Here is a 115,343-nt window from a genome sequence, read left to right as displayed (position 1 = left end):
CTCGACAGATCAACCTTCTATAGGGTTAATCTTATGTAAATCTAAAGACGATGTACTTGCTAAATATACACTCCGAGACATGAACAAGCCAATAGGGCTAGCAGAATATCGAATAACTGAAAATCTACCAGAGAACATAAAAACAGCTTTACCGACGATAGAAGAATTAGAAGCTGAATTATCCAAAATTTCAGACGAGGAAAAGTAATGTTACTAAAATCATTCAAACAATTATTTAGCAAACCAAAAGCTCAGTATGAAATGCATCAGGCTCAGGAAGAAGAGTGGCAGCCAATAACTTACTCTCTCATAGCCTTGAAACTTTGGAAGCAAACAGTAACGGAGTAAGTGATTTTTATGGATTACACGCTCTAGGTGCACTATCCTATATATCATACGGTCAATACACTCTAAATGAGATGGAAAGATGAAGGCATCATTATAGCTGCTAAAAAATACGGCGATAAAAACTTAATTCTTTCTCTGTTTACAAAAAATCATGGAAAGCGCAGGGGATTAACTAAGCTAACAAACAATAGCAATTATAAGTTTCAGATAAGTAATCTATTACATGCAGAATGGAGTGCTAAGTTACCTGAAAATCTAGGTTTTTTTAAGTGCGAATTAATCGAATCTCCATTCCATCATTTCTTTCAAGATAGGTTAAAAAGCATTACTATTGTTTCTTTCTCCTCTATTTTAGAAAAAGTGCTTCCAGAAAGTGAACCCTGTGCCATGCTGTATGACAATTTTCGATATTTCATCGATGTAATTAAACACAACAATCAGTCTTGGCAAAGCCATTATCTTAACTTAGAGCTTCTGCTTCTTACGCAATTGGGATTCAAGTTAGACTTATCCAAATGCGCTGTAACAGGTGTTAAGGAAAATTTACAATTTATTTCTCCAAAAACTGGTAGAGCAGTGTCAAAAAAAGTAGGAGATTATTATGCAGATAAACTCCTACCTTTTCCACAAATGTTACATGATGTATACAATAATAACCTACAAAACAGCTACTCATTCCAAGAATTTCAGTTAGGACTGAAAGTCACAGGATATTTTTTAAATAAGTATCTATTTTTGCAGTTAAACGTGAAATTTCCAGAGCTGAGAAACCTCATGTTGTCGCTTTAATCTTAGCAGTCCTACGTCATACCGCGATTCATTCGCGGTATCTCTTAGCATAGATCCAGCTAACAAGTAGCGGGATGACGAACTTATCGTCATGCCACCGCGAACCGTCATACCGTGATTTATTCACGGTATCTCTTAGCATAGATCCAGCTAACAAGCAGCGGGACGACGGTTGTCAGGGTGTCATCCCAGCGCCCCTATGATGTCATCCCAGTGCCCAGACACTGGGATCCAGAAAAGTTTGCTTGTGAACAAGCAAACTAGCATGGAAAGTGGTTACAACGTTTTCGATGAGATTATATGGAAAACTGGATTCCAGTGTCAAGCACTGGAATGACAAGGTATAAACCTTATCGTCATGCTGCCGCGAACCGTCATACCGCGAATGAATCGCGGTATCTCAGCATAGATTCCGCTAACTAGTAGCGGAATGACGGTTGTCGGCAAACTTAAGCCACTTTAGCTATAGCCAGTAACCACTCTATTTCTACCACTGTTTTTTGCTTTATATAAATATTTGTCGGCACGTACTATAAATTCTTTAATATTGTCAAGGTCAGATTCTTGCATTTCTGCAATTCCAATGCTCACAGTTACATCGTGGGTTGTATTTTTATCCGCAAGTATAAAAGGTTTTTTAGCAATAATTTTTCGTATTCTCTCCGCAATAGTATACGCATCTGATACATTGGTATCTGGCATTACAACAACAAACTCCTCACCACCAAACCTAGCTAGTAAATCTGTCACTCTGATATTTTCAGAAATTCTTTTCTGTATTTGCTTTAAAAGTTCATCTCCAGCACTATGCCCAAAACTGTCATTCACTATCTTAAAATAGTCTATATCAAGTATCATAAGAGACAACCTTCTATCCTTTTCCACAGAGTCCTTAACAATGTTTCTTAAGTGTGCATCAAAATATCTTCTATTATAACAGTTAGTTAATGGGTCCTTTATAGACATTTCCGCATTATTAAATAAATTCATTCTCAAGGCATCTTGATATCTTTTGCGTTTTACTTGCGAATTAACCCTTGCTATTAGCTCACCCTCATCCAAAGGTACTGTTAAATAATCATTAGCACCTACATCAAGTGCTTTTACTAAATTGTTTTTATCATAATCCTCAGAAAGAATCAGAATTGGTGTATAACGTGTTTCCACCTTACTACGAAACTCAGAACACAAACGCAAGCCGTCAGTTTTTGAAAATTGCATATCAGAAATGATCAGGTCGTAACCATTCTCAATACCAACCTTCAATGCTTCCATTGGATCACTCAGTATTTTAATTGACCTAAAGCGTTGCTTTAATATATTATATATCTGCTCTGCTTGATGAACATCCTCATCTATAACAAGTACGTTAGCATCAAAAATCTGATTGGAATAATCCATAATACTGTTTCCTGCGACTCCACCAATCTCAGCGTTAGTTTCTCCTCTCAAACGCAATTCATCGATAATCATCTTTAAGCGTGTGAGAGACTTAATTCGTGAAGATAAAGCAGTTTCGTTTATTGGTTTAGTCAGAAAATCATCCGCGCCAGCATTAATACCTTGCACTCTATCATGAGTATCATGCAGCGCAGTTACCATAATTATTGGAATATGGGTTGTCAAGGGATCACTCTTTAGCTCCTTACAAACTTCAAAGCCATTCATCTTTGGCATCATGATATCAAGTAATATAATATCAGGCTGCTGCTTTGCTACTAAATCTATAGCTTCTTCACCATCATGAGCTACGATAACCGTATAGTACTCTGCTTTTAGTCGAGCTTCTAAAAGCTTGACATTAGATAGTACATCATCTACTACCAGAATCTTCGCTGTCATTATCTTTAGATGTATTATCTATATCGTAAGTAGGATAAAGCTTACCATTTTTACCAACTATGTAATTTACTTTCTCAGTATTACACTCTTTATATAAGTCTTCAATTTCGGCATCCTTCAATAACCTTCTGGCTTTTAACCTTACAATTGTAAAATACCTATATATAGTCTTAATAAAATCAATAAATACAGGTACCTTATTTTTATCAAGAACAATTATGCTCACTAAAGCTACAACTAAAATTTCTGAAAGACCTATATTGAACATTTTCCTATGAAGCAAGTACTTTAATCCTTCTGATTATAAATATTAATTTGCTTAAATCAAGTTTAGAAGCAACCATCTCATCTAAAAAACTATTATAACGTTCTATGTAGTCCTTATCATTACAAGCCCAGGTTTGAACCTTATCTTCAGGGTTATCAGTAGCTTTTATGACTTTAACAGCTAGCTTGTGATGGTAATTGCTTAAATCGTCCAATAAATCATTAACTAAGCTGCGATCCCAATAAGAAGAGCGGCTTTTCATCTTGATGGCAATTGTCCTAATCAGATCGAATCTTAACAGCGACTTTAACTCAAAGTATATTTTACCAGCATCAAGAATGGACAAAGATGTCTGTTCAGCAACAGATATAATATCCAGTGCATAAGTAAGAACGCACAGGTCAGCAATTTTTTTTGCTAGATCTTTATCTATATTAAGTTCCACTAAAGAAGTGTATCCATGATTATAGACCTTTAACAGGTGTTCATCTAAAACATCATGGCCTAAAGTTTCAATTGCATCTTTAAATTTTGTAACATCATCCAATTCTACAAAGCTAAGATTTTTTACTAACCAAAACGATACTCTGCCAATAAATTTCTGCACATTTCTCACTATTTGCAAGTATGAGTTAATATCAATTTTTCCATCCAATTCATCAATTTTCTGCCACAGGTTATTTAAATCATATAGGTGGTTAACAACGATATATATGTTAACTGCTTCGTGTACCTTAATTCCAGTATTCTCAACTAAATTATTAATAAATATACAGCCCATCCTATTTACAACATCATTTGCAATGCAAGTGGAGATAATTTCTCTACGAAGTTGGTGTTTTAATATGAAATCCTTAAACTCTGTTGACATCTTTTTAGGAAAATAACCTAGCAAGTAGTCATTAGATATAAGATCTTTTTCAGGCAGATCGGAATGTATAATTTTATTTTTTATTGCTGTTCTAGCATAAGATATTAGAATAGAAAGCTGAGGAGAACTGAAACCTTCTGCACCGGTTAACATCCTTGCTACCTCTTCGTCAGCTGGAAGAAATTCTACGCTTCGGTTTAACAGCCCAGATTTTTCTAAACTGAGCAGTAACCTGTGGTCCTGCTCCAATCTCTCTTTAGCTTGCAAACACTCAAGAAGTAATGCTTTTGTTTCAATTCTGTTGTGGTTCTCAAGCACCTTGGATGCAACTTCATCCACCATACTTGCCAGTATTTCATTCCTTTTTTCTAAAGAAATACCCCCTGCTTTCATAGCTGAAACAAATGCAATCTTAATGTTAACTTCAAGGTCCGAACATATCACTCCGGCTGAATTATCAACAAAATCTGTATTGATATATCCACCTCTTTCAGCATATTCTATTCTCCCAAGCTGTGTACAACCAAGATTTCCACCCTCTATAAACATAGAAGCTCTAATATCCTTACCGTTTACTCTTAATTCATCGTTTGCTTTGTCACCGACCATGCTATGACTTTCACTCTTTGCCTTAACAAACGTGCCGATTCCTCCGTTCCATATGAAGTCCACTTCTGCTTTGAGTAGATATCTAATCAAATCACTTGGAGATAACGTATCTTCCGTTATGTCAAAGCATTTTTTCATTTCTTGAGAAAGATTTACTTGCTTGCTGCTACGCTCAAATACCCCGCCACCCTGAGAGATCAAATCTTTGTTATAGTCCATCCAGGTTGAAAATGGTAACTTAAAGAGACGTTTACGTTCTGTGAAACTCTTTTCTGCATCAGGATTTGGATCAATAAAAATATGCATATGGTTAAATGCGCCGATTAAATGTATATTTTTTGAAAGCAGCATACCGTTTCCAAATAGATCGCCAGACATATCCCCAATTCCAATAACAGTTGCATCCTGGTAAATATCCTTATTCATTTTCCAAAAATGCCTCTGTGCTGCAATCCATGCACCTCTTGCTGTAATACCCATTTTCTTATGGTCGTAACCTGCTGATCCACCAGATGCAAATGCATCGCCAAGCCAAAAGTTATATTCAGAGGCTATCTGGTTGGCATAATCAGAAAATGAAGCAGTTCCTTTATCAGCAGCAACCACGAGATATGGATCATCTTCATCATACCTAATCACATTCTCTGGTGGAATTATTTTATCATCAACCACGTTATCAGTAATATCAAGCATTCCTCTGATAAAACTCTTATAGCACTCAACACCTTTCTCTCTTAAAATATTCTTATCTTTATAAGCTTGCTTTATTACAAACCCACCCTTTGCACCAACAGGGACAATAACCGCATTTTTTGTCATCTGAGCTTTCATGAGCCCCAAAACTTCAGTGCGAAAATCTTCCGTCCTATCCGACCACCTTAAGCCACCACGGGCTAATTTCCCTCCTCTTAGATGTATTCCCTCAAAAAGGTTTGAATAAATATGCAATTCACGATACGGACGAGGATCAGGTAAACCATTTATTTTACTTGGGTCAAATTTTGTAGATAAATATGGTTTATCGTCTTGATAATAACTGGTCCTTAAAATAGCCATTATCAAGTTAAATATCGAGCGCAAAACGTAATCATGTGAAACATTGCTGATCTCTTTTAGAAGTTCCTCAATTTTTTCTCTGACAATGTCCGTAGTTTCTGCTCTATCAATGTCTATGTTAGGATCAAATCTTGCATGAAATAGTTGTATCAAATACTTTACTATTTTTGGATGCTCTGAGACTACCTTTTGGATATATTCTGGATTGTAGTTAAATGACGTCTGCTTTAGGTAAGCACTTAACGCTCTAACCAGAAGCACTTCTTTCCACTTGAGCCCAGCAATAATGATCAAACTATTGAAATAGTCATTTTTAATTTCCTTGCTAAACACTTTCGCAAGTGTTATTTCAAATTGCTCTTTTAGAGTAATGTTGTCTATTAATTCATCGACTCTTGACAACACAAAATGGTGTATCCATATTCCACCGTTAATTTCTATGTAATAGCCATTATGAGATAGAATTTTAGCTCCCAAATTCTTAGTGATCCTTAATATCTTCGATAATCCAAGGTCTCCATTGTTTGGAGTATAAACCTTTAATTGATAATTAAGATTATCACGAGTAAGTCTTAAATCGACCTCGCTAACTCCTTTCTTCCTCACTATCTCCAATTTTTTCATATCGTAATATGCGTCATGAGGTTCGAAACTCTCTTGATAGCTTATTGGAAATGCCTTGCAATAACGGATGAATATATCCTCAACAGTGCTAAAAGTATTGTATAAATTGTCTATAAAACGATCTTCCCACTTTTCTGTAATGTTTCTTAATTTGTTTTCGATACGCAAAACTTCATCATCAAGAACGCTAGCATTTTTGGTCTTTAGCACTACATGCAATTTCATCAAATCATATTCATTGATAATGTGATTGTTATAAATATCTGAACTTCCTGCACTTGTCTCATCCTTCAATATGTCACGTATCTTGAACATTAGCCTAGCGCTAGCATAACGCATCGGTATCAGCACTATGCAACTAATAAAATCCCCGACTCTTCTTAAAAATAATCTGACCCTTGGCCTAATCGCAAGAGACATGATCGAAATGCAAATTTTAAATAATTCGTCTTCATTTGATTGGAATAATTCATCACAAGAGAACACTTGCAAAATAGAAATCAAAGCTTTGTTATTGTGGCCCCCGGTTACAAACCCTGCATTTTTTTCTATAACTTTAACTTTATCTCTTATTATTGGAATAGTTCTAATATCTTGGACCTCCGCTACAGAAGTAAATAGCCCGAAAAAACGCCGTTCCTTTACCACATTACCCTGGTCATCAAATTCTTTTACTCCTATACAATTCATGTATGTACGCCGATGGACTATTGAGATTAGATCTGATCTCAATATGTATAGGGAATCAAGGTTTGCAGAAGGAATCAACGTACTTTGACCTACTCTCATCAGGCCAAGGTCCTTTTTGCTGTCACAGACGAGTTTTTCATCTTTACCAGCAATATATTCTTGATAACCTAGAAATACGAAGTTATTATTCTTTAACCAAACTAGAAAATCTTTTTGCTCTTGATTTCGGTCTGGTGTCATTCCAGTGCGTGACACTGGAATCCACGTGTCCTTTTCCTGGATCCCAGCTGGGATGACAGAAAGACTTGCCTCATCAAGTTTCTTGAGCATTAAGTGCCAATCTTTCACAACGCAATTAACCGCTTTCAGCGTTTTCTGTAGAGATTCTTTTAATGTATCAACAAAGCTGTCACTTATACCTTTGATAATTACATATATGACTGACTCTTTGACTCCATTGCTTTCTTCCAAAGAGTAAATCCCGTCTATTAGGCCATCTTTTCTTTTAATGTTAATTATGCTGTTGCTGTAATAGCATATGGTTAAATCGTGCGACTTAATAGTTGCAATAACGGAGTCAACCAAAAATGGCATATCATCGTTTGTTATCTTAATCGTGGTAAAATCGCCTTCTATTCCTGGTATATCATCTATATTGCTTACTACTAACTTACTTTCATCTTTCTCTTTTTGAGAAACAAAATTGTAAGCATCGTTTACAATATATAGCAAAAACTTATCATTGGCTTTTAGGTCGCTTTTATAAACAAAACTATAAAAATACTTAATAAATTTTTTAATTTTTTCTTTATCTTGCTGATTTTCTTGATCAGCTAACTTAAATAAAGACTCAGTGTCAACATTATGATCTATACACATTTTTTTTAACAAAAATACACAGTGAACTTAAACCTTTTTAACTAAGATTTCATTATCAAGAGCGTACACTATTAGCTCATCATTTTCTACTACTTCCCCTGATAAAACTAATTTAGCTAAATTATTTTGAATACACTCTTGTATAACCCTTTTTAAGGGCCTTGCTCCATATTCAGGGTCATAGCCAGTTTGTGCTATTAGTTCTTTAGCTTCCTGCAACAAACTTATACTCAGTTTACGCTTAGCAAGTGTTTTTTGTAAATAAGAAAATTGAACATCTATAATTTTATAGATGTCATCTCTGGTTAAACTGTGGAATATAATAATTTCATCCAGCCTGTTTAAAAATTCTGGACGAAATGCTGATTTAACTATTTGCATCACTTCATTTCTTACAGAATCAACATTCCCTTTTAGCATTATCTCAGCGCCAAGGTTAGAAGTTAAAATCAGTATGGTGTTGCGAAAATCAATTAATTTACCATGACTATCAGTGAGTCTACCCTCATCCAAGATTTGCAGCAATAGATTAAATATATCTGGATTTGCTTTCTCGATTTCATCAAACAGAATAACCTGATATGGCCTTCTTCTTACCGCTTCAGTTAATCTGCCACCTTGTTCATAGCCAACATACCCTGGAGGCGCGCCAATTAACTTTGAAACAGAATGTTTTTCCATATATTCTGACATATCAAAACGCAAAAGCGCTGATTGATCGTCAAACAGAAATTCAGCTAAGGCTTTCGCAAGTTCGGTTTTACCAACTCCAGTTGGACCTAAAAATAAAAATGAACCAAAAGGCTTATTGGTATCTTGCACCCCAGAGCGGGAGCGCCTAACTGCATTACTTATCGCTTCTATTGCATCTTTCTGCCCTATTACTCTTCTTCCTATTTCATTCTCCATGTTAAGGAGTTTTTCCTTTTCACTATGCATCATATTATCAACTGGAATTCCCGTCCACTTTGAAACAATGTTTGCAATATCATCTCCAGTCACTTCTTTCTTTAAGAAACTATCAGTAACCTTTTCCTGATTTTTTAATTCATTCTCAAGCTGAGGGATCACACCATACATAAGCTCTCCTGCCCTTCCCAAATTCCCACTACGCTGAACTAATTCCAACTCTTTTCTAGCGTTATCTAATTTTTCGGCTGTTTCTTGTATTCTAGCTATTTTATTCTTTTCCATCTGCCATTTGCTGTTCAAGTCAGCAAATTTACTGTTTAGATTTTCGATCTCTTCATTTATCTTTTTTAAACGCTGTTTAGAATTTTCATCACTTTCTTTTTTTAGAGCCTCTGCTTCAATCTTTAGCTGTATAACCTTTCTCTCAAGTTCATCAATAACTTCAGGCTTGCTATCCATTTCAATTCTCACCCTACTTGCTGCTTCATCAATCAAATCAATTGCTTTATCAGGTAAAAACCTATCTGTTATATATCTATTGGATAACGTTGCAGCAGCAATTATTGCACCGTCTGTAATTCTTATACCATGATGCACCTCATATCTTTCCTTCAAACCCCTGAGTATTGAAATGGTATCAGTTTCAGTTGGTTGAGAGATAAACACAGGCTGAAAACGCCTTGCAAGTGCAGGATCTTTTTCTATATGCTGACGATATTCATCTAAAGTTGTGGCTCCTATACAGCGAATTTCTCCACGCGCAAGAGCAGGCTTCAGCAGATTCGAGGCATCCATTGCACCACTTGTTGCTCCTGCTCCAACTAAAGTATGAAGCTCATCTATAAACAAGATAACTTTTCCCTCCGCTCTCGAAAGCTCATTAATAACTGCTTTTAACCTTTCTTCAAATTCTCCTCTAAACTTAGTGCCAGCAATTAGTGCTCCAAGATCCAAAGCTAAGACCTTTGCATCATGCAAACCAAGTGGTACATCGTTTGCAACAATTCTATTTGCAAGCCCCTCAACTATTGCAGTTTTTCCAACACCAGGTTCACCGATCAGCACTGGATTATTTTTTGTCCGCCTCAGTGATACCTGCATAGTTCTTCTGATCTCTTCATCACGACCAATTACAGGATCAAGCTTTCCTTGCATAGCAAGCTCTGTAACATCTTTTGTATATTTCTTTGCCGCATTTAATTTTTCCTCACTGTTTGGCGAGTCCGCACTGCTGCCCTTTCTCATTTCTGCAACAACTGAGTTCAGTTTTTGTGGAGTCACACCATTCTCTGCCAGAATTTTGCCTACAGTATCATCTTTTTGTGCAGTGAGGCCCTGCAGTAAACGCTCGACAGCAACAAATGAATCTTTATTTCTCTTTGCAATACCAATTGAATCTTCAAAAACTTTTGCTATTTCTCTTGAAAGTTGAAGGCCACCACTTCCTGGACCTTCAATTACTGGCAACTTTTTTATTGCACTATCCACAGCATCGGAAATACTCTGCACATTTCCACCACAAGCGTTTATCAAATCCTGAACTAAACCTGATTCATCTTCAAGCATCACTTTTAGTAAATGCTCAGGCATAAAAATCTGATGCCCAGCTCCCAACGCTTTCATTTGAGCACTTTGAATTAGACTTTTTGCTTTTTCAGTAAATTTATTTAAGTCCATAACACCAGTTAAATTCGTATTTGCTGATGTATATAACAACTGATTTCATAAATTTAAACCTAAAGTTGTTTATTGTTAGGTATGAAATTTAAAACTTTCTTAAAAAAGGAACTATCATAGTAACCATACAAATATCTTGTATCTCAAGACCTTTGGTTTTTGTTGCTGAAAATGGTTGTATTATTTAAGTTATTAACAATATACAATACTAAGTTAATGTAATTTATTTGGAGATGACAGGAAAATTTATTGTAACTTTATATTTTAAATAGAATAAAGTTCTTTTGTTAGTATTGTCCTTTTTGTAAAAAATATTCCTAATTTCTTCATCATTTCTGTGGGTAAGGTCATCTGCTTCTCTACCTCAAGTGGTTAACAAAGTTTCTTGTCACGAGGGACCAAATGGAAATCTGCTCGTTTTCACGCGAATTAATGTTACAAATTCTATACATTTCGTTACAAAATGGCATTCGCTTTCTCCATTATCCTTTACCTGCATTTTCATCAGCGTTCCTTGCGGTTTGCTTGCCATATAGGCGGAAATACAGGCTTACCCTGTTCCTTCTGTCATACAACAGTGGGTTAGGTGACTTCTCTATACCGGTGATTTGCGTACATCCAGAAATGAAAAATGTCACATTACCTTTTGGTCGGAGCTTATCAGCATCTTTAGCTCTTTAATCGTTACGATACTTATGAAGCTTCACTTACGTTCACCATACCACTAAGCCTAGCTCTCCAACCACATGATGCTTGTAGTTTATGCTCCTTTCACGATTGAGCATCTTCTTTTTCAAGAGGAGGTTCATTGTCCGCATCGCTTGGCACCAACCGGTTACCCGATTCGCACTGATGCATAGACTCAGATGGCAAAACATCTGGTTTAATAAGTTTTAGAACTCTTTTAGTTTCTTTCTGAAGGAATTCCTCTCCTTTTAAACAATATGACCGAAGGCTTTCAGGTCGCACCATTTCAATAATTAGCTGGGTTCCAGCAGAATCAGTACAGAAAACATCAACAATACTTTGTTTTTTAGAGGCAATCTCAGCATCCATGATAGTGCTGAGAAATTCTATTTCTTCTATTTCATCTTTGCCAGCGAAGCCCAATATATCATTGAGAAAGTGAATGAGAATATCTTTATTTTTCTCAGTGCCAAATATTCTCTTGAACGCGAAATTGTTTTTTGGATCGAGAAATTTCGAAAAGGCCATAATTAAATACAATTAGGAGACGAATAATTATACACTATTTTTCGCAAATGTTCAACCTCTGATTACTCCTTATTCTTTGCCCTTCCTGCACGCTTACGTTCATTTGGATCAAGGAATTTCTTGCGTAAACGTATAGATTTTGGAGTTACTTCCACCAATTCATCATCATCTATATACGCTATCATATCCTCCAGTGTCATTATCTTTGGTGGAGTGAGCTTTATAGCTTCATCACTACCTGAAGCTCTTACGTTTGTTAATTGCTTACCCTTTAACACATTTATCTCCAAATCATTGTCACGGCTATGCTGGCCGACAACCATGCCACAATATACCTTATCCTGTGGCTTAATAAACATAATTCCCCTGTCTTGCAAATTGAAAATTGCATATGCCACAGCCTCACCCTTATCTGTAGAAATTAAAACTCCATTGCGCCTTCCAGAAATTGGACCTCTATGTGGAGCATAACTGTGAAATAAACGGTTAATTATGCCTGTGCCACGAGAATCAGTTAAAAACTCTCCTTGATAACCGATTAATCCTCTTGATGGCACTAAAAACGTTAATCTTGTCCTGCCATTACCAGAAGGTCTCATGTCAGTTACTTCACCTTTACGGAAGCTGAGTTTTTCCATGATGATTCCACTATATTCATCATCTACATCAATTACTACTTCCTCTATAGGTTCAAGTTTTTTACCGCCTTCTTCTTTAAATAACACGCGAGGGCGTGATACCGAAAGCTCAAAACCTTCTCTCCTCATATTTTCAATTAACACTCCAAGCTGTAACTCACCACGCCCACCTACTTCAAATGCTTCACCGCTTGGTGCCAAAGTCACAGTAATTGCAACATTTGTTTCTGCTTCCGCATATAAACGATCCTTTATAGCAGTTGAAGTAAGCTTTGTACCTTCTTGCCCAGCAAAAGGTGAATCATTAACGCTCAGAGTAATCGCCATTGTTGGCGGATCAACTGGAGTTGAGCTTACTGCAGTTGTAACTTCTGGTGCTGCTATAGTATCTGAAACCGAAGCTTCCTCAAGTCCTGCAATTGCAATTATGTCTCCCGCCACAGCTTGTTCTACTGGAATGCGTTTCAAGCCAGAAAATGAGAGCAACTTAGTTAATCTTCCTCGTTCAATTACTTTGCCATCGAGGTCAAGCACCTTAAGATCTGAATTGACTTTTGCAATGCCCTGATAAACCTTTCCTGTCAATATTCTGCCAAGAAACTTATCAGACTCAAGTAGAGTGACCAACATAGCAAAAGGTGCATTTTGATTATAAACAGAAGGTTTTATATAATCTATAACCGTTGAAAATAATGGGCTTAAATCTTTTCTTTCATCAGAAAGCTCCTTAGCACACCAGCCATTTCTACCTGAAGCATACAACACTGGAAAATCTAGCTGCTCGTTGGTTGCATCAAGGTTAAAAAATAACTCATATATTTCATTTAATACTTCATCAATTCTGCTATCTGGTCGGTCGACCTTATTGATTATCACAATTGGCTTCAAATTTGCTTTTAGTGCTTTTGAGAGCACAAATTTTGTTTGTGGCATGGGACCTTCTGCAGCGTCAACCAGCAGCAACACACCATCTGCCATGCACAATACCCTTTCCACTTCCCCACCAAAGTCCGCGTGCCCTGGCGTGTCAATAATATTGATCTTTTCATCGCCCCACATTATTGATGTACATTTTGCAAGTATTGTAATTCCGCGTTCACGCTCTTGATCACCACTATCCATCACTCGTTCTTGAACTTCTTGATTCTCGCGGAATGTGCCACTTTGTTTTAACATGTTATCAAGTAAAGTAGTTTTACCGTGGTCAACGTGTGCGATTATTGCTATATTTCGGATCGATTTAAATTCGTTCATTTTCTATCATTTTAAAATTAATTTAGTAATAAGTATACATAAAATACACTTGGAGTAAATAACTAAAGCTGTGTATAAATGCTGTGTTTCCAAGATATTATAGGATTACTTTGTTAAATATTCCCTACTCCCAGGTTTTGTTATGGGTAGTTGTTTTAATTCACTTGGAAGTTCTTCCTCGCTGTAGTTTTTGATGTTCAGTTCAATCAAAGATATGACAGGAAAAGGCAGTTTCGTTTCACTATTTCTCTTTATCAAAGAAGCTTCAGCAACAACTTTACCTCCTTCCCCTTCTGCACATTCCACTGCTTCAAGTGAAGATTTACCTGTGGTTATTACATCTTCAATGAGCAATATTTTCTCACCCTTTTTGATCTTAAATCCACGGCGTAATTCAAACTTACCATTAACGCGCTCGCAAAACATTGTCTTTATTCCAAGCTGCCTGCCAATCTCATAACCCACAATTATTCCACCAATTGCAGGAGATAATATTAAATCTATGGAGCTATTTAATTCTTTTTTTATTTTATCTGCTAATAATGCGCAAACTTTCATGGCTCTGCTTGGATTTTCAAAAATCTTCGCACACTGTATGTATGTGTCACTATGCAGCCCGGATGATAAAACAAAATGCCCATGCAAAATTGCTTCTGCTTCTTTAAATTCTTTTATTATTAGGTTATTTTCGTCTAATATCATTTTTTAAGTTTCACTATTACATTCTTTATTAATTATCTGAGTGATACAAACATCAGACCACACATTTATTGCAGTTTCAAACATATCGATGATTGTATAAATAGGCAAAATCAGTCCCATAATATGCAGAGGAACATTCATCGACATGAGATAACTGGTTGCCATAAAATAGCACCCCATCGGCACTCCAGCGTTACCAATTGCAGCCCCTGTAGCTAAAAAAATCCATATCAACATTTCGCTTAAGGAAAATACGTATCCGTTCATTTCTGCAACAAACATTACAGTGATTAGTATAAATGCAGCACATGCATTCATGTTAATTGTTGTGCATATTGGTAAAATAAAAGACGATAATTTCTTTGGCACCTTTAGCTTGTTCTGCACACATTCTATAGTTGTTGGCAATGTTGCACTGGATGATTTAGAAAAAAACGCAAGTGTGAGTGCTGGCATAACCCCTTTCAGCGTTTGAATTGGTGATATGCCTTTATACCACATAAATAGCGGTAAAATCAGAAATGCCTGCACAAAATTTGCAGACATTATGCAAACAAAATACCATAAAAGATTGTAGAACTCACTACCGCCTTTTAATTCATGCAAAAAACATGTAATAAAAGACCAAACAGCAAGCGGAATAAATTTTAATAACCCTTGAGCAATTTTAAGTAGCGTATCAAAAAGTGCAGAGAATACTTGATATAATATATCCTGCTTTTCTTTTGAAAGTGAAACAATAGCTCCACCCATCAAAAAAGCGATTAATATGCTACCAATCATATTATTTTCAAGAAAAACTTGCACAAAATTAGAAGGAATGAGTGATTTTAAATATGAAAAATAACTGTGGTTATTGCTGTTAATACTCCCTATTGTATTACTTATGAAATTTTTTCTTGCTGGATCTATTAACAAATAAAACGATAATGCAACAAACGCAGCTATAATAGTTGTAAGCAGAGTATAAAATAGTGTTTTCTTAACTAAGACTTTGATTTCAATTGAGTCTTTGAGCCCGGAAATTGTGGAAACTATGGATAAAAAAACCAGAGGTAAGCTTATTAATTTGAGCAAGCTGATAAAGATATCACTAAATAGCTTTGCTATTTCAAATATGATTTCATTGTTTAGGTAGTAAGCAACTATTGCAAGCAGTATAGAAAAAAGTATTGCAAACTTGTGCATTGAAAATAAAACTTCAAAGTAACATTATACAATAATTTTGCTGTTTTGGAATCAGATTGATAGACAAAATAACTTTACAGATTAGGGAAAGATAAGAGGATGTGTTTATTCGGAGACAGTGTAAGATTTCTTAATTTAAATTTAGGTGCACTTAGCCCATTCTGGTGATAACAAATTGGAATAGATAAGATATGATAACTAACTCTTCTGCGAGTATATAGTTTTGCCGGACACAACAGTACGTACTACGTGTCCTTTTACTTTGCGACCATCGAAAGGAGAATTCTTTGATTTACTAGCAAAGTTGTCAGTTTTAATTTCCCATTCATGATTGAGGTCAACTAAAATTAAGTCTGCAGCAAGGTTTTTTTGTATACGACCACGTGGTATGTGTATTATATCTGCAGGCTTATATGTCAATTTTGCAAGCACATCAAGTAGACCCATTTGCCCACTGTGATAGAGTTCAAGTGAAAGGGGCAGCATTGTTTCAAGACCAACAATACCAAATGCAGCATTTTCAAGTGGTAGATCTTTAGAACTACGATCATGCGGAGCGTGATCAGTTGCAATGCAATCAATCACACCTGTCTTTAAACCTTCAACCATAGCTAAACGATCTTCTTCAGTGCGAAGCGGCGGATTCATTTTTGCAATTGCTCCATGTTGTTTTACTATATCTTCAGTCAAAGTGAAGTGATGAGGGGTTACTTCGCACGTAACATTTAATCCCAAATCTTTTGCACGTTTAATAGCATCAAGTGAATCTTTTGAAGAGACATGTAGAATATGGTAGTGCACATTTTCCATATCCTTCATTAGCAGTATATCACGATTTACCATAACCGATTCTGACGCACTCAAGATCCCCTTTACTCCCAATTCTTCAGAAATTTTACCTTCGTTGATTGCGCCACCAGCAGATAAATTTAAATCTTCTGCATGTTGAGCAATAGGAACATTCAGCATACTTGAATAAAGCAGCGCCTGTCTCATAATCATTGGGTTCATAACTGGCATGCCATCATCGGTGAACCCAACCGCACCTGCTTCCTTTAAAAGTGCCATTTCAGTCAGGTGTTCTTCCGAAGTGGTGATTTTAGCGTAAAATTCAACGTTTACATGTGAAGTTTCAAGTGCTCTATATTTCAAATATTTAGCCAAAATAACGCTATCAATTGCTGGAACAGTGTTTGGCTGACAAACTACAGTTGTAACTCCCCCCGCAGCTGCAGATTTGCTGCCTGTATATATAGTTTCTTTATGTTCCTGGCCTGGTTCACGAAAATGTACGTGAATGTCAATAAGGCCTGGCATTAGAACAAGCCCTTTACAGTCTATTGTTTCATCAACTCCACTTGTTGAAAATAATGATTCACCAAAGTCAACAATTTTATCCCCTTCAGTCAATAATGAACCTTTTATATCAAGTTTAGTTTCCGGGTCGATAATACGAGCATTAGTATACGCAATTTTATAGCCTTCCTTTTGCCCTGTTTGCAACAAATCCCAAGTTTGAGTCATTATATTTGAGTATCGATTATAAAATAAATCTAAAGTTTTTTTAATAAAACACAACCAAATTAAAACACAGACTAAGAGCTGTCTTGAATTAAAGTGCTTTCATTACCCTAAAGATTTGGTTCTTATAACCTAGTTAGCTCAGTTTTAACGTTAATGTGTGAAGCTCTGAGTTCTGTTGAAGGATTTTCCAGCTGAATATCTAGCTCATTCTGTATGTTCGATAAACAAATTAAAGCTGAATCAAAAATTTCATCACACTGCTTTGCTTCATGTATATCATCAATTATTTCCTCGAATTCTTCCACATCATCCATTTCTTGCGGCGCACTTTTTAATATCGCTTTTATTTGGTTTAAGTTTTGACGAATTTTCTCCTGATATCCAGCAATTCTCTCTTGATATATATCAATCATTTTTTGACATGCGTTGCCTCTAAATGGATGTTCTTTTTTCTCTTTTATGTAAGAACTTTGAAAGTCTTTACAGTTAAGGATTGCTTCTCTATGTTTTTTTATGTCATTAATTGCGCTGATTATCGACTTATCTATTTTCTTTAAATTTTCTTCCCGTTCTTCTCTTTTAATTATACTTTTGGATTCATTTTTTATCTGGTTCATTTTGTCATACAGGTTTCTGCATCCTTTGTAAGATGCCATTGGTTGTAACATTCCTTCTTTTACACCTTTATTGTAAAAATTCTTCAACTCATCACTTGATAGTATTGTTATAGCATCTTCCCTTTTACCTTGTGATTTAGGATACTTTTTATTCAATAAACTAACATGATTTAACAAGAAATCTCTAACTAGCCCTTCTTTTTTTACTTCGGATAATCTTTCTAGTGTTTCTATATATTTCAGAGTTTCCGCAAAGAGCTGTCCACCAGAGGGAGCAAATCCTTGAAGTGATTTACTCTGTGCTTTACAAAAATCGGTTTGTAAAAAATCTTCAGCTTGTTTTTTTATTACTGAAAGTTCATTAAAGGCTTTTTCTGGATTGATTTTTCTCAAAATACTAATAGCTTTTCTAATCGCTTTTTCTCTCTTTTTATTATCTTGCTTTTCATTTAATATGAGATGTTCAGTTTTGGTAAAAGCATTACCTTGATCACTCTTTGCAATGTTACAAACGATGTTTTTTACAACTTCTTCGGTTGCTGCATAATCTATTTCTTTTGCAAAGCAGTCAACAAATGATTGCCAAACTTTTTTATTAACAAGTTTACTTGTCTTATTTTCAAAATCTTCTATATCTTTGAATCCTAAAATAGTATAGAGATTTTTTTCGATTATTGGTTCGGCATGTTGTTTTGCCACTTTACCTTTTATATTGAATGGAAATTTACTAATCTTAGTTGTACCCACAATATTACCTCAATATTAACGCTATCTATAAAAGTATAAAGATTTAATATTTAATTTTTAATTAATACTAGCACAGCTAACTACGGGAGCATTATGCTAGCATCAATTAACACTTTAACTTCTAACTTGTCATCAGTAATATTGTTTATATAAAAACTATAATTTTTTATGCCTGAACTTGGGAATATATTGCTATTGCTAGCCTGCTTATTGTCTTTGACATATTTGTTTTTACCGCTTAGTTCTTGTCGGTTTATTACCACTGCCATATTTTTTTGTGTATCAGCGTCAATGGCTATTTTGATCTACTGCCACATTACAAATGATTTTTCACTTGAAAACGTATACTACCACTCACACACAACAAAACCTTTGATCTACAAGATTTGTGGTGTTTGGGGAAACAAAGAAGGGTCCATGTTGCTTTGGACCTTAGTGCTTGTCATGTATTTATTACTAATGGATATTTATATACCTTCTATCATCCCAGTTTCCCCCTCTGTCATCCCAGTGCCCAGACACTGGTATCCAGACAATTTAATTGCAAATGAGTACATCAAATGGCAGTGTAATAAAAACTGGATTCCAGTGTCAAGCACTGGAATGACACCAGAACGAACTAATGGTAGTAAATTAAAAAAAATATCTCTTATCACTCATGGGCTGATTTGCTTTTGTTTTTTGCTGTTCACTTTAATTGAATCCAGCCCCTTCACTAAAATGCCAGGCATTGAAACAGATGGATTGGGTTTTAATCCGATATTGCAGGATATAGGCCTTGCTATTCATCCACCGATATTATATTTGGGGTACCTTGGATTTAGCGTTCCTTTTTCGCTCTCTATAGCTGGATTAATTTTAAATACTGAAGGAAATGTTTGGGCTAAAATTGTCAGGCCTTGGGTACTTATTTCTTGGTCGCTGCTCACTTTGGGCATCAGCTTGGGTAGCTGGTGGGCATATCGCGAACTTGGGTGGGGTGGATTTTGGTTTTGGGATCCAGTGGAAAACGTTTCTTTGATGCCGTGGCTAATTGCAGTAGCGCTGACACATTTGTTGCTCGTGGTACGGAATTTCAATGTTTTAAGGAACTTTGCTATTTTACTTACGCTTACAACTTTTATATTGAGTGTGACTGGAACATTTCTAGTCCGCTCAGGAATACTTACCTCAGTGCACACGTTTGCAGATGACCCAAGATATGGACTATATATATTAGCTCTACTTGGTGTAATTACAGTCAGTAGCTTAGTAATATTTGTAGTATTTACGAGAAAAAATCACACGCCTGCGATGTCATTCCAATGCTTGACACTGGAATCCAGAAAGAAACTTGCTACTCAAGTGACAGAGGGTAGAAGATTCTTTTCACGCTTTACGATGATACTGATGAACAATTTATTATTCATCACTGCCTTTTTCATCGTGTTCGTTGGCACTTTATACCCTACAGTGCTTGAGTATTTAACCGGTGAATTAATTTCAGTTGGAGCACCATATTACAATTCTTTATTTAACTCTATTGCACTAGCTATTCTAGTGCTCACCATGATCGGGCAATACTGCAGTTGGCAGGGAAATAGTCTATTGCCAATATTCCGTGAATATAGATTTTCATTCTGCAGTGCTGCAGCTATTTTGCCGTTTATCTTTCACATGGAGCTAATAATTGTGCTATCAATTACTATCTCCATAGCATTATTAATCTTTGTTTTAGAAGCATACAGTAAAAGAATTCGTTTATTTAAGGTAGCATTTGGTGAATCAATTTTATTAGCAAGAAGAGTTTCTAAGTCCTACTATGCAATGATGCTTGCTCATGCTGGAGTGGCAATTCTAGTGCTTGGTATAGCTTATTCAGTTGGTTGGCAGGAGAAAAAAGAAAATTACTTAAAAATAGGGGATAGCATAACAGTCAATAAATTTAAAGTTACTTTACGCAATATTGAGCTAATAAAAGAAAAAAATTTCCATGCAGTGAGGGGTACAATGGATATCAGGAATTTGCTGAATAATAAGATATTAGGTGAAGTAACTCCTGAATATAGATTTTACCTTGCGGAAGGTCAGAAAAATGTTGAAAGCAGTATCTACCACAATTTGCTTTCTGATATTTATGTTGTAATTGGAGAGATTGATAAGAGTAAGAGCAAAATCGCAGCCAAAGTGCACTATAAACCTGGAATGTCTATAATCTGGCTTGGATCCTTTCTTATCGCTTTTGGTTCGCTCCTTGCTGCTTTTCCTTTTAGTGGACGAGCAAGGATTGTCTAGCTGTCGTGGATTTATTAACAACGCTCCTAGGTCCAGAGTGCAACGTATGAGAAATTACCGAGCTATAGATACTGATTTGCAAAGGTTAGAACCAAAGAAAGTTATATTTTTTTATTGACAGACCTATATATTACGATATTCACTAAGGGATTAGTGAGTAATGGTTATACAATATGAATGGTGGGGTATCAGGCAAGGAAAAAGTTATACGCACTCCTTTCGATTTTAAGGAGCCTTACAGCGATTGGCGTCAAATTTTTAAACGTCCTAATCAACAGTATAACCCTTCCAACTATGATTCGTCGAGCGAAATAAATGAACACGATATAGAAACTCAAAAGATTGAAGAAGGTGATGGCCATGATTCAGGTATTAGTTCCGATGATGAGGATGACCGGACAACTTATACAGCAGTACAATTAACTAATGATTCTCTTGATAGCCAAAGATATACAGGAATATGCATTCCAACACCAACTGATGGTTGGGTAGGTGAAAATAATCATCAGACTGGTTTATCAGGTGATTTGCCAGACGTGAGTAATAATCCACAAATTTTTGAAAGTACTGATTCAGTACAGCTAGATAATATTGTTTTTAGCAATCTAATTCAGCTTTCCTTGATTAGTCAAGAGCATAATTCTACCTGCAATGATCATGTAATTTGTGATTCAGGTCACAATTCTGACGATGAGGATCAGATTCCAGAGGACTTTCCTTCAAGGAAACGAGTACGATCGATTGAAATTGATCAGTTTGAACCGTTGTACAAGAAGAGGAAAATAGAAGCACAAAATAATCAAAAATATACAGAAAATGTATGTAATCCAACAAATGGTGGTTTGTTAGGTGAAAGTGATAATCCACAAACTTTTGAAAGCGATCCTTTACAGCATGGTAGTAATGGTTTAGGTTATAACTTCAATGGTTATAGTCAAGCAACTTATAGTAAATTAAGTGCTTCAGATCAAGAAGAGGGTCAAGGCTATTCTTTAGGTGGTTCTTGTGAAAATAAAGAAAATTTGACAAAGGGCGCTGGTGGTAGTAATCAGACTTTTGAAGGTGAACAGAAAAGCTCAGAATTTCCGAAAGTTGACAATTGGTCAGATAGTGATGGGAACTCAGAAGATAGTTCGGACTCAAAAAAGGGTTCGTACTATAGTTCAGGTAATCTTGATTCAATGGAGTTAACAGATGATTTGGATTCAGAAAATGATCGGGACCTAGAAGATGATAATCCTTTTCTAAAAGACTCACTTTTTATGAAACTAAAAATGTCGTTAACTCAAAGTAAACAGGATCTGATTGATAAATGCTGTGGGGAGGTGAGAGGTATAACAGAACAAAATGAACAAAAAGATATAAAAAATACTCCAGAAAGTATTAAGTGCATAGTAGCTAAATACTTAGAAAAAGAAGTAAGAGGTTGTCCGGAAACAAGTAAAAGGCTATAATATCTGAAATTTTAGTACGGGGTAAAGATGAGAAAAAAGTATCCAACAGATCTAAGCGAAAGGGAATGGGCAAGAATAGAAAAACACTTCAGAGTATCATACAAGAAAGGAGGAAGGCTGCCAAAGTATAGCAAAAAAGAAATATTAGAAGCAATTTTCTATGTATTGCGTACAGGGTGTCAATGGCGGTATTTACCAAATGATTTTCCGCTATGGAAGACTGTGTATGAGCAGTTCAGGCAATGGAAGAAGCAGGGAATTTTTGAGAAAATGAATTATGAAATTACAAAATATAGTAGAAGAAAAATAGGAAGGAATGAGCAGCCGAGTGCCTGTATAGTAGATAGTCAATCTGTAAAGACTACAGAAAAGGGGGGATCAAAGGCTATGATGGAAGTAAAAAAGTAAAGGGTAGAAAAAGGCATATAATTACAGACACTCAGGGTTTTATACTAGGTTGTTACGTAGGCGCTGCTAACGAAAATGATAGAGATGGTATTAAAATAGCATTAAACAATATGAGAACAAAATATACTAAAGTTAAAAAAATGTGGGCTGACATGGGATACCAAGGAAGAAATTTAAAGAATCACATAAAGGAAGAATATGACATAGATATTGAAATTGTTAAAAGGCCTCCATGTAGATTTTGGGTGCACAAAGATACGCCACCTGAGCTACTACCAACAAGAGAACAAGGGTTTAAAGTACAGCCAAGAAGATGGGTTGTAGAAAGGACTTTTGCTTGGGTTAATAGGAATAGAAGGCTATCGAAGGAGTATGATTTACTCACAACATCCACTGAGAATTTCATATACCTAGCTATGAGTAGGGTTATGTTAAAGAGGGAATATGCTTGAATTTACTAGTTTCCGGACAACCTCTAATGTTAAATTTAAAATGTAGTTGTTGTAACAAAACTGTAACAAATACAGTATTTGAAGAAATAAAAGATCTTACTAGTGGTAGTCATATAAGTAACAGAAGTAACACTTTTGTATTTGATAACTTTCCCTATCAAAGTAAAGATAAAAACTGTAACAAAGAAAGTAAAGGTCAAAACTGTAACAAAGAAAGTGAAGATCAAAACTGTAATAAAGAAAGTGAAGATCAAAACTGTAACAAAAAAAATGAAGTGTCCGAAGAGGACATTATCAAAAGCATTGTTAGTAATTTATTGTTAGAAGGTGGGAAAGTAAAACGCCATAATTTTTTCGATGGGAATGAGTTTGAGCAGATAGTTACTTGTAATGGATTTGATGATGGTCTTTCTGAGAAATGTAAGGAAATTGAAAGCAAGCTAAAAGGTTTAGCATATGAAAGTATTGTAAACAAAAGCAAGCAGACTCAAAATGTATTAGGAGTAGACAAGGATAATAGATATTTTTGTATAGAGTACTCGCAAGATAGTATTGTTGAAGTTGCAGAAATCCTAAACAATGAAAAAGCCAAAGACTTAAATTTAAGAGTTGGCATACTCAAAATTGGAGAAAGTATAGTAAGAGTTGAAAATGTAGAAGAAATAGGGGGAAAAAGAAATTACATGGATGTCTCAAAAGGTGGTATTGAAATGTCTTTTACTACTGAGGTAGGAGAGATAAGTATTTATCTAAGTCCTAGTGAGAAAGGCAGCAATAAAATAAAAGTGGAGATTGATGGGGAAAACAGAGCAAGGCTTAATGAGTTAAAAAATAGGGGAAAAAGTTTAGGGGAAAACTGTCTTTTAGGAGGAAAAAGTGTTGAGGAAGCTATAGAGCATGAAAGTTTTGAAAGATATGGCAGTGTACCTAACACTGCTATGAAGGAACCTAGCTTAGGTTGCGTTGCTAACATAGCAAGGGGGGGATAAGCTTGCAGAGATAAAATGATGGGCCAAATTGGCAGTATTTCGCTTTTGTAATGTACTTCAAAATGGTAGTATGCAAGCTAGATAGAACTTAATTGACAGACAAGAATTAACTGATGGAAAAATTGACATAATCAAACAATCACAGAATAAACTAGTGAATTTTTTGAAAAGTATATAAAATTCAAGTTTAAGTAAATAGCATGGCACTTAGACTCATTCCAGACAACCTCGATATCAAGTTTAGTAAATATAGGGATTTGACTGCATTAATTAGCATTATTCTTATCATCTTTTCAATATTCACTGTTGTGCTGCGTGGAGTGAACTTAGGCATAGACTTTGCAGGCGGAATTTTGATAGAGATAAAATCTTCAGATGAGAATCACTCTATTCTCGATGCATTAAAAGAAAATGGTTTTACAGTGCAGAGTTCAAAAGCGGGTGATAATTTAGTCATGCGTTTTAAAGATGAAGGAGATGAAGATAAAATCAAAAAGATAAAAAGCATACTAGAAGAAAAGCTGGGGAGCTCAATAAGCTATCGTAAAATAGACTATGTTGGCCCACAAATAAGCTCAACACAAATATTTGAAGGAATGTTATCCATGTTGATCGCGATTGTTGGAATATTTTTTTACGTTTGGTTTAGATTTCATTGGCAATGTGGATTCAGTGGAATAACAGCACTGATTCATGACGTGATTTTAACTGTTGGTTTTATTAGCCTAACTGGCATTGAGTTTAATATTTCATCAGTTGCAGCTCTCCTTACTGTCATTGGTTATTCAATCAATAACTCAGTAATTATATATGATCGGATTCGAGAGTATCGCAGGAGTGGTAAAAGTGGGCGGATGAGTGAGGTAGTAGATGCAAGTATCAACGCTACATTATTTCGCACTATATTAACTTCTGGTACAACCCTTCTTGCTGCTCTTCCTTTGGTATTAATCTGCACAGATGCAGTGAGAGACTTCAGCTTGATCATTTTTTTTGGTATTTTGATTGGCACTTGTTCTGCAATATTTATTTCTGCTCCTATATTGACCTACAGAGCTTTGATAAGTAGATTGTAGAAGTGTTTAGTCGCGGTATAATATCAACTTATTATCTCTTATAGTGAAATGAAAATACCTTAAAAAGCTCATTCCAAGTAGTGAATGAGACATAGAATGAGTGTTAACGCTTGCCTGTACATCATTAATCAAAAAATTTCCTATTTTAACTTGAGGTATTTGAACCACTCCAGCTTTTATTTGACCTTTCGCAGTTTCATATATTTTAAAATCCTGAACATTTTGTAAGTTAATACCAACATGTAATGCGTCTTTTTGTGATAGAACAATATCGGTTGCTCCAGTATCAAGCAAAAACGTTATATTGCGATCATTGACTTGAGCCTGAATATAAAAGTGTCCATCATATGACTTCGTAAATTCAATACTTCCACTATTCTGACCGCTATTTTGAATTCTTCCTTTATATGGTAAAAAAGTACTGAGAAATCTGTCGCTTAGTTTGTCCCTTTGTGAATCAATAAGCATTGCAGTAGTGGCTATTATTAGCAACCAAATAACTAGATTTTTCACCGCGTTCATATTGTTAAAATTTGAAGCTATTAAAATAAATTTTAAAGATCAGCGTTAAAAGTTATTATTAAAAATAAGTAAATTTCATTGTTTTAGTACAATATTTAGTATACACTTTAAGAAGATATGTTTGATTTAATTTCATGTCAGAAGCAAAAAGTTTAATTTTGGCAGCTATCCTTTCCATGTTAATCATGGTGTCTTGGCGTATTATTTATGATAATTTTTTTAGTACAAACCAAAACCAGCCATTGATTGAAAATATTGAACATATCGAATCTTTTAACGACCTTGCTCCTATAATATACCAAAATCGTTCTGAAATTATTAATTCTACTCGAGAACAGAGGGTTAGTTTAACCAATAACATGATTAAAGGATCAATTTCTCTGAAAGGTGCAAGGTTTGATGACTTAATTTTAACTAATTACCACTTAGAACCGAGTTCTTCTTCTCCACAAGTGGTGTTACTGTCACCTGCAGAATCAAAAGATGTATATTTTGCAGAATTTGGGTGGCTCGATCCGAGTAACAAGATTAAAGTTCCAGATTCTAAAGCAGTCTGGCGAGCAGATAAACTTAATCAAAAAGAGGTCAATTTATCTTGGGACAATGAGAATGGCATTTTATTTAGAATGAAAATTAACCTCGACGATAATTACATGTTTAAAGTTGAGCAAGTTGTTGAAAATAATACAAAGGATAATGTAGTTTTGGTTCCTTATGGTAAAATTAACCGTAAACGTGACAATATCAACGAATCTTATTGGATATCCCATGAAGGAGTACTGGGTGCATTTGATAATAAACTAGAGGAGTGGACATATAAGGATATTTCCAAAAAACATTTAATAAAAGCAAGCACGAGTGAAAAAAATTGGTTTGGTTTTGCTGATAAATACTGGCTCACAGCCATCATACCTGAAAAATCTGATAAAATAAATGTAAGCATTAAACACACAAACGTTAATAATACTGATAAATTCCAAGTAGATTTTGTCAAACCTTACAAGAGCATACTTCCTGGTGCAAGCGTTTCTAATGTGAATTATTTTTTTGCTGGAGCAAAAAAGTTGAATTTACTGGATTCTTATAAGGACACTCTCAATATACCCCTGTTTGATAAAGCTGTAGATTTTGGTGTTCTTTACTTTATAACTAAACCAGTGTTTTTACTGCTTGAATATTTTAACTTCGTTTTAAAAAATTTTGGCTTAGCAATATTATTGCTGACTTTAGTAATCAAACTTTTGATGCTTTCCTTATTTAATAGATCATATATTTCGATGTTTAAGGTAAAAAGCCTGCAGCCTGAATTAACTCGTATAAAAGAGTTGTATAAAAATGACAGCTTAAAGCAGCATAAAGAGACAATTGCATTGTTTAAGAGAAACAACGTAAATCCAATGTCGAGCATTTTTCCCATGCTAATACAAATACCGGTATTTTTTGCTCTATATAAAGTATTATTTGTTACTATAGAGATTAGGCATGCTCCTTTTTTTTTATGGATTAAGGATCTTTCAGCTCCTGACCCAACGAACATCTTTACATTATTTGGGTTGTTTAATTATAACTTTCCTATTTCTATAGGCATTTTACCTATAATTTTCGGTGCCACCATGATAATTCAGCAGAAGCTAAGTGAGAAAGATCAAACCAGTAAAGATGATATTCAAGTAAATGTTATGAAGTTTTTACCTTACATTTCTGTCTTTATTTTTTCTTCTTTTCCTGCCGGCCTGGTAATATATTGGATATTTAGTAATATTATAACTCTAATTCAACAGTCATTAATAAAGTTGTTTTTAACAAAAAAAGTGGTAGTAAATGTCGAGAATACTAATAGTTAATTCGATTTATTATACTGAAATAGCGAACCTTTTGCTTGAAGGTACAATTGATAAATTAAAAGGCAGTAATGCCAGTTACGATGTAGTTGAGGTTCCTGGTACATTTGAGATACCAGCTACAATTCTTTTTGCAGTCAAGAGTGGGCATACTAATTATGATGGTTATTTAGCTCTTGGGTGCGTAATTCGCGGTGAAACCGATCATTATCAATATGTTTGTAAAGGAGTAATTGAAGGCTTAAATGAGGTTGTTATGCATTATGCAATACCCCTTGGTATGGGTGTAATTACCGCTGACAGCAAAGATAAAGCACTAGTTAGAGCTGATAAAAACAAAAAGAACGTTGGTGGCCATGCAGCCTCAACTGTTTTGCGTATGATAGATTTACACAATAAATTAAAATAATGGAGGAAAAACCAGTAGATAAAAAGTGGCGCATAAAAAGAAGCACGGCAAGATTTCTTGCTGTACAAATTGCTTATTCAAATATTTTCGTAGGTTACAACAAAAGCACTTTTAAACTGGAAAATTGTGAGCTTAAGGACTACATAAATAAGTTGAAAGATATATTTGAATGTGAAGAATTTGAACATCAGTTCTTAGAAAACTTGTTATATAAGGTTATAAAAAGCAGTGAAGAATATGATAAAATAATAGAGTCTTATTTACACCCAAGTTGGTCCCTTTCACGGTTAAATCTTATAAGCTTATCTATTTTGCGTGTTGCAATATGTGAGTTAGCTAATTGTGATACGCCAGTTCCAGTTGTCATTAATGAATATACTAACATTGCATCTGATTTACTTGATAAACCAAGCGAAATTGGTTTTATTAATGGGTTATTGGATAAGGCAAAAGATGCAGTTAAATTAAATAAAAATCCTTAGCAATTATAGCCAGCAAGCACAAGGTGTCATCCGAGTAGCTGCTGTATGAACATTGTCTACCAGATCCCAGTGCTTGACACTGGAATGGCTTTGTTGCATAGCAACTGAAAAAATCTGGTGGCTACTGACAAAATTCATTATAAAATAGCCATTTAACCTTGAAAGAAAAAATATGCCACAAAAAATGAGGGTCAGTAACCATAGCGAATATAACAAATTTCTAGAAAAAAGAGGAAATATTTTTCATTATATCAACGAAGCCATAGAAAAGTGGTACGAGAATGGTCCAAAAATACCAGGTGGCAACAATATTTATAGCGATAAAGTTGTAATTTTGGTGCACATAATAACTTGTTTATTTAGAATAGGCCTGAGGCAAACAGTTGGGTTTATAGCAGGATACCTTGAGCAAATTGGGAAAAATTTGCAAGTTATCAGCTATTCACAATCATCAAAAGAAACTTAATATTAAGATAAATGATTGCAGAAAATAATATGGAAGATATCGAAATTGCTATAGACAGTACAGGAATTAGTATATACAACAACACTCCTGGTCATAGCAAAGAAAATAGCGAAGATAGAAAGTATCGCAGCTATGAACAGACAAGAAAATTGCATGTAATGTTGAATACAAACAGCAAAAAAGCCATAGCTGTAAAATACAGTAACGGCTGATCACTATGGAGCTTGTGATTTGCTAAAAGAAGTCGATTTTCAGTATGTCATAAAAGTACTATATGCAGATAGGGCATGTGATAGGCACAAGTTTTATAAGTTGTGTAACGAATATGATATAAAGACAAAAATTCCACCAATAAACAATGCGGCAGAACATCCAGAAATAGATTATATGTCTGACAGGAATGCTGCTATTAGGTTAATAAAATTATACGGTGAAGATGGCATGAAAGAATGGAAAAAAGAAGTAAATTATGGGAAAAGATCTTATATTGAAGGGTTTTTCTCAAGATTAAAGCAAATATTCGGATTTAGTTTTAGGAATAAATCTGAGATAAATCGAGAAAAAGAACTAAATGCTATTTGCTTAATAAATTCACTGATATTGGTATGGCTAAATTTGAGATAGTTACATGAATTTACCATAAATCACCATCTCATAAAGTGTGATGCAACAAAGCCATCCCAGTGTCAGCTACTTGGATGACAAGAAAGGGAGCACTGGAATGACATTATCTGTTGTGCAATTTACCTTCAAAAATGAATGTTTGTACAGTTATGTGTCAAGCACTGGGATGACAAGAAAGGGAACACTGGAATTTTTGTTTCAGCATTAGCCATGCATCTAAACAGATACGTTGCCTTGAGAATCGCAACATCCATGCAGTTATGCGCGTAACACTAAAAATCAAAAAAAACAAAGAGGCAGACTTAATCTACCTCTTTTATTTCACTTGGCTATACTGTCTGTTGTTGAGAAGCAACTTGTTCAACAATAAGTGAGCCTAAATAAGTGTTAACCCCTTTAGCACCATCTTTGTCTAAACCTAATGTTTTATTCCACTTTGTTTCATTTACTGCCTCGAACTTACCTTCATCGTTTTTCTCTTTTAGTGAACCTATCTCGAAGAGTAAAGTATTGCCTAGCGTATTGGTAAGCTGATTAATATCAACAATAATACGGTAGTTCTTGCCTTCTAAGCTGAAGGCTATATAATGTTTACCCTTTTCTACCTTACCTTCTTCATCTTTAACTTGGTTATTCCTTGCCATTTCCTTAAATGTGTCTTTTGTTACTAGCAATGCTGTTTCTTTACCGTTTTTTCTATCGTTATTAACAACAATCTTCGGAGCTCTCAACTCAGATATTTCATTGTTTTTGCTGATAGCGTACATTGCTGAACTAACCAGTGCAACAGCAACAATTGCTAATATACCGATTCCAAGTGGTGTAGCTGCAAAAGCTGCAAGTGGAGCAAGCGTGCAAGTTGAAGACACCCAATATGGTGCTGAAAGTGCTACTGCTGCGCCTATGACATACAAAGAAGTAAGTGCAACAAGTGCAGTATTTGTTTTGTGGAATTGACCACAGTGATTTTTGAAAGTTAGCATAAACGACCTCAAATATTAATATGCTTAAATAAAAAAACTGTCATAGTCAAGCTTTTTCGTAAGCTACCTGCCGCTTGAGCCAAAGCCCCCTGCATTGCGACCGGTTTCTTCTGCGCAGAATTCTTCTCTGTCATCCCAAATTACCTGAGATACAGGAGAAATAAGGATTTGTGCGATTCTATCTCCTCTTTTTATTTCGTATGGCTGATTACTTAGATTAATTAGACAAATTTTAACTTCACCTCGATAATCAGAGTCTATAGTGCCCGGAGAATTTAAGACAGTGATTCCATGTTTTGCAGCAAGACCAGAACGTGGGCGGATTTGCCCCTCAAAACCGTTTGGTATTGCAATCACAATTCCAGTTGGAACAAGTAATCTTTCAAGTGGATTTAAAACAGCAGAATCATTCAATGCAGCATAAAGATCCATGCCAGCACTCTGCGTAGTTGCATAACATGGAAGAGACAAGTCTTCTCCGTGTGATAATCTTTTTATTTCTACTTTAATTTTACTTCTTTGCACTCCAATTTACCATCTATGAAGACTCAATTATAGCATGTAAATTGTATCTGCAAAAGTGATAAATGTAAATGATGTCATTCCAGCGCGTGACGCTAGGCCATAAAATTCCTTGACAAGTTCAGTGCTCCTTTTTTTGTCATCCCAGTGCCTCTATGATGTCATTCCAGTCTGGAATCTAGTCCTTATTATGCAGCCACTTGGTTGAAATTAAGTCTTCTGGATCCCAGTGTCTGGGCACTGGGATGACATCATAAGGGCGCTGGGATGACACCCTGACAACCGTCATCCCGCTACTTGTTAGCGGGATCTAGAGATACCGCGAATGAATCGCAGTATGACGTAGATTGTTGTCATTCCAGTGTCAGCTACTTGAATGACACCCTCTTGGTATTCGTGTAGTTGCAAGCAGTATAGCTATAAATCACTCACAATCGATATGCTTGAATTACTCTCAGTAAATAAATCAAGCATAATGTTAGATATTCTACCATCAACTATGTGAACAACTCCAGCACATTCCTCCGCCATTTTAACGTATGCCATAAGCCTTTCAATAAATTTTTCCCCTTTAATTTTCCCACAATCAATCGATGCATTTAAATTTTTAACAGATATCTTCCTGCCACCAATTTTATCTATTTCTTCATCTGTGTCACTCAAGATTATCATTTTAGATGCAGAAACTGCGATTGCGATTGCGCTTGCAGTGCTATCGGCATCAATATGATATGTTTCCCCATCTTTTCCATGACCAATTGGTGCAATAACTGGTATAAAATCTGATTCTTCAATAAAAAATAATATATCAGGATTGATTTCAGTGGGTCTACCGATGAACCCCATGTCTAATATCTTTTCGATATTATTTGATCTATCTTCTCTAAGCGTAGCGGTTATTTTTTCGGCTTTAATTAAGTTACCATCTTTTCCACATAATCCAATAGCTGAACCACCAGCAGAATTTATATACTGAACAATTTTTTTATTAACTGAACCACACAGTGCCATTTCAATGATTTTCATAGTGTCTTTGTCTGTAAGTCTGATACCATTCACAAACTTACTGTTCATATCCAGCATTTTTAACACTGAGTTAATTTCATATTCTCCGTCATGAATTATTACCGGATTTATACCAAGCTGCTTCAACAAGACAACATTATGCACAAAAGTATTAAATAGTGTTTCATCTAAGATTATTGTACCACCGCATTTAATGACAAAAGTCTCGCCTACAAAGCTAGGTATGTTAGATAGCACTTCAAGTAATATTTCTGCTTTTTGTTCAAATGATACCTCACCCTTTAAAAATTCACTACTCTTCATTTTTTTATCTTGTAAACTTGAAAAACTCATCTCTTACCTTGGTTATTTTATGCTTAACACGGATGCTCATTTGATGAATTGACACATTCTCATTATTAATCCATTTTTGAATATCTTCTATAACAGCACCTAAGCTTTTTTGACTTACTTTATCTATTTTTGTTAGCACGATGTTAAAGTTAATGTTATTATATATTAACCAATAAATGAAGTCTTTGTCTATTTCTTTTAATCCTACCTTGCTATCTATCAACACAAACACTCTTCTTAGATTTTCTCTTTGAATTAGATAATACTCAATTAAGTTTAAATATTGTATAATTTCCTCCTTGCCTGCATGAGAGTAGCCATACCCTGGTAGATCAACAAGTCTGAACTTATCATCGTACATAGAGTAAAAATTTATTTGTCTAGTGCATCCAGGTTTAGAGGAAACTCTGGCAGCTTTTTTGCTGTTTATCAGTAAGTTGATCAGACTGGATTTTCCTACATTTGATCTACCAGCAAACGCAATCTCTGGAGCCGACTCATTTGGTAATGATTTTATATCCGAAGCTCCAAATATGAAATTGCAGTTTGATGTTATCTGTTTTGCCATTATATTCAACTAGAAGGTAGTAGGTATATTATAGTGTTATTGCTTGATATAAGAAATTTTTTATTTCAGTATATATTACTTAGCTAGATCTGTGCTATATGGATATGGAAAATAATTTACAAGACTTAAAGAAAAAATTTAATGATATAGAGAGGAATTTGGAAAATCCTACCAATTTAAGTCAAAAAGAATTCATTACCCTTTCAAAGGAATACTCTGAGCTCAGGCCAATAATCAAGATAATTGATGAATATAACACGCTGAAAGAGGAAATTTCAGACTTAGAAGAAATAATGAAAGATGAAAACAGCGAAGGTGATATAAAAGAGTTAGCAAAAGAAGAATTTTTCGAAAAGCACAAGGTATTATTACCAAAAATAAAAGCAAAATTAAAGGTAGCATTATTGCCCAAAGATGAAGATGACTCAAGAAATGCAATATTAGAAATTAGAGCAGGTACAGGCGGAGAAGAAGCAGCATTATTTGCAGCAATGTTATTTCGTATGTATCAAAAATATGCAGAAAGAAGAAATTGGAAGTTCGAGCCAATAAGCATTTCTAATACAGGTATAGGTGGATATAAGGAAGCTTCTGCACTCATTAATGGAACAGAAGTTTTTGCAAGGTTGAAATTTGAATCAGGAGTGCACAGAGTACAGAGAGTGCCAGAAACTGAATCTTCAGGAAGGTTGCATACCTCTGCCGCTACTGTTGCGATATTACCTGAAGTAGAAGAAGTTGACTTTAAAATAGAAGAAAAAGACTTACGAATAGATGTTTATAGATCCAGTGGTCCTGGAGGGCAATCAGTGAATACAACTGACAGCGCAGTAAGGGTCACCCACTTGCCAACAGGGATAGTTGTGATACAGCAAGATGAAAAATCGCAGCATAAAAATAAAGCTAAAGCGCTCAAAGTATTGAGGGCAAGGCTATACGAAATTGAAAGACAAAAAAAAGAAATGGAAAGGTCAACAATGAGGAAAAGTCAGATTGGCTCTGGTGATCGTTCCGAGCGCATAAGAACATATAATTTCCCACAATCAAGAATAACAGACCACAGAATTAATCTAACTTCACATCGGCTAGAGCAGATTATAAAAGAAGGCGAACTAGATGAATTTATTGAGGCATTAATCTCACGTAATGAAGCAGAAAGATTGGCAGGGGAAAGTTAGCAGCCTACAATGGAATATCTTTATTAATTACATAGGATCTTTTAAACGCAATAGATAGACAGTAAAAACAAGTTCTAGTACTATCGCGGATAAAACAAGAACAGCTACACTAATTGTTTGACCATTGTAAATGTAGCTTGTTAAGCCGATAAAAATAGCCATGATAAAAGCTCTAATGAACGAGACTGCAGAAGAAGCTGTGCCTTTAATTTCAGGGAAAACATTTATTGATGCATTAAAAATCACTGGCTGGAAAATTGCACAACCGATAGAAAAAATAATCATAGACAGTGTTACTAAGTAGAAAGAGTGGGGTACAATTATACTGAATATTACAAGCAATAGAGACCCAATAGCACCCACGCTCGTACCAGAAATTACACACTTTATTGCTCCAAGTTTCTGCAAGATTTTGCCAGCAAATAGACTGATGAGTGAGAAGCACCCAACTATTGCACCTTGATGTAGTGCATAAATAGTGCTAGATAAACCAAAAGTCTTCATATACAGAAAAGGTCCACAAGTAATGAATGACATATACGCAGCAGAAAAGAGGCTTGACATCAAAGACAACGTAACAAACCTCGGATTAGATAGTAGTTTTCTGTAATCTTTCATCGTTTTTTTCAAACTGAAAATATCGCGGTTCTTTTTTGTTTCTGGTAACGCTAAAAGCAGCAAAACCCAAGAGATCAAACAAAGTATTGCAACAGTTGCATAATTACCACGCCATCCTACAATTTCATTGATGAAACTGCCTAACACTGGCGCAATTGCCATGACAACTGTAAGAACAGAATTCATGATTCCAATAAATTTCACCGCTTCGTCGCCTTTGTAGCTGTCTGCAACGATTGCAAACACAACTACAGATGTGCTAACACCAATGCCCTGAACAAAGCGAGAGATTAAAAGCCAAAAAATCGACGGTGCAAAAACACAACCAACAGCGCCGATTAATAACAAAGTGTTACCTATGATCATAATTCTCCTTCTGCCATAGCATTCAGACAATGGACCAAAAAACAACCCTACTATGCAAAAGCCTAGGAAATTATAAGCAATAGTTAATTGAATTATGCCTTCCGGTACGTTAAAATAGTGCACCATATCAGGAAAACTAGGTACGGAAATGTCAATTTCAATGAACTTGGCAATGAGAGACAGGATTAACAGAAATGGTAGTAACATTTGAGATTTTTAATTAATGAATAAAAATATCACATTTAAAGCGTTGAAAGAAAACATTTTTTACTGTTATTAAAATGGTTAGAAACACCTCATGTGAAGGAATGGTGGATAAATTGGACACTAGGGTTAATTAAAGAAAAATATGACAACTATGTTAAAGCTCTTACTCTCTGTCCTAACTTTACTTATTTCCTCTTACTTTTTCAACAGTCCGTCTAAATTACTACAAGCAGTTTAATTTTTAGTAAATATGTCATTATTCAAAAATATGCAAGAAGCTTTACAGAAACTTAACATAATTTATCATACAAATGTCATTCTTAAGTCCTATGTAAAAACAAATTTTGGCACTAATTTAATTAACTATGAGCTGGATAAATTGGAAAATAAATTTTGTTTACTTTTACAACACCTTAAGATCTAATGTCACTTTATCAATCAAAAATATTACAATAGGCTAGTATGTTCCTTACTCTTTTTCTCAAAATATTACCTATTTATATTACAATATTTATTGGTTACTTAGCAGGAAAATATCTTAAAATTGATAGAAACACTATATCTCAAATACTTTTTTATATAGCTAATCCAATAGTGATTTTATATGGAGTCTCTCATACAGAAGTTAACTTAAAAGTAATTTCTCTGCCGATTTTGATATGGTTTATAGGTAGCACTATGTCCTTATCAGTGTATTATCTTTCTTCTTTTTTATTTAAGGATAACACAAGAAACATATTAGCATTTAGCTCGGGCAGCACAAGTATGGGTTATTTTGGCCTGCCGATTGCCATGGCTTTATTTGATGAAGATTCAGTATCTGTATATGTTGTTTGTTATATAGGAATGGCGCTATTTGAAAACAGCTTAGGATTTTACATAGCTGCAAATGGTATTTATACCGCAAAAGAATGCATATTAAAGTTGTTCAAACTTCCTTCGCTTTATGCGATGGTTCTGGGCTTCTTTTTAAGTATATACGATATACAAATACCTACTTTTTTAACAGATGTTATGATGAATATTAGAAGTACATTTGTCACATTAGGAATGGTGCTACTTGGAGTGAGCATTGCGAATATTGCAAGCTTTAAAATAGATTGGAAGCTTGCTTTGATCACTATTACAGCAAAGTACGTATTCTGGCCACTGTTTGTTTTAGGAATTGTCCTTTTAGACAAGCATGTTATAGGTATATACGATGAGAGCATATATAAAGCACTGATGTTGCTGGCTATTATTCCAGTTTCTGGGTCCAGTATAATACTTGCTAATATTTTGAATTATCAACCAGATAAAGCTACTCTGTTGCTTCTAATCAGTACTGCAGTGGGACTGTTTTATGTTCCACTAATAATATCATTATTTTTTACTAAACTTGTTCCTTTTTGATCAAAAAATTAAGCGCTTGCACAACCATTATTTGGGTAACAACACAAGACATTGATAAAACTTGAATTTATAGCTAAAGCAACTTCTACAATTTGGTAACCCGTCATCCCGCTACTAGTTAGCGCCGCGGCGGTAAATTGACCTTACCCAGAAAAAGTAGAGAGAAAGTTAAGACGTTTTTGGAGTAAAATAAAACGTTTTTTCAAAATATGACAAATAGAAGAGAATATACAGCAGAATTCAAATTAGAAGCTGTTAAGCTGGTTAAAGAAACAGGTCAAGCAAGTACAAAAATAGCAAAAGATCTAGGTATAGATGGTAGTATGTTAAGTAAGAAAATATGATGGAAAAATGTCTGTAGCATACGCATTTCCAGGCAAAGGCTCCTTATGACAAAGAAAGATTTGATCTAAAAAAAGAGCTAATAAGAGAAAGAGACATCTTAAAAAAAGCCCTGGGCAAAGAAAAAGAGTAAAGTATTCTTTTATATAGAAATTGCTATAAAACACAGGAACTATGTAGGGTTTTATACTGGTGGTATGGGTTGCTAAGGAAAAAAGCAGTAAAGAATTAGCAAAAGAAGGGCTTCTAGCAGATATTCAAAAAATACATCAAGCTTCTAAATGCAGATATGGAGCCCCTAAAATTCACGCTGAATTAAAAGCTTTAGGCAAAAATTAAAACAGTACAAAGTGTTATGCAAGAAAATGGCATTAAAGCCAAGTTTAGACGAAGGTTCAAAAATAAAAAACAGCAAATAAGCAACCGAGTTGTGGCTCCGAACACATTGGATCAAAATTTTACTACTGATCAGCCAAATAAAGTTTGGGATTACCTACATAAAAACTAAAGAAGGTTGTTGGCGGCAATAATTGACCTATATTCACGCATGGTGGTTAATGAGTAACATGATAATTAGTTATAGATTCTTTATTGATGGCCGTTGATAAACGCAAACCCGATAAAAATCTGCTGTTACATAGCGATCAAGGGTCACAGTATACCTCTCAAAATTACCAATTTCTATTGAATACAAAAAACATCATTTCCAGCATGAGCCATAAGGGCTGTTGTTACGATAACTCTGTTGCAGAAAAGTTCACTTAAAAGGGAGCTGCTTATTGATACTTCTCGCTCAACAAACCAGAACTGCCATATTTGAATACATAGAAATCTTTTATAACAAATAACGTAGACATTCTACTATTAACTATTGCATTCCTGCACAATTTATTCTCATGATAAAAACGTCTTAACTTTCTCTCTACTTTTTCTGGGTAAGGTCAATTTGGGTCTGCACCATTTTTGAGTAATAGTTTTACTTCTTGTGCATTACCATCTTCTACAGCTAGGAATAATTGTTCTTCCTGTGTTTTTACGCGTGTTTCCACATTAGATATAAAAAATAACAATACTAAACATGCAATACCAATAATGCTAATATATTTTATAACTTTTCTCATAAGATATTTTACAATGCTTCTAATAATATTAGATATCATCTATAAAATTAAAAAATCCATGAAAGGGGATGAAAATATGTAAAAAAGTATTATTGATTAATTAAAAACAGATTTTGATTTAATAATACTAATAAAATCGATTTATCTTAAATTTACGTTGATTTTTACCTGTTATTTTTTGTAGTTTATCCAACGTAAATTCCAGGTAAAACAAAGTCGTTATCTCCAACCGTTACAACCAACTCTCCTTCTTTAATTTTTATTTGATTAGGTGTATGGTCCCATACCATCACACTCTGGGATCATACACCTAAAGTACTCCGACACTGGGATGACACCCCGGGGTTTCTGGGATGACAAAAAAGAGCCCCCTGAGCAAAAATCTTATAGCCACTTGAATGATAATTGACTTTTTGCCTAAAATAACTAAGAAAGAAACTTCTCATCAAGATAACTTAAATATATACTAATTCTCTTATTTTTAAACGATTTCTCATCATGAATTGCACGATCAAAAACCTGAATTTGACTTGTTATAATGCTACAATTATTATTTGCAACTTCTAATACGCCACTATCAATTACAACCTTCTTTTCTGTTTGGTTACTCATTTTAACAGTAATCATACCAGGCAATAAATAAATTAAGTAAGGAGCATGGTGAGCTAAAATCATAAGCTCCCCTTCGAGCCCAGTTACTGAAAGAGAAACCACTCCACTGAATGAAATTTGATCATCAGGAGAGAAAAATTGCACTTTAAAAGTATTCATAATCTTTAACTTTTATTTAGCTTCAGCTTGTATTAATTCAGCCTTTTTTATTGCTTCATCTATATTCCCCACCATATAAAAAGCAGCCTCTGGTAAGTGATCATATTTGCCTTCAACAATCCCTTTAAAACTGGAAACAGTATCAGAAAGTGAAACAAATTTACCAGGCATGCCAGTAAATATTTCTGCAACGTGAAAAGGTTGAGAAAGAAATTTCTGAATCTTCCGAGCCCTATCAACAATAATTTTATCTTCATCAGATAGCTCATCCATACCAAGTATTGCGATAATATCTTGCAGTGATTTATAAGTTTGCAATATACGTTTCACCTCAGAAGCTACATTATAATGTTCTTCACCAATGATTTCAGCAGATAAAGACTGAGAAGTTGAATCAAGTGGATCAACAGCAGGGTATATTCCCATTTCAGCTATTTGCCTTGACAACACTGTGGTTGCATCAAGGTGAGAGAATGTAGTTGCTGGGGCTGGATCAGTCAAATCGTCCGCAGGAACATATATAGCTTGCACAGAAGTAATAGAGCCAGAAGTTGTTGAAGCTATTCTTTCTTGCATTGCACCCATATCAGTTGCAAGGGTTGGCTGATAACCAACAGCTGACGGTATTCTTCCAAGTAAAGCAGAAATTTCAGAACCAGCTTGTGTAAATCTAAAGATATTATCCACAAAAAATAGAACATCTTGGTTTTCACGGTCACGAAAATACTCTGCCATAGTAAGTGCTGTTAAAGCAACTCTAGCCCTTGCTCCAGGAGGCTCATTCATCTGACCATAAACCAAAACAGCTTGAGATTTTTCATGCTCATTTATATTTATTACATTTGAAGTGATCATCTCGTGATAAAGATCGTTACCTTCACGCGTTCTCTCCCCTACCCCGGCAAACACAGAAAATCCTTTATGAGCTTTTGCTATATTATTAATTAATTCCATTATTAGGACTGTTTTACCAACACCGGCTCCACCAAATAAGCCAATTTTTCCTCCTTTAAGATAAGGTGCAAGAAGATCTATAACTTTTATTCCCGTAACTAAAACTTCTTCCTGTATTCTCTGTTCAGTAAAACTTGGAGGTGCTCTGTGTATAGGCTCTAAGTTATACTTTCCCTTCAGTGGACCACACTCATCTATAAGCTCTCCAACAACATTAAAAATCCTTCCTAAAGTTGAACGCCCAATTGGCACCGATATTGGTGCACCTGTATCAACAAATTCATCCCCCCTTGATATGCCATCTGTGCTATCCATAGCAATACAACGAACTATATTGTCACCTATATGCTGCGAAACTTCTAAAACCAGCTCCTTATCCTTATATTTTAGTTTGCTTTTTAAAGCATTAAATATTTTAGGCAATTCACCTTCAAATTTTATATCAACAACTGCTTGAGTTACCTTAATCGCTCTACCTATATTCATCTCTTTATTTTTATCACCTAACACTATAATTCCATAAAAGAACTTCTAAAGAAAATAAATTTTATATTATTAATAGAAATTTTGCAACATTAAAACGCTTACTAGTTACGCTTCATTACAAACAATGCAAATGCATTTAATAGCCAAGTAATAATAAACAATACTAAACTAAGCGCATAAGCAGCAAGAGTTTGTACACTATTGAAATCCTGATCTCCGGTAAGTAATGTAGCGATCTGCACGGTAATGGTAGTAACTGAATTAAGAGGGTTAAAAGTCAAATTTGCGTTGATTCCCACAGCCATTAGCACAATCATTGTTTCACCTATCACTCTTGAAATTGACAATAAAATTGCACTTAAAATTGTAGGCATTGCATAAGGTATTGTTATATGCCATATAGTTTCCGCTGGAGTTGCACCAAGTGCCATGAAGCCATAACGCAAGCTTTTTGGAACAGATCTTATGGCATCTTCGAGTAAAGAAATAATAAAAGGAAGAATCATTATCCCAATCGATAAACCGGCAACTAAGGCACTTTCTGAGTGTATACTTAAACCAAAAAAATTTGCTACCTGCTTTATAAAGAAAGACAAAAACACAACCGCGAAATATCCATATACAACCGTAGGAATAGCAGACAAAACTTGCAAAGTTGTATTAACAATATAACGCACTTTCTCACTCGCATATTCACTAATATATATTGCAGAAAATAAACCAAGCGGAACGACAACTAACATTGCTATAATAGTTATAAGTAATGTACCAACTAAAAGCGGCGCTATACCAAAACATCCTATCTTCTCTTCATTGATAGTGACTACATTGTGGCCCCATTTCAAGCAAAACAAGAATTCTGAAATAGCTACTTTATTAAAAAAACTAATGGATTGAATAAAAATAGACAGCATTATAAATAAAGTGATAAAAAATGATATGGCCAAAGCCACAAATAACGAAAGTTTTATTATCTTATTTCTTTTATTTTTAAAGATAAAAGCAAGCATGAAAAAAAGTAACGCTATAGAAATAAAAGTTACAAAACAATTATTATAGAATACTAACAACCAAGTTAGCATCCATACACAACTAAGATATAGATAAGATTTAACCTTATTTACTTCTTGAAACCTACTAAAACAAAATAAAAGGATTAGTAAGACAGGTATGACTATCACCGAATTCATTCTTCCATGCATCAAATTTTATTCTACGAAAATGTCATACAAGTTCACCATTATTTGACAATAAAGTAAAACAATTTAAAATAAATAATTATATTAATATAAAAACAATGAAGAGAACATTTCAACCAAAAAATTTGATAAGAAAGCGCAGACACGGATTTCGTTCACGTATGGCAACAAGAGCTGGAAGAAAAATCCTTAATAGGCGCCGTTCATTAGGGTGTAACAAATTATGCGCATAGTAAGTATAAAAAAAAAGATTTTTCTTCTGCTTTCAAAAATAAGTTAGCACTCAACAGTCTTTTTTATCGTGGGCTTTATATATCACTGTACGCTATAAAAGAAAGAGAACCTGAAAAGTACATTCATACTATTAGAGTAGGTCTGGCTATCAGTAAAAAAACCGGAAAAGCAGCAAAAAGAAATAAAATAAAAAGGCAACTACGAATGCTTGCTAAAATTAGCATTTTAAATATAAGTAATATAGGGCACTACTACATAATACTAACTCATAGAAACATTATGCAAGCAAGTTATAAAAATTTACAAAAAGATCTAACTATTTGCTTAAAAAAGATAAAATAAAAAAAATCTCAATTAAGGTATTTACAACTATATTTTTTATGATAATATAGGTAAAATTTTTAAAAATAGTTAATGGGTGTGGTGAATGGTAGAGCATATAAAAGAGGTAAATAACACAGGCTTTGGTCAGATGTATCAATTCTTATTTCTTCCTAAAGGAACAGGAACAGATTGGAGGTCAGCATTTCGCCAACAAGAAGAATTATTTAAAAAAGTGGGAGGTAATGTAATATTACCAGAAGTCAGTAATTCTCCTTCAAAAGGGAATCAATTAGGGAAAGTAGGAACAATGCTAAATAATGTAGAAAATGACCAAGAACATATAAGAAAAAAAAGATATCGTAGTTAAAGTAAAAACTTAAAGAATAGTAACAAAACAAGAAAGTTAAAATATAAGTATACCTACTGTCTAATTAACAAAGAAATTTTTATAAACTTGGCGGCGACCTACTCTCCCTTTTCAAGTACCATCAGCGCTAAAAAGTTTCACTTCCGAGTTCGAGATGAGATCGGGTGGTTCATTTTTGCTATAGCCACCAAGTCAATAAAAATTTCTAACTTAACAATTTTAACTTAATATTTAACACTGCATACACACATATAGAAAGCAAATAAATCAATCAGGCTATTAGTACTAGTTAGCTTCACATGTTACCATGCTTCCACACCTAGCCTATCAACGTGGTAGTCTTCCACGGCCTTAATTGGGAAATCTTTTTGAAGAGGGTTTCTTGCTTATATGCTTTCAGCAATTATCCCATCTATACATAGCCACCCAGCGATGCTATTGGCATAACAGCTGGTACACCAGAGGTATATCCATCTCGGTCCTCTCGTACTAGAGTCAGACCTTCTCAAATTTCCTTCACCCACGGCAGATAGAAACCGAACTGTCTCACGACGTTCTAAACCCAACTCACGTATCACTTTAATCGGCGAACAGCCGAACCCTTGGGACCTTCTTCAGCCCCAGGATGTGATGAGTCGACATCGAGGTGCCAAACGGTGTCGTCGCTATGAACGCTCGAACACCATTAGCCTGTTATCCCCGGCGTACCTTTTATCCGTTGAGCGATGACCCTTCCATACAGAATCACCGGATCACTATGACCGACTTTCGTCTCTGCTTGGCTTGTCAGCCTCGCAGTCAGGCAAGCTTATGCCATTATACTATCAAGCTGATTTCCGACCAGCTCTAGCTTACCTTCGCACGCCTCCGTTACTTTTTAGGAGGCGACCGCCCCAGTCAAACTACCCACCATACAATGTCCTAGTTCCAGATAATGAAACATAGTTAGATATCAAAAGTGTAAAGGGTGGTATCTCAAGGTTGACTCCATTATAGCTAGCGCCATAACTTCAAAGTCTCCCACCTATCCTGCACATCACACTTTTAATAGCAATGTAAAGCTATAGTAAAGGTGCACGGGGTCTCTTCGTCTAACCGCGGGTACCCCGCATCTGCACGGGGAATTCAATTTCGCTGAAGTGATGTTGGAGACAGTGGAGAAATCGTTACGCCATTCGTGCGGGTCGGAACTTACCCGACAAGGAATTTCGCTACCTTAGGACCGTCAGTGTTACGGCCGCCGTTTACTGGGGCTTCAATTCGGAGCTTGCACCCTTCCTATTAACCTTCCAGCACCGGGCAGGCGTCAGACCCTATACTTCCACTTACGTGTTTGCAGAGTCCTGTGTTTTTAGTAAACAGTCGCTACTCCCTATTTTGTGCCACCTACTCATAGTTGCCTAAAAGCAGGTTACCCTTCTTCCGAAGTTACAGGTATAATTTGCCGAGTTCCTTCAACATCATTCTTTCAACACCTTAGTATACTCTACTCATCCACCAGTGTCGGTTTGCGGTACGGCCTCATAAATATAAGTGCTATTTCCTGGAGCTTCTTTTAAGCATAGATCAATCCAATAAGATCTATACAAATACGAAACCCGTCACACTTAAGAGGTTTAGGAATATTAACCTAATTGCCATCGACTACTCCTTTACGGACTCGCCTTAGGAACCGACTAACCCTACGCAGATTAACTTAACGTAGGAACCCTTAGATTTTTGGTGAGAGTGTTTTTCACACTCTTTTACGCTACTTATGTCAGCATTCTCACTTCCGATATCTCCAGCAGTTTTCACAAACCACCTTCACAGACTTACGGAACGCTCCGCTACCGCGCCTATTGATCGAAATCAATAAGCACTCACATCTTCGGTATACAGCTTTAGCCCCGGTACATTTTCGGCGCAGAAAAACTTATTTAGACAAGTGAGCTGTTACGCTTTCTTTAAAGGATGGCTGCTTCCAAGCCAACCTCCTAGCTGTAATGGTTTTTCTACTTCCTTCCCCACTTAGCTGTAATTTTGGGACCTTAGATAGTGATCTGGGTTGTTTCCCTCTTCACCACGGACTTAGCACCCGTAGTGTGCCTGCTGTATAATTAATTGTTGGTATTCGGAGTTTAGTTAGATTTGGTAAGACGGTGAATCCCCCTAGTCTATCCAGTGCTCTACCCCCAACAACATACATACAACGCTCTACCTAAATAGATTTCGCGGAGAACCAGCTATTTCCAAGTTTGATTGGCCTTTCACCCCTAATCACAACTCATCCAATAATGTTGCAACATTAACTGGTTCGATCCTCCAGTGTGTTTTACCACACCTTCAATCTGGTCATGACTAGATCACTTGGTTTCGGGTCTAATCCATAAAACTAAAACGCCCTACTCAGACTTGCTTTCGCTACGCCTACACCTAACGGCTTAAGCTTGCTTCATAGATTAACTCGCTGACCCATTATGCAAAAGGTACGCTGTCACTCTAAATATCAATAAATTGATATAGAGCTCCAACTGTTTGTAAGCACTTGATTTCAGATTCTATTTCACTCCCCTCCCGGGGTTCTTTTCACCTTTCCCTCACGGTACTTGTTCACTATCGGTCGTTAAGGAGTATTTAGGCTTGGAGGATGGTCCCCCCATATTCAAACAGGATTTCACGTGCCCCGCTCTACTCAAGGATTTAAAAACTTTCTACTTATACAGGACTATCACCTTCTATGGTTACTATTTCCAGAGTATTCTAATTCTTATTCTTAAATCACTAGCCTTTTCCGCTTTCGCTCGTCACTACTAACAGAATCTCGGTTGATTTCTTTTCCTTTGGCTACTTAGATATTTCAGTTCACCAAGTTTGCTTTACATACTTAGTACGTAATAACTAGCTAAACTAGTTGGGTTTCCCCATTCGGAAATCTGCGGATCAAAATTTGTTGACAATTCCCCGCAGCTTATCGCAGCCTGCCACGTCCTTCATCGCCTCTTAACGCCAAGGCATCCATCAAGTGCTCTTAATAATTTATTTATCCGACTATATGCAGAATATGCAGAGTTAAATATTATTAAAATTGAATTGAGATTAAATTAATCTCTACCATAAAACTTGTCAAACATCTAAAAACTAAATTAATCTTTTATATGTTATAACCTAATAAATAATATGTCAACGCCTTTTTGCACAAAACATTTACTTATATTATCAACAACAATATACTAGCAATCCTAAACAGTATAATCTGAGAAATATGTGGTAAACTTATATATACAGTAAAAATTAATAAAAAAGATATTTTGTAAGATAAAATGTGTTAAAATCAATTGCCTAAAAATGATAATAAACATTCGGAGTATTTCTAACGTATGAAAAGTAATCTCTCTTTTATAAAAAACGTTGCTTTAAATTGTATGTCTAAGCTCATTGGCGTATTAAATATTAAGAAAGTAAAACACTTCATTGTGAATAAATATAATACTCTTCATAAAGAAATGACAGTGCTTCTTAAAAAATCTAAGAACCTGTTAAACACCAACATTGAAATCGGTTTATATCACTTTTATAAAGGTAGCATATCAGATGCAAAGTTACGATTTTGGTTAATTAGCATATTTTACCCCCATTTACCTATAGTCTGGTATAACATCGGAAGGTGTCATTTTGCGGTAGGGAATACTAACAAAGCTTATAATTATTTAACAAGGGCACTAAAATTAGATAATGACCACGAGGAGGCGTCTTACTATATAAAAAAAATGACAAACTCAGCGCCTATTACAGAATTGCCAAAAAACCTCATAAGACAATATTTTGATTACACAGGTGAATATTTTGTTGAGCATTGGTTGATTGCCAAACAATATAGAGGGCATGAACTTGTACACATGATAATTACAAAAATCTTCAACAACTCCACTTCTGAGCTCAATATACTCGACCTTGGTTGTGGAACTGGAATATGTGGTCATTTCTTGAAAATAAATAGTATTGGAAACCATATAACAGGAATTGACATTTCAAGTAGAATGCTAAATATCGCAAGAGGATGCTTTATAAAAGGTAAGCCTGTTTACAATGAATTAATACATATGGAAATGAAAGAGTTTCTTAAACAAGAGAAAAACCAGCAGTATGATGTAATTATCTTTGCTGAAGTGCTACATTATCTACATGACTTTCAAGAAGAGTTGGAATTAGCAAAAAGATCTACGAGCAAAAAAGGAGTTATTGTATGTTTAATAAGAAGAAAGGAAGGTGAAGGTATTGACTTTGTAAACAAAGGAGACTATTTTCGTCACTCAGAAAGTTATGTTCAACATGTTGCAAAAGAAATAAATATGCAAATAAGTTATATGAGTTACTGTAAAATATATGGCAGTCAGGTTGACGGTATCTTGTTTGCATTACAGCATCAACAAAAAAATCCGAAAAACCTAACTTAAAAATCGCTCAAAATGACTTTTAAGTACCTATATATAATAAAAGAATAAAAGGAACTTTATGAATAACACCACCATTAATTACGCAAAGGACAGCAAATTAACCGACTTTGGAAAAGCAGTTCTATCAGACAGGTATTTAATAGAAAATGAAAGTTATCAAGACCTCTTTGCACGTATTGCTAATTACTATTCTGATAATAAAGAACATTCGCAGCGTCTTTATGACTACATGAGCAACTTGTGGTTCATGCCTTCAACACCAATACTCAGCAATGGTGGCACTAAGAGAGGGTTACCTATCTCTTGCTTTCTTAATGAAACCGAAGACAGCTTGCAGGGAATAGTTGATCTATGGAACGAAAATGTTTGGCTTGCTGCACGTGGAGGAGGCATAGGTAGTTATTGGGGAAATTTACGCTCAATAGGCGAAAGCGTAAAGGGTAGCGGCAAAACATCAGGAATTGTTCCATTTATTGTAGTGCAAAATGCTCTAACACTTGCAATTAGTCAGGGATCCCTAAGGCGAGGAAGTTCAGCAGTCTACCTTCCTGTATCTCATCCGGAGATAGAAGAGTTTCTAGATTTACGCAAGCCAACAGGCGGTGACCCAAATCGCAAAGCGTTAAATATACATCATGCTGTAATAGTAACAGATAAATTTATGCAGGCTGTTGAGAATGATCAAGAATGGAATTTAATAAGCCCTCACAACAATAAGGTTATTTCAAGTGTAAAAGCGCGGGATATATGGATCAAAATATTAACAGCAAGAGTTGAAACTGGAGAACCTTACATTATTTTCCTTGATGCAACAAATAACAATAAGCCAGAATCTTACAAAAAGCTCAACTTAGACATCAAGATGTCAAATCTATGCAGTGAAATAACTTTAACCACAGGTTATGATCACCTGAATAAGTCACGCACTGCTGTGTGTTGTCTATCATCCGTAAACCTTGAGTACTACGAAGAATGGAAAGACAATAAACTCTTCATAGAAGATATAATGCGCTTTCTTGATAATGTATTGGAAGATTTCATAAATAAAGCACCGAATGAAATGCAGCGAGCAAAATATTCTGCAGCCAGAGAACGCAGTATTGGTCTTGGTGTGATGGGCTTTCACTCATTTTTACAAAGCAAAATGGTTCCTTTTGAATCAGTAACAGCACAACAATGGAATAAAAAAATATTTAAGTATTTACGCGAGCAAGCAGATATAGTTTCTAAAAAATTAGCAGAAGAAAAGGGAGCATGTTCTGATGCCAAAGAAGTTGATCTAATGGAAAGGTTTACACACAAACTCGCTATTGCTCCTACTGCCTCGATCTCCATTATTGCAGGTAATACCTCCCCTGGAATAGAACCATACGCAGCAAACGTATTCATACAAAAGACACTTACAGGCTCATTTGTAGTGCGAAATAAATTCTTGCAAAAACTATTAGCAGAAAAAAATCAAGACAATGATAAAATATGGTCTTCAATTTCAACAAACGAGGGTTCCGTTCAGCATTTAGATTTTCTTAGTGAGCATGAAAAATTGACATTTAAAACAGCGTACGAGCTTGACCAAAGATGGATTATAGAACATGCAAGTGATAGAACTTCGTATATTTGTCAATCTCAATCAGTAAATCTGTTCTTACCTGCCAACGTACATAAACGTTACTTGCACAAAATACACATGCTTGCTTGGAAAAAAGGATTGAAGAGCTTATATTACTGCAGATCACAATCAATGCAGAGAGCCGATAAGGTCTCGCATGACATATTCAAAAAAAGTGAAATATTGCAACAAAAAACAGATATTGACTACGATGAATGTCTGTCATGCCAATAGCGGCCTTACTCAGAAAAAGTAGAGAGAAAGTTAAGCAAATGGGTAAATAGACTTCTTGCATAACCATATAACGCACTTTTATTGGGAATAGAAACGAAAAAACTTCCTTGACAAACTCCGCCAGCCCTCTTATCATAAAACTGAAGCTATTTATTTATCTTCTCTGTACAGATTAAATGACAAAAAAACTCACGTGTCTGGCGTCTCATGTTTAATTTTTTGCACTATGTGCACCTTATGTCTTTATAAAACTTCTACCTACATAAGCTGAAACGCGCTTATAAAGCGTTTAAAACATAAAAAAACGCCAATTTAAAAAATGGATAGTGAATAACTAGCTACCCTAGGGTTTCTTTTGCCTTTTTTTCTGTTTAGTAAATTTCTTAAACATTTATAGCTAAGGTTAGTTGCATTTAAAAGCAGCTGAGTCGCGGTTATTAAGCGTTTAGAATAAAAAAACGCCATACTTGAAAGTATAATGTAAGTAATTAGCCAACTACGGGGCTTCTTTTGCCTTTTTTTTCATTTGGTAAATTTCTTAAATATTTATGGCTAAACGACAATCGTCATCCCGCTACTTGTTAGCGGCCGAGATACCGCGAATGAATCGCGGTATGACGGTTCGCGGTGGCATGACGGTTCGTGGCAGCATGAAGATAATCCCGCTACTTGTTAGCGGCTGAGATACTGCGGCGGTATGACGTAGATTGCTGTCATTCCGCTACTAGTTAGCGCCGCAGCGGTATGGTGTAGGAAAATTAGCTATATAGCTAACTTGTACCACGCGTTAAAGCTTTTAAACAGGTCTTGGTTTACTTACTCCATTATTTTCTTTATTATCAGATATCATTTTAAATAATATGGAGGAGCAAATTGTCAGCAATTGCCATTATTGATTTTGGTTCACAGTTTACACAGCTTATCGCAAGACAAGTAAGAGGAATGGGTGTTTATTGTGAGATATTTCCAAGCAACATCAGTTTTGAAACAATATCAAAATTCAATGGGTTTATTCTCTCTGGAGGACCACAATCTGTAAATGATGATTGTTCTGAAACAAGTAGAGTAGTACATGAAATTATAAAACTTAATGAGGCAACAAGCGTTCCTATACTTGGAATATGCTATGGACAGCAACTCATTTGTCATTATTTTGGAGCAAAAGTAAAAGAGAGTTTCAAACAGGAGTTTGGTAGAACTAAAATCAAGATACTAAAAGAATCCCCCATTGTAAAGGATACCTGGGATGTTAATTCTGAAGTGGATGTATTAATGAACCATGCGGACAGTGTTGATACTATACCACAGGGATTTACTGTTATCGCATCAGGTGTGATAAATCAAACAATTGCAATGATTGTCAACGAACAGCGGAAGATTTACTGTACTCAGTTCCATCCTGAGGTTAAGCCCACAACAAATGGCAGTAAATTGCTCTCTAACTTCTTGGATATTGCAAATTGCAAAAGAGACTGGACAATGAAGTCGTTTATTGAGGAGCAAAAGGAAAAAATCAAAAATGTAGTAGGAGAGAAAAAAGTAATCGCTGCAGTAAGTGGTGGGGTTGATTCAAGCGTTGCAGCGGCTCTCACACATAAAGCTATAGGAAAACAATTGAACTGTATTTTTATCGATACTGGGTTGTTACGCAAGAACCAAACCATCGCTATGTTGAAAGAGATTCCGATAAATTACGTTGATAAATCAAATTTATTTTTGAGTAGGTTGAAGGGAATAACTGATCCAGAAGAAAAGCGAAAAATTATCGGTAACACTTTTATTGAAGTGTTTGAAGAAGAAGCAAAAAAAATAGGTGATGTGGATTTTTTGATGCAAGGTACCATCTACTCTGATGTAGTTGAGTCAGGGCATGCCTCAGACAACACTAGTACAATTAAGTCTCACCATAATGTTGGTGGGTTGCCAGAAAAGATGAATCTGAAGTTAGTGGAGCCTTTACGTTACCTCTTTAAAGATGAGGTAAGGCTACTTGGAAAAGAAATTGGGCTTTCAGACGAGATAATATTTCAACATCCATTTCCTGGACCCGGACTTGCAGTGAGGATTATAAGTGAAGTCGATAAAGAAAAGGTGCAAATATTGCAAGAAGTAGATGAAATATATATTAATACGATGAAAAATTACGATCTATATGATAAGATATGGCAAGCTTTTGCTGTATTATTACCAATAAAAACTGTAGGCGTTATGGGAGATGGTCGTACGTATGGATATGTTTGTGCTTTAAGGGCTGTAACATCATCTGATGGTATGACAGCCGATGCATTTCCATTTGAAGATAAGGATCAACACTTGCTAGTATTTTGGGATTTTTTACGCAATGTCGGCAGTATAATTGTTAATAATGTTCCCGGAGTAAATAGAGTTGTTTATGATATCACTTCTAAACCACCCGCAACTATTGAGTGGGAGTAAATCAAAAAGATCCCGCTGCTTGTTAGCTGGATCTAGAGATACCGCGAATGAATCGCGGTATGACGGTTAATTTTCTTTATTTTGCTTATAATTTCCACAAGCAGTGCAAACATAAATGAAGAATACAAATATCCTTTTGGTAATTCTATATGAAATCCATGAAGTATGAGGTACACACCGACAAGTAAAACAAATAAAATGGCGATTATTTTTAACCCTGGGTTAGATTTGATTAACTGGGCGGTATAACTTGATAAAAACAGCATTGCTAGCATGGAAAATGTAAATGCTGTAGCAATTATTACCATGTTATAAGTTAGTGCTATAGCAGTTAATATCGAATCAACCGAAAAAACTAAATCTATTAATATAATTTGTAGCACAACTAAAAAAAATTTTGATTTAACGTTTGCTTTCTTTTTATTTTTCTTACATACAAAGATGTCATCCCGTAACTCCATAGAGCTCTTAACAATAAGGAATAATCCCCCTGCGATCATAAGTAAATCCCTTGCTGATGCAGTGTGAAATATAGGTTTTTGCATTGATAATATAGATGATGTAAAAAATAGTATTACAAAACGCATTAATAGTGCTAATCCAAGGCCCATAAGGCGCACTCTTTCTCTCAGCGCATTTGGTACCTTATCTATTGCTAGAGAAATAAAGATTAAATTGTCTACACTAAGTATAGTTTCAAGTAGTGTAAGTGTCAGTAAAGTCCAAGCATCAGTTAGCATTTTTGTTTCAAATTCGGTTCTTCTTACTCTACAATAGATGTGTAAAAATTAAGTGACTTCACTCAGAAGTTTTATAGCAGTTCTCCAGAAAAACAGGATATATAAAGTTCAGCAGCTTCTTCTATTTTCGTTTTTGAGCAAAATCAATAATAAGAGAGTTTCTTATTTTCATGCACGCAAATAAGATAAAGCCTTATTTTCATTTTTGACTTTATTTGAAAATAATATATACTATAAAAATAGTGTGCTAGGTTGAATGAATGTATATTAAAGGATCACCATCAGGCAAAGTATTCGCTGGTTATCAGGCATTTATACCAAGCCCCTTGCCACCAAAATTTGAATGGGACAATGATTTAGTGAATAGTCTTTAAACCCTTACTTTACTATAAGGAAAGTGGTTGAAAACTTAGGTGTCGTATTTACAACAGCCCAAAGAGCAATCGTAAAGCTTGAAGATTTAGGCATCGTTTCACAAACTTCTCAAGGAAAGAGAGATCGGGTTTATTGTGCAACTGATATTTTGAATATTCTAGAAGAACCAACTAAGATTACAGAGAACTTCGATAGCACATTGTAGCTATTGTGATGAATAAATTCAGCAAACAGCAAGCTTAAAGAGTCTGATCCAATGGACATGCTGAACAAAAAGTAAGGAGCTCCTTTTGGAGGATTATATTAACTTATTAATTAATTGCTTGACTTTTAGCAGGATTTATTATATTATTTATTAATGAGTAATGCAATCAAACCAAGGAGGATAGCATGATAAATAATTTGGATTCAATAATTCTTGGAATAAAAGATGGTGAAAAGGCGATTGAAGATTTAAGGGTTGTTCTTAAAAAAAGAAAAGAAGAAGTTATTACTACACAGACATTTAATTACGCTTTACAATGCCCACAAACTACAAAGGAAGCGATAGTACACGAAATTCTGCTTCATTTTATACAAAATCCTGGCGAGCAATCACTAGAACAAGTAATACAATACTTAGATGGAGCAATACAATCTAGGATATATGCAAAAAACAACCCAATAAGAAATCTAGATGAAGAATTTCGTACTCATATAAACTTTAAAGATGAAGAGGGAAATACATTACTACATCATGCAGTTATAGGTAATAAAACTGAAGAAATAACCACCCTGCTTGTTACATATAGTGCAAATCCTTTGATACAAAACGCGGATAATAAAGTTCCTTCAGATTTAGCTCAAGGAAAAACAAAAGAAGTGCTTATTAAAAGTATGAAAAAACAAGCTAATACGAAAAAAGAAAGCGCTATGGTAGGCAGTTTGGTGCCTGGCGTAATAATTGGTGGTTTTCTTGGTGTTGTACTTGGAGCTGGTGTGTGTGTTGCAGTAAGTCTTTCTGGTGGTATGATACTAGGTGTAATGATAGCATCTTCTCTTGTTGCTAGTATAGCTATTGGACTGGCCATGTATTTTTTGAGTCAAGACTATGAACAGGCTAAAGCGATAGAAAAAACTATTAGCACTGTTAGCTCTGAAATATCTGTTGATGATACAACTGTCGCAAATGGTAAAAAGGGGCCACAACTTACATAGAAAAAGCTATAGTATTTTTCAAACTAAATAATAAACCTTGTAATTAGGATATTCTGGATTCCAGCGTCACGCGCTGGAATGACAACTGTGTTTTTGTTTTTTTGTCATCAAATACTCCTACTCTTTATGTCATCCAAGTGTCCTGACTACTTGGATCCAAGAAATTTAATTGTTTTAAATTTTCCCCTCTATACACCTATTTAAAATTTATGTTATTCACATGTGCAATATAATCTATAATAACGTTTATCAATACAATATATTAAAAAATATTATGAGCTTCGTAAAAGAAAAAAACACCCCTGTGATGGAGCAGTATTTGAACCTGAAAGCTCAATACAAAGATCATCTGCTATTTTATAGGCTAGGAGATTTTTATGAATTGTTTTTCGATGATGCTATTAAAGCTGCGAAATTGCTGAATATAGTGCTCACTAAGAGAGGTAATTCGTGTGGGCAAGAAATACCAATGTGTGGAGTGCCAGCACACAGTAGTGAATCTTACCTGCACAAGCTAATAGATTTAGGATTCAAAGTAGCAATCTGTGATCAATTAGAAACTGCTGATGAAGCAAAAAAGAGGGGCTATAAATCCATAGTAAAACGTGATGTAGTGCGAGTTGTAACTCCAGGTACAATTATAGAAGATTCACTACTGGAGGATAAAAGCAATAATTATCTCGCATCCATAGTTGAACAAAATGACGAATATGCTATTAGTTGGCTTGAATTATCGACGGGAAAATTTTTTCACACTTTAACGAGTTTGAAAGCTCTAGATAGTGATTTATTGCGTATATCACCAAGAGAATTATTAATTTCTGAAAAATTCACTGAGGATGAAAAAATTAGATCGATTTTAAAAAATTATAAAATATCAATTACGCAACACGCACAGAGCTTTTTTGAGTATAGTAAATCTCACAGAACATTATGCAAGTTTTATAAAATCAGGGAACTTGGGAGTATAGGAAATTTCAGCAAAGTAGAAATCATGGCGTGTGGTGCACTGCTTGAATATGTCAGAGTAACACAAAGGGGCTCTATTCCAAGGCTTGAATTCCCAAAAACCTATAAGCAACAAAATTTCATGCTTATTGATGCTTCAGCAAGGAGAAATCTTGAGTTGTTTTCAACTCAATTTGGTGAAAAGAAAGGTTCACTAATTTCAGTTATTGATCATACAGTTACAGCTTCTGGTGGACGCCTGCTCAAACAAATGCTCGCTTCACCCCTTGCTTGCTCCAAGGCAATCAATTTGAGGCTCAGCACCGCTCAATTTTTTGTAAATAATCATGATTCACGCAGAAAAATACGAGAGATATTATCTAACATTCCGGATATTGAAAGGTCTTTATCGCGCTTAATACTAGGGCGTGGTTCACCAAAGGATATGAACCTATTGAAAATAGGCCTAGGAAAGACTTTAGAATTGTCTGAGTTCTTATGTAAAATTGAATCAGGTGAAAATGGATCTCTCCCACAACAATATGTCATCCAAACTGAGATCCAGCCAGCGTCACGCGCTGGAATAACAGTAAAATCAGACGAGAGTGAACTAAGCACAATACATAAAAGCCTTGGCAATCATAAAGACCTATTTGAACTGTTAAATAGTGCTATACTCGATAATAACCTCAGTTCCGTGAAAGAAGGAGGATTTATTCACTCAAAATACAACTCAGAATTATCTGAGTTATCTTATATATTGAACAACAGTAACAAGTTGGTAACTAAGCTCCGTGAATCTTATCGCGATCTTACTGGCATTGCCGCACTCAAAATATTACACAACAACATACTTGGTTATTACGTTGAAGTGTCGGCAAATCACAAAATAACTTCGGATATATTTATTCATAGGCAAAGCTTAGCAAATAGCATGCGCTACACTACTAATGAATTGAAAGAACTAGAAAATAAAATTCTTACGGCACGTGATGCTGCAATCGGCTTAGAAATGAAAATTTTTAGTGAACTGTGTAGTGAAGTCGCTAAAGAATCTGAAAAAATTGCTCTTGCTGCAAATGCTTTGGCAAAACTTGATATTAGAACCGCATTTGCAGAGCTTGCAGTGCAAAATAATTACGTAAAACCCATTATTGATGACAGCAAAGAGTTCAATATCTGTAGCGGAAGACATCCAGTGGTTGAAGTTAACGATAAATTCATTGCAAATAGCATCAATTTAGCTGGTATACATCTAATTACTGGTCCTAATATGGCTGGAAAAAGCACTTTCTTGAGGCAAAACGCTCTCATTGCAATTTTAGCTCACATGGGGTCATTTGTGCCAGCAGAGAGTGCACATATTGGAGTGATTGACAAGATATTCAGCAGGGTTGGCGCAACGGATAATATAACAGCTGGTTATTCTACCTTCATGGTAGAGATGATCGAAACAGCAACGATAGTAAATCAGGCAACGGACCGTTCCTTGGTGATACTTGATGAAATTGGTAGGGGCACAGGGGTGTATGATGGATTATCTATTGCACAGGCGGTGATTGAACATATTCACAATGTAAATAAGTGCCGCGCCATTTTTGCAACTCATTATCATGAATTAACTAAAGTAAGCAAATACTTGAAGAACGTGAAATGTTTTTGTGTAAAAATAAGAGAGTGGAACGGAGAGGTTATTTTTCTACATGAAGTAATTGAAGGCATTGCAGATGAGTCATATGGAATACATGTAGCAAAACTTGCTGGTTTTCCTGATTCTGTTTTAAATAGAGCAAGTGAAGTGTTTGAGGAGCTGAAGGCTTGAATCATTATTATAAGTGAAGAATTACCTATACAATCGTGGTAGTAGCTATAGAAACGAAAAACTTACTTGACACCCTTCACCAGCTCCCTTATCATGATAGTGAAGCTATTGTATTTGCTTTCGCCAATCTGCAGATTAAAAGGTAAGGATTACTTAATGTATCGGCGTCTTATGTTCAATTTTTTGCAGTATATAGATACTGTATGTCTTTACAAAACTTCATCTACATCTAGATTTTTATCTAAATAAGCTGAACGTGCTTATAAAGCGTTACAAGACATCAAAAAATGCCAATACTCGACAGAGATAGTAAAAGACTAGCTAACTCGGGGATTCTTTGTCTTTTTTTCTGCTTAGTAAATTTCTTAAACATTTGCAGCGTAAGTTAGTTGCAATTAAAAGCAGCTTAATCTTGCTTGTCAAGCGTTTAAAACATAAAAAACGCCAATATTTTAAAGCGGATAATAACCCCAGGGCTTCTTTTGCCTTTTTTTTTATTTGGTAAATTTCTTAATATTTATAGCTAAACGACAATCGTCATCCCGCTACTTGTTAGCGGGATCTAGAGATACCGCGGCGGTATGACGTAGGACTGCTGTCATCCCAGTGCTCCTTTTTTTGTCATCCCAGTCTGGGATCTATTTTGCATGTAACTCCAATTGTGTTTTGGCATAAAACGCGACGCGTATTAGACTTATTTGCAAGCAAAGCTTGCTAGATCCAAGTAGTCAGGGCACTGGGATGACAGGAGAAGGAAGCACTGGGATTGGGATGGAAAAGGCTATTTGTGTGATGCCAATGAGTGATAGAAAGTTCTGCAAGAAGTCATTAATTGCAAAAATTTAATATAAATTATAAAATAAATCCACTGAATAAAAAATATATGCTAATTAGTACAACATCAGAACTGGAGAATACATGTGAAGAGTTAATAGCAAAAAAGCCGAAATTTATAGCAGTTGACACGGAGTTCATTAGAAATAATTTAATCTACTACCCAAAATTATCGTTAATTCAAATTTCTTACGGAGAGAAGAGTTTTATTGTAGACGCATTAGTGCCAGAAATTGATTTATCATTCATTAAGAAAATAATGCTAAATCAGGGGATAACCAAAGTGTTTCATAGCTGCCGGCAGGATATAGAATCCTTACTCACTGTGTTTAAATGTATTCCCACTCCCATTTTTGATACCCAAGTTGCTGCTATGTTTTGTCATTATTATCATGACTTTATTGGTTACTCAAAAGTAGTGGAGCAATATCAAGGAATAGCACTGGATAAAATTAAAGCTAAAAATTCAGATTGGTTAAGGCGTCCGTTGTCCGAAGATCAGTTAGATTATGCAGTAAACGACGTGGTACACCTATATGACCTATACCAAATATTGTGCAATAAACTTGAAGAAAATAATAGGATGGGTTGGTTTCAAGAAGAGATGGAATCAATAGTTGATATAAATAAGTATTTACATAGCCCAAAAGATGCATGGAAGAGGATTAAATTTAATTATGAAGTAAATCCAAGATTGATACTAACTGTTAAAGCAGTTAGTGAGTGGCAAGAAACCTTAGCACAGCGCTATAATATGAACCGTAATAAAATAATCAATAATGCTGTAATAGCTGATTTTATTGAAAAAAATGTAGAGCATGTTGATGAGATTTTAGATGATCTCAAGAGGAATACAAAAAATATAAACGATGCGGATTTACTAGAGTTTGTGAATATTTTTAATGAAAATGAGAGAAATTGGATGCAGCAAAACAACACCTTATCGAGTAATTATGACAAATCTGTACTTGATATACTCTCAATTATTTTAGATAGTAAATGTAAAGAAAGTAACATATCAAGGAAATTAGTTTCTTCAAAAGATGAGTTAACCGGGTCAATATCTGGACAGACAGATAAATTATTCAAGGGATGGAGATATGATTTTTTTGGCAGGTCAGTTGAATCATTTTTGAACACAAGCTCAAAATTTGAGATTTCAGCAGTGAAATCCGCAAATAATATAACCAAAATTCAGAGTAATTTAGTGGAGAATAACTGTTGCTAAAGTAACTTAGATTTATCGACAATCGTCATCCCGCTACGTGTTAGTGGCTAAGAGATACCGCGGCGGTATGACGGTTAAGTAGGGTGTTATCCAAGTAGCCCTGACTACTTGGATCCAGGAAAATTGATTGTGCACTATACAACATAAAAGCTAGATTCCAGACTGGAATAACACCACCTACAAATTGCAATGTTCGTATAGTTATGTGCTTGACACTGAGATCTAGAAAATCTAGTTAATATATATAGAGAAACCTTAGCTATAGTTTCAAAAGAAGTCGAATGTATTTTGTTATATGATTATAAGTCTAACAGGCGGAATTGGGGTAGGAAAGAGCTTTGTAGCTAATTGCTTTCAAGAGTTTGGTGCTGTTGTATTTGATGCTGATTCTGTTGTACACCAACTTTATAAAGTGGATAAAAGCATAATAAGTTATGCAGAGAAAAATTTTCCTGGAGTGGTAGTAAATGGTGAAATAGATAGAACAGTACTGTCTAAATATTTCTTAGCCTACGATGAAAATTGGAAACAATTTCAATCTTTGGTTCACTCTGCTGTGCTGCGTGAATTAGAATTTTTTATTGCCAAGGAAAAAAAGATCGATAGAAAACTTTTAGTTTTAGATGTGCCACTTCTATTAGAAACAAAATTTTATTTATATTGCGACCTTATTGTTTTTGTTCATGCAGATAGCGTTGTGCAAGCTCAAAGACTTAACGAACGCAACATAGATAAAGAAAAGCTTAATCTAATCTCCGATGTTCAGTTATCTATTGAGGAGAAAAGGAAGATGAGTGACTTTATTATCGATACCAGTGTAAGCAAAGAGTATGTTTTTTCTCAAGTAAAAGATATAGTGGATTCATTAAACCTAAACACGTAGCTCTACGTCATACCGCCGCGGTATCTCTAGATCCCGCTAACAAGCAGCGGGATGACGGTTGTCAGGATCCCAGCAGCCTCCCTCCCCTGTCATCCAAGTAGCCCAGACTACTTGGATCCAGGAAAATTGATTGTGCACTATAGCAACATTTTTGATCAAAAACTGGATTCCAGTGTCAAGCACTGGAATGACACCCTTCCGATGGGAACTGCTCTCAAACTACAACAGCATGAGTAGCTACAGAAGCTTTAATGATACAAGAAAAAATAAACAGCTATCATTTTTTTAGTAATTAAGTAAAATAGAGTGAAAGATTGCGAGGAAGTTTTGAAAAATAAGATAAAAAAGATAGTAATTTCAGGAAAGGAAGTGTGGCCAATCATCGAAGGTGGTAAAGGCATTGCAGTTAGTGATGGGAGATCAAGCAGAGCATTTGCTGCAGCAGATGCTGTGGGTACATTTTCTGGTGCAAATGCTAAGCTTATTGATGATAATGGCGAGTTAGTGCCACTAATTTATAAAGGCAAAACAAGAAATGAAAAGCATAGTGAATTGATTGAGTATAGTATTGAAGCTGGAATTAGTCAGGCAAGAATAGCAAATGAAATATCAAAAGGTCATGGAAGAATACACATGAATGTACTTTGGGAGATGGGAGCAGCAGAACGCGTACTTCATGGCATATTAGAAGGAGCGAAAGGTTTGATTCATGGTATTACCTGCGGTGCTGGTATGCCTTATAGGCTTGGAGAAATTGCAGCTAAATATCAGGTTTATTATTACCCTATTATCTCATCGGTGCGTGCTTTTAAAGCATTATGGAAGCGTGCTTACCAAAGAATATCTTCCTATTTGCTTGGTGGAGTAGTGTATGAAGATCCATGGCTTGCTGGAGGGCACAATGGACTGAGTAACAGTGAAGACCCAGAGCTACCACAGGCTCCATTTGAAAGAGTTGCAGAGCTTAGATCTTTCATGAACGAGATCGGTCTTTCAGAAACACCAATTGTTATGGCAGGAGGAGTGTGGCATTTGAAAGATTGGGAACATTGGTTTGACAATCTGCAAATTGGACCAATAGCTTTTCAGTTTGGCACTCGTCCACTTTTGACGAAAGAAAGCCCAATTTCTGCAGAGTGGAAAAAGAAGCTACTCACTTTAGAAGAAGGTGATGTATTTTTAAATAAATTCAGTCCAACAGGGTTTTACTCATCTGCGGTGAGGAATAATTTTATACGTGAGTTACAGGAACGAAAATTACATCAAGTAAATTTTTCAGAAAATGCCAGCGAAGAATCCAATAGTGAATTTGCAATGGGTAGCAGAGGTAGGAAGATCTACCTTACTGCAAAAGACAAAGAACTGGCAAATACATGGACTAAAGCAGGGTACACAGAAGCAATGAAAACCCCAGATTCAACTGTTATTTTTGTGACGCCAGATAAATTTAAACAAATAAGAGAAGATCAAATCAATTGTATGGGATGTTTGAGCCATTGTTTGTTTAGCAATTGGAAAGATCATGGTGACCATTCAACAGGACGAAAGCCAGATCCGCGTAGTTTTTGCATACAAAAAACACTGCAAAACGTTATACACGATGGTGATATTGAGAACGAACTCATGTTTTCCGGGCACAATGTGTACAAATTTAAGCAAGATCCATTTTATGAGAATGGCTACGTACCGGCAGTAAAAGAACTGGTGGAAAGGATATTGACTGGGTATTGAGTCAGTGACCTTACCCAGAAAAAGTGGAGAGAAAGTGTGGAATGTTTTTTACAAAAAGAATGATGCATCAAATTGTTCTGGAATGCAATAGTTAATAGTGACGTTGTTTGTTATAAAAAATTTCTATGTATTCAAATATTGCAGTTCTAGTTTGTTGAGCAGAGTGTTGTGAAGTATCAATAAGTATTTCTCTTTTCAATGAGCTAAAGAAGCTTTCTGCAACAGAATTGTCGTAACAACAGCCTTTATTACTCATCTATATTCTTTACAGCTAAGAGATATTGATACCCTTGCGCAGTATATTGTGAACCTTGGTCACTGTGCAGCAGTAGATTTTTAACAGGTTTACGCCTATTAATGGCCATTAATAAAGAGTTCATAACCAATTGTTTATTATTGCACTACTCATTAACTACCATACGTGAGAATTATTGCTGCCAAATATAGCCATCCCTACCCCTACAACAACATTGCAAGCATTGATTTTTCTCCATATGAAAAGAGTCTGGAAGCTCTTTTACTCTAAACACGATGTTTACATCCTCAAAATTAATCTCAATTCGCTTAACTAACGTTCTAATAATATCACGTTTAGTTAGCCAGTCTGCATTATTAAGACTTGAGTTAATACTAGAGGAAAACCCCTCTAAATTTGTTACTACTAGAGTTAACTCTTGTGTGAGTTTTTTCTGATCAAATATCTTTTTCTTTTGTTCTTCAACCATTTTTAAGTTTTGTTTCATTGCTTTAATTCTTGGCTCAAATTCTTCTTGATCAATATATTCTTGAGCATAACTATCAATTAACCTTGCAATACCTCGTTTTAATTTATCTTCTTGTGTTTCAAGCAAAGCACTTTTTTGATCTAGTGGTGATTTTTTAAGTTCTGAAAGTCTACGTTTATACTCCTCTAATATTCTATTTGGATTTTTTAATAGATGTTTTACCTCTTCCCACACAGCCATGTCTAATGTATCTGTACGAATTAATTTGTTGTTACACATTTTATTACCGCCAAAACGGTATGAATCCGTGCCAACACAACGATAATATACCTGATTATTAGTTTTTTCCCCCTCCTTATTCCTTGCAGTGCTAGTACCATAATATGCATAATTGCAAAGCTTACATACTACTAAACCTTGCAATAAATGTCTTGCTCCTCTTTGTCTTGTTCTTGCTATTTTTCTATTCTCAGCTAATTGTTCTTGAACGATTTCAAATAAATCTTCGCTTACTATACTAGGTACTTTAATATAAATCCAATCCTCTTTTGGAACAGGATAAGTAGAATAATTATCTTTTGGATGCTCGCAGGAGTTTTTTTTCGGTCTTATATGTTTTAGTTTGACACCAAACCTTGTTTTACCAAAAGCTGCTTGTCCTTTATAAGCAGAGTTTTTTAACATACTCAAAACTACAGCCCTATCCCAATACTCTTTTCCAGTTCTCGTCATAATGGACATAGCACTTAGCCTACGACATACTTCTCCTATACTGGCTCTTTCTCTTCCTACCCAAGAAAATACTTTACGAACAACTTCAGCTTCTTCTTCATAAATCTCAAATAAGGCCTGTCCTGTTTCTGTATTTTTGTTTATATAACGATAGCCATAAGGAGCAGCACTCATTACACTTATACAACCCTTATTTGCTGCATAAATCTTTCCTCGACGACTTCGTTCCATGATTTTTGCACGTTCGTATTCTGCTATCATACCTTGCATTTGTAATAGTAATTGAGATTCTGGATTATCGCTAATTTGATGATTTAAAAAAATGACTTCCACTCCTAATTTCTTAAACTCTTCAAGTAATATCATCTGATATGCATACTTACGAGATAAACGATCAGGAGAATGAATATAAACCTTATCAATGTTACCTTCTGCTATTTTATCACGTAATTTTTCCAAACCAGGACGGATTATGTTAGAACCACTATAACCATTATCAATAAATTTATATTCATTTAATAATTTATGTCCATCCATACTAATTTGATTCTCTATAGCAGCAATTTGGCTTGCTATTGTATCTTCTTGTGCTTGCTTCCCTGAAGAAACTCTTGCATATAAACTAACTGTTACCATTTTACCGTCCTCAAATCTACTTTCTTATATTCAGAGTTTTCTTCCTTTTTGCTCGCTTTTATTGGTTTACTTAACACTAATTTTTCATACGCATCTAATAGATACAACTCTGCTAATCGATTTACTTCATAACTACAACTAATACGAACTATTAATTTCTTGTTGCCCATGAGCTCTACCATATATTATCCATCGAGACATATGGTTATTTGATCATTAGCTCTATAAATAAATTCAACTCTCCGTTCTTTTTGTAGAAGCTTTCGGGAAATAGTCTTCTCAAGTTTCAGGTTTATTGCAATATTGTTGGCGGAGTCCCTCCTTGGTTTTGATGTAAGTAATCCCATACTTTATTTGGTTGATCAACAATAAAGTTTTGATCTAGTATATTGGGAGCTACAGCTCTATTATCTGTTTGTTGTTTTTTAATTTTAAACTTTCTTCTCAGTATAGCCCTGATGTCATTTTTCTGCATAATACTTTGCACCGTTTTCAAATTGCAACTTTTACCCAAAGCCTTCAATTCAGCATGAATTTTAGGAGCTCCATATCTACATTTAGAAACTTGATATATTTTTTGAATAGCTGCGAGTAGCTCTTTATTTGCTGATTCTCTACTGCTTATTTTTCTTGTGGTCCACTTATAGTAGCCACTAGCAGAAAATCCTACATAATTCCTGTACTTTATAGCAGTTACTATATAAAAAAATATTTTACTCTTTTTGACTGGCCAGGGCTTTTTTTTAAATGTCTCTTTCCCTTGTTACTCTTGCTTTGTAAATCAAACCTCTCTTTGTCATAAGGTGCTACATCTGGAAATGCATTTGCCGCCGACTTTTTTTCGTTGTGTTTCTTTACCCATTTTCCTAATAAACCACCCTTTATTCCTAAATCTCTTGCTATTTTTGTAATTGTTTGACCTGCCTTTCTTTGTTCATTTGCCAGTTTAACAGCTTCCAATTTGAATTCTGCTGTATATTCTCTTACCATTTCTAATCCTCCAAAATTTTATTTTACCCAAAAGAACTCTTTTCTTTCTCTCCACTTTTTCTGGGTAAGGTCAGTCTTTAGGCACCCAAACAAAGGGAAATGCTGGATAAAAAGAAAATACTTTAAAAAGTATAATAACGATAACTGGCGTTTTATGACAAGTAACAAGATACATTTTATTATACACAGCGATCATGTTATTAAACGACATATCAAAGTGCAAAAAACCAGATCTCCATATGATGGTGATTGGGTTTATTGGGGTAAACGTCTGAGAAAAATACCAGATAAGCCATTAAGAGTAATAAAACTATTGAAGTTACAACAAAGTAAATGTGATAATTGTAGACTATGGTTTAAAAGTGATGATACAATAGAAATACATCACAAAGACCGGAATAGACGAAACAACATGATCAAAAACTTATCTTTGTTACATGGACATTGTCACGATGAATTACACAGGAGGTGTGCATGAAAAGCTCCAAATTGGAGAGAAGCCGTATGAGGCGCAAAGTCTCACGTACGGTTTTGAAGTCGAGTGAGGAGGGGCGACCTTCTTCACTTAGACAACAATATGCAGATGAAACTACGGAAGAAGACTTAAGGAAAATAGCAGAAAAAGCACCAATAATAAAGTTAGCCTACGATGAATTAGACAGGTTTAGCTGGAATGAAAAAGATTTAGTAGCATATGAAGAAAGAATAATGGATCTGCGGAAAGAAGAAGGCATCCTCGCTAAAAAACTTGATGAGGGAAAGATTGAAGGAAAGATTGAAGTAGCAAAAAACCTACTTAAGGCTGACATCTCTATTGATATTATCTCTCAGACAACCGGCCTTCCTCAAGCTGAGATTAAACGACTTCAGGAAGAAATCACCTAAAAGGCTAATGATCAACGAAAAAATTATAAGAGAGAACTTAAAAAAAGTCATAGAGCAAAAAAGCGGTAAAGATGTGATCGCTCTTGGCATAATATCCTCAATTATTATTAAAGGTCAAGATGTTGGTTTTGTGCTTGAAGTTGCCGGTAACACGCAAGCAAATGAAGAATTAAGAAGAAATTGTGAGCAAGCTGTTAAAGCTATACCGGGGGTGACAAAAGTGACCGTGGTTGCTACTTGTCAAAAACAAACTGGGCAACAAAAAGCTAAATTACATATCGAAGGAGTGAAAAATATAATCGTTGTGGCCTCTGGTAAAGGCGGTGTGGGCAAGTCCACAGTTGCGCTAAATCTTGCTCTCTCATTAGCAAAGTTAAAACACAAAGTTGCGCTGGTTGATGCAGATATATATGGTCCTTCAATTCCTAAAATGCTTGGCGCTGAAAAATTAAAGCCAGAAATACAGGATAGTAAAGCAATGCCTATAGAAAAGTATGGACTGCATACTATTTCAATTGGCTATTTTATCGATAAAGATCGTGCAGCAATATGGCGCGGACCTATGATTACAAAAGCACTTTATAATCTTCTAATGGGAACAAAATGGTCCGATATAGAGTATTTGATAGTTGATACACCACCTGGAACTGGCGATGTGCATTTAAGTCTTATGGAAAATTTTAACTTAACTGGGGCGATAATAGTTTCAACTCCACAGGAGCTCTCTTTAATCGATGCTCGCAAAATTTATGATATGTTTACAAAGCTCAGCGTACCGGTTATTGGCATTGTAGAAAATATGAGTTATTTCATTCAAAGCGGCTCAAAAATATACATATTTGGAAAAGACGGTGCAAAAAAAATGTCTGAGGAGCTGGGCATCAAACTTCTAGGCAGAGTTCCTCTAGATCCACAAATATGCCATGCTTCTGATTGCGGAAATCCTTTAATGTTAAGTGAGGATTTGGCAAAAATTTATAAAGATATTGCTTTGGAAACAGTAAAACATTGCATAGCTGTAAAATTCTAAAAAAAACACAGCTTTACGCAAAGAGACTTTAAGAATTCGTCTGTCCTCTTTACTATAAAATAGATATTCGTCTATCAAATATTATCTTCAACTTGAATATATTTAAAGATGTTTTGTGTATCATCTAAAAAGTTATTCTTTATATTAGTTAATTCCGATTGTTTTTGGGATAGATTATCCTTTATTGTTCTATCAAAACAATCAAGATCTCTGCACTTTAATTGAGAATCCATGTCTCCATTTTCATACAAACCTCGTATAATGTCATAATATGCTCGAGTTTCATCAGTTTCTGGTTGTTGCTTTTCTCTGAATATTGCCTTTAATTTCGAATCTATGTCTAATTCTCTTTTTATAGCTTCAACAGCATTTTCATGATACTTTTCATAATCTTCAAAACTCTTTAATATTTTGTCTTTTGCTTTATCTTGTAGCATTTTTAGCAAATCTTTAGCATGAGATTTTTCAATTTTTTGCTTCCAGTCATCATACGTATATTCTGAGTTACCATGTTTTGTATCTTGACACTCGCCTCCTACATTAAATATTTCTTCGTTGCAGATTTTATTACCCTGGTAAAAGTGATCGCTTATATTGATTTTATCATTAGTTAAAGTTTGTTTGATTGCTGCTTTGTTTTCTCCAAGTTCTTCTCTGTACTTACTAATGCAATTTAACATTTTTGCTTTGCAATCTGTAGTCATAAACTAATACCTTTAATAAAATAAGATCTATCTTAGCATGAAGTAATTAACATTTTATTACAGAAGTTTACTTTTAGGTGTTCTCAAGATGATATAGCTAAAGTGGCTTAGGTTTACCGACAATTTGAAAAACCGTCATTCCGCTACTAGTTAGCGGAATCTATACCGCGCACAACTGTACGAACGTTGTAGTTTGGGCCACCAGTGGGCAGTGCCCAGACACTGGGATCCAGGAATTTTATTAAGTTGGTAAGCATAAAAATAGCTGTTTTACGTTAAAATACAATGTTTTTGATGATTATGGAAAGGCTGGATCCCAGTGTCAAGCACTGGGATGACACCATAGAGGCACTGGAATAACATCATCCTTTTTTCTGAATTCCAGTGTCAGCTACTTTCATGACATCGTTTACTATGTGCCACATTGCAATGTTCGTACAGCTATGGAATGAATCGCGGTATGACGTAGGGACTCCGCCAACAATATTGCAATAAACCTGAAACTTGAGAAGACTATTTCCCGAAAGCTTCTACAAAAAGAACGGAGAGTTGAATTTATTTATAGAGCTAATGATCAAATAACCATATGTCTCGATGGATAATATATGGTAGAGCTCATGGGCAACAAGAAATTAATAGTTCGTATTAGTTGTAGTTATGAAGTAAATCGATTAGCAGAGTTGTATCTATTAGATGCGTATGAAAAATTAGTGTTAAGTAAACCAATAAAAGCGAGCAAAAAGGAAGAAAACTCTGAATATAAGAAAGTAGATTTGAGGACGGTAAAATGGTAACAGTTAGTTTATATGCAAGAGTTTCTTCAGGGAAGCAAGCACAAGAAGATACAATAGCAAGCCAAATTGCTGCTATAGAGAATCAAATTAGTATGGATGGACATAAATTATTAAATGAATATAAATTTATTGATAATGGTTATAGTGGTTCTAACATAATCCGTCCTGGTTTGGAAAAATTACGTGATAAAATAGCAGAAGGTAACATTGATAAGGTTTATATTCATTCTCCTGATCGTTTATCTCGTAAGTATGCATATCAGATGATATTACTTGAAGAGTTTAAGAAATTAGGAGTGGAAGTCATTTTTTTAAATCATCAAATTAGCGATAATCCAGAATCTCAATTACTATTACAAATGCAAGGTATGATAGCAGAATACGAACGTGCAAAAATCATGGAACGAAGTCGTCGAGGAAAGATTTATGCAGCAAATAAGGGTTGTATAAGTGTAATGAGTGCTGCTCCTTATGGCTATCGTTATATAAACAAAAATACAGAAACAGGACAGGCCTTATTTGAGATTTATGAAGAAGAAGCTGAAGTTGTTCGTAAAGTATTTTCTTGGGTAGGAAGAGAAAGAGCCAGTATAGGAGAAGTATGTCGTAGGCTAAGTGCTATGTCCATTATGACGAGAACTGGAAAAGAGTATTGGGATAGGGCTGTAGTTTTGAGTATGTTAAAAAACTCTGCTTATAAAGGACAAGCAGCTTTTGGTAAAACAAGGTTTGGTGTCAAACTAAAACATATAAGACCGAAAAAAAACTCCTGCGAGCATCCAAAAGATAATTATTCTACTTATCCTGTTCCAAAAGAGGATTGGATTTATATTAAAGTACCTAGTATAGTAAGCGAAGATTTATTTGAAATCGTTCAAGAACAATTAGCTGAGAATAGAAAAATAGCAAGAACAAGACAAAGAGGAGCAAGACATTTATTGCAAGGTTTAGTAGTATGTAAGCTTTGCAATTATGCATATTATGGTACTAGCACTGCAAGGAATAAGGAGGGGGAAAAAACTAATAATCAGGTATATTATCGTTGTGTTGGCACGGATTCATACCGTTTTGGCGGTAATAAAATGTGTAACAACAAATTAATTCGTACAGATACATTAGACATGGCTGTGTGGGAAGAGGTAAAACATCTATTAAAAAATCCAAATAGAATATTAGAGGAGTATAAACGTAGACTTTCAGAACTTAAAAAATCACCACTAGATCAAAAAAGTGCTTTGCTTGAAACACAAGAAGATAAATTAAAACGAGGTATTGCAAGGTTAATTGATAGTTATGCTCAAGAATATATTGATCAAGAAGAATTTGAGCCAAGAATTAAAGCAATGAAACAAAACTTAAAAATGGTTGAAGAACAAAAGAAAAAGATATTTGATCAGAAAAAACTCACACAAGAGTTAACTCTAGTAGTAACAAATTTAGAGGGGTTTTCCTCTAGTATTAACTCAAGTCTTAATAATGCAGACTGGCTAACTAAACGTGATATTATTAGAACGTTAGTTAAGCGAATTGAGATTAATTTTGAGGATGTAAACATCGTGTTTAGAGTAAAAGAGCTTCCAGACTCTTTTCATATGGAGAAAAATCAATGCTTGCAATGTTGTTGTAGGGGTAGGGAAACCTTTCTTGGGTTAGCTATAGGTCTTTGTCTATAAAGTTTGTTTAAACTATTTTCAAAACAGATAAAATATAATTTTACAATTAGCGTAAATAAAATGAATTATGATGTAATCATTTCAGGTGGTGGGTTACTTGGTCTTATTACTGCCATTGGCCTCAGTTGTGACTCTGTGTCTGTAGCTGTGATTGAAAAAAATAGTCTACCACGTGTAGTAGATGATAATCGAGCATTTGCTATTTCTCAAGGCTCGAAAAAAATATTGGAAAAGTTAGGGATTTGGCAGTTTGTGGAAAGTGAAGCTGAGCCAATACTTGATATATGCATATTAGATGCGGTTACTGTGCATTACAATCATAAAATGGTTAGCGAAGAGCCAATGGGTTATGTTATCAACAATGCTACTATATGGAATGCAATCAACAATAATTTTCTAAATAAACTGAATATATACTCTCCACATTCCTATAAAACAATTGCTTGTGATTCAGGATATGTGGAAGTGATTCTTGATAATAACCAGGAATTAATATCATCGCTACTTATCTGTGCTGAAGGCAAAAACTCTAAATTACCAGAGTTATTTTCTATACCGACAGTGAAATTTGACTATAAACAAAGTAGCATAGTATTTAATGTAAAGCATGAACTGCATCACCAAAACTTAGCTGTGGAGCGTTTTTTCCCTGGCGGTCCATTTGCAATTCTACCGATGAAGGGTGGCTATACTTCTTCGATAGTTTGGACAGAAAAATCTGAAATTTCAAAAATGCTAATGGATCTGTCTGAAGAAGAATTTATTATAGAGCTTAAAAAAAGATTTGGTTCTTATTTAGGAGAGATAAAATTAGAGGGTGAAAGAAAACTTTATCCTTTAAGTTTTGTTTTCGCAAAAAAGTTATATAAGGGTAGAGTTTTGCTTATCGGCGATGCAGCACATTCAATTCATCCAGTTGCAGGTCAAGGGCTTAATCTTGGAATTAGAGATGTAGAAAGTATTATAAAGCACGTAGTTGCCGCAAAAGCATCTGGTATTGATGTTGGCAGTAGTTATTTATTAAAGAAAATTTCACGTAACAGATACTTTGATAATTTTACAATGGCGCTTGCAACTGATGGATTAAATAGGATGTTTTCCAACAGAATATTCTGCGCTAAAGCACTAAGAAATCTTGGCTTGATTGCAGTTGAAAATTCAAATTTCCTCAAAAAACGCTTCATTCGGCATGCTATGGGATTTATATAAATCACTATTTTATAGCTAATGCAAGTCAGGTTTCCCACGGCATACCGCCGCGGTATCTTGGCCGCTAACACGTAGCGGGATGACGAATGTATCTGTTCAGCAGTTGTGTTAAAAGTCAATAGAAAAATTGATGTAGCTGTGGATAAGTACTTTTATCTGTATAAACGTGCTTATCCACAGCTATACTGGCTCTTAGATAGAAACAGACAGAGAGTTATATTCCTCAGTAAAAACCCTGTCATCTCTGACTAAAGAGTTAGCAAGAATAAGCAATTTCCTCATGGCAGCAGTGGAAGCAATTTTATATGGCTTTTTATATTGACTATATAATCTAGTAAAGAAAGGTTTGATATAGGAATTAGGGGGGGAGGGGGGGATGTATGGTCCCAGAGTGTGATGGTATGATAAAATATGAGAAAACAATACCATCAAAGGAGGAATTATGGGACAAATATTACATGGGTGCGCCAAAACAACAGAGACAATTCGTAGAGCAATACAAAATAGTAAAGAGAGCATAGCAAAACTCTCCAGGTACTATAACCTTAATCCAAAAACTATCATTAAATGGAGAAAACGGTCTTTTGCCAAAGACGCTGATATGGGTCCGAAGCATGCAAGATCAACTGTTTTAACTTTAGAAGAGGAGGCTGTAATTGTTGCATTTCGTAAGCATACTCTATTGCCATTAGATGATTGTCTCTACGCTTTGCAAACCTCAATCCCACACTTGACTCGCTCTAGTCTACATCGTTGCTTACAGAGGCACAGCATTAGCAGACTACCAGATGTTGATGGCGAAGTTAAACCAAAAAAGAAATTCAAACAATATCCTATAGGCTATTTCCATATTGATATTGCAGAAGTCAGAACAGAAGAAGGAAAGTTATATTTGTTTGTTGCAATAGATAGAACATCCAAATTTACGTATGTTGAGTTGCATAAAAGTGCTACAAAACCTATAGCTGCTGAGTTTCTACGTAATTTGATTAAAATTTTACCATATAAAATCCACACTATTTTGACAGATAACAGTGTACAATTTACCAACCAAAAACGCCATAAATACGCTTTTCAACATATATTTGATAGAGCTTGTGAAGAAAATGACATTGAACACCGTCTAACAAAAGTTAGCCATCCTTGGACAAATGGGCAAGTTGAGCGTATGAACAAAACTTTAAAGAATGCCACTGTTAAGAAGTATTACTATCAGTCTCACCAGCAACTCAAAGAGCATCTTTATGACTTTGTTATGGCCTACAATTATGCTAAAAGACTCAAAACTCTTAAGGGTCTTACACCTTTTGAGTTTATATCTTTACAGTGGACAAAATCTCCTGAATTGTTCATACTAAATCCACACCATCACACTCTGGGACCATACACTTCCTGTGTTTCGTAATATTATACAATCAAATTGATAAAAGCTGTATTATCTCCTTGCAGCATTAAGTGTATATTTTTTGCTATTTTTTCCACTAAGGGAGTAACATTATCAAAATTTGAAAATTTTGATAACACATAATCTGCTAAGCTTCTTTGATCTTCAGGTCTACCCACTCCAAATCTCAAGCGCCAATAATCGTTGCCAATAAAACTATCTATGGATTTAAGTCCATTATGTCCAGCAGAACTACCACCTTTCTTTACTTTTATTCTTCCAAGTTCCAAATCAGCGTCATCGTGTATGACAACGATATTATCTAGCGATAATTTGTAAAAGTTTCGTATTTTTGCAACAGGGATGCCTGAATTATTCATAAATGAATAAGGCTTTATTAACATAATTTTATTATCATTAATTATGCCAGAGGTTATCAGATAATCGGCTTTTTTAGAGAACGAATGGAAATTCCAATATTTGCAAATTGTATCAACTACGATGAAGCCGATATTATGATGAGTTAACTCATATTGACTACCAGGGTTACCAAGCCCAACTATCAGGTGCACTATTCCTCTGTTTCTGCTTGAGGTTCTTCAACGTCACTATCGGCAGCAGAAATTGTAACAATGGTAAAATTTTCTTCTTCATGAGCTACAAACTTAACACCTTCTGGTAATTTTACATCATTGATATGTATAGATTGGCCAATCATTTTACCGGATAAATCAACTTCAATAACCTGAGGTATTTTATCAGGAGAGCATTTAACAGCAATAGAACGACACAAAACATTAAGCACTCCACCTAATTTGATTCCTGGAGCTTTACTTTCATTCACAAATGATAGAGGTATGTCTATTTTAATTTCACTGCCTTTATCAACAAACTGAAAATCAACATGTTGCACAGTATCCTTTACTACATGCAATTGGATATCGCGAACAAGAGCATATTCCTTTTTGCCCGAAATATTCAGCTCTATCAAATGTGCAGAAAGAGAGCCTGACTTATATTGCTTTGTGAATTCCTTTGCAGACAATGTCAAATTTACATTATCATGGCCCTTTCCATATATGATTCCAGGGATGTTTCCTTTCTTCCTTAGAGAATGCATCGCTTTTGTTTTTGTTATATCACGTAACTCTGCATTAATTGTTACTATTTCCTGTTGCGTCATCGGTTACTCCTATTCAGCTAATCCTTTTAATATAATTTAACAATAATATAACATAAAAATATTTATTTCAAACTTCATTCTTTCATACTAATTGTTTGTGAAAGGATTTATTTAGATATATATTTAAGCTTATTTAACAAGAACTATGGGCATTGACGATAAAGTAGTTTTTAGGATTTATAAACCAACAAGAACTGCAACACAATCTGGTTTAGGTAATACAAATTTCTGGCACCTAAAAATTGAATCTGGCTCTTACTACATTGAACCTTTGATGGGGTGGGTTGGCTCAAAAGATCCAAAAAAACAGATTGTATTAAAGTTTGATTCTCTTGAAAAAGCAGTATTCTACGCAAAAAAACGCAACGTTAAATACATAATTGAAATGCCAAAAAATGTTAAGAGGCTGCCAAAATCTTACGCAAGCAATTTCATACTAAAGTAAGTTGCACAACAAATGGTGTTATGCAAGTAGCTGACACTGCTCTCCTTTGTCATCCCAGTGCCCAGACACTGGGATCCAGGAATTTTATTAAGTTGGTAAGCATAAAAATAGCTGTTTTACGTTAAAATACAATGTTTTTGATGATTATGGAAAGGCTGGATCCCAGTGTCAAGCACTGGGATGACACCATTTGTTGTAAACTCACTTTTACTCTATGGTTATACTACCTTGCCGCTATCCTGAACGGATACAAAGTAAGTTTTATTGTGATGTGCTCATCTGTAAAAAATAAGACTTAATCTCACTGTTGATCATGGATTTTAAGTTGTGCTAGCACACTGCGGCCATTTAGAGAGTCAAGATTTTTAACCTGGCTAGCCAGTATTAAAGAGTTATTTTTCAGGTATTTCTTTACAAGGCTTGCAAGTCTTTTTGGATTATTCAAATAGCTCCATTCTGCTTGTAAAACTTTCATATCACTTTGTACTAAATTAATTTCACTTTTTATTTTTATTAGCTCTCTATTTAACGACTGAACATGTAATTTTACCTTAAATAGTCCTACAATGCTAAGAAAAAACATAACTATTGAGATGATGCAGAAAGTTCTCACGACAACCTCTGTATAGCTCTTAGTTTTGCTGAGCGTGAACGCGGATTTGCACTTACTTCTTCTATACTTGCTTCGATCACTTTTTTATTTAGCAGAGAGAATGTCTTGCAATCAGTAGCACATAAATCTTTAAAAAAAGTTTTGACTATACGATCTTCTAAGGAATGAAAGGTGACGACAATTAATTTGCCATTCTCACTTAAAATCTCAGATGCAGCTTTAATACCCTTTTCAAGTTCTTCCAGCTCATCGTTTACCCATATTCTGATTGCCTGAAATGTTCTGGTTGCAGGATCAATTTTGCTTTTTCCACGAAATACCACGGAACGTACAATATCCGCAAGCTCAAATGTAGTTTTGATAGTTTTCTTCTTCCGTGCATTTATTATTGCTCTTGCAATTTTGCGAGAATGACGTTCGCCTCCGTAGTTATATATAGTATTTGCGATTTCTTCTTCGCGTAAAGCGTTAACAAACGTTGAAGCGTTTATATAAGAAGAGTTATCCATGCTCATATCGAGTGGACCATCATGTAAAAATGAGAACCCTCTATCTCCGTTATCAAGCTGCATAGATGAAACTCCGATGTCAAAGACCACTCCATCCACTCCGTTTGATGTCATTCCAGCGCGTGACCAGTTATTTTTTCCAGTATCAAGTACTGGGATGACAGGAGATGGCTCAACGCTGCTTAGTATACTTTTAATATTACTAAACTTCTCAATGAATAGTTTTATTCTATCGGGATGTCTAACGCTTAAATCATCATAAAACTTAGTTACCGTTTCATCTCTATCAATTGCATATACCTTGCAATCAGCTGACTCCAATATTGCTTTGCTATACCCTCCAGCTCCAAATGTGGCGTCCACGTATATGCCACCATCCTGCGGCGATAGTAGTGATAGCATCTCTTTTAACAAAACTGGAGTGTGTGTCATATCAAAAAATTTAAGTACAGTTGGTGTAGATATCCTACTCTACTCTTCACATCAATTTTATTTATGTACATAGATTTTCTTGCCAAAATATGGTATCTTATCGGAATATATGAGCAATAATATTAAAATCAAGGTTTAATATTGTTAATATAATATTCACATAACGTTCACATTTTTTTTTATATATAAGATCAAACAGGCTATAGGGAAATTATGCAGCAAATAACAAAAGTAATATTTTCAAGTTTGATTTGTAACACTTTATTGTGGTATGACCACATGCTTTTTGGCCACTTAATAAACATAATAGGTGGTGTGTTTTTTCCATCGGATGATCAACTAACCAGCGTATTGAAGGCTTTTGGAGTGTTTGCAGTGGGTTTCTTAATGAGACCAGTCGGTGCTGCTATATTTGGTCACATTGGTGATAAACATGGCAGAAGAGTTGCCTTATTGCTCTCGATTATATTAATGACTTTATCAACCGTATTAATTGCTTTTGTTCCAGGTTATCAAAGCATTGGAATACTAGCATCAATTCTGGTAGTTTGTTTAAGGCTATTGCAGGGTATATCCCTTGGAGGAGAAGCAGGAAATGCACCATTTTTAATAGAACATGCTCCTAAAAACAAAAAAGGATTTTTTGGCAGCATTGAAGTATTAAGCGCAATTTTTGGTTCAGTATTAAGCCTGATAGCGGTACTCATATGCAAAAAAGTATCTGATTTTGAATCTTGGGGGTGGAGATTACCTTTCATTTTCAGTTTAGCAATGGGATTAATTAGCATATATGTGAGATATATACTTGATGAAAGCCCAGAGTATAAAAGACAAAAAAATCCGTCTAAATTGCCACTAAAAGAGTTATTAAACAATTACAAAAAGCCTGTTCTAATATCAATAGGTATTGACTTGGTTGAAAATGCGTCTCTCTATATATATTTGGTATTTTTCAATGTGCTTACGAATAAAATATTAACAGTAAATACTCATTTTAATCATATAGTGGAAATACTGAGTCAAATTGCGCTCGGAGGATTGACAATATTGTTTGCAATACTTTCTGATAAGGTAGGAAGAGAAAAAGTTATGAAATTTGCATTTATAGCTTTTGTAATAGTGAGTTATCCAGTTTTTTCAATGTTATGTAGTGGCAATTACTTGCTGGCACACATTCTTTTTATAATTCCAATAGCTGCATCGCTTGGTCCTGTCAGTGCACTTATGTGCGAATTATTTCCAACAAAGGTTCGGTACAGTGGATTTGGTTTATCAAGAAATATAGCTGCTGGATTTTTTGGCGGCCTTGCACCATTTATATGCACAACAATTATCAAGGTTACAGGACAAGAGACTTCAGCTAGTTTTTACATGATTTTCTGTGCATTAATTGGGCTAGTTGCTATATCGCAAATTAAGGGTGAGCTTTCTTCAAAATTACCCAAAGTAAACCAAGTATAGTTGCAGTATAGCAGAATTTAAAAAAATCTAATTATAAGGTGGGAAATGCCAATTCTTAGGTGATAATGTGAATATTTCAGCACCATCTTTTGTTACTCCAAGTGTATGCTCAAATTGAGCAGAAAGTGAAAGATCGCGTGTTGTTACTGTCCAGTCATCGAGTTTACTGAGCAGAGTCTCATGTTTTCCAGCATTAATCATTGGCTCTATTGTAAAAAACATACCTTCCTTTAAGACAAGATCTTCATCTTGATCATAGAAATGCACTACATTTGGTGGAGCATGAAAGACTTTTCCTATACCATGTCCGCAGTAGCTGCGTACGATAGAATATCCAAAATCTCTAATATATTTCTCTATAGCAAGCCCTATTTCATTTAACTTATTGCCGGGCTTAACTTGTTTGATTGCTTCCATCAACGCATTATAAGTAGCGTCACATAAACGTTTTGCTTTTATTGATGGCTTGCCAACCCAAAACATGCGACTTGTATCACCATGCCAGCCATTTAAAATCACCGTAACGTCAATATTCAAAATATCCCCATCTTTAAGCGGTGTATCATCAGGAACACCATGGCACACAACGGCATTTTTTGAGGTGCAGATTGATTTTGGATACCCCCTATAATTTAGTGGTGCTGGAATTGCACCTGCATTAATTATAAAGTCATGGCATAGATCATTTAATTCATTAGTTGTCACCCCTACCTTTACGTACGGTGCAATGAAATCAAGAGTTTCAGCAGCAAGCCTGCCAGCCTTGCGCATAAATTCAAAATCTTCTTGTGAGTGTATAGTTATGTTCATATTTTCCATGTCTTATTGTAATTGGTACGCTTACTCGCAAGTACATAAACATAATAATTTTACATATTATAAAAATAAGTCCTATGGATCCTAGTGTCAAGTCATTTGTATGAAAGGTGGTAAAACAGAAATCTAGACTGTAACTTTTGATTTAACCCAATTATACAATTTACTCATTTTACCATCCTGACCTAAAATACCAGAATTATTTTTATAAAAAGTGTCAACTATTAGCTTTATAGAGCCTATAGCAGCAGAAAATACAGGATTTTTATCATATTCGCCATCAAGACCGCTACAAGACTCAGGGCACCCAATTCGAACTTGCTTATTGAATATATAGCCTGCAATTTCCTTCATGCTTGTGAGTTGACTAGTTCCACCTGTGATCACTACTTTATTAATTGGATCTTTCTGCTCTTGAAATTGCTCTCTTACCATTTCAAGTATTTCTTCAACTCTTGGTCTTATGATGTTAATAAGCTCAGATTTGAATACTTGAGTAGGTTCATCATTTTCGTTGTTTTGCATTGTAATGTACTCATTCTCATCTATTGAAGTTACGATAGTGCTGCCATACAGTATTTTTATATACTCTGCACGTTCTATGCTTGTGCATAGCCCGTAAGCAATATCTCGAGTGATATGAACACCACCAATTGGAACGCTGCTTGCATACACAAGTTTCCCTCTTTTGAAAATTCCAATTGCAGTGCACCCACCGCCTATATCAACAATAGCAGTCCCGAGCTCTTTTTCATCTCCACTCAGACAGGCAAGACCTGCAGAATATGCAGAAGCAATACAACCTGCCATATTTAATCCACCATTATTGGTAATACAGTTTTCAATATTGGTAAGCGCTGGACGCGAAGCAGTGACAACATTAACATCAGCAGATAGTCTTTTTCCGTACAATCCACCAACTTCTTTTATGTCAGTCATGTCATCTAAGTGATATTTTAGTGGTATATTGTGAATGATAACATTGTCTTCAATATATTTCTCAAATGTTTGAAAAACTACACGTCTTATATCACGCTCAGAAATCTCATGGTTAGCTGCAATAATTTCATTATGTACATTGAAAGATGAGATGCCACATCCAGCAATGTTCACATATATCTGATCTATGGTTTCTTCTGATACTTGTTCAGCTAAACCTATAGTTGATGAGATGGAGTAATTTGCGTGTTTTACATTAGTTATTGATCCACCGTTTACACCTTCTGCAATCTTATAACCCGTTCCTGTTACTTTATAGCTGAAGTTGCCATTTATCTTAACGATTAGACAAATAATCTTTGTTGTACCTATGTCTAAAACAGCAAAAACATTTCTCTTTGGTTTTGCTATTACTGCAGAGTACATTAGTTAACCTTATTACGCAATTTCATTTAAATTGTAGCTTCCTTTAATAATTTATATTTCTATTATAGATATAGCAACATTTTAATATACACTAAATTCTGGACAAAAGGAAAAGCAAAACATAGAATTATAATTTTTATGTCCATATTACCAATTGTAATTGCCCCTGATGAAAGACTAATCACACGTGCCAGTGAAGTAACAGATATAAACGATAAAATTAAAGAATTAGTAAACGACATGTTCGAAACTATGTATGATGCAGAAGGTCTTGGCCTTGCTGCAGTGCAAGTTGGAGTGTTAAAGAGAATTTTTGTTATGGATATTCAGCTAGAAACGATTGAAAATGAGCCAGCAGGATATGGCTCAACTGGCAAATTTTACATGATTAATCCTGAGATTACAGAATTATCCGATGAACAAGTAATTCTCAAGGAAGGATGCCTTTCAATTCCAGAGCAAAGTCATGAAATTAAGCGTCCAAAGTATCTAACTGTGAAATATAAAGACTTAGATAATGAAGAACAAACACTAAAAGCTAGTGGTTGGCTTGCAAGGTGTATTCAGCATGAATTAGATCACTTAAACGGCATATTATATATTAGACATTTATCTAAATTAAAGTATGATATGGCCATGAAAAAAGCACAAAAGGTTAAAAAGCATTATGAGCAATAAAGACCTAGAATTATTAAAATTTTACCATGAAGTGGGCGTTGATTGCACACTAACAGAGGGTGAAGAGGAAAAAAAATTGGAGAGCAAAGAGAGTGTACAACCCTCTGTTATCCAAACTGGGACCAAGAAGAAAGATGCAGATACGCGCTGGGGTGACACTAAAGATGGAAAAGACATGTTTCCAAGTGACTGGATAATCGAAGCAAGGAAACTTGCAAGCAAATGTAATAGTGTGGATGAACTAAGAAGTGCAGTTGAATCATTTGAAGGTTGTGAGATAAAAAAAACTGCAACTAATACTGTCTTTTCCGATGGTAATCCAAACGCAAAAGTTATGCTCGTTGGTGAAGCTCCAGGAGCAAATGAAGACCTTCAAGGCATACCATTTTGTGGTGCAAGTGGAATGTTGCTCGATAAAATGTTAAATGCAATCAATCTTGATCGCACTAAGGTATACATAAGCAATACTGTATTTTGGCGTCCACCTGGCAATAGAAAGCCAACCGACCTAGAGCTTGATATGTGCAGACCATTTGTCGAAAAACACGTTGCACTAGTTTCACCACAAATTTTAATTTTGGTCGGGGGAATCGCATGTTATAGCCTTCTTGACAGCACAAAAACTATATCGAATTTGCGTGGTAGATTTCATACGTACACTAACCAATATTTGTCCAATTCAATCACCACAGCCGCTATATTTCATCCAGCTTACCTACTTCGCCAACCGGCACAAAAACGTTTAGCCTGGGAGGACTTGAAGAAGATTAGGGAGTATCTTGATAACACCAATAACTGCACAAATACCTAATAAAGTGGTAGACCTCTTGCATAGTTTTTTGCAGCATGTTAACAATCGTTAGAAACGAAAAAACTTCCTTGACAAACTCCGCCAGCCTCCTTATCATAAAATTGAAGCTGTTGTATTTGCTTTCGCCAATCTGCAGATTAAAAGGTAAGGATTACTTAATGTATCGGCGTCTTATGTTCAATTTTTTGCAGTATATAGATACTGTATGTCTTTACAAAACTTCATCTACATCTAGATTTTTATCTAAATAAGCTGAACGCGCTTATAAAGCGTTACAAGACATCAAAAAATGCCAATACTCGACAGAGATAGTAAAAGACTAGCTAACTCGGGGATTCTTTGTCTTTTTTTCTGCTTGGTAAATTTCTTAAACATTTGCAGCGTAGGTTAGTTGCAATTAAAAGCAGCTTAATCTTGCTTGTCAAGCGTTTAAAACATAAAAAACGCCAATATTTTAAAGCGGATAATAACCCCAGGGCTTCTTTTGCCTTTTTTTTCGTTTGGTAAATTTCTTAATGTTTATAGCTAAACGACAATCGTCATCCCGCAGCGGGATCTATGCTTTGAGATACCGCGAATAAATCGCGGTATGACGTAGAGCTCGCGTTAGCTACACTTTTATGCTTACCAACTCAGTATCCAATCAAAATCCTGGATTTCAGTGTCAAGCACTGAAATAACACCGAAAGGGCTACTGCTGTCTTGGATGGAAACCAGTGTCAGCTACTTGAATCTGCCACGCAAATTGCCTGCAAATTGCAATGTTCGTACAGCTGTGCGTCATGCGCTGGAATGGCATCAAGGGGTAACTTTTTATTTAAACAATGATTGTAAAATGATTATAATAAGAGATCTATTGAAATTTTAAAGTTATTAAATATTGACGCTATATACTTAAGTGTTAAAATAGAATGAAAAGTTTTTAGGAGTTTATATGGCAGCAGGTGGGAAAGCAAAGACAGCTAGTAAAAATAACCCTACTCAGCGTAAGAAAGCTGAGCAAAAAATGTATAAAGATAAACCGGTAAAACCTGTTAGATATATAGATCGTGATTCGCGCATGAATTATATGTCTGCTCAATATGACAACGGCAATCTGGTTGAAGATGAGGTAAGCGGCAATCCTATAAAGTGGGAAGCTGTATAATAGTTGTGGTTAAAGTTACTATTAATTCTAAGGAATGTGAAGTAGAGCATGGGCTCACTATAATTCAAGCTTGTGAAGTCGTGGGCGTTAAAATTCCACGTTTTTGTTATCATGAGCGTTTAGCAATTGCTGGTAATTGCAGAATGTGTTTGGTTGAAGTGGAGGGTGGACCTCCAAAACCAGTAGCCTCTTGTGCAATGCCAGTTGCAGAAGGGATGGTTATTCACACTGATACCCCTAAGGTTAAAAAAGCACGTGAAGGTGTGCTTGAGTTTTTGCTAATTAACCACCCGCTTGATTGCCCAATTTGCGATCAGGGTGGTGAATGCGATTTGCAAGATATCACGATGGCTTATGGGAAAGGAACCAGCAGACTTGATGAGCATAAGAGGGCTGTGCCAAAAAAACACTTCGGACCACTGATTGAGACCGCGATGAATCGATGCATTCATTGCACTCGGTGTGTTAGATTTTTGTCTGATGTTGCAGGTACAAATGAACTTGGAGGAATCGGAAGGGGAGAAAATGTAGAGATTAGCACTTACATAAAAAGGCATATTAGTTCTGAATTATCCGGAAATATCATAGATCTCTGCCCGGTAGGAGCTTTAACTTCAAAGCCTTACTCCTTTACAGCGCGTCCATGGGAGCTATCACATTGTGAGACTATAGATGTGCTAGATGCTGTGGGTAGCGCAATTAGAGTTGATTATCGTGGCCCGGAGGTTATGAGGATATTACCAAGGCTGAGCGAAGAGGTAAATGAAGAATGGATATCAGATAAAACCCGCTTTGCATATGATGGACTAAAAGTTCAGCGTCTTGATCGACCTTATATAAAAAAAGATGGTAAATTAGCCCCAGTTGATTGGAATGAGGCATTAACTGTTGCTGCAAAGAAATTAAAGAATACAAAATCAAATAAAATAGCTGCAATTGCAGGTGATTTAGCAGATTGTGAGTCTATGCTTCTACTTAAAGAAATGATGCAGAAGCTCGGCTCGGGAAATATAGATTGCAGGCAGGATGGTGCAAAACTTATACCAAATAATCGTGGATCGTATGTGTTCAATACCACTATTGAAGGTATAGAGAATGCGGATTTGTGTCTGCTTATAAATACAAACCCAAGGATAGAAGCACCGATCATTAACGTAAGATTGAGAAAGAGATATTTACAGGGCAACTTTCCTGTTGCAAGTGTTGGTCCTAACATTGAATATTTGTATCATGTTGAGAAATTGGGCGATAATCCTGATATTTTGAGTGAAATAGCAAATGGAAATCATAAGTTCTGTAAGCTGCTGAGTGCTGCTCAGAGCCCTATGCTGATTATCGGTCAAGATGCATTAGTAAGAGACGATTCTGAATCAATTCTAATTCTAGCTGGCAAAATTGCAGAAGAATTTAACATGGTCAGAGATGACTGGAATGGCTTTAATGTGCTGCATAAAGCTGCAGCAAGAGTTGGTGGGCTAGATATTGGGTTTGTTCCTAAAAAAGGCGAAAGGGATATTAATCAAATATTGGAACATGCAGAAAGTGGTGAAATAGAAGTTGTTTATCTTCTTGGTGCAGATGAAATTGACACATCAAAGTTAGAAAACACATTTGTAATTTATCAAGGTCATCACGGTGATAAGGGTGCACATGTGGCAGATGTTATCTTGCCTGGTGCTGCATATACAGAAAAATATGCAACTTATGTAAACACTGAAGGTCGAGTGCAAAGAACAAATTTAGCTGTATTTCCTCCAGGTGAAGCAAAGGAGGACTGGTTAATTATTAAAAATCTCTCGCAATATTTGGATCTCTCCTTACCATATGATAGTTTATTTGACGTGAGAAAAAAATTAGATACTATCGGTCCACAGTTTAGAAATGCTGATCAAGTGATAAAAAACACATGGGTGCCAATTAGCAATGGTAAAATAAATTTAAGTGATACACCTTTTACTTTAAAGGAGTGTAATTTTTATATGACGGATTCAATAAGTCGCGCTTCAAAAATAATGGCAGATTGTACTAAAGCTTTTTATGAACACACTAGTTAATATTTTATTTATTTTAGTACCGCTACTACTTTCAGTTGCATATTTGACATACTTTGAGCGTAAGGTCCTTGCTGCAATTCAACTAAGGCACGGCCCGAGTGTAGTTGGACCTTTTGGGCTATTGCAGCCATTTGCAGATGCTATTAAGCTACTGATTAAAGAGCCGATAATACAATTTAGAGCGAGCACCATACTGTTCATTATGGCTCCAATGCTTACCTTTATCTTGGCATTAATTGCCTGGGCAGTTATACCGTTTGGTGCTGAAGTAATTGTAGAAAATGGCCAGCAAGTAGTTATTCCTAAGGTTATAGCAAATATTAATGTTGGAGTGCTTTACGTGCTAGCTATATCGTCGCTGGGAGTATACGGCGTGATTATTGCAGGCTGGTCAAGCAACTCCAATTATGCATTCCTTGGCGCTATACGGTCGGCTGCTCAGATGATTTCATATGAAGTTTCAATAGGCTTAATAGTTGCTGCAGTCGTTATTACCACTGGAACATTAAATCTTGGAGAGATGGTGGTAGCGAAACACAATATGCCATTTTGGGTTGATTTGCTACTAATGCCTATAGGAATAATATTTTTTATTTCTTTGCTTGCAGAAACTAATCGTCACCCATTTGATTTACCAGAAGCTGAAGCAGAGCTTGTCTCTGGATATAACGTTGAATATTCATCCATGCCTTTTGCCCTCTTTTTTCTTGGAGAATATGCAAATATGATTCTAGCAAGTGCTATGATGACGATATTCTTTCTAGGAGGATGGTATCCGCCGCTGGAGTTCAGTTTACTTTACAAAATTCCAGGTTTAATTTGGTTCATTTTGAAAATAGTTATACTTTTGTTTATATTTATTTGGATTAGAGCAACAATACCTCGTTATCGATATGATCAGCTAATGCGCCTTGGTTGGAAAGTATTTCTACCAATATCGGTGCTTTGGGTGATACTCATTTCAGGGGTGTTGCTCTTTACTGGGAACTTGCCTGGATCCAATGTTTAATTTTCCAAATACAAGATTAAGACGCAGGCGCTCGAGCAAATGGGTTCGCAATTTAACAAGTGAAAATAGTTTATCAGTAAATGATCTGGTTCTTCCTCTGTTTGTTCATGACAGAGAAGAAACAACTGAACCAATTTCTGGCTTACCAGGCGTAAAATGTTATTCAATAGATGGATTAGTGTCTATAGTTAAGGAAGCTAAAGATTTAGGAATTAATGCTGTTGCAATTTTTCCTGTAGTTGATAGTAAACTAAAATCTGAAAACGCTGAAGAAGCATATAATTCTGACAACTTAATCTGCAGAGCAATTTGTGCTGTAAAATTAAAGGTACCTGAAATTGGTATTATTGCAGACGTTGCACTGGATCCATACACTATTCATGGCCATGACGGCATTTTAAAAGATAATCAGATGGATGTAGAAAACGATGAAACTATATCAGTACTGTGTAAGCAAGCACTTGCTTTAGCGAAGGCAGGATGTGATATAGTTGCTCCTTCTGATATGATGGATGGTAGAGTAGGAAGAATCAGAAAATCATTAGATGATAACAACTTTCAAGACGTATTAATATTATCTTATGCAGTGAAATACTGCTCTAGCTTCTATGCTCCATTCAGGCAAGTCGTTGGTTCATGTGGGCTATCACATTCTATAGACAAAAGTGGTTATCAAATGGATTATAAAAATGCGCACGAAGCAATGTGCGAAATTGAAATGGATATAAATGAAGGTGCAGATTTTATTATGATTAAACCAGGTATGCCATATTTAGATATTATCAAAACAGCAAGTGATAAGTTTAATTTTCCGATTTTTGCTTACCAAGTAAGCGGTGAGTACGCAATGATAAAAGCTGCTGCAAATAATGGCTGGCTAGATTATGACAAGGTGATTTATGAATCTTTGATTGGTTTCAAACGTGCGGGTGCAAGTGCAATATTCACTTACGCTGCACTTGATATTGCAAAAAATTTAAGTGCATAAGCCCTATAAAATTATTAAATTTTTGGCGCACGTTCTTCTACTGTTGCTGCATATTACTTAAAGTTTTCCAATACATGTTTTAAGTTGTTGATAAGTCCGTTACAATACAGTATTATAAATAATATAAACCAAGTGTTACTTAGAACATGGGGATTTTTTTTAAATTTTTGGGAAAGATGCTAGGCAAGGTTTTTCCTGCTAAAACAGTAAGCTCTCTTTTAGGAATAGGATATTTACCAAGTTGGCAGAACTATTGGTCTTCTTTTTTAATATTATTTATTGTCGATGTTATATTAATTCTTACATATGGAGGCGAATACTTACTATATAAAATGCCAGGCTCAGGAATAGTTGTAGCTGCTGTTTTTACAAAATTGGCAATAGTTATGTTAGTAATGCAATTAATTGGAATATTTATTTTTCATGCTCAAGACCCTTCAGCAAACAGTGGTGAAGAAATAGTAATACAAATAGCGTCAGGGCAAGTACTGACTGTAGCACTTTCAATGCCGGCAATGATGTCGATTTATTATGCTGTAAGTAAACTCTATGGGAATATATGTAAGCAGATGTTTCAATGCCCATTTTGGTTTAATGATTTTATGCACTTTTTCTTTTTTCTTATGATACCTTACGTATTTTTTAATGTCGTAGAAGTGATAAAACCATGGCCAATAAGTTCAATACAGCTCAGCTATAATAATGCAATGTCAATTACATTTGAGGGGATTTTTCACACATTTTATGCGGTGATTTTACTGTATTTAACAGCATTTATATTCTGCGATTTAACTATGCATGATGCAATTGTCCTAAATAAAAGCATAATTCAGTATGTGAGGGAAAGTTCAGCAGTTTTAGGTGATTATTTACATGATACTGTTAAAAAAATAGGTATTGAATAGTACTTATTTATTTATATATTTAGTATAAAAAGTGTACAATTTGTGTGAACTTACAAAGTATAATAAAAGAGTTACAAGATTTTTGGGCTAGTGAAGGATGTGTTATACTTCACCCATACACATCTGAAGTTGGTGCTGGCACATTACATCCTGCAACAATTATGTCTGCAATTGATACAAAACCGGCAAAAATTGCATATCTACAACCAGTAATTAGGCCAGCAGATGGACGCTATAGTGATAATCCTAATCGTTTGTATCAACATCACCAATATCAAGTTATAATAAAGCCATCTGGTAATAATTTACAAGACGTCTATTTAGATAGCTTAAAAGTTCTTGGCATATCTACAGAAAAATATGATATTAAGTTTGTTGAAGATGATTGGGAAAATCCGAGCGTTGGTGCATCAGGACTTGGATGGGAAGTTACATGCAATGGAATGGAAGTAACACAGCTTACTTATATACAGCAAGTTGGAGGGATTGACTGCAAGATGATTCCTGGTGAGGTGGCATATGGGTTGGAACGTTTAGCAATGTGCATACAAGGTGTAGATAATGTTTACGATATAATTTGGAACGATAACGGTGTAACTTACGGAGATATTTTTAAACAAAGAGAATATGAATTTTCTTATCTAGCGTTAGATTATTATGATACTAAAGTGGTACAGCAGCAATTCGAAGATACGGAAAAATTGTGTAAGTTCCTTATTGAAAAGGAGCTACCAATGGCAGCCTATGACCAATGTATTAAAACTAGTCACCTACTTAATCTGCTTGATGCAAGAGGTGTGCTTGGTGTGAATGAACGTACAGCTTATATTGGTAAAGTTAGAGAGCTAACAAAAAAATGTTGTGAATTGTACATGAGTAAATAGCGTATGTCGTTGCAGTTATTATTTGAGTGCCTTTCAGAAGAAATACCACCGAGAATGCAGAATGTAGTTGCAACTCAAGTTAAAAGCTGTATTGCCAATGTTTTTAACAAAAATAATGTAAAATTTACATCAATGGAGGTTTTTATAACGGCACGTCGCATTACCCTATTTGTCGACAACATAAATGCTTTGGAGCTAAAGGATTCCAATAACGAAGTTAAGGGACCAAACATTAACGCACCAAAAAGTGCTATCGAAGGTTTTTTAAGAAAATATCAGAAAAATGAAGAAGATTTGCTCGTTCGAAAAGTAAATAATGAGGATTTTTACTTCATTAAAAGAGAAAGCTGCTCATTTAACATCAGAGAATTCCTCAAAAATCAACTGGAGGAAATGCTCAAAAACTTTTCTTGGTTGAAGAGCATGAGATGGGGCGAAGGAAAAGAAAGGTGGGTTAGGCCAATCAAAAACATTTTATGCATTTTAAATGACGAAATAATACCTGTGTCTTTTGCAGGGATCACAGCATCTAACACAACATATGGCCATCGATTTCTCTCAAGTGGTACAGCGTTAACTGTTAAAGCACCTAAAGACTATTTTGAATTGCTAGAAAAAAACAGTGTAATTCTCCAAATGGACAAAAGAAAGCAATTTATACTAGATCAGATTAATAAATTCACAAAAGAGCAGAATTTACAACTTGAGAAAAATGATTATTTACTAAATGAATTGACAGGGCTTATAGAGTGGCCAATCGTACTGTTTGGTGAAGTGAATCAAGAAAAGTCATTTGGATTACCGAAGGAAGTAATACTTAGTATAGTTAATACACAACAAAAATACCTTGCTTTAAGTAATGGAAAGAGAATTTCACACTTTGTCACTGTTGTCAACGTCAACAATGGTGAAGTTGTTAAAGGGCACGAAAGAATATTAGAAGCACGTCTTGCTGATGCCCAATTTTTAATATCTCAAGATAAAAAGGAAAATCTAGATTATTATGTCAAAAAATTAGGTTCGATATTATTTCATGCTTCACTTGGCAGCGTGGGGGAAAAGGTGAAGCGTATTACGGCTCTGTCAAAGTATATAGCTATATTTATTCCACATGCTTCGCTGATAAAAGTTGAACGTGCTGCATATTTGGCAAAAGCTGATTTGGCAACATCGATAGTCAGAGAGTTTCCAGAATTACAAGGAGTAATGGGTGGATATTATGCTTCTTATTTTCAAGAAGATAAAGAAGTAGTGGAAGCTATAACTGAGCATTATAAGCCAATCGGGCCAGAGCAGGAGTGTCCTAAATCTCCTTCTGCAATTGCTGTGTCAATTGCAGACAAAGTGGATAGCTTAGTTGGTTTAATTGCAGCAGGTGAGAAAATCTCTGGTTCGTATGATCAATTTGGTTTGCGGAGAATGACAATTGGTATAATTAGGACAATACTTGAAAATAATTTGCATGTTCCAATTAGGCTAATGATAGACAAGTCAGTATCTTTATATTCAAGGCTTCTATTTAATAAAAATACAGCGTCAGTTGATAAGCCGAATAGAAAACAAATTTCAGAACTAGTATTTAGATTTTGCTTAGAAAGATTCAAGGTTATTTTAAAAAATAGAGATATAAGGCAAGATGTTGTAGATTCAATACTATATAAAATCGATATTAATGATCTGCTGACAGCAGAAAAGCGAACTGTTATATTGGATCGTTATCTTAGTACTCCAGAAGGTGAACAAATTCTAAGCACTTACAAAAGAGTCAGTAACATGATGAGCAAAGCAAGGAAAAGTGATGGCACTACTTATAGTGCATCTTACGGTAAGAGGTTTTTGATTGAAAGTGAAGAAATTGCGCTATCAAATTGTGCTATAACTGCTTGTAAAAACATAAAACAAGCGATAAAAAATAACCACTTTAATGTAGCACTTGATGAACTTGCTGGTTTTGCTCCGTTTATCAATCAGTTTATGGACAGTATAAAGATTAACTGTGATTCTGATAAGCTGAGAAGAAACAGATTATCTTTGCTTGAAAATGTAGTTTCCATCTTTCATTTAGTAGCAGATTTTAACCTCATACAGGTTAAACAATGGATAAATGCTCAGGCAATATAAAGAACAAATCAAATCATCTCCACAATCCTGTGGCGTGTATAAGATGGTTGGAGATAAGAATAAAGTTTTATATGTTGGAAAAGCAAAAAACTTAAAGTCAAGGTTATCCGACTACCTTCAATTCGAAAACCTTTCTGAACGAATTAGAGTTATGCTCTTACAGGTTATTAAGGTTGAAATATTCATCACTGAGAATGAAATCGAAGCACTGCTTCTTGAAGCACAGCTAATAAAATCATTGAAACCACTTTATAATATTGTGCTCAAGGATGGAAAATTTTATCCTTATATAACAATTTCCAAGCACGATTATCCAAGAATAGCAAAATATAGAGGCAAATTTAAGAAAAATGAGTTTCATTATTATGGTCCCTTTACATCTGCCGCTGCTGTTAAGCAAACTATATTGTCATTGCAAAAAGCTTTTCTCCTAAGAGTATGTTCAGATCAATACTTTTCCTCAACAAAAAGACCATGTATTGAATATCAAATTAAGCGCTGCTCAGCACCATGCATAAACAAAATCACAAAAGACGACTACTGCCAATCAGTAAAACAGGCACGAAATACATTGCTTGGAAGAAATAAGGAAGTGAAAGAACAGTTACTTTTCACAATGAGAAAGTGCAGCAGTGAAGAAAACTATGAGCTTGCTGCTATATATAGAGATCGGGTAAAGTTTCTTGAGCAAATTCAAATACAGCACACGGATTTTTCTTTTGAAAAAGATGCAGATTTCTTCAGTATTGTACGTGAAGAGGATCTAGCATGTATTAGTGTGTTATCGTTTAGAAATAAAGACAACTACGGCAGCACTCCTTACTTTGCCGAGAACTGTGGTGATCACTCAAATGATGAAATTTTATCCACCTTTTTGGTCAATTTTTATAATTCAGCTAACATACCTCCAATACAAATTTACGTTCCAGATTCTATTGTGGATAAGGAAATTATAGAACAAGCACTATATAAGGTTGCTCAAAAGCCAGTAAAAGTTCTGCATGCAAAGAATAAAAAAGAGCGTGATTTATTGAAATTTGTTTATGATAACTCTCAGCATAGCTTAGAGCAGAAGCTTATCGATTATAGAAATAACCTAGAAAAGCTTGAGGAGCTTAGCAAAATCTTCTTGTTACCAAACATTCCAAAGCGTATCGAGGTTTATGATAATAGCCATATTTCTGGAAGCCAGCAAATTGGTGTGATGATTGTTGCAGGGCAGGAGGGTTTTTTAAAGAGTGAGTACAGAAAATTTACTATAAAGGAAAAATTTTCAGGCGATGACTATAAAATGATGAGGGAAGTGCTAACCAGACGTTTCTCCGGCAATATAAAAGGCATAATACCTGATTTTTTACTGATTGATGGTGGACCAGGACATGTTTCCATAGTACAGAATGTACTGGAAGTATTGAATATAAACGTTCCTTTTGCTTGTATGGCAAAAGGTCCTGATCGTAACGCAGGAAATGAAAGATTTTATATGCTGGGCAGGGAAGAATTTAGTCTGGCAAATGACAGCAAAGTCATGCTTTACTTACAATCGCTGCGTAATGAAGCCCACCGTTTTGCGATAACTTCACATAGAAAAAAACGCGATAAACAGTTTATAGTTTCACAATTAAGCAAAATACCCGGCATTGGCAACAAAAGAAAAAAAGCGTTGATGTCTTATTTTGGTTCAGTGAAAAATATAAGCAAAGCTTCTCTGGCTGAAATTCAAAACGTACCTGGAATTAGTAAAGGTTTAGCAGAAGTCATTCTTAAATACGTGAATTATAAGAGAGGAGTACTGGAATGACACAAAACCCGTTTTATTATTAGGGAATTTATATCTTAAAACCGCAAAAAAAGGTGTGCGTATTTGTGAAAAAAAATCTCCATAAAATTTGTGAAGCAATGTGGTGGGACTAGTGCGATTCGAACGCACGACCTTCAGATTAGGAGTCCAACGCTCTATCCTGCTGAGCTATAGTCCCGTATTTCCTACCATTCATGTAAAGTTATAGCAAAAAATCCTTTCTTTTCTAGATTTCTTGCATAACCAATTTATGACGACAAAAAACATTTCTGTACTTCTTGAGTATAATGCTATTATATTTAATAACATGGTTTAAGTAAGATTAATGCTAGTTAACAATGTTGGTTATTTCTATAACAATCAAAACGACTTTACTTTAAGCAATATAAACATTAAAGTAAAGAAAGGAAATGTTGCATGTTTATTGGGGCATTCTGGCTGTGGCAAGTCAACAATTTTGAAATTAATTGCGGGGATAGAAAATCCAAAATCTGGAACTATTTTTATAAATGATAGGTTAGTTGCAAGTAATAAGGCATCAGTCGCTATAGAGCATAGAAATATCGGATTGATTTTTCAGCATTCTGCATTATTTCCTCATAAAACAGTAGTAGAAAATATAACCTTTGCTATCCGCAGCTCTTCCAAGAGAGAAAAGCACCTAATTGCATTGGAAATCTTGAAGTTACTCAATATAGAAAAATATGAAAATATGTACCCTAACGCCTTATCTGGAGGACAGCAACAATTAGTTGCAATAGCAAGAGTGATGGCACAAAACCCTGATGTTGTGTTGTTAGATGAACCATTTTCTAATTTAGATATACTGCTCAAGTGCCGAATAAGACAACATATATTGTCCCTTTTTAGAAGTAAAAATATCCCTGTGCTAATGGTAACTCATGACCCGCAAGAAGCATTGAAAGTTGCAGATTTTATCTACGTAATGAAAAATGGTAAAATTATTCAATCAGGAGTTTCTAGCGATATATACCATAAGCCTAAAGATGATACGCTAGCAAAGTTTTTTAGTGAGCTCTCTTCTACTCTACAGTTAAGCGAAAAGTTTCCACTTATTCGCTGCAAGAAAATAATCTAGTTTGGGATTGTTATAAAATAATTAAAAAACCTTGATTTATAATTAAATAAAGGTGATATAATCTATGTGTTACTTGACTTCAGTCAAGTTTTAATATTTAAAGGTCAATATTTTAAATGGAGGTGAAAATGAGTTTAGGACCATGGCAATTGTTTCTAGTCTTAATAATAATTTTAGTTCTGTTTGGTGCAGGCAGATTACCGCAAGTTATGGGTGATTTAGGAAAAGGCATCAAAAACCTTAAACAGGAGCTTAAGGACTCAGAAAAATTATCGTCTAATGAACCAGATCGTTAGCGTCCTCATACTTCGTGACATGCACCTTAGTGCATGTCATCTGTTTAAAAACTTAGTCAGGTTAAAGAATGAAAGAGATGAAGTGTTGGTATGAAATAAATAACAAATATTGAAATACAGCAACAACTATGTTAGCTTAAGAGGAATATTTTATTAAAGGATAATTGTGCAAAAAAGTGAGAAACTAACTAAAGATAAAAAACTAGCTTCTGATATTCTAAAAGAGGTTGCAGATACCAATAACAATGATAGCAATAAAGTAACTTTGTTTGACATTAAAACAGCTTTGCATGAGCGCGGTTTTGGTATTTTAATAATCATCTTCTCCTTGCCGCTATCGGTGCCTATACCGGTTCCACCTGGTTATACAACTATTCTTTCTATACCTTTAATCTTATTCTCACTGCAGCTTCTATTTGGATTTGATTCTCCTTGGATGCCCAGTTGGCTAGAAAGAAGATCTTTTCAGCGTTCAACACTAGCTCTTGTGGTAGAGAAAACTTCCCCTGTATTAGAAAAAATAGAAAAATTCATGAAGCCAAGACTGTCTTTCATTTTCTATGGGCCTGGTGAGAAGATTCTGGCTTTTATGATGTTGCTTTGTGCAATAATAATAGCTCTTCCATTACCTTTTACTCACTTCCTTCCTGCAATTGGCACAACTCTTATTTCACTTAGCATTATGAGTAAAGACGGGTTTCTATCCATATTGGGAGTTTTAGTATCATTGTGCGCGTTGTTGCTTACTCTTGTTGTAATAGTCAAAGGACCACAACTTATAACCGGAGCACTTTCTCTTCTTAAAAGCTTTACAACACTTTAACAAAAGAACGAATTACTAGCGCAAAATGAATAATGCATATTGAAATAAAACAATAATTGTGTTAAGAATTATTTTTATCAAAGGTTTTTCGTGTCAAAAAATGATAAGTTGACTAAAAGTGATAAATTAGCTTCTGATATTCTAAAAGAGGTTGCAGATACCAATAACAATGATAGCAATAAAGTAACTTTGTTTGACATTAAAACAGCTTTGCATGAGCGCGGTTTTGGTATTTTAATAATCATCTTCTCCTTGCCGCTATCGGTGCCTATACCGGTTCCACCTGGTTATACAACTATTCTTTCTATACCTTTAATCTTATTCTCACTGCAGCTTCTATTTGGATTTGATTCTCCTTGGATGCCCAGTTGGCTAGAAAGAAGATCTTTTCAGCGTTCAACACTAGCTTTTGTGGTAGAGAAAACTTCTCCAGCATTAAAAAAAATAGAAAAGTTCATGAAACCAAGAATGTCTTTTATTTTCTATGGGCCCGGTGAAAAGATTTTAGCTTTTGTAATGTTGCTTTCTGCATTATCGATAGCTCTTCCATTGCCTCTTACTAACTTCATTCCTGCAATTGGTACGACTCTTATTTCGCTTGGCATTATGAGTAAAGATGGGTTTCTATCCATATTGGGAGTTTTAATATCATTGTGTGGGCTATTGCTTACTCTTGTTGTAGTAGTCAAAGGGCCACAACTTATCATTGGGGCATTTTCTTTTCTCAAAAGCTTCGTATATGGTTAGGCTTTACAACACCTTAACAAAAAAAAAGGAGCTTTTTACACCTATCGATAAAGATCATGTGAAAATGTATGTTTGCGGACCAACAGTATATGACACAGCACATATAGGCAATGCACGGTCTGTTGTTGTGTATGATGTGTTATTTCAGCTACTTAAGTTTTGTTATGGCAAAGTTACCTATGTGCGTAACATAACCGACATTGATGATAAGATAATTAATGCAGCAAGTGAAAAAAATAGCAACATAGAAAGTATCAGCACATATTACACCAAGGCTTTTCATGAAGATATGAGAAGCATAAATTGTGCAGAGCCAACACACGAGCCAAAAGCAACGAAAAACGTAGATTATATTATAAAATTAATTGAACATTTGCTGCAATCAGGCCACGCTTATGAATCTGACAAACATGTGTATTTTAATATAGAATCTTACCATGAATATGGTGCTTTATCAGGAAAAAAAACTGATGAATTGGTTCCAGGTAGCAGAGTTGAAGTTAATGAAAATAAAAAGCACCCGGGAGATTTTGTGCTGTGGAAGCCTGCAAATGATATTGACTACAAACTTTCAAGTTATTGGAATAGCCCATGGGGAGAGGGCAGACCTGGATGGCATATAGAATGCTCAGCAATGTCATATGCTTACCTTGGCAAAGATTTTGATATTCATGGTGGCGGCATAGATTTACAATTTCCTCACCATGAAAATGAAATTGCACAGAGTAAGTCTGCATTTGCTGGATCAATGTTTGCAAAATACTGGATACATAACGGTTTTCTTACAGTAAATGAAGAGAAAATGAGCAAGTCCTTATTTAATATAGTCAAAGTAAGAGATTTGCTAGATAGTGGAATAAAGGGTGAAGTAATACGCTATGCACTGCTCAAAACTCACTACAGAAAACCACTTGATTGGACAGAAAACGTTATTTCTGACGCACAGGAAACCTTAAATAAATTTTATCGGCTATCACGTGGTTTAGATACAATAAATATTGATGAAAGTAACGCAGAGATTTCTAAAGATTTTATAGACGCTTTAAAAAACGACTTAAACATTCCTGAAGCTCTAGCTATATTACATGAAATGGCTGCAAAAATTAACAAAATGAGTAATGAAAGTGAAAAGCTAAAATTAACTGAGAGTTTTGTTAAGAGTGCCAGATTTATTGGTCTTCTTGAGTCAAGTTATGAAAAGTGGTTTGCTGTGGATGTAAATCATCAAGAAATAGAAAGGTTGATAGACTTAAGAAAAATTGCAAAAAAAAATAAAAATTACGATACTGCAGACAAAATAAGGGATCAGTTGAAACAAATGGGGATTACAATTTCTGACAATGAAGATGGTACAACAACCTGGTAAACTCATATGGAAAATTACTTTCTGTTATTCACAGATAGTCTAGTATCATCATTAGTCTTACCCATACATCAAGGTTTTGTGTTCAATACCATGCTTTATTTCAGGTCGTATCACACTCCACTACTGATGTTATTTTTTGGAGTACTAGGATCAAGCCTTGGTGGAATAGTTAACTGGTATTTAGGTAGAATAACAATCTCTATACGAAAATCATACCGCAAACTAGAGAACGAGCATAAAACACCAAAAATCGTAAAAAATCTACTGATTTGTGCAGTTACATTACTTTCATGGGTGCCAGCACTTGGAAGTGTGATTCAAATTTTATCAGGTTATTTTAAGTTAAACCTTTATACCCTTGCCCCTTTAATCATTCTATCTAATTTCTTCTATTTGTTATATCTAATACTTACTTTTGGAGTATAACAGCTATAGTACTACAGCCATTAAAGCCCACTTCTGTCATCCTATGCCCTGATAGAAGCGGAGCTATAAATTAAATGCAAAATTTCAGTAGTCACAGGATGGATGCACCATGAGCTAAAAGCCATTCCACAAGATCCCTATGATCAAAATCAGTGGCATAATGTAATGCTGTCATTCCCCTATTATTCTTAGCATTAACATCTGCTTTGCGTTTTAGTAGCACTCTAGCCGTGTCAAAATTTCCCATAATAGCAGCAAAGTGTAGCGGAGTGTTGCCATTTTCATCTTTAGCGTTAACATCATCCCCTTCTTTAATGAAGTATTTTGTTAATTTTTCACTTCCAATTTTAGCAGCATGGTGCAGTGGAGTTTTATTGCATTCGTTCTTAACACTAACATTTGTGGTGTGTTTCAATAGTGTCTTAGCTAAAGCAACCATACACATCCCATCGTCAATAGAATTTGTATCACGAGCTGAAAGTAACTCCACAAGTTCTTGGTGATCAAAATCAGTGGCATAATGCAATGCTGTCATTCCCCTATTATTCTTAGTATCAACATCTGCATTGTGTTTTAGTAGCACTCTAGCCGTGTCAAAATTTTCCATAATAGCAGCAAAGTGTAGCGGAGTGTTGCCATTTTCATCTTTAGCGTTAACATCATCCCCTTCTTTAATGAAGTATTTTGTTAATTTTTCACTTCCAATTTTAGCAGCATGGTGCAGTGGAGTTTTATTGCATTCGTTCTTAACACTAACATTTGTGGTGTGTTTCAATAGTGTCTTAGCTAAAGCAACCATACACATCCCATCGTCAATAGAATTTGTATCACGAGCTGAAAGTAACTCCACAAGTTCTTGGTGATCAAAATCAGTGGCATAATGCAATGCTGTCATTCCCCTATTATTCTTAGTATCAACATCTGCATTGTGTTTTAGTAGCACTCTAGCCGTGTCAAAATTTCCCATAATAGCAGCAAAGTGTAGCGGAGTGTTGCCATTTTCATCTTTAGCGTTAACATCGGCACCTTTTTCAATGAGGCATTCTATCGTTTCTATACTTCCACTTCTAGCAACATAGTGCAGCGAAATTCTATTTTGTTCGTTCTTAACATTAACATCTACATTATGTTCTAATAGTACCTTAGCTACGGCAACCCTACCCATCTTAGTAGCAAGATGTAGCGAAGTATCGCCATCTTTATCCTTAGCATTAACATCTGCATTATGTTTTAATAGTACCTTAGCCACGTCAACCCTATACATCATAGTAGCCCAGTGTAACGCAGTGAAGCCACTTTCATCTTTAGCGTTAATGTCCGCCCCTTTGCCTATAAGGTATTCTACTATATCAACCCTTCCATCATAAACAGCCTGATGTAACGGAGTGATACCATATCTGCTCTTAGCATTGACATCTGCACCCTTATTGATAAAATATTGCACTATGTCCAATCCTCCACTCTCAACAGCTGAACACAATGGAGTGCTGTCAGATCCATCCCTAGCATTAACAATACAATTAAATTTATCTGGGTGTTTTTCTTCCATATGTGTTAATACGCACCTAACTGCCTCATAACTGCCACTTTCGGCAAGTGAATGCAACGGTGTATATTTCCATTTACCATAAATAGGATTAAAGTAAAATTCGTCAATTAACTCACCATACTTACTCACATATCCCCAAACAGATGCAACAATAGAATTATCTATTAATACATCATAACTGTTTATCAATTCTAGAGCTTTCCTTAAGACCTCTTCTTCTCGGCCTTTCTCTTGTAATTTTAATCTAGTCACCTTTTGCACTAGTCTGTAAATATTTACTACTCCTTTCCTTAATTTAATCATTGAATATCGATTAAGTAACTCAACAGCATTCCACAACGCTTCTTTATCATTAGCTACTTGCTGTGAAAAGATTTCTTCTATATAAATCTCATTAGGAGAAAAATAGGCCATTATCTCGAGAATGCTCAATGCTTCCGGCCCAAATTTTTTTTGCACTATAGCATCAATTGTAATTTTCCAAGTTATGAAAGTTGCCTTAGCATAACGATCACTTTTATATTCGGACTTAAAGTCAAGTAGCTTCTCTGCTATCTTTTCACACTTTTTCAGATAGCCACCAACTCTAATCCTTTTTCTACCCCTATGACTAAATACAATATTTTCTTCACTAATATATGTAACCGCTAGTTTTAAAGCCAATTGGGAATATTGTAGTTCCTGTGCTAGCTTTTTTATTTCCTTATTCTGTAAATTGTTTTCTATATTCAAAGCCCTTTTAACAAATTCTAAAGCTTCTATTTCATCAAATTCATCTGATTCTTCTATATCTCCTTCTTCTCTTGCTTTCGATTTTTTGTCACGAGGACCATAAGGTTTCTTATGGGGTCTTTGCTTGTTATTTTGCGCTGTTACAGCTGCATGTATTTCATTCAGTGTTTTACTATCCTTATGCTGTTGTTTTGCTATTTTATCAATTCCTTTATTCCCTTTCTTTACCCCTCGTTCTATCCCACATGGAGTGCTGGCCCATAGCTCCACTTTTTGGAAAAATTCTTTTCCTTCTTCTGGCGAAAGAAAACGTCCTTTTATATCTTTCACCCAGTCTGATATTTTCTCCAGAAGGTCATTGCAAAAGATTTCATTGTCACCAACATAGCCAAACTTTTTGGCCAATCTACCACTCATCTCACCTTTAAACAATTCTTTTAGCTGACTTTCATTGGGCAAATTAACCGCAAACACTAGTTCATTTAAAAAGTCTTCGACTTCTTTATCACTGACTTCTCTACCTACCTTACCCTTTATAAAATCCTTATTTTCCTGCAAGTATGAGATAATACTATTATCAAATTTATATCTTACACCATCACCTACATCCAGAAACTCATCTTGTGTGTCTATTCTTATAACTGAAATTTCCTTTTCTTTATTCTTTCCACTCGACATCATTCTCAGCTTTCTCACTTCATGTTGTGCTGAATCTGTGAAATCAAAATCAATATTCGTAACAATAGCAAAATACTTCATCTCACCCTTAAACTTTCCATTACTTTTGATCTTTAAATAAGCAATAAAGTATTTCAACAAATTAAACTCACCACTCTTTGTTAATAAGCTACCTACACTGATTTTTTCAGTTCCATCTTGTTTGTGTTTGACTTGCACAAACCTATGTATTGTTGTTTTATTTTGCTTACATTGGAGAACAACATCATCAAAGCCTGCAGCTGACTTCAATTCTGTAGCTAAGCGGAAAGGACATTTTTTATCCATCACACGCATGAGAAATAATATGAGCCACAACTCTTGATAGTCAATACCATGGCGAGAACATTTTGCCCCCTAAACAGGATGATCTTCAAGCATCCTCAACCTCACATAATTTTAAAAATAGTACCAACAAATGGTAAAAAATTATATGTCATGATATACAGATATCGTAGCGTAAATCTGAGAATATCTACGAGATGTGCTGTTATGTAAATAAAAAAATGTGACTAATTACTTAATCTTTCACTCAAAATTGAATTCACGACATCAGGGCTGGCTTTTCCCTTGGTAAGTTTCATAACTTCGCCGACAAAGAATCCGTATAACTTTGTTTTACCGCTTTTGTATTCTTGAACTTTATCTTGGTTGTTATTGATGATTTTGTCGATAACTTCTGATATTTGACCTCTATCGGTTATTTGTTTTAGGCCTTGCTCTTCTATAATTAAAGATGCAGGTTTGCCAGTTTCAAACATACTATCGAATACCTGCTTGCCAAGTTTAGCAGAGATTGTTCCATCAACGATAAAATCTAAGAGTTCGGACAAAGCATTTGCTTTGATTGGGGAGCTCACAATATCAATACCTGCTTTATTCAAACGACCAAAAAGCTCTACGGTTAACCAGGTAACGGCGAGCTTTGAATCATGTTTTTTTATCAATTCCTCAAAATAATCAGCAATTGCTTTATCGGAGGTAATGACGTTTGCATCGTATTCATTGATACCCAATTCCTCAATGTATCGCAGCTTTTTTTGATCTGGCAACTCGGGCAAAGATGATTGAATTAAATCAATTTTATCCTGGCTTACCTCAACAGGTAATAAATCAGGCTCAGGGAAGTATCTATAATCGCTTGCATCCTCTTTGCTTCTCATCACTTTTGTTTTTCCCGAAGCAACGTCAAACAATAAGGTATCTTGACTTATTTCTTCTCCACTTTCTAAAATTTCAATTTGTCTTTGTATTTCATAGTCTATAGCTTGCACAATATAACGTATCGAGTTCAGATTTTTTATTTCACAACGAGTGCCAAATGTACTACTGCCTTTTAGGCGGACAGAAACATTTGCATCACAACGAAGTGATCCCTTTTCCATATCACCATCACACGAACCAATGTAACGCAAAATCTGCCTCAATTTTTTCATGCATTCTGCAGCTTCCGCAGATGAACGGAGATCTGGTTCTGAAACAATTTCCATTAAAGCAACCCCTGCACGATTTAAATCTACATAAGTTTTGCTTTCCTCATGAACGCTCTTTCCTGCATCTTGCTCTAAATGAATTCTCGCAATTCTTATTTCCTTTTCATTGTCGTTGATAAATACTCTACCATTTTTAACTATTGGCTCAAAAAACTGGGTTATCTGGTAACCTTGCGGTAAATCAGGATAAAAATAATTTTTCCGATCAAAGTAAGAATACTTATTAATTTCTGCAGAAAGTGCAAGACCAGTGCGTATTGCTTGCTCTATGCAGTAATAATTTAGTATTGGCAGCGTACCTGGCATTGCCGCATCAACTAGAGAAACTTGAGTGTTATGCTCAGCACCAAATTCCGTTGATGAGCTAGAAAATAGCTTCGTATTAGAAGAAACTTGAGCATGCACCTCAAGCCCAATTACCGCTTCCCAATCCTCTTTCGTCATGTATTTTATTTAAATGATAATCTTAATATTCTGCAAAATTAGCACAAAAAGTCAAAACAAAACTCATGTTAGCTAAGTGGTATGCAGATTGTTTTACCCATAGAAACGGGTTAAATGCAAAAGATTACTTGACAAGCTTCGCCAGCCCTCTTATCATAAAATTGAAGCTATTTATTTATCTTCTCTGTACAGATTAAATGACAAAAAAACTCACGTATCTGGCGTCTCATGTTTAATTTTTTGCACTATGTGCACCTTATGTCTTTATCAAACTTCTACCTACATAAGCTGAAACGCGCTTATAAAGCGTTTAAAACATAAAAAAACGCCAGCTTAAAAAATGGATAGTGAATAACTAGCTACCCTAGGGTTTCTTTTGCCTTTTTTTCTGTTTAGTAAATTTCTTAACGTTTATAATTTAGATTAGTTGCGGTTTAAAAGCAACTGAATCGCGGTTATTAAGTGTTTAGAATAAAAAAACGCCATACTTGAAAGTATAATGTAAGTAACTAGCCAACCACGGGGCTTCTTTTGCCTTTTTTTTCGTTTGGTAAATTTCTTAATGTTTGTAGCTAAACGATAACCGTCATCCCGCTACTTGTTAGCGGCCGAGATACCGCGAATGAATTGCGGTATGACGTAGGATTGCTGTCATTCCAGTGTCAAGCACTGGAATGACATCATAGGGGCACTGCCCTTTTGGATGGAAACCAGTGTCAGCTACTTAGATGATACCTTTTTTCTACTTAGTTTGGGTTATGCAAGAAGTCTATTGCATTCCTGAGCAATTTGATTCATTATTCTTTTTGTAAAAAATTTTCTTAACTTTCTCTCCACTTTTTTGGTAAGGTCACTTTAAAGGAAGTCTAATAGATGCTACATAGAAATCCAGATGAGTTTCTAAAGTCTATTCCAAAAGATAAGCGCATAATGTGCCTTGACATGGGAGAAAAGCAAATAGGCATAGCATTTAGCGATAAAACACAGCTCATAGCCACAGCTCATAGCATATATCACAGAAAAAATATGAGCAAAGATTTAGGTTATCTGCATAGAATATTCAAAGAAAATGAATCTGGATCAATGGTAATAGGACTACCATTAAAAATGGACGAGCAAGAAACTAAATGGTGTAAAACTATAATCCAATTCGCAAATAAAATAATAAAAAAATATAAAGTAAATATATACTTACAAGACGAAAGCTTCTCAACATCTATCGCAACTCATACACTAAAAATTACTGGAATATCAATCACAAAATCGAAAAAAATAGATGATAAAATCTCCGCATGTATTATTTTGCAACGAACGTTAGACAAGATAAATACAATCAAATAGTTTTTCCAGATCTGGAAATCTTCAAACTGAATCCCATATAAAAGTTACTCAACAAAACAAGAACCTTTCGTATAAGCATGACAAATTGCTACAGCAAGAGCGTCAGCAGCATGGTGGCATTTTATACTCAAATTTTTAACTATTTGCTTCACCATAAATATAATCTGATCCTTATCAGCATGGCCATTTCCGGTAATGCTTTTTTTTACATAGTTTGCATCATATTCATTCATAGTTAGCTTTGTTATTTTTAACGCTAAAATTACAACCCCTCTTGCATATCCTAAAGTTAGTGAAGATTTAGGATTTTTATTAACAAAAATTTTCTCCACCGCAGCTTCATTCGGAGAGTATAGGGAAATTACTTTCTTTAATTGTTCAAAAATTATATGTAGGCGTTCACCTGTACCCAATTTACCATCAGTTGATATGGTACCGCCGCCCAAAAATTCAATATTATTTTTTTCGTTCAGGCTGATAATGGCCCACCCAGTCTTGCTTATTCCTGGATCTAGACCTATTATTTTAACCACTTAATAAACGCTTAACCAATAGACAAACAAAAATAAAAATATCCAGACTACATCTACAAAGTGCCAATACCAGGAGGCAAACTCAAAGCACAAATGGTCCTGAAGTGTAAATTGGCCTTTCCGTGCTCTAAATAAACACACTGATAAAAATATTATTCCTATTATAACGTGTGCGCAGTGAAAACCGGTAATCATATAAAAATTGGATGTATAAATAAGCTTTTCTCCTGTTTCTTGTAGAGAAAAACTCGCTTCATGATACTCTATTGCTTGCACTATTATAAAAAAAACTCCAAGCAATATAGTTATGGACAGCATTTTAATCATGCTCTTTTTATCATTTTTAAGTAAAGAGTGATTTGCCCAAGTAATTGTTGTACCAGAAAGCAATAATATTAATGTATTCATGAATGGTAGTGACCACGGATCAGGTGGCAAAATTCCCTCAGGGGGCCATTCAACTTTTTTTGCAGGAGAAAACGCCTCAAATAAAAAAACTGGATCAAGCCAGGCTTTAAAGAATGAACAAAAGAACACTATAAAAAATACGACCTCCGAGAGAATAAACAAGTACATTGCAAATTTGAGTCCATGTTTTACAATGGCAGTGTGACATTTGTCATAAATGGCCTCCCTTATTACATCTCTCCACCAATAAAACAGCACCCCTGATACTGCGGAGATTCCCAAAACTAAACAAAACATTCCGACAATTTGTTTATGAAGCGCGCCAACTAATCCAAGTGCAAGAATAAGAATTGCTGCTGATACAGCAATTGGCCAAGGGCTTGGATCCACTAAATGAAAATCATGTTCTTTACTTTTCATAGCATTTTAAAAAATACTTATTAAGGATACAAATTAGCTTAAAATTGTCAATGTTCCTTAGGAAATTGATTGAATCTTGAAAAATTATATGCACCGTTCAAAAAATCTAACACAAATTGTGCAGTTATTCTAAACAACTCAAGCATTCTGCTCTTTTCGTTTTCTCTTGCTCTGCTGCAATATCCATCAACAATATTTTCCAAAATAATGCATCCAGACTTTACTGAATCACTGTAACAAAAATTAAACCAATCCCTATATCTATTATTTTTCTTGAATCTATTTTTCATGCTATCAACGACAGTCTCGTATATAAACATGCAAGAATACAAAACCGTCATAGCCTCATAGGTATTACTATGCGAGATGGATAAAAGAAAATTAGTGAAATTAAAACACTCAAGAGATTTCTTTTCGCGACTTATACCGTACATAGTAAAGTAGTAGTCATATAGCATTCTATTAACAGTCACTACTCTTTGGGCTACTTCAGCAAGCGAGATAATACTACTATAATCTTCCATTTTGGATGCAGTAATTAAGGTGGTACGAATATAATCACCTAAGAACAACGTCTTTTGTTGAGCATAGAATTTGAAGTTCTCTATATTTAGGGTGTTATTCGCTAACTCAACATTAAAAGGATGCTCAATTATATCCTTTAAAAGATTTGACCCGTAACAGCTCCTAATTATGCCACTGAACACTGTAGTTACCGATAAAAGATCAAGTTAACGTAAATAATCCGCTGCTAATATTCTTTGCTAGATATATTAGAGTAATATGCCTCATCCCAAAACATTATTTCTAATTCCAGCCCTTTCTTAAAAAACTCATACATCCTCTTTTTTTCACAGTCACTAGCTTTTTTATATAGCTTATTTGTAATATCAGTAACCTCATCAATTACAGCATTTACTGTTTCGCTACTATAAATGTTGATCCACTCTTTGTATTTGTTATTTTTAACCCCTTTAGTTGTTATCTCATTTACCATATGGCGTATAACGATTTGGTATATGTTAAAGCAAGAATAAGATGCTACTAAAGCTTCATTAACAGAATTGTGATATGCGGCACTCATGAAAAAGTCAGTAAAGGCAGAACAAGCTCTTGACTTTTTGTGATCATCAGATAGATCACAATCTTCAAAATATTTTTTATACTGTTCTCGAACATAAAATGCTCCTTGTGCCAAATTGATTAAACTACTCATCATTTCAATATCATCAACTCTAGCTGCAACAATTAAAAAAGCACGAGCGCAATCTATACAATACAGAAAATCCTGCTGAAGGTAGAATTTGAATTTTTCATAATCTAATGTATTATTTATCAATTCAACATTAAAAGGGTGTTCTTTTATTTTATCAATAAGATCAGAAAACTCTTTTAGAGGTTGTCCGGAAACAAGTAAAAGGCTATAATATCTGAAATTTTAGTACGGGGTAAAGATGAGAAAAAAGTATCCAACAGATCTAAGCGAAAGGGAATGGGCAAGAATAGAAAAACACTTCAGAGTATCATACAAGAAAGGAGGAAGGCTGCCAAAGTATAGCAAAAAAGAAATATTAGAAGCAATTTTCTATGTATTGCGTACAGGGTGTCAATGGCGGTATTTACCAAATGATTTTCCGCTATGGAAGACTGTGTATGAGCAGTTCAGGCAATGGAAGAAGCAGGGAATTTTTGAGAAAATGAATTATGAAATTACAAAATATAGTAGAAGAAAAATAGGAAGGAATGAGCAGCCGAGTGCCTGTATAGTAGATAGTCAATCTGTAAAGACTACAGAAAAGGGGGGATCAAAGGCTATGATGGAAGTAAAAAAGTAAAGGGTAGAAAAAGGCATATAATTACAGACACTCAGGGTTTTATACTAGGTTGTTACGTAGGCGCTGCTAACGAAAATGATAGAGATGGTATTAAAATAGCATTAAACAATATGAGAACAAAATATACTAAAGTTAAAAAAATGTGGGCTGACATGGGATACCAAGGAAGAAATTTAAAGAATCACACAAAGGAAGAATATGACATAGATATTGAAATTGTTAAAAGGCCTCCATGTAGATTTTGGGTGCACAAAGATACGCCACCTGAGCTACTACCAACAAGAGAACAAGGGTTTAAAGTACAGCCAAGAAGATGGGTTGTAGAAAGGACTTTTGCTTGGGTTAATAGGAATAGAAGGCTATCGAAGGAGTATGATTTACTCACAACATCCACTGAGAATTTCATATACCTAGCTATGAGTAGGGTTATGTTAAAGAGGGAATATGCTTGAATTTACTAGTTTCCGGACAACCTCTTACAATTACGTTGTACAGTTCTCCTTCTATTTCGTTATACACTTTATAAGCCTCACAATAAAAATTGAATATAAAAATTATTACTAATATGGTATAATTATTATGAAAAAGCGTGCTATGCTTTAACAATAAGCTAGTATATAAATATGGGGCTGTAAATCAAAAATTTTAGCAATCTAAAGAAATTTTACTATTACCTTCTATATTGAATTCTCTACGAAGATCAGCAGACAAGTTTATGCTTTCCCAAGAAAATCCACCGTCACTTTCTGACTCTTTACCAAAATGTCCATAACAGGCTGTACGTTTATATATAGGATGATTAAGCGATAAATGCTTGATTATGCCTTTTGTTGATAAATCTATATTATTCTCGATAAACTTTTTAATTACTCTTTCCTCTACCTTATTCGCACCAAATGTATCAATATAGAATGAAGTAGGTTTTGATACACCAATTGCATAAGAAAGCTGCACAAGACAACGTTCAGCCAAACCTGCAAAGACAATATTTTTAGCAAGATATCTTGCCATATAAGCCGCAGATCTATCAACTTTGGTTGCATCTTTTCCGGAAAACGCTCCTCCACCGTGTGGAATATAACCTCCATAAGTATCAACCATAATTTTTCGTCCGGTTAATCCACAATCACTAACCGGTCCACCAATAACAAACCTACCAGTTGGATTGACTAAGAGATTTTCCTCAGGACACATCCATCCTTCAGGTAAAGATGAAACTATGTAAGGGTAAATTATTTCTTTTACTTTTGATTGATCCAAATCCTCAGGGTGCTGTATTGAGACAATAATACTTTCAGCACGTACCGGGAGGTTATTCTCATATGCCAAAGTGATTTGTGACTTTGCATCTGGACCAAGTTTTGCTTCTTTAACTGCGCTCATGATATTTTTCAGAATCGAGTGTGCATAAAAAATGGGTGCCGGCATAAGGTTTTCTGTCTCTGTTGTTGCATAGCCATACATTATGCCCTGATCTCCAGCACCTTGATCCAACCCTATTGCAATGTCATTTGATTGCTCATGCAGCAATATATTTACTTTCACTTTTCTCCAGTGGAACCCATCGTGCTTGTAACCAATATCTTTTATTGTATTCCGTACAATACTTTCAATCCTGCTATTTTTGATGTTAGGCCCAAACACTTCCCCAGCTATAATAACGTTATCTTTGGTGACTAAAGTCTCTATTGCAGCTCGCGCAAAAGGATCAGTAAAAAGGTACTCATCAAGTATTGCATCTGAAATTTGATCTGCTACTTTATCTGGATGACCAGCCGCCACTGATTCACTGGTTACTAAATTTTTATATAAACTCATGTTTTTGCTTATACAATATCAAAACCGCTATAGAAAACACAGTTAGTAACTACTAAATGGTGGGTCTGGGAAGAGTTGAACCTCCGACCTCACGCTTATCAGGCGTGCGCTCTAACCACCTGAGCTACAGACCCCTGATTTATTCAAGCTGAAGCTTTCATATTATCTGTAGGCAAGATATCAATAAAAGTCTTTTTATTTGCTGATCTTCTAAAGCTGACCCAGCCTTCTATTTTAGCAAAAATCGTATGATCTTTACCTATACCAACATTCTTTCCAGGATGGAATTTTGTGCCTCTTTGGCGCACAATTATGTTACCAGGAATAACCTTCCCATTCTTCTTTATTCCTAACCTACGACCCGCTGAATCTCTACCATTACAGGAACTACCACCTGATTTTTTAGTTGCCATATCTTACCTCTTACTTTTGAAGACTAATTTCATTTATACGAAGAACAGTTATATACTGCCTATGACCAGTTTTCCTACGGTAATTTTTTCTTCTTTTCTTCTTAAAGATTATAATTTTTTCCCCCCTGCACTGCTCCAACACTTCAGCTTTAACAGTAGCATTAGATGAATAAGATAAGCCACTATTTGAAATACAAATCACCTTATTGATTTCCACCTCTTTTTTTTCTTCAGCTTCTAACTTCTCTACCTTTATTATACTACCTTCTTTTACTAAATATTGCTTTCCACCAGTCTCAATTACTGCAAACATGATAAATATAAATTATTGTTATTAACTTTAATCGTAAACGATGTCATATACGCTGTCAATATAAATAAAAAGCATGACTTAACGTTCTTTTTGAGCTACTAAAATACTTCTATCTGTTTTCATCTTTTATCTACCTTTTCTCAGACAGTAGACTTCTTGCATAACCTAAGCAGAAAAAAGGCAAATAGTTATTATAGCTCTAAGTTTACCGACACCGTCATGCAAGTAGCCCCTTCTCCTGTCATCCGAGTAGCTTGACACTGGTTCCTTTATGACGATGTCATCCAAGTGTCAGCTACTCGGATGACAAAAAAAGGAGCACTAGGATGACATCATCCTTTTTTGGGATTCCAGTGTCACGCACTGGGATGACAGCAGTCCTACGTCATACCGCCGCGAACCGTCATACCGCGATTCATTCGCGGTATCTCAGCAATAGATCCCGCTAACAAGCAGCGTGATGACGATTGTCGTTTAGCCATAAACATTAAGGAATTTACCAAATGAAAAAAAAGGCAAAAGAAACCCTAGTCATTGTCTATTTTCAGTATTGGCGTTTTTTAAGTCTTAAACACTGCAATTTAGCTGCTTTTAATTGCAACTAACCTACGCTGCAAATGTTTAAGAAATTTACTAAGCAGAAAAAAAGACAAAGGACCCCCGAGTTAGCTAGTCTTTTACTATCTCTGTCGAGTATTGGCATTTTTTGATGTCTTGTAACGCTTTATAAGCGCGTTCAGCTTATTTAGATAAAAATCTAGATGTAGATGAAGTTTTGTAAAGACATACAGTATCTATATACTGCAAAAAATTAAACATAAGACGCCGATACATTAAGTAATCCTTACCTTTTAATCTGCAGATTGGCGAAAGCAAATACAATAGCTTCACTGTTATGATAAGGGGGCTGGCGGAGTTTGTCAAGGAAGTTTTTTTGTTTCTATTCCCAATAAAAGTTTGTTATATGGTTATGCAAGAAGTCTAATATTAAAAATGACACAACAACATAATTAAATTAGACTACTTTATTCTCTTAGTTACTTGCTTTTCTCTTGCTATTGCAAGGCTTTTTTCTGGTACATCCTCAACTATAACACTACCTGCTGCAATTACAGATTCATCATGAATATTAAGCGGCGCAATTAGTGAGCTATTGGCGCCAACAAAGCAATTGCTCCCTATATTCGTTTCATGTTTATTTTTCCCATCATAATTACAAACAATAGTGCCTGCTCCTATATTACTCTCCTGCCCTACTTTAGCATTTCCTATATAACTTAAGTGTTTTATTCTAGTGTTTTGACCAACTTCACTTGTTTTCACTTCCACAAAATTTCCTATTTTTGCCTTATTACCAATTGTTGTGTTTCCGCGTATTCTGGTAAATGGACCGACCTCAGCATTACTTTTAATTAAGCAGTTTTCTAAATGCGAAAATGGCAGTATTTTCGCACCAGACTCTATTTTCACTCCAGTACCGAAAAAAACATATGGGTAAATAACTGAATCTCTGGCAATTTGCGTATCAAGAGAAAAGAAAACAGTCTCTGGTGCAACAAGCGTTACTCCGGAGTCGGTAAAAATTTTTCTTTTATTTTCTTGAAAGTAAAACTCAGCTTTTATAAGGTCATTTCTGTTATTTATTCCCGTTGCTTCTTCTCCACCGGTAATAACGTAACCGACATTTAAATTACTCTTCACTGCAATGGAAACTATATCGGTCAAGTAATATTCATGAGTTGAGCTATTGCACTCTATTTTCTCCACCAATTCACGTAAATTCTTTGCACATGCAACCATTATTCCAGCATTTGCAAGAAATTCTTCATGATTATTTTTATCACTCTTTGCTTCTACGATTTCTTTTAAGGAACCATTCTCAATAATTAACCTACCGTATTCTTTATTGCTTGTCCTAAAACCTAGGCAAACTAGAGCCTTGCCTTCTAAATAACTAATCATTTTAGTTATTGTGCTGCTTTTTATGAGCGGAGTATCCCCATACTGCACAACAACTATGCTTGAATCTGGCAATTCTCTTAGGTTTCTCATCGCAGTTTTGACCGCATCTCCCGTGCCAAGTGTTAATTCTTGTGTAATTAACTGTATATCCTTAAAACACTTTAGTCTTTCAATTAAAGGCTGATCAACTACAACAGCAATATTTTCAGGATTTAACTGTTTTGCATTGTAAATGACATGCTGGAGCATGGAAAAACTGCCTATTTTGTGTAGGACCTTAGGCAAATCTGAATTCATCCGCCTGCCATGCCCTGAAGCAAGTATAACGAACGTATGAGTTTTACTTATCACTTATCTTAAAGATGAAAAATGAAAACCGTAATGATCAAGCCAGCTGATTTTGTTGTCATAAAAGCTCCTCAAGTCGCTAATTTGATATTTTAGCATTGCAAGCCTTTCTATACCAATGCCAAACGCAAAACCGTTGTATTTAGTATAGTCTATTCCAACATTTTGAAATACATTTGGATGCGTCATACCGCATCCCAGTACTTCTATCCATTTACTACCTTTATAACTTATGTCCACTTCCGCAGAAGGCTCGGTAAAAGGGAAAAAACTATTACGAAAACGTATCTTCAGCCCTTTATCGCCAAAGAACTTATTAAGGAAGTGATGAATAGTAAATTTTAACTGGCCCATATTGACATTCTCATCGACATATAACCCCTCTATTTGATGGAACATAGGGGTGTGAGTTGCATCAAAGTCGTTTCTGTATACTCTACCTGCGGCTACTATTTTAATTGGGAATTTTTTTGTTTTTTCCATGGTTCTAATCTGTACAGATGAGGTGTGAGTGCGCAGTACCATTCTTTTATCATCTATTTTATTCTTTAAGTAGAAGGTATCTTGCTCCTCTCGTGCAGGATGATGACTTGGAGTATTCAGTGCATCAAATACATGAAATTCATCTTCAATGTCAGGGCCATCAACTGCCTTAAAACCCATATGTGCAAAAATAAGCTTTACTTCATTTAGAACCTTACTGAGTGGATGGACCTTGCCAATTTTTTCTGGCCTCGCAGACAACGTGATATCAACTGCCTCGTTCTGCAATTTAAAGTTAACTTCTTCGGCTTTTAGTATATTCTCCTTATTCATTATAAGCTGATCTAGCTTATTACGTAAAACGTTGATAACTTCGCCTAAATTGCGCTTTTTTCCTGCGTCTTCTATCTCTTTTAAGTTGTCAAAATAAGCTTTAATTACACCCTTTTTTCCCAAATATGATAACCTAACTTTTTCTAAATCTTGTAAAGAAGAAGCATTCTCAATTTCGGAAACTGCTTTATCTTCAAGTGAAAGTATGTCATCTAATAACTCTTTATTCATCTTAAAAACGCTGGCTTAAACTTTCATTATAGTGAAATTTTAAATATCATCAACAATCCGAAAAATTGCCCTATTCTGATTATTAATTTATTGACTGATTAATCTTTTTTATTTACCTTTGCGTTGATGAATTTGCTGTATCAACTATGCACAACAGTAATACTGAAACTAAGAATAAGTATAAAATAGAGGATTTACCTAAGCTCTTTAAGGAAAAATCCAGAAACATAAGTAAAGCATTTTCTAGCGAAACAATTAAGATCAGTACTATTCGCTCGAGAAGTATTGAAAGTAATATACAAGAATTTTCATTTGAGCTAACAGCAACAGATAAAGACACCTTTAATATAAGATTATTTCGAATAAACTCTTTAATTAATTTTTTCAAAATCTGCCTTTCCCGGGAAAAAAATTTTACAGCCAACATAAAAGTGCCCAAAGAAAGCAGTGAACTATATAATAACTACTGTAAAACTAACAGTTATAAAACTGTAGAAGAATTCGTAAATAGTGCTCCGCCTCAAATCCTTCTGCAGGGCACAACGATAACGCTACAAACAGACGTTGAAAACATTAACCTGGACAACTTGTACCAAATCGAGTTATTTCTAAATGAAAAGCTACAACATGCAGAAAAAACTGAAAATGAAGACAAAAAAGAACAGAGTGAAACTAACCAAAAAAATGCACAAAATAAACAAATCGTGCCAGTTACAGGCTCATTTGGCTTCGATGTAACAAATAATGGAAAACAAGTTACACGTGTTTCGATAGTAGTTGCTGCAATGCATGAAAACGTTTTCTGGTTTAGATCTTTTTTCTGTCTACCCAATTTTTTTAATACGTCACAATTCTTTTCCCAACAATTGCCAAAATTTTCTATACAGAGCAACAATATACCATTTGGTGTTATTCCAGCGTTTGACCAGGAAAAAAGAAACATGGATCCAAGTAGTCAAGCTACTCGGATGACAGGGGGTAGTATAGAAAATCCAATACCTCAAGAAGCAGAACAGAATGTAGGTCAAACTACTTCGCACACAGAGTATTTTAAGGCTAACAGAAAAAAGAAGTCAAAAAAGCAGACCAAAGAACTATCAGAGAAAGAAAAACCATTAGCCATAAAACAAGCACAAAATGATGCTAGAGTAGCTATGATAGATAACCAAATTGAGCACAGGGGGAAAAAACTCGATAAAATATTTATTGAAGTGATGAGTGGATACAAAAATCAAGATCCAGAAACATTTTGCAATATTTTCAGCTCAGTATTCAATATTGTTTACTTTCAAGATAAACAATTACATGCAATATTAGAGCCAGGCGAGATATCAGAAGTATTACAGATACTCGAAAGGCCACAACCTCTTAGTAACTCACTTTTAGGTAAAGAATATTTACAAAAACAAGTATATAGAAAAAAAGAGCAATTGCTTAAATTAGTTTCAGGTGTTTATATACAACAACCTTCTCCACAACATGAAAATACTCCTCATAAATCTACAAACCCTTTACCAATTAAAGATCTTTCACCAGCAACAAATGAAGCTAAAACTCTACCACCTACTAACATTACACTCAAATCATCATTAAAAACTGTATTTTCCTCAAAAAAGGCTTATTTTTGTCTATTTATAATAGTAGCATCTGCATCAACACTTTGCTTATGGCATTTTCCGTTAGGAAAAGTGTCAATGTTAAAAGGATTAGTGCCACCAGAAAAAAGAGAAAGTATTGGGCTAGCATTGAACATAGGGTTACCAATATTAACTGCATTATGTGTTCTGAGTTTGGCTTATTTCATATATTCTGAATATTCTATAGAATCTATTGAACAAGTAAGTGAAAACGATCCCCTTTCTCGCGCCTATAGCTAGTGCAGGCTCAGTTTTCCTACGTCATACCGTCACGGTATCTCTAGATCCCGCTAACACGTAGCGGGATGACGAATTTGTCGTTTTTTAAATTGTCGGTAAACCAGAATTACTTTAACTATAACAAAATAGAAATAAGTTGTTGTAAAAAATTTTTCATGGTAAAATTATTTATTTTCACCATATGTTTAAAGGAATTATCACGGATATCGGGACTATAACTGATACTACCACTCACTCCAACTCTGATCAAATTTTCCATATCAAGACACAAAATTTATCCTCTATAAATAAAGGAGATTCAATAGCTTGCTCTGGTGTGTGTTTAACTGTTGTTGATATAATGAGCGATACATTTACAGTCCAAGCATCTCAAGAAACTATGAAGGTTGCTAACTTAAATACGTGGAGAATAGGAAAAAAAATAAATCTCGAACAAGCAATGAGATTAAGCGATAAGATCGATGGCCACCTGGTTCAGGGTCATGTTGATGGGATAGTAAAATTTTTAACAATTAATCAAAATTTAGATTCTCATGAAATCAAACTATCGTGCCCACAAGAATTAATTAAATTTGTTGCAAAAAAAAGCTCCGTTACACTAGATGGGGTTTCCCTCACAGTGAATTCAGTTATTAATCAGGAATTTACAGTAAATATCACCCCCTATACATGGGAAAATACAACTTTTCAGTACAACAAAGTAAATGATTATTTGAATTTAGAAATTGACATGATCGCTAGGTATTTAGATCAATTGATGCAGCATAAATACAATTAATTTTACAACCTTGTTATTTACAACTATTATATCTTGAAAACCATATAGATATAAAACATGCTTTTCGATAGCCTAATTATCTTCATTGTTGTTCTATGCGTAATAATCTCGGTAACTAGAGGCTTTATAAAAGAGCTATGCGCACTAATGTTTCTATTTTTATCGGTCTTTCTGACAGCTAATCACTATGATTTTTTCGCTCCAAATTATAGTAAATATTTTGATTCTAAAGTTACACTAAACATACTTTCTACAATCTCTGTATTTATTATACTTAATCTTATATTCATGATAATAAATAACTGGCTAATGTACATATTATCACCCATAAGGTTGGGGTTTATCGATAGAGTTACTGGAATCTTTCTCGGAGTGCTTAAAGGAATATTGCTCTCTTATGTATTATTTTTTGCTGTGCACTTATATTGCTACACAGTATATGACAAAAAAGAGGGAGAGTATAAAATAGAAGCAGAAGACATATTGCCTAATTGGATAATAAATTCACACTCTTATCAGGCTTTATTTGTGACAGCAGAAGAAGTAATTGACATGTATGTACCAGAGTCGTTGATACTAAAAATAAAAGAGATCGGTGGAGAAATGGTTGATCAAGAAAAACCTAAAAACAATAAAAAAGAAGAGTAAATATTTATTTATAAATATTTTCATTGGGAGTATTCAAAAAGCCATATGTGTCAGGTTAAGAGCACAGAATTTTTTACTGGAAATATTAATTTTGTTTTAGCAATAAATCAACTTAAGGTCATAATATCTTGACATTTATTTAATGTTGCTATATAATAGCTATGTACATTTTGTGTACTATAGCAATAAAATTACCTTGTAATAGGTGTATTGGACCCGAGGGCAGTATTCGGCGTCTCCACCATGTTTTTTAATTTATATGGGGACGAATAAGGATCGACATGCATAGTAAAGATGGTAGCTTTGCTCGGTTAGACACCACCGCTAAGAGTTCATAATTTAAATGCAAACGATAATTTTGCTGCTGAAGACAATGTCGACGCAATAGCTGCTTAATTTAAGCACTATAACTTCATTGCTATAAGCACGGTTCAGGGAACGCCGGGTAACAGAAGTTCCCCAAAATTTACGTATGTGAAAGTTATATGGAGCAAACAGATTACAAAAAACTGCTTAATTCTGCTAAGTTTCAAGTTATCAAAAAGACTTTAGATGTTATATCAGGTAATGGTTTTATCCCTCACTTAGAAATATTATTTTTCACATATTTTAATGGTGTGACCATGCCAGATCGTTTGAAAAAGTCATACCCTACTCAAATGCTTATTATATTACAGCATCAATTCTATGATTTAAAAGTTTCTGAGGATAAATTTAGCGTCAGTTTGAGTTTTCAAGGAAAACAAGAGCGAATTACTATACCGTTTTTTGCTATTAGTGAGTTTCGTGATAAAATTTCAGGAGATGTTTTAATATTTGACAAAATCAGTATCGACTCTGATAAAGAATACAAAAGTGAAAAATGTACTGAAAAACTATCAAACGGTAGTATTATATCCATAGATCAACTGCGTGATGAGTAACTGCTCATCTTTATAAACAAAAAATATTAATAGAAAAAAGTGGTCTAACTTAAGTAATAGAATAGAGGGTAGATAAATATGCTAAATCTTTA

The 115,343-nt window shown here is 35.1% G+C and carries 98 protein-coding genes, 2 tRNA genes, 2 rRNA genes, 1 other RNA gene and 8 pseudogenes (1 of these 111 cut by a window edge); 63 read left to right on the top strand and 48 right to left on the bottom strand.

Annotated features, from left to right (window positions below):
* The 4 genes from ACQH3L_RS02530 to ACQH3L_RS02515 all read left to right on the top strand — a co-directional run.
* A protein-coding gene (locus tag ACQH3L_RS02530) for a PDDEXK nuclease domain-containing protein (protein WP_038199734.1) crosses the window boundary here: on the top strand, positions 1–208 show its 3' end. It extends 824 nt beyond the left edge of the window; 208 of the gene's 1,032 nt are visible here — the last part of the coding sequence; the start codon falls outside the window, past its left edge; the stop codon is at positions 206–208.
* Positions 209–284: 76 nt separating this feature from the next.
* Positions 285–431: a hypothetical protein gene (locus ACQH3L_RS02525; RefSeq protein ID WP_007548499.1), complete on the top strand. Its 147-nt coding sequence runs from the start codon at positions 285–287 to the stop codon at positions 429–431.
* Positions 415–1,137 carry a DNA repair protein RecO gene (gene recO / locus ACQH3L_RS02520; protein ID WP_010082260.1) on the top strand — a complete coding sequence of 241 codons (723 nt, stop codon included), beginning with the start codon at positions 415–417 and terminating at the stop codon, positions 1,135–1,137. Before ACQH3L_RS02525 ends, recO begins: the two co-directional genes overlap by 17 nt.
* A gap of 172 nt (positions 1,138–1,309) precedes the next feature.
* Positions 1,310–1,474 carry a hypothetical protein gene (locus ACQH3L_RS02515; RefSeq protein ID WP_010962440.1) on the top strand — a complete coding sequence of 55 codons (165 nt, stop codon included), beginning with the start codon at positions 1,310–1,312 and terminating at the stop codon, positions 1,472–1,474.
* Positions 1,475–1,596: 122 nt separating this feature from the next.
* On the opposite strand, the gene ACQH3L_RS02510 is transcribed toward ACQH3L_RS02515, so the two are convergent.
* From ACQH3L_RS02510 to ACQH3L_RS02460, 11 genes and pseudogenes are all read right to left on the bottom strand, one after another.
* Entirely contained in the window at positions 1,597–2,979 is a 1,383-nt protein-coding gene (locus tag ACQH3L_RS02510) for a PleD family two-component system response regulator (RefSeq protein WP_010082259.1), read from the bottom strand.
* Entirely contained in the window at positions 2,951–3,247 is a 297-nt protein-coding gene (gene tatB / locus ACQH3L_RS02505) for a Sec-independent protein translocase subunit TatB (protein ID WP_425384948.1), read from the bottom strand. The genes ACQH3L_RS02510 and tatB overlap by 29 nt, the downstream gene beginning before the upstream one ends.
* 4 nt (positions 3,248–3,251) lie before the next feature.
* Positions 3,252–7,976, bottom strand: coding sequence for an NAD-glutamate dehydrogenase (locus tag ACQH3L_RS02500; protein WP_425385007.1), 4,725 nt, complete (start codon positions 7,974–7,976; stop codon positions 3,252–3,254).
* 27 nt (positions 7,977–8,003) lie between these two features.
* Positions 8,004–10,565 carry an ATP-dependent chaperone ClpB gene (gene clpB / locus ACQH3L_RS02495; RefSeq protein WP_095742641.1) on the bottom strand — a complete coding sequence of 854 codons (2,562 nt, stop codon included), beginning with the start codon at positions 10,563–10,565 and terminating at the stop codon, positions 8,004–8,006.
* A 388-nt stretch (positions 10,566–10,953) separates the two neighbouring features.
* Positions 10,954–11,097, bottom strand: coding sequence for a hypothetical protein (locus ACQH3L_RS02490; RefSeq protein ID WP_173862872.1), 144 nt, complete (start codon positions 11,095–11,097; stop codon positions 10,954–10,956).
* A gap of 437 nt (positions 11,098–11,534) precedes the next feature.
* A pseudogene (locus ACQH3L_RS02485) lies at positions 11,535–11,780 on the bottom strand (PD-(D/E)XK nuclease family transposase); the annotation flags it as partial.
* Positions 11,781–11,842: 62 nt separating this feature from the next.
* The gene (gene typA, locus ACQH3L_RS02480; RefSeq protein WP_010962447.1) at positions 11,843–13,672 is read right to left on the bottom strand and encodes a translational GTPase TypA; all 1,830 of its coding nucleotides are present in this window, start codon (positions 13,670–13,672) and stop codon (positions 11,843–11,845) included.
* A gap of 105 nt (positions 13,673–13,777) precedes the next feature.
* Entirely contained in the window at positions 13,778–14,374 is a 597-nt protein-coding gene (gene pyrE, locus ACQH3L_RS02475) for an orotate phosphoribosyltransferase (RefSeq protein WP_006279657.1), read from the bottom strand.
* Between the two features lie 3 nt (positions 14,375–14,377).
* Positions 14,378–15,562: a dicarboxylate/amino acid:cation symporter gene (locus ACQH3L_RS02470; protein ID WP_010082165.1), complete on the bottom strand. Its 1,185-nt coding sequence runs from the start codon at positions 15,560–15,562 to the stop codon at positions 14,378–14,380.
* Positions 15,563–15,760: 198 nt separating this feature from the next.
* Complete coding sequence (locus ACQH3L_RS02465) at positions 15,761–17,086, bottom strand: dihydroorotase (RefSeq protein ID WP_022626228.1); 1,326 nt, start codon at positions 17,084–17,086, stop codon at positions 15,761–15,763.
* A 122-nt stretch (positions 17,087–17,208) separates the two neighbouring features.
* Positions 17,209–18,450 carry a hypothetical protein gene (locus tag ACQH3L_RS02460; protein ID WP_425384947.1) on the bottom strand — a complete coding sequence of 414 codons (1,242 nt, stop codon included), beginning with the start codon at positions 18,448–18,450 and terminating at the stop codon, positions 17,209–17,211.
* Between the two features lie 168 nt (positions 18,451–18,618).
* Between ACQH3L_RS02460 and ACQH3L_RS02455 the strand changes: the two genes are divergently transcribed.
* The 5 genes from ACQH3L_RS02455 (at position 18,619) to secF (ending at position 25,103) form a co-directional block, all read left to right on the top strand.
* Positions 18,619–20,724 (top strand): heme lyase CcmF/NrfE family subunit, encoded by a 2,106-nt coding sequence (locus ACQH3L_RS02455; RefSeq protein ID WP_425384946.1) that lies wholly within the window; start codon positions 18,619–18,621, stop codon positions 20,722–20,724.
* A gap of 173 nt (positions 20,725–20,897) precedes the next feature.
* The gene (locus tag ACQH3L_RS02450) at positions 20,898–22,178 is read left to right on the top strand and encodes a hypothetical protein (protein WP_425384945.1); all 1,281 of its coding nucleotides are present in this window, start codon (positions 20,898–20,900) and stop codon (positions 22,176–22,178) included.
* Between the two features lie 27 nt (positions 22,179–22,205).
* Positions 22,206–23,038, top strand: a protein-coding gene (locus ACQH3L_RS02445; RefSeq protein ID WP_264374449.1) for an IS5-like element ISWpi1 family transposase whose coding sequence is annotated in 2 segments (ribosomal slippage) — positions 22,206–22,575 and positions 22,575–23,038 — 834 coding nt in all. Because the reading frame shifts where the segments join, the coding sequence is not laid out codon by codon here.
* A complete protein-coding gene (locus ACQH3L_RS02440; protein ID WP_425384944.1) occupies positions 23,035–24,027 on the top strand; it encodes a hypothetical protein in 993 nt (330 codons plus the stop codon). Before ACQH3L_RS02445 ends, ACQH3L_RS02440 begins: the two co-directional genes overlap by 4 nt.
* Positions 24,028–24,227: 200 nt before the next feature.
* The gene (gene secF / locus ACQH3L_RS02435; protein WP_425384943.1) at positions 24,228–25,103 is read left to right on the top strand and encodes a protein translocase subunit SecF; all 876 of its coding nucleotides are present in this window, start codon (positions 24,228–24,230) and stop codon (positions 25,101–25,103) included.
* A 6-nt stretch (positions 25,104–25,109) separates the two neighbouring features.
* Here secF and ACQH3L_RS02430 read toward each other — a convergent pair whose 3' ends face one another.
* Entirely contained in the window at positions 25,110–25,625 is a 516-nt protein-coding gene (locus tag ACQH3L_RS02430; RefSeq protein ID WP_006279648.1) for a TIGR02281 family clan AA aspartic protease, read from the bottom strand.
* A 134-nt stretch (positions 25,626–25,759) separates the two neighbouring features.
* Here ACQH3L_RS02430 and yidC point away from each other — a divergent pair, with 134 nt between their 5' ends.
* The 5 genes and pseudogenes from yidC (at position 25,760) to ACQH3L_RS02405 (ending at position 29,655) form a co-directional block, all read left to right on the top strand.
* Positions 25,760–27,469, top strand: a complete 1,710-nt coding sequence (gene yidC / locus ACQH3L_RS02425; protein ID WP_425384942.1) for a membrane protein insertase YidC — start codon at positions 25,760–25,762, stop codon at positions 27,467–27,469.
* Entirely contained in the window at positions 27,447–27,875 is a 429-nt protein-coding gene (locus tag ACQH3L_RS02420) for a 6,7-dimethyl-8-ribityllumazine synthase (RefSeq protein ID WP_425384941.1), read from the top strand. The genes yidC and ACQH3L_RS02420 overlap by 23 nt, the downstream gene beginning before the upstream one ends.
* Positions 27,875–28,357 (top strand): transcription antitermination factor NusB, encoded by a 483-nt coding sequence (nusB, locus tag ACQH3L_RS02415; RefSeq protein ID WP_007549265.1) that lies wholly within the window; start codon positions 27,875–27,877, stop codon positions 28,355–28,357. The genes ACQH3L_RS02420 and nusB overlap by 1 nt, the downstream gene beginning before the upstream one ends.
* A 172-nt stretch (positions 28,358–28,529) precedes the next feature.
* A pseudogene (locus ACQH3L_RS02410) lies at positions 28,530–29,455 on the top strand (IS5 family transposase).
* Between the two features lie 32 nt (positions 29,456–29,487).
* A complete protein-coding gene (locus ACQH3L_RS02405; protein ID WP_167471207.1) occupies positions 29,488–29,655 on the top strand; it encodes a hypothetical protein in 168 nt (55 codons plus the stop codon).
* 121 nt (positions 29,656–29,776) lie between these two features.
* Here the strand turns inward: ACQH3L_RS02405 and ACQH3L_RS02400 are convergent, their stop codons facing one another.
* From ACQH3L_RS02400 to yihA, 4 genes are all read right to left on the bottom strand, one after another.
* Complete coding sequence (locus tag ACQH3L_RS02400) at positions 29,777–30,430, bottom strand: hypothetical protein (RefSeq protein WP_182282568.1); 654 nt, start codon at positions 30,428–30,430, stop codon at positions 29,777–29,779.
* Positions 30,431–30,493: 63 nt separating this feature from the next.
* Positions 30,494–30,955, bottom strand: a complete 462-nt coding sequence (dut, locus tag ACQH3L_RS02395; RefSeq protein WP_006279458.1) for a dUTP diphosphatase — start codon at positions 30,953–30,955, stop codon at positions 30,494–30,496.
* 414 nt (positions 30,956–31,369) lie between these two features.
* A complete protein-coding gene (argB, locus tag ACQH3L_RS02390; protein ID WP_010962459.1) occupies positions 31,370–32,281 on the bottom strand; it encodes an acetylglutamate kinase in 912 nt (303 codons plus the stop codon).
* A gap of 4 nt (positions 32,282–32,285) precedes the next feature.
* A complete protein-coding gene (yihA, locus tag ACQH3L_RS02385; RefSeq protein ID WP_010962460.1) occupies positions 32,286–32,879 on the bottom strand; it encodes a ribosome biogenesis GTP-binding protein YihA/YsxC in 594 nt (197 codons plus the stop codon).
* A 98-nt stretch (positions 32,880–32,977) separates the two neighbouring features.
* Between yihA and prfA the strand changes: the two genes are divergently transcribed.
* Positions 32,978–34,057: a peptide chain release factor 1 gene (gene prfA, locus ACQH3L_RS02380; RefSeq protein WP_425384940.1), complete on the top strand. Its 1,080-nt coding sequence runs from the start codon at positions 32,978–32,980 to the stop codon at positions 34,055–34,057.
* Between the two features lie 27 nt (positions 34,058–34,084).
* Here prfA and ACQH3L_RS02375 read toward each other — a convergent pair whose 3' ends face one another.
* Positions 34,085–35,248, bottom strand: a complete 1,164-nt coding sequence (locus ACQH3L_RS02375) for a multidrug effflux MFS transporter (protein ID WP_425384939.1) — start codon at positions 35,246–35,248, stop codon at positions 34,085–34,087.
* A gap of 16 nt (positions 35,249–35,264) precedes the next feature.
* Here ACQH3L_RS02375 and ACQH3L_RS02370 point away from each other — a divergent pair.
* The 3 genes and pseudogenes from ACQH3L_RS02370 to ACQH3L_RS02360 all read left to right on the top strand — a co-directional run.
* A pseudogene (locus tag ACQH3L_RS02370) lies at positions 35,265–35,407 on the top strand (N-acetyltransferase); the annotation flags it as partial.
* Positions 35,408–35,710: 303 nt separating this feature from the next.
* A complete protein-coding gene (locus tag ACQH3L_RS02365; protein ID WP_006279391.1) occupies positions 35,711–36,640 on the top strand; it encodes an AEC family transporter in 930 nt (309 codons plus the stop codon).
* 209 nt (positions 36,641–36,849) lie between these two features.
* A pseudogene (locus tag ACQH3L_RS02360) lies at positions 36,850–37,830 on the top strand (IS3 family transposase).
* A 93-nt stretch (positions 37,831–37,923) separates the two neighbouring features.
* Here ACQH3L_RS02360 and ACQH3L_RS02355 read toward each other — a convergent pair.
* From ACQH3L_RS02355 to pstC, 4 genes are all read right to left on the bottom strand, one after another.
* Positions 37,924–38,103, bottom strand: a complete 180-nt coding sequence (locus ACQH3L_RS02355; RefSeq protein ID WP_223823054.1) for an ankyrin repeat domain-containing protein — start codon at positions 38,101–38,103, stop codon at positions 37,924–37,926.
* 426 nt (positions 38,104–38,529) lie between these two features.
* Positions 38,530–38,874 (bottom strand): F0F1 ATP synthase subunit epsilon, encoded by a 345-nt coding sequence (locus tag ACQH3L_RS02350; protein WP_006279902.1) that lies wholly within the window; start codon positions 38,872–38,874, stop codon positions 38,530–38,532.
* A 12-nt stretch (positions 38,875–38,886) separates the two neighbouring features.
* Entirely contained in the window at positions 38,887–40,314 is a 1,428-nt protein-coding gene (atpD, locus tag ACQH3L_RS02345; RefSeq protein WP_425385006.1) for a F0F1 ATP synthase subunit beta, read from the bottom strand.
* 101 nt (positions 40,315–40,415) lie between these two features.
* A complete protein-coding gene (gene pstC, locus ACQH3L_RS02340) occupies positions 40,416–41,504 on the bottom strand; it encodes a phosphate ABC transporter permease subunit PstC (RefSeq protein WP_038199744.1) in 1,089 nt (362 codons plus the stop codon).
* A gap of 107 nt (positions 41,505–41,611) precedes the next feature.
* On the opposite strand from pstC, the gene rpmH reads away from it, so the two are divergent.
* The 3 genes and pseudogenes from rpmH to ACQH3L_RS02325 all read left to right on the top strand — a co-directional run bounded on the left by rpmH (position 41,612) and on the right by ACQH3L_RS02325 (position 42,438).
* Positions 41,612–41,746 (top strand): 50S ribosomal protein L34, encoded by a 135-nt coding sequence (gene rpmH / locus ACQH3L_RS02335; protein WP_006279898.1) that lies wholly within the window; start codon positions 41,612–41,614, stop codon positions 41,744–41,746.
* 67 nt (positions 41,747–41,813) lie between these two features.
* Positions 41,814–42,089: pseudogene (rnpA, locus tag ACQH3L_RS02330) on the top strand (ribonuclease P protein component); the annotation flags it as partial.
* A gap of 85 nt (positions 42,090–42,174) precedes the next feature.
* Complete coding sequence (locus ACQH3L_RS02325) at positions 42,175–42,438, top strand: hypothetical protein (RefSeq protein ID WP_425384938.1); 264 nt, start codon at positions 42,175–42,177, stop codon at positions 42,436–42,438.
* An 85-nt stretch (positions 42,439–42,523) separates the two neighbouring features.
* Here the strand turns inward: ACQH3L_RS02325 and rrf are convergent.
* A 5S ribosomal RNA gene (gene rrf / locus ACQH3L_RS02320) occupies positions 42,524–42,630 on the bottom strand.
* Between the two features lie 66 nt (positions 42,631–42,696).
* Positions 42,697–45,462 (bottom strand): 23S ribosomal RNA (locus ACQH3L_RS02315).
* Positions 45,463–45,797: 335 nt separating this feature from the next.
* Between ACQH3L_RS02315 and ACQH3L_RS02310 the strand changes: the two genes are divergently transcribed.
* The 3 genes from ACQH3L_RS02310 (at position 45,798) to guaA (ending at position 51,153) form a co-directional block, all read left to right on the top strand.
* A complete protein-coding gene (locus ACQH3L_RS02310; protein ID WP_010082287.1) occupies positions 45,798–46,874 on the top strand; it encodes a methyltransferase domain-containing protein in 1,077 nt (358 codons plus the stop codon).
* Between the two features lie 58 nt (positions 46,875–46,932).
* Positions 46,933–48,717 (top strand): ribonucleoside-diphosphate reductase subunit alpha, encoded by a 1,785-nt coding sequence (locus tag ACQH3L_RS02305; protein ID WP_425384937.1) that lies wholly within the window; start codon positions 46,933–46,935, stop codon positions 48,715–48,717.
* A gap of 873 nt (positions 48,718–49,590) precedes the next feature.
* Positions 49,591–51,153 carry a glutamine-hydrolyzing GMP synthase gene (guaA, locus tag ACQH3L_RS02300; RefSeq protein WP_010962427.1) on the top strand — a complete coding sequence of 521 codons (1,563 nt, stop codon included), beginning with the start codon at positions 49,591–49,593 and terminating at the stop codon, positions 51,151–51,153.
* Between the two features lie 32 nt (positions 51,154–51,185).
* Here guaA and ACQH3L_RS02295 read toward each other — a convergent pair whose 3' ends face one another.
* The gene (locus ACQH3L_RS02295) at positions 51,186–51,893 is read right to left on the bottom strand and encodes a TerC family protein (protein WP_010082284.1); all 708 of its coding nucleotides are present in this window, start codon (positions 51,891–51,893) and stop codon (positions 51,186–51,188) included.
* A 397-nt stretch (positions 51,894–52,290) separates the two neighbouring features.
* Here ACQH3L_RS02295 and ACQH3L_RS02290 point away from each other — a divergent pair, with 397 nt between their 5' ends.
* The 7 genes from ACQH3L_RS02290 (at position 52,291) to ACQH3L_RS02260 (ending at position 60,911) form a co-directional block, all read left to right on the top strand.
* Positions 52,291–52,473, top strand: a complete 183-nt coding sequence (locus tag ACQH3L_RS02290) for a hypothetical protein (protein WP_006279522.1) — start codon at positions 52,291–52,293, stop codon at positions 52,471–52,473.
* A 185-nt stretch (positions 52,474–52,658) separates the two neighbouring features.
* The gene (locus tag ACQH3L_RS02285; RefSeq protein ID WP_010962425.1) at positions 52,659–53,465 is read left to right on the top strand and encodes an ankyrin repeat domain-containing protein; all 807 of its coding nucleotides are present in this window, start codon (positions 52,659–52,661) and stop codon (positions 53,463–53,465) included.
* Between the two features lie 274 nt (positions 53,466–53,739).
* On the top strand, positions 53,740–56,235 hold the full coding sequence (gene mutS / locus ACQH3L_RS02280; protein WP_425385005.1) for a DNA mismatch repair protein MutS: 2,496 nt from the start codon (positions 53,740–53,742) through the stop codon (positions 56,233–56,235).
* A gap of 711 nt (positions 56,236–56,946) precedes the next feature.
* On the top strand, positions 56,947–57,081 hold the full coding sequence (locus tag ACQH3L_RS02275; protein WP_010962423.1) for a hypothetical protein: 135 nt from the start codon (positions 56,947–56,949) through the stop codon (positions 57,079–57,081).
* Positions 57,082–57,118: 37 nt separating this feature from the next.
* Positions 57,119–58,297, top strand: coding sequence for a ribonuclease D (locus ACQH3L_RS02270; RefSeq protein WP_425384936.1), 1,179 nt, complete (start codon positions 57,119–57,121; stop codon positions 58,295–58,297).
* 295 nt (positions 58,298–58,592) lie between these two features.
* Entirely contained in the window at positions 58,593–59,180 is a 588-nt protein-coding gene (coaE, locus tag ACQH3L_RS02265; RefSeq protein ID WP_006280338.1) for a dephospho-CoA kinase, read from the top strand.
* A 327-nt stretch (positions 59,181–59,507) separates the two neighbouring features.
* Positions 59,508–60,911 (top strand): NAD(P)H-dependent flavin oxidoreductase, encoded by a 1,404-nt coding sequence (locus ACQH3L_RS02260; RefSeq protein ID WP_425384935.1) that lies wholly within the window; start codon positions 59,508–59,510, stop codon positions 60,909–60,911.
* Positions 60,912–60,959: 48 nt separating this feature from the next.
* Here the strand turns inward: ACQH3L_RS02260 and ACQH3L_RS02255 are convergent.
* The 4 genes and pseudogenes from ACQH3L_RS02255 to ACQH3L_RS02240 form a co-directional block, all read right to left on the bottom strand.
* Positions 60,960–61,364, bottom strand: a pseudogene (locus tag ACQH3L_RS02255) (transposase); the annotation flags it as partial.
* A complete protein-coding gene (locus tag ACQH3L_RS02250; protein ID WP_425384934.1) occupies positions 61,340–63,004 on the bottom strand; it encodes a recombinase family protein in 1,665 nt (554 codons plus the stop codon). The gene ACQH3L_RS02250 and the pseudogene ACQH3L_RS02255, both read right to left, overlap by 25 nt.
* Positions 62,998–63,174, bottom strand: a complete 177-nt coding sequence (locus ACQH3L_RS02245; protein ID WP_182319925.1) for a hypothetical protein — start codon at positions 63,172–63,174, stop codon at positions 62,998–63,000. Before ACQH3L_RS02245 ends, ACQH3L_RS02250 begins: the two co-directional genes overlap by 7 nt.
* 145 nt (positions 63,175–63,319) lie before the next feature.
* Positions 63,320–63,994: pseudogene (locus ACQH3L_RS02240) on the bottom strand (IS3 family transposase); the annotation flags it as partial.
* Between the two features lie 154 nt (positions 63,995–64,148).
* On the opposite strand from ACQH3L_RS02240, the gene ACQH3L_RS02235 reads away from it, so the two are divergent.
* The 3 genes and pseudogenes from ACQH3L_RS02235 to ACQH3L_RS02225 all read left to right on the top strand — a co-directional run bounded on the left by ACQH3L_RS02235 (position 64,149) and on the right by ACQH3L_RS02225 (position 65,909).
* Positions 64,149–64,472, top strand: a complete 324-nt coding sequence (locus ACQH3L_RS02235; protein ID WP_022626216.1) for an HNH endonuclease — start codon at positions 64,149–64,151, stop codon at positions 64,470–64,472.
* A gap of 95 nt (positions 64,473–64,567) precedes the next feature.
* Positions 64,568–64,879, top strand: a pseudogene (locus ACQH3L_RS02230) (hypothetical protein); the annotation flags it as partial.
* A 7-nt stretch (positions 64,880–64,886) separates the two neighbouring features.
* Complete coding sequence (locus tag ACQH3L_RS02225) at positions 64,887–65,909, top strand: P-loop NTPase (protein WP_425384933.1); 1,023 nt, start codon at positions 64,887–64,889, stop codon at positions 65,907–65,909.
* Between the two features lie 74 nt (positions 65,910–65,983).
* Here ACQH3L_RS02225 and ACQH3L_RS02220 read toward each other — a convergent pair whose 3' ends face one another.
* Positions 65,984–66,613 (bottom strand): hypothetical protein, encoded by a 630-nt coding sequence (locus tag ACQH3L_RS02220; protein WP_425384932.1) that lies wholly within the window; start codon positions 66,611–66,613, stop codon positions 65,984–65,986.
* 617 nt (positions 66,614–67,230) lie between these two features.
* Here ACQH3L_RS02220 and ACQH3L_RS02215 point away from each other — a divergent pair.
* The 4 genes from ACQH3L_RS02215 (at position 67,231) to ACQH3L_RS02200 (ending at position 71,694) form a co-directional block, all read left to right on the top strand.
* Entirely contained in the window at positions 67,231–67,407 is a 177-nt protein-coding gene (locus tag ACQH3L_RS02215) for a hypothetical protein (protein WP_182319925.1), read from the top strand.
* Positions 67,401–69,080, top strand: coding sequence for a recombinase family protein (locus tag ACQH3L_RS02210; protein ID WP_425384931.1), 1,680 nt, complete (start codon positions 67,401–67,403; stop codon positions 69,078–69,080). The genes ACQH3L_RS02215 and ACQH3L_RS02210 overlap by 7 nt, the downstream gene beginning before the upstream one ends.
* A 60-nt stretch (positions 69,081–69,140) precedes the next feature.
* A complete protein-coding gene (gene ubiH / locus ACQH3L_RS02205) occupies positions 69,141–70,289 on the top strand; it encodes a 2-octaprenyl-6-methoxyphenyl hydroxylase (protein ID WP_010082229.1) in 1,149 nt (382 codons plus the stop codon).
* Positions 70,290–70,731: 442 nt separating this feature from the next.
* A complete protein-coding gene (locus tag ACQH3L_RS02200) occupies positions 70,732–71,694 on the top strand; it encodes an IS481-like element ISWpi4 family transposase (protein WP_006279689.1) in 963 nt (320 codons plus the stop codon).
* A 2-nt stretch (positions 71,695–71,696) separates the two neighbouring features.
* Here the strand turns inward: ACQH3L_RS02200 and pth are convergent, their stop codons facing one another.
* On the bottom strand, positions 71,697–72,245 hold the full coding sequence (gene pth, locus ACQH3L_RS02195; protein WP_070356754.1) for an aminoacyl-tRNA hydrolase: 549 nt from the start codon (positions 72,243–72,245) through the stop codon (positions 71,697–71,699).
* Entirely contained in the window at positions 72,245–72,856 is a 612-nt protein-coding gene (locus ACQH3L_RS02190; RefSeq protein WP_010962412.1) for a 50S ribosomal protein L25/general stress protein Ctc, read from the bottom strand. The genes pth and ACQH3L_RS02190 overlap by 1 nt, the downstream gene beginning before the upstream one ends.
* Positions 72,857–73,001: 145 nt before the next feature.
* On the opposite strand from ACQH3L_RS02190, the gene ACQH3L_RS02185 reads away from it, so the two are divergent.
* Positions 73,002–73,301, top strand: coding sequence for an NADH dehydrogenase ubiquinone Fe-S protein 4 (locus tag ACQH3L_RS02185; protein ID WP_010962411.1), 300 nt, complete (start codon positions 73,002–73,004; stop codon positions 73,299–73,301).
* A gap of 301 nt (positions 73,302–73,602) precedes the next feature.
* On the opposite strand, the gene ftsL is transcribed toward ACQH3L_RS02185, so the two are convergent.
* A complete protein-coding gene (gene ftsL, locus ACQH3L_RS02180; RefSeq protein WP_010962410.1) occupies positions 73,603–73,914 on the bottom strand; it encodes a cell division protein FtsL in 312 nt (103 codons plus the stop codon).
* The gene (gene rsmH / locus ACQH3L_RS02175; protein ID WP_425384930.1) at positions 73,911–74,855 is read right to left on the bottom strand and encodes a 16S rRNA (cytosine(1402)-N(4))-methyltransferase RsmH; all 945 of its coding nucleotides are present in this window, start codon (positions 74,853–74,855) and stop codon (positions 73,911–73,913) included. The genes ftsL and rsmH overlap by 4 nt, the downstream gene beginning before the upstream one ends.
* Before the next feature lie 213 nt (positions 74,856–75,068).
* Between rsmH and ACQH3L_RS02170 the strand changes: the two genes are divergently transcribed.
* On the top strand, positions 75,069–76,316 hold the full coding sequence (locus ACQH3L_RS02170) for an MFS transporter (protein WP_010962408.1): 1,248 nt from the start codon (positions 75,069–75,071) through the stop codon (positions 76,314–76,316).
* Between the two features lie 27 nt (positions 76,317–76,343).
* Here the strand turns inward: ACQH3L_RS02170 and map are convergent, their stop codons facing one another.
* Positions 76,344–77,126: a type I methionyl aminopeptidase gene (gene map, locus ACQH3L_RS02165; RefSeq protein ID WP_095742848.1), complete on the bottom strand. Its 783-nt coding sequence runs from the start codon at positions 77,124–77,126 to the stop codon at positions 76,344–76,346.
* A gap of 132 nt (positions 77,127–77,258) precedes the next feature.
* Positions 77,259–78,497, bottom strand: a complete 1,239-nt coding sequence (gene ftsA / locus ACQH3L_RS02160) for a cell division protein FtsA (protein ID WP_010962406.1) — start codon at positions 78,495–78,497, stop codon at positions 77,259–77,261.
* A 138-nt stretch (positions 78,498–78,635) separates the two neighbouring features.
* Between ftsA and def the strand changes: the two genes are divergently transcribed.
* From def to uvrC, 10 genes are all read left to right on the top strand, one after another.
* Positions 78,636–79,175 carry a peptide deformylase gene (gene def / locus ACQH3L_RS02155; RefSeq protein WP_010962405.1) on the top strand — a complete coding sequence of 180 codons (540 nt, stop codon included), beginning with the start codon at positions 78,636–78,638 and terminating at the stop codon, positions 79,173–79,175.
* Positions 79,165–79,986 (top strand): uracil-DNA glycosylase, encoded by an 822-nt coding sequence (locus ACQH3L_RS02150; RefSeq protein WP_010082207.1) that lies wholly within the window; start codon positions 79,165–79,167, stop codon positions 79,984–79,986. Before def ends, ACQH3L_RS02150 begins: the two co-directional genes overlap by 11 nt.
* Before the next feature lie 934 nt (positions 79,987–80,920).
* Complete coding sequence (locus tag ACQH3L_RS02145) at positions 80,921–81,133, top strand: hypothetical protein (RefSeq protein ID WP_006279675.1); 213 nt, start codon at positions 80,921–80,923, stop codon at positions 81,131–81,133.
* A 5-nt stretch (positions 81,134–81,138) separates the two neighbouring features.
* Entirely contained in the window at positions 81,139–83,187 is a 2,049-nt protein-coding gene (nuoG, locus tag ACQH3L_RS02140; RefSeq protein ID WP_425385004.1) for an NADH-quinone oxidoreductase subunit NuoG, read from the top strand.
* Positions 83,171–84,196, top strand: a complete 1,026-nt coding sequence (gene nuoH / locus ACQH3L_RS02135; protein ID WP_425384929.1) for an NADH-quinone oxidoreductase subunit NuoH — start codon at positions 83,171–83,173, stop codon at positions 84,194–84,196. The genes nuoG and nuoH overlap by 17 nt, the downstream gene beginning before the upstream one ends.
* Entirely contained in the window at positions 84,189–85,184 is a 996-nt protein-coding gene (gene hemB / locus ACQH3L_RS02130) for a porphobilinogen synthase (protein WP_010962401.1), read from the top strand. Before nuoH ends, hemB begins: the two co-directional genes overlap by 8 nt.
* Positions 85,185–85,330: 146 nt before the next feature.
* Positions 85,331–86,089, top strand: a complete 759-nt coding sequence (locus ACQH3L_RS02125) for a phosphatidylglycerophosphatase (RefSeq protein ID WP_425384928.1) — start codon at positions 85,331–85,333, stop codon at positions 86,087–86,089.
* A gap of 44 nt (positions 86,090–86,133) precedes the next feature.
* On the top strand, positions 86,134–86,973 hold the full coding sequence (locus tag ACQH3L_RS02120; protein WP_010082308.1) for a glycine--tRNA ligase subunit alpha: 840 nt from the start codon (positions 86,134–86,136) through the stop codon (positions 86,971–86,973).
* Between the two features lie 3 nt (positions 86,974–86,976).
* On the top strand, positions 86,977–89,094 hold the full coding sequence (gene glyS / locus ACQH3L_RS02115) for a glycine--tRNA ligase subunit beta (RefSeq protein ID WP_038199670.1): 2,118 nt from the start codon (positions 86,977–86,979) through the stop codon (positions 89,092–89,094).
* Entirely contained in the window at positions 89,078–90,895 is a 1,818-nt protein-coding gene (uvrC, locus tag ACQH3L_RS02110; RefSeq protein WP_010082305.1) for an excinuclease ABC subunit UvrC, read from the top strand. The genes glyS and uvrC overlap by 17 nt, the downstream gene beginning before the upstream one ends.
* Before the next feature lie 101 nt (positions 90,896–90,996).
* Here uvrC and ACQH3L_RS02105 read toward each other — a convergent pair.
* Positions 90,997–91,073 (bottom strand) — tRNA-Arg (locus ACQH3L_RS02105).
* Positions 91,074–91,220: 147 nt separating this feature from the next.
* Between ACQH3L_RS02105 and ACQH3L_RS02100 the strand changes: the two genes are divergently transcribed.
* From ACQH3L_RS02100 to ACQH3L_RS02075, 6 genes are all read left to right on the top strand, one after another.
* Positions 91,221–91,994: an ABC transporter ATP-binding protein gene (locus ACQH3L_RS02100; RefSeq protein WP_425384927.1), complete on the top strand. Its 774-nt coding sequence runs from the start codon at positions 91,221–91,223 to the stop codon at positions 91,992–91,994.
* 128 nt (positions 91,995–92,122) lie between these two features.
* Positions 92,123–92,290 (top strand): twin-arginine translocase TatA, encoded by a 168-nt coding sequence (gene tatA / locus ACQH3L_RS02095; RefSeq protein ID WP_006013840.1) that lies wholly within the window; start codon positions 92,123–92,125, stop codon positions 92,288–92,290.
* Between the two features lie 166 nt (positions 92,291–92,456).
* On the top strand, positions 92,457–93,113 hold the full coding sequence (locus ACQH3L_RS02090) for an exopolysaccharide biosynthesis protein (protein WP_010962397.1): 657 nt from the start codon (positions 92,457–92,459) through the stop codon (positions 93,111–93,113).
* A gap of 90 nt (positions 93,114–93,203) precedes the next feature.
* Positions 93,204–93,860, top strand: coding sequence for an exopolysaccharide biosynthesis protein (locus tag ACQH3L_RS02085; protein WP_425384926.1), 657 nt, complete (start codon positions 93,204–93,206; stop codon positions 93,858–93,860).
* Complete coding sequence (gene cysS, locus ACQH3L_RS02080; protein ID WP_010082300.1) at positions 93,853–95,226, top strand: cysteine--tRNA ligase; 1,374 nt, start codon at positions 93,853–93,855, stop codon at positions 95,224–95,226. Before ACQH3L_RS02085 ends, cysS begins: the two co-directional genes overlap by 8 nt.
* A gap of 6 nt (positions 95,227–95,232) precedes the next feature.
* Positions 95,233–95,652 (top strand): YqaA family protein, encoded by a 420-nt coding sequence (locus tag ACQH3L_RS02075; protein ID WP_010962395.1) that lies wholly within the window; start codon positions 95,233–95,235, stop codon positions 95,650–95,652.
* 91 nt (positions 95,653–95,743) lie between these two features.
* Here the strand turns inward: ACQH3L_RS02075 and ACQH3L_RS02070 are convergent, their stop codons facing one another.
* Both ACQH3L_RS02070 and gatB read right to left on the bottom strand, forming a co-directional pair.
* Complete coding sequence (locus tag ACQH3L_RS02070) at positions 95,744–98,938, bottom strand: ankyrin repeat domain-containing protein (protein WP_425384925.1); 3,195 nt, start codon at positions 98,936–98,938, stop codon at positions 95,744–95,746.
* 224 nt (positions 98,939–99,162) lie between these two features.
* Positions 99,163–100,587, bottom strand: coding sequence for an Asp-tRNA(Asn)/Glu-tRNA(Gln) amidotransferase subunit GatB (gene gatB, locus ACQH3L_RS02065; RefSeq protein WP_010962393.1), 1,425 nt, complete (start codon positions 100,585–100,587; stop codon positions 99,163–99,165).
* Positions 100,588–101,460: 873 nt separating this feature from the next.
* Between gatB and ruvX the strand changes: the two genes are divergently transcribed.
* Entirely contained in the window at positions 101,461–101,928 is a 468-nt protein-coding gene (ruvX, locus tag ACQH3L_RS02060; RefSeq protein WP_010082183.1) for a Holliday junction resolvase RuvX, read from the top strand.
* Between the two features lie 44 nt (positions 101,929–101,972).
* Here ruvX and ruvC read toward each other — a convergent pair whose 3' ends face one another.
* From ruvC to ACQH3L_RS02040, 4 genes are read right to left on the bottom strand one after another with little or no spacing between them, the layout of a single operon-like run.
* Positions 101,973–102,461, bottom strand: coding sequence for a crossover junction endodeoxyribonuclease RuvC (gene ruvC, locus ACQH3L_RS02055; RefSeq protein ID WP_038199503.1), 489 nt, complete (start codon positions 102,459–102,461; stop codon positions 101,973–101,975).
* Entirely contained in the window at positions 102,462–103,289 is an 828-nt protein-coding gene (locus ACQH3L_RS02050) for a cytochrome c oxidase subunit 3 (protein WP_006279354.1), read from the bottom strand.
* Between the two features lie 47 nt (positions 103,290–103,336).
* Complete coding sequence (locus ACQH3L_RS02045; protein WP_010962391.1) at positions 103,337–103,996, bottom strand: TenA family protein; 660 nt, start codon at positions 103,994–103,996, stop codon at positions 103,337–103,339.
* Positions 103,997–104,040: 44 nt separating this feature from the next.
* Entirely contained in the window at positions 104,041–104,628 is a 588-nt protein-coding gene (locus ACQH3L_RS02040) for a TenA family protein (RefSeq protein ID WP_223823049.1), read from the bottom strand.
* 115 nt (positions 104,629–104,743) lie between these two features.
* Here ACQH3L_RS02040 and ACQH3L_RS02035 point away from each other — a divergent pair.
* Positions 104,744–105,576, top strand: a protein-coding gene (locus tag ACQH3L_RS02035; protein ID WP_425384643.1) for an IS5-like element ISWpi1 family transposase whose coding sequence is annotated in 2 segments (ribosomal slippage) — positions 104,744–105,113 and positions 105,113–105,576 — 834 coding nt in all. Because the reading frame shifts where the segments join, the coding sequence is not laid out codon by codon here.
* 193 nt (positions 105,577–105,769) lie between these two features.
* On the opposite strand, the gene metK is transcribed toward ACQH3L_RS02035, so the two are convergent.
* From metK to pheS, 6 genes are all read right to left on the bottom strand, one after another.
* Positions 105,770–106,942 (bottom strand): methionine adenosyltransferase, encoded by a 1,173-nt coding sequence (gene metK / locus ACQH3L_RS02030; RefSeq protein ID WP_182282475.1) that lies wholly within the window; start codon positions 106,940–106,942, stop codon positions 105,770–105,772.
* A 57-nt stretch (positions 106,943–106,999) separates the two neighbouring features.
* Positions 107,000–107,076, bottom strand: a tRNA-Ile gene (locus ACQH3L_RS02025).
* A gap of 9 nt (positions 107,077–107,085) precedes the next feature.
* The gene (gene rpmA, locus ACQH3L_RS02020) at positions 107,086–107,355 is read right to left on the bottom strand and encodes a 50S ribosomal protein L27 (RefSeq protein ID WP_010082252.1); all 270 of its coding nucleotides are present in this window, start codon (positions 107,353–107,355) and stop codon (positions 107,086–107,088) included.
* A gap of 10 nt (positions 107,356–107,365) precedes the next feature.
* On the bottom strand, positions 107,366–107,668 hold the full coding sequence (gene rplU, locus ACQH3L_RS02015) for a 50S ribosomal protein L21 (RefSeq protein WP_010082251.1): 303 nt from the start codon (positions 107,666–107,668) through the stop codon (positions 107,366–107,368).
* A 1,020-nt stretch (positions 107,669–108,688) separates the two neighbouring features.
* Positions 108,689–109,981, bottom strand: coding sequence for a bifunctional UDP-N-acetylglucosamine diphosphorylase/glucosamine-1-phosphate N-acetyltransferase GlmU (gene glmU, locus ACQH3L_RS02010; protein ID WP_425384924.1), 1,293 nt, complete (start codon positions 109,979–109,981; stop codon positions 108,689–108,691).
* Entirely contained in the window at positions 109,982–111,025 is a 1,044-nt protein-coding gene (gene pheS, locus ACQH3L_RS02005; RefSeq protein ID WP_425384923.1) for a phenylalanine--tRNA ligase subunit alpha, read from the bottom strand. It abuts the gene before it with no gap.
* 146 nt (positions 111,026–111,171) lie between these two features.
* Between pheS and ACQH3L_RS02000 the strand changes: the two genes are divergently transcribed.
* From ACQH3L_RS02000 to ACQH3L_RS01980, 5 genes are all read left to right on the top strand, one after another.
* Entirely contained in the window at positions 111,172–112,902 is a 1,731-nt protein-coding gene (locus tag ACQH3L_RS02000; RefSeq protein WP_138264796.1) for a hypothetical protein, read from the top strand.
* Between the two features lie 181 nt (positions 112,903–113,083).
* Positions 113,084–113,680, top strand: a complete 597-nt coding sequence (locus tag ACQH3L_RS01995) for a riboflavin synthase (protein ID WP_010082169.1) — start codon at positions 113,084–113,086, stop codon at positions 113,678–113,680.
* A 57-nt stretch (positions 113,681–113,737) separates the two neighbouring features.
* Positions 113,738–114,328 (top strand): CvpA family protein, encoded by a 591-nt coding sequence (locus ACQH3L_RS01990; RefSeq protein ID WP_010962383.1) that lies wholly within the window; start codon positions 113,738–113,740, stop codon positions 114,326–114,328.
* A gap of 124 nt (positions 114,329–114,452) precedes the next feature.
* Positions 114,453–114,792: a transfer-messenger RNA gene (gene ssrA / locus ACQH3L_RS01985) on the top strand.
* A gap of 21 nt (positions 114,793–114,813) precedes the next feature.
* Positions 114,814–115,251, top strand: a complete 438-nt coding sequence (locus ACQH3L_RS01980; RefSeq protein WP_006279412.1) for a ClpXP protease specificity-enhancing factor SspB — start codon at positions 114,814–114,816, stop codon at positions 115,249–115,251.
* Positions 115,252–115,343 lie beyond the last annotated feature (92 nt).

It is taken from the genome of Wolbachia endosymbiont (group A) of Sturmia bella (assembly GCF_964030905.1).
GTDB classification, from domain to species: Bacteria; Pseudomonadota; Alphaproteobacteria; order Rickettsiales; family Anaplasmataceae; genus Wolbachia; species Wolbachia pipientis.
This window is presented reverse-complemented; position numbering and strand designations above follow the sequence as displayed.

Bases quoted from the DNA above. Each gene is read 5' to 3' on its own strand.
- recO (WP_010082260.1), top strand. From the start codon at position 415: ATGAGATGGAAAGATGAAGGCATCATTATAGCTGCTAAAAAATACGGC.
- ACQH3L_RS02510 (WP_010082259.1), bottom strand. From the start codon at position 2,979: ATGACAGCGAAGATTCTGGTAGTAGATGATGTACTATCTAATGTCAAG.
- tatB (WP_425384948.1), bottom strand. From the start codon at position 3,247: ATGTTCAATATAGGTCTTTCAGAAATTTTAGTTGTAGCTTTAGTGAGC.
- ACQH3L_RS02500 (WP_425385007.1), bottom strand. From the start codon at position 7,976: ATGTGTATAGATCATAATGTTGACACTGAGTCTTTATTTAAGTTAGCT.
- clpB (WP_095742641.1), bottom strand. From the start codon at position 10,565: ATGGACTTAAATAAATTTACTGAAAAAGCAAAAAGTCTAATTCAAAGT.
- ACQH3L_RS02490 (WP_173862872.1), bottom strand. From the start codon at position 11,097: ATGGCAAGCAAACCGCAAGGAACGCTGATGAAAATGCAGGTAAAGGAT.
- typA (WP_010962447.1), bottom strand. From the start codon at position 13,672: ATGAACGAATTTAAATCGATCCGAAATATAGCAATAATCGCACACGTT.
- pyrE (WP_006279657.1), bottom strand. From the start codon at position 14,374: ATGATATTAGACGAAAATAACCTAATAATAAAAGAATTTAAAGAAGCA.
- ACQH3L_RS02470 (WP_010082165.1), bottom strand. From the start codon at position 15,562: ATGCACAAGTTTGCAATACTTTTTTCTATACTGCTTGCAATAGTTGCT.
- ACQH3L_RS02465 (WP_022626228.1), bottom strand. From the start codon at position 17,086: ATGACTCAAACTTGGGATTTGTTGCAAACAGGGCAAAAGGAAGGCTAT.
- ACQH3L_RS02455 (WP_425384946.1), top strand. From the start codon at position 18,619: ATGCCTGAACTTGGGAATATATTGCTATTGCTAGCCTGCTTATTGTCT.
- ACQH3L_RS02450 (WP_425384945.1), top strand. From the start codon at position 20,898: ATGAATGGTGGGGTATCAGGCAAGGAAAAAGTTATACGCACTCCTTTC.
- secF (WP_425384943.1), top strand. From the start codon at position 24,228: ATGGCACTTAGACTCATTCCAGACAACCTCGATATCAAGTTTAGTAAA.
- ACQH3L_RS02430 (WP_006279648.1), bottom strand. From the start codon at position 25,625: ATGAACGCGGTGAAAAATCTAGTTATTTGGTTGCTAATAATAGCCACT.
- yidC (WP_425384942.1), top strand. From the start codon at position 25,760: ATGTCAGAAGCAAAAAGTTTAATTTTGGCAGCTATCCTTTCCATGTTA.
- ACQH3L_RS02420 (WP_425384941.1), top strand. From the start codon at position 27,447: ATGTCGAGAATACTAATAGTTAATTCGATTTATTATACTGAAATAGCG.
- nusB (WP_007549265.1), top strand. From the start codon at position 27,875: ATGGAGGAAAAACCAGTAGATAAAAAGTGGCGCATAAAAAGAAGCACG.
- ACQH3L_RS02405 (WP_167471207.1), top strand. From the start codon at position 29,488: ATGCAACAAAGCCATCCCAGTGTCAGCTACTTGGATGACAAGAAAGGG.
- ACQH3L_RS02400 (WP_182282568.1), bottom strand. From the start codon at position 30,430: ATGCTAACTTTCAAAAATCACTGTGGTCAATTCCACAAAACAAATACT.
- argB (WP_010962459.1), bottom strand. From the start codon at position 32,281: ATGAAGAGTAGTGAATTTTTAAAGGGTGAGGTATCATTTGAACAAAAA.
- yihA (WP_010962460.1), bottom strand. From the start codon at position 32,879: ATGGCAAAACAGATAACATCAAACTGCAATTTCATATTTGGAGCTTCG.
- prfA (WP_425384940.1), top strand. From the start codon at position 32,978: ATGGATATGGAAAATAATTTACAAGACTTAAAGAAAAAATTTAATGAT.
- ACQH3L_RS02375 (WP_425384939.1), bottom strand. From the start codon at position 35,248: ATGTTACTACCATTTCTGTTAATCCTGTCTCTCATTGCCAAGTTCATT.
- ACQH3L_RS02365 (WP_006279391.1), top strand. From the start codon at position 35,711: ATGTTCCTTACTCTTTTTCTCAAAATATTACCTATTTATATTACAATA.
- ACQH3L_RS02355 (WP_223823054.1), bottom strand. From the start codon at position 38,103: ATGAGAAAAGTTATAAAATATATTAGCATTATTGGTATTGCATGTTTA.
- ACQH3L_RS02350 (WP_006279902.1), bottom strand. From the start codon at position 38,874: ATGAATACTTTTAAAGTGCAATTTTTCTCTCCTGATGATCAAATTTCA.
- atpD (WP_425385006.1), bottom strand. From the start codon at position 40,314: ATGAATATAGGTAGAGCGATTAAGGTAACTCAAGCAGTTGTTGATATA.
- pstC (WP_038199744.1), bottom strand. From the start codon at position 41,504: ATGAATTCGGTGATAGTCATACCTGTCTTACTAATCCTTTTATTTTGT.
- rpmH (WP_006279898.1), top strand. From the start codon at position 41,612: ATGAAGAGAACATTTCAACCAAAAAATTTGATAAGAAAGCGCAGACAC.
- ACQH3L_RS02325 (WP_425384938.1), top strand. From the start codon at position 42,175: ATGGTAGAGCATATAAAAGAGGTAAATAACACAGGCTTTGGTCAGATG.
- ACQH3L_RS02310 (WP_010082287.1), top strand. From the start codon at position 45,798: ATGAAAAGTAATCTCTCTTTTATAAAAAACGTTGCTTTAAATTGTATG.
- ACQH3L_RS02305 (WP_425384937.1), top strand. From the start codon at position 46,933: ATGAATAACACCACCATTAATTACGCAAAGGACAGCAAATTAACCGAC.
- ACQH3L_RS02295 (WP_010082284.1), bottom strand. From the start codon at position 51,893: ATGCTAACTGATGCTTGGACTTTACTGACACTTACACTACTTGAAACT.
- ACQH3L_RS02285 (WP_010962425.1), top strand. From the start codon at position 52,659: ATGATAAATAATTTGGATTCAATAATTCTTGGAATAAAAGATGGTGAA.
- mutS (WP_425385005.1), top strand. From the start codon at position 53,740: ATGAGCTTCGTAAAAGAAAAAAACACCCCTGTGATGGAGCAGTATTTG.
- ACQH3L_RS02270 (WP_425384936.1), top strand. From the start codon at position 57,119: ATGCTAATTAGTACAACATCAGAACTGGAGAATACATGTGAAGAGTTA.
- coaE (WP_006280338.1), top strand. From the start codon at position 58,593: ATGATTATAAGTCTAACAGGCGGAATTGGGGTAGGAAAGAGCTTTGTA.
- ACQH3L_RS02250 (WP_425384934.1), bottom strand. From the start codon at position 63,004: ATGGTAACAGTTAGTTTATATGCAAGAGTTTCTTCAGGGAAGCAAGCA.
- ACQH3L_RS02245 (WP_182319925.1), bottom strand. From the start codon at position 63,174: ATGGGCAACAAGAAATTAATAGTTCGTATTAGTTGTAGTTATGAAGTA.
- ACQH3L_RS02235 (WP_022626216.1), top strand. From the start codon at position 64,149: ATGACAAGTAACAAGATACATTTTATTATACACAGCGATCATGTTATT.
- ACQH3L_RS02225 (WP_425384933.1), top strand. From the start codon at position 64,887: ATGATCAACGAAAAAATTATAAGAGAGAACTTAAAAAAAGTCATAGAG.
- ACQH3L_RS02220 (WP_425384932.1), bottom strand. From the start codon at position 66,613: ATGACTACAGATTGCAAAGCAAAAATGTTAAATTGCATTAGTAAGTAC.
- ACQH3L_RS02215 (WP_182319925.1), top strand. From the start codon at position 67,231: ATGGGCAACAAGAAATTAATAGTTCGTATTAGTTGTAGTTATGAAGTA.
- ACQH3L_RS02210 (WP_425384931.1), top strand. From the start codon at position 67,401: ATGGTAACAGTTAGTTTATATGCAAGAGTTTCTTCAGGGAAGCAAGCA.
- ubiH (WP_010082229.1), top strand. From the start codon at position 69,141: ATGAATTATGATGTAATCATTTCAGGTGGTGGGTTACTTGGTCTTATT.
- ACQH3L_RS02200 (WP_006279689.1), top strand. From the start codon at position 70,732: ATGGGACAAATATTACATGGGTGCGCCAAAACAACAGAGACAATTCGT.
- ACQH3L_RS02190 (WP_010962412.1), bottom strand. From the start codon at position 72,856: ATGACGCAACAGGAAATAGTAACAATTAATGCAGAGTTACGTGATATA.
- ACQH3L_RS02185 (WP_010962411.1), top strand. From the start codon at position 73,002: ATGGGCATTGACGATAAAGTAGTTTTTAGGATTTATAAACCAACAAGA.
- rsmH (WP_425384930.1), bottom strand. From the start codon at position 74,855: ATGACACACACTCCAGTTTTGTTAAAAGAGATGCTATCACTACTATCG.
- ACQH3L_RS02170 (WP_010962408.1), top strand. From the start codon at position 75,069: ATGCAGCAAATAACAAAAGTAATATTTTCAAGTTTGATTTGTAACACT.
- map (WP_095742848.1), bottom strand. From the start codon at position 77,126: ATGAACATAACTATACACTCACAAGAAGATTTTGAATTTATGCGCAAG.
- ftsA (WP_010962406.1), bottom strand. From the start codon at position 78,497: ATGTACTCTGCAGTAATAGCAAAACCAAAGAGAAATGTTTTTGCTGTT.
- def (WP_010962405.1), top strand. From the start codon at position 78,636: ATGTCCATATTACCAATTGTAATTGCCCCTGATGAAAGACTAATCACA.
- ACQH3L_RS02150 (WP_010082207.1), top strand. From the start codon at position 79,165: ATGAGCAATAAAGACCTAGAATTATTAAAATTTTACCATGAAGTGGGC.
- ACQH3L_RS02145 (WP_006279675.1), top strand. From the start codon at position 80,921: ATGGCAGCAGGTGGGAAAGCAAAGACAGCTAGTAAAAATAACCCTACT.
- nuoH (WP_425384929.1), top strand. From the start codon at position 83,171: ATGAACACACTAGTTAATATTTTATTTATTTTAGTACCGCTACTACTT.
- hemB (WP_010962401.1), top strand. From the start codon at position 84,189: ATGTTTAATTTTCCAAATACAAGATTAAGACGCAGGCGCTCGAGCAAA.
- ACQH3L_RS02125 (WP_425384928.1), top strand. From the start codon at position 85,331: ATGGGGATTTTTTTTAAATTTTTGGGAAAGATGCTAGGCAAGGTTTTT.
- glyS (WP_038199670.1), top strand. From the start codon at position 86,977: ATGTCGTTGCAGTTATTATTTGAGTGCCTTTCAGAAGAAATACCACCG.
- uvrC (WP_010082305.1), top strand. From the start codon at position 89,078: ATGCTCAGGCAATATAAAGAACAAATCAAATCATCTCCACAATCCTGT.
- ACQH3L_RS02100 (WP_425384927.1), top strand. From the start codon at position 91,221: ATGCTAGTTAACAATGTTGGTTATTTCTATAACAATCAAAACGACTTT.
- tatA (WP_006013840.1), top strand. From the start codon at position 92,123: ATGAGTTTAGGACCATGGCAATTGTTTCTAGTCTTAATAATAATTTTA.
- cysS (WP_010082300.1), top strand. From the start codon at position 93,853: ATGGTTAGGCTTTACAACACCTTAACAAAAAAAAAGGAGCTTTTTACA.
- ACQH3L_RS02075 (WP_010962395.1), top strand. From the start codon at position 95,233: ATGGAAAATTACTTTCTGTTATTCACAGATAGTCTAGTATCATCATTA.
- ACQH3L_RS02070 (WP_425384925.1), bottom strand. From the start codon at position 98,938: ATGGATAAAAAATGTCCTTTCCGCTTAGCTACAGAATTGAAGTCAGCT.
- gatB (WP_010962393.1), bottom strand. From the start codon at position 100,587: ATGACGAAAGAGGATTGGGAAGCGGTAATTGGGCTTGAGGTGCATGCT.
- ruvX (WP_010082183.1), top strand. From the start codon at position 101,461: ATGCTACATAGAAATCCAGATGAGTTTCTAAAGTCTATTCCAAAAGAT.
- ACQH3L_RS02050 (WP_006279354.1), bottom strand. From the start codon at position 103,289: ATGAAAAGTAAAGAACATGATTTTCATTTAGTGGATCCAAGCCCTTGG.
- metK (WP_182282475.1), bottom strand. From the start codon at position 106,942: ATGAGTTTATATAAAAATTTAGTAACCAGTGAATCAGTGGCGGCTGGT.
- rpmA (WP_010082252.1), bottom strand. From the start codon at position 107,355: ATGGCAACTAAAAAATCAGGTGGTAGTTCCTGTAATGGTAGAGATTCA.
- rplU (WP_010082251.1), bottom strand. From the start codon at position 107,668: ATGTTTGCAGTAATTGAGACTGGTGGAAAGCAATATTTAGTAAAAGAA.
- pheS (WP_425384923.1), bottom strand. From the start codon at position 111,025: ATGAATAAAGAGTTATTAGATGACATACTTTCACTTGAAGATAAAGCA.
- ACQH3L_RS02000 (WP_138264796.1), top strand. From the start codon at position 111,172: ATGCACAACAGTAATACTGAAACTAAGAATAAGTATAAAATAGAGGAT.
- ACQH3L_RS01995 (WP_010082169.1), top strand. From the start codon at position 113,084: ATGTTTAAAGGAATTATCACGGATATCGGGACTATAACTGATACTACC.
- ACQH3L_RS01990 (WP_010962383.1), top strand. From the start codon at position 113,738: ATGCTTTTCGATAGCCTAATTATCTTCATTGTTGTTCTATGCGTAATA.
- ACQH3L_RS01980 (WP_006279412.1), top strand. From the start codon at position 114,814: ATGGAGCAAACAGATTACAAAAAACTGCTTAATTCTGCTAAGTTTCAA.